This is a genomic window from Tenacibaculum sp. M341 (assembly GCF_004337695.1).
Classification (GTDB): Bacteria; Bacteroidota; Bacteroidia; order Flavobacteriales; family Flavobacteriaceae; genus Polaribacter.
The window spans coordinates 173,014-274,089 of the sequence record NZ_SJXJ01000006.1 but is presented as its reverse complement, the minus strand read 5'-3'; the positions used below and the strand labels follow the sequence as shown (position 1 = coordinate 274,089).

Here is a 101,076-nt window from a genome sequence, read left to right as displayed (position 1 = left end):
TTCTACTTCAGATACAACGGAAAGTTTAAAACTCATCGTATAATCTTTCTGAGTACGTTTACGGTAAATATTGTCGTTCATAATGTTACATAATTGTGTAACGCTATTTCAGGACGAGACAAATACCTAATAAAAAGAAGCAGTGAAATTTCACTGCTTCTTTTCTTTATAATAATTACTTTTGTTCTCAAATCAACAGAGAAATGTCAGAAGAAAAAAGATCACTCAATTTTATAGAACAAATTATAGAAGAGGATTTGGCGAATGGAATGAAAAAAGAAAATTTACGTTTTCGTTTTCCACCTGAGCCTAATGGATACTTACACATAGGTCATACCAAAGCAATTGGTATTAGCTTTGGTTTAGGAGAAAAATACAATGCTCCTGTTAATTTAAGATTCGATGACACTAACCCAGCTAAAGAAGAACAAGAGTATGTAGATGCTATTAAAGAAGATGTTGCTTGGTTAGGTTACGAATGGAAAAGTGAGTGTTACTCATCTGATTACTTTCAACAATTATTTGACTGGGCTGTTCAACTTATAAAAGATGGGAAAGCATATGTAGACAGTCAAACTTCTGAAGAAATGGCTACTCAAAAAGGAACTCCAACTGAACCTGGAGTGGCTAGCCCTTACAGAGATAGATCTGTTGAAGAAAATCTTGATTTATTCAATAAAATGAAGAATGGAGATTTTGAAGAAGGAGCACATGTTTTAAGAGCAAAAATAGACATGACTTCGCCAAATATGCTATTACGTGATCCTATCATGTATAGAATATTGAAAAAAGCACACCACAGAACGGGTAACGATTGGGTTATATACCCTATGTATGACTGGACGCATGGTGAAAGTGATTATATTGAACAAATTTCTCATTCTTTATGTTCTTTAGAATTTAAACCACACAGAGATTTATACAACTGGTTTAGAGATAATGTGTACGATTACAGTAAATCTGAATATCCGTTAGCTCCTAAACAAAGAGAATTCTCTCGTTTAAATTTAAGCTATACTATTATGAGTAAGCGTAAATTAAAGAAATTAGTAGATGATGGAATTGTTACTGGATGGGATGATCCTAGAATGCCTACTATTTCTGGATTGAGAAGACGCGGGTATACACCAGCTGCTATTCGTAATTTCATTGATACTGTAGGGGTATCTAAAAGAGAAAATGTAATTGATGTAGCTCTTTTAGAGTTTAAAATTAGAGAGGATTTAAACAAGAATGCAAATAGGGTAATGGGAGTTTTAAATCCTGTAAAATTAGTAATTACAAACTACCCTGAAGATCAAGAAGAGATTCTAATTGCAGAAAACAATCCTGAAATAGAAACTGCTGGATCAAGAGAAGTTCCTTTCTCTCGTGAATTATACATAGAAAGAGAGGATTTTAAAGAAGAGGCTAACAAAAAGTACTTTAGACTAACGTTAGGTAAAGAAGTACGTTTAAAGAACGCTTATATCATTAAAGGCGAAAGCTGCATAAAAGACGAAGAAGGAAACATTACAGAAATTCACTGTACTTATGATCCTTTAAGTAAATCTGGAAGCGGTACAGAAGAAAGTAAACGTAGAGTAAAAGGTACTTTACACTGGGTTTCTATAAAACATGCTGCAACTGCTGAAGTTAGAGTATACGATAGATTATTCTCTGAAGAAGCTCCAGATGGTCATAAGGACAAAGATTTCATGGACTTTATTAATCCTGATTCTTTAAAGGTTATTAATGCTTATGTAGAACCTAGCTTAAAAGATGCAAACATTGCAGATAGATTCCAATTTCAACGTTTAGGGTATTTTAACGTTGATAAAGATACTACACAAGAAAATTTAATCTTTAACAAGATTGTAGGCTTAAGAGATACTTGGGCTAAAAAGAATAAATAATTCTTCATCATTTAATAAAAGGTTAAGCATTCGCTTAACCTTTGTTAAAAAAATAAAAATAAATCAATATTTTTTGTTTTTTAATGAGGTTTTCATAAATTAGTAGTCCCAATATTATAATTAACTATTAATCCCCCTTAAAATGAAAAAGCCTCTATGGTTGCTCATTTGTGTATTTTTGATCGAAATAGCAACATCTCAATCATTAAAAACTTGTTCTAAAAACAAGAAATCAAAACAAACCCTTAACAACATTAACAAATGTCAAATTACTCAAACCGATAACAAAGACGATACAGATAAAAACATCTCTCGTGAGCTTGTAGTAAGGTTTAATAATAGATACTTTGTTAAAAGAAAAAAAGACGTTGTAAAAGCCCTTGACGAACTTAATGGTAACGGTGTAAACAATGAAAAAACATCTGGCATAACTAATGAAGTTATTGATGTAAGTAAAATAGAGGAAACAGTTTATCAACTACACGATGTAGATTACACTCCTTTATTTGATACTTGTAAAGATGTTTCCGCAGAACAACAATTAAGGTGTTTTAACATTGGAATAGGTACCTATATTCAAGAAAACTTTGAATATCCTGAAGAAGCTTTAGAAGAAGGTATTACTGGAAAAGTAACCATCAACTTCGTTATTGATAAATCAGGAAAGATTGTAAAAATCAACGCCAATAACGATACCAATTCCAAAAACATTTTAACAGAATACAGTGAACAGTTAATATCTAAACTACCTGTAGTTAAACCCGCTTTGAAAAAGAATAAGCAAGTATCTATATCTTATGAATTACAACTAGATTTTTCTCTAGATTAATTATAAAGGTATATAAACAAGCATTCATTCCCCCAATATATTAAGTAAAAAGCAGTCTGTTAACATTGAACGGATTGCTTTTTTATTAATATAATATTCTAAAAAATGAATTGATTTTAACTATATAAATTTCTAAAAGAAAGTATCAAACTTATAAATTATACCTCCGAGTACCTGAAAACCTTGTGCATTAAAATTGGTGAATGTTTGGTAATTACTATTTGTAATATTATTCGCTTTTAAGAATACAGAAAACAAATCGTTTATGTGATATCCTCCATTTAAATTTAAATCGATATAACTATTTAAATCTACTACACTTGATGTATTTGCAATTACATCATAATTGATTCCTTTACGGCTACCTATAAAATATAAATTAGCTCCTGCATACCATTTTTTAACTTTATAAGTTCCAAAAACATCTGCTGTTAATTGTGGTAAATTCCAAGCATGTTCTTGTGTGCTTAAATCAAAAGCATTAAAACCTATGTTTAATCCTAAGTTTAACTTTCTTGAAAAGTCGTAACTAACTTCTCCTTCAAAACTAACTGTATTTACATCATCATAAACTACATTGAAAGAGTTTCCGTATTGATATCCTTTAAACGAAATTCCATTGGCTGGAAAAGATGTATTTATACCGTTTGATAAAGATTGATTTAAAAGGAATAAAGGCTTACTTTCTTCTCTTTTGTAGCTAACTCTAGCATTATAGTTTAAATTACCACTTAAAATACCTCTAAAACCACCATACACGTTTAAAGCTTCACTTGTTTGCGTTAAAGTTAATGTTGGAGATAAATATGGATTTTGATCTGTTAAGCTTTTAAATGAATTTACTGTTAAATCACCAGTAACACCACCATAAATATTAGCATATCTTGGTATAATGGCATAATTCACTTCTGCATCTGGGTAAATAAAGAATTTACCTTCACTTGCTTCTAAATTAAAAGAGTAATAAGCTTTTGCTCCAACTTTAAAATCGATGTTTTTAAACTGAAAAGCATAACTAGGTTTTACACCACCTGTTACAAAACTATAAGCTACATCTTGTAAGGGGTCATTATATGACCTATCAAAACCTCCATTTAAAAAATTAATAGATGTTACTAATTCAAAATCTTCAGAATTTAAACCAAACCTCCCTAAAGGAAAAGACATTTTAGCATCAATATCTGCATGAATCTCACTCGTATCTAAAGCATCTCTAAACAAAGCAACAGAACCATTTACCTCACTTATGTTGCTTGGTAAGAAAACAGATCCGAATATATTGTAATATTCATAGGTTTGTCCCTCCTCTATCCTATTAATCGTAGGATCTAAAAAAACTATATTATCAGGTAAACCATACCAATTGTACTTATCTCTAGAAGCTTTAGCACCAAGTTTCCAATCGAAATATCGCATTTCTTGCTTTAAAAATAAATCAATACTGGCATTGTAATAACTACTACTAAGCTCAGTATTTTGAACAGGATCTGATGAAGAAATAAAATGAACTTTACCTCCATACTCATATTCAAAAGCATTACTATTATGAAAATAAGCTTCTAAAAAGGGTGTTGTATTGTTTCCGAAACCAGCAGAAATATAGTTGTTGAATAATCGTTCACGATCACCTAAATCAATTCCTTTTAAAACTCCACTTTTTGGAATAAATGTAGAAGCTACTGGTATTGATTGAATTTGGTAATCTAACGTTTTTCTTTCAACATTTTTAGACAACTTAATTATTGGTTTTCTTTTTATTTTATATGCATCTGTTACCTTAGGTGCATAGGAAGTTACTACATTTACCTCTTCCGTTTTAATTATTGAGTCTTTAGCCTTTTCAGTTTTTGGTTTGTTTTGCGCTAATACAGAACCACACACAAACATTGCTATTGTTACAATTACATACTTCTTCATTACAGATTACTTTTTAGAGTTCACCGATTCGTTTGTTTTGGCCTCGTTGCTTTTTATTTTGTTAAGCTCATTTTTAGCTTCTTCTACTAAATCTTTAAATTGCTTAAAGTTTTTAATTACATTTTCTAATATATAAGTAGCTTGATACGCATCTTTCAATTCGTAAAAATTCTTAGCCATTATAATGTAACTTTTAACTCCCCAATATTTATATCTTGAATAATTGGCAATTAAATTTTGCACCTCTTCATTAGAAGATTCAAAAGCTTTTTCTTCATGTAAAAAGAAAGCTTTATGATATAATACTTCAGCTTTTAATTCACCAGTTGCTTTATCATCTAATACTGAATAATATTCTTCAGCTGTTCTATAATCTCTTTCTTCCATTGCTGACCTAGCAATCATAATTTGTGCATCTTCAGCAACAACCTGGTCTATCTTAGCATTTGCTAACACTTTCTCTGCATAAGTAACTGTTTTGGCATATTTCTTATCATTATAATACCCTTTCATTAAGTTACTTTGCGCAAAAATGATGTTTTGATCTTTGTTTGCTTCTTTTTCCAATCGTTCTAATACAGGCATTGCTTTTTTCCAATTTTCCTTCTCTAAATACAATTGTCCTAATTTAGATAATGACTCTTCAGAAAACTCACTCTTTCCTTTATTTACTACATACACATAATACTTTGTTGCAATCTCTTTATCTCTTGTAAAATATAATTGTGCTAAATAGAAATTCGCTTTAGTAGCATGTAATCCGTTAGGAAATTCTTCTAGATACCTTTCAAAACCGTTAATAGCTCTTTCTTGTTTATTTTCTAAAAACTTATTTTCTGCAGCTTCATAAGTAGAGTTGTCTATTTCACTATTAGATACATTGACAAAATCGATAGTTTTTACCCATTTTGCATACTCATTTACCTTACCCATGTCAATATATACAAGTCTCGCATTCGCTACTGCTTGCTTTGCTTCACTTGTATTAGGATACTCTGCTACTACCTTTTTAAACTTCTGAATTGCTTTATCATATCCTCCGTCATTGTATACAAGTAACCCTTGACGAACTAACACATCTGGCACATAACTACTTTCAGGATGATCGTTTACTAACTCATCATAAACTTTTTTAGCTTTTGACACCTGACCTCTTGATGCATACACTGAACCTAATTGAAACAACGCATCATCTTTTAAATTAGAAGACGGATAATCTTTTACAAGTTGATTCAATTTTGAAATTTTATCTTGAGTTCTACCAGCCAAACCTAAGCTCATCGCTTTTTGATATTGCGCATAATCGGCTCCAGTACCACCTTCATCAATTACTTTATTATAAGCACTTATTGCTTCATCGTACTTTTTAGTAGCATAATATGAATCACCTAATCTGTTAGAAGCATCATCATTTAAATCAGTATCATCAATATTCTGATCTAAAAATTCTTTAAAGTGTTTTGCTGAATTGTTATAATCTTTAAGCTTAAAATAAGTATATGCTTTGTTATAGTTTAATGTTTTACCTTCTTCAATTTCTGTATTAGTAACATTTTTAAAGCTTTTAAGTGCATTTGAGTAATTTCCTAATAAATACTCTGTTTCACCTAACCAAAAACTTGCTTTATTTTTTATTGAATCGTTTACTGCATCAGAAGCTATTAACAAATGAGGCAACGCTTTGTTTAAATTTTGCTCATTGAACAATTGAACTCCTCGATAAAAAGAAACTTCATTCGCTAATTTATTATTCTCTTCATTTCTGTTTGCGTTTAAATAATCAATCGCACCTTGATAATCTTGTTGATGTAAGTATGAAGTTACTAACAAACCTCCGATTTCTTGCTTGTGAGGAGATTCTGGATATTTAGCTAAAAATGCTTTTAAAACTTCCGGAGTACTTTGGTAAGGATTCCCTTCTTCATAACTCAACTTCGCATAATTCAAATCAGCATCAGCACTAATAATTGGATCAAAGTCCATTTCACTAGCATTTTTAAAAGCATTTAATGCTTCTGTTTTTTTACCTGCTTTTAAATAACATTCAGCTAAATGATAATAGGCATTTTGAGCTACACTATTTTGTCCGTTAATTATTTTATTAAACTGACTTATGGCATTTTCATAATCTCCTAACTTGTAGTAAGAATATCCTAAATAATAATAATCAGTATTCTTCCACTTTCCATTTTTACCTTCATAATCTTCTAAAAAAGGAACTGCTTTATCATATTTCTGTAAATTAAAATAACTTTCACCTACAATTTTACTGATATCTGATTTTTGCTTTTCTTTCGCTTTCGGTAAAATTTTCTCACCTATTTGCGCTGCCTTTTCAAACTTACCGCCTTTAAAAGCCATATCTAATAAATAATAATTAGCTTCAGATTTATACGTTTCGTTATCTGCTAATTGACTTAAATTATCTTCAGCCTCACCGTAGTTTTCTTGTTTGTATGAAATATATCCATAAAAATATCTAGAATCTGTACCGTAGCGAGGATCACCTAATAAAGTAGCAAACTTTTCTTTAGCATCTTTAAAATAATTAGACACTAACAAAGCATACCCCATTTTGTAATTTAACTCTTTACGCTCTTCTTCTGTTAGTAATTTTGCATCTACTTTTTGATACCATTTTAACGAGTGAGATGCTTTTCTGTTGGCAAAGTAATAATTACCAACATTTAAAAAGGCTCTTTCTTTTTTACTACTATACGGGTGCTTTTTCACAAAATCTAACACTTGCTGATCTGCATCTGTTTGATTTAGCTTTATGGCACACATTGCATCATGAAAATCTGCTTCTGTTTGTATATTCGGTTTATTGGTAGCTGCAGAAACCTCTTTAAAAATTCGCTGCGCTCCTGCATAAGCTTTATTATTATATAAATTTAAAGCCCTGTGGTACTTAGCATCAACATTTGTTTGTACTTCAGTTTTTTGCGCCCAAATGTGAATGCAAAAAAAGCTACAAAGTGCTATTAAAAAATTCTTTATATTCATAATCTCTCTCCAAAAACGGTCTGTTGTCGTTAAAATAACGTCTTTTTTTAAATTTTGTTTGACAAACCTAGTTCAAAAATAAAAAAAGGTGGCTAAAATGAATAATAAATAATAGATTTGTAAAAATGTTTTTTTTATGAAAGAACCTATTCTGCATCTTGAAAATGCTGATATTTATCAACGAGACATCCTTGTTTTATCTAAGATTAACTTCACTTTAAACAAAGGTGAATTCTACTATCTTATTGGTAAAACTGGAAGTGGTAAAAGTAGCTTACTCAAAACTTTATATGGTGATTTAAGATTGCAGCGTGGCTTAGGAAATATTGTAGGTTTTGACTTAAAGAAAATGAAAGAAAAAGACATTCCTTTTTTACGTAGAAAACTAGGAATTGTTTTTCAAGATTTCAAATTATTAAATGATAGAAATGTATTTGATAATTTAGACTTTGTTTTAAAAGCTACGGGTTGGAAAGACAAGGAAGAACGTAAAGAAAAAATTTACGAAGTGCTTAATAAAGTGGGCATGAAAGAAAAATACTACAAAAAAACATTTGAACTTTCTGGTGGAGAACAGCAAAGAGTCGCTATTGCAAGAGCTTTATTAAATGACCCTGAATTAATTTTAGCCGATGAGCCAACGGGTAATTTAGATCCTCGTACTTCTTTAGAGGTTATGGAATTACTTAATGAAATTCATAAGAGTGGTAAAACTATTTTAATGGCAACACACGATTATCAGTTAATTGTAAAGTTTAAACAAAAAACGATAAAATGTGAAGGCGGTAAAATATTTGAAGTAGTACAACAACAAAAAGTAGCTGCTAATAATACAGGTAATCAAAACTCATAAAACTTGTCTAATAATAAACGTGTTTTTGTTGCTGTAACCAATGATATTTCTACAGATCAAAGAGTTCACAAAGTTTGTACGCATTTAATTGACAATAAATTTCAGGTATTTGTTTATGGTAGAGTATTACCGAATACCATAGAGGTAGATAGAGCGTATACCATTATTAGAAAAAAACATATATTCAATCATAATTTTTTGTTTTATGCTGAATATAATATTCGCTTATTTTTTCTTTTACTTTTTAGCAAATACGACTACATTTTATCGAACGATTTAGATACGTTACCTGCTTGTTTTTTTGCTAGTAGATTGAAACGTACTACACTTGTTTACGATAGTCATGAATTATTTTCTGAAGGTCCTGAGTTACAAGGACGAAAATTTGTGCAAGGGTTTTGGAGAAAGTTAGAAGACTTTTTTTTACCTAAAATTAAAAGGTCTTACACTGTAAGTAAATCTATTGTTGATTTTTACGATCAGAAGTATCAAAATAAAATGGGATTGATTAGAAATCTTCCTTTTTTAGACAGAAAAATTACAGCTAAAAATGTTTCTTTTCCCACAAAAAACAAAGTAGTTTTATATCAAGGTGTTTTAAATCCTGGTAGAGGAATAAAACCAATGATTAAAGCGCTTCATTTTTTAAATGATGTAGACTTAGTTATTATTGGTTATGGTAAAGTTGAAGATGAACTGAGAGCGTTTGTTACTGAAAACAATATGCAAAAACGAGTTCATTTTTTAGGAAGAGTTGCTCATGATGAATTACCTAACTATACTGTGAAAGCAGACATAGGAATGGTTTTAGAAGAACCATTAGGTAAAAGCTTTGAGTTTTCTTTACCAAATAAATTGTTTGATTATATTCATGCAGAACTTCCTATTGTTTCTGGTAATTTACCTGAAATAAGTGCTATTGTAAATCGTTATAAAGTTGGTGTTGTGGTTAAAACCTATCAACCTAAAGCTATTGCAAAAGCAATTAATAGTATTCTTAACAACGAACAATTGAAAAAGGATATTAAACAAAATCAAAAAATTGCCAAGGAAGAATTAAACTGGGAAAAAGAAAAATTAAACCTGAACAAATATTTTAAAAACTAAGTTTATCAATCCTAAATTATCCATAATAATTCCTTCTTTTAATAATTTAGAGCAACTCAAAAAATGCATTAATAGCATACAAAAACAGAGTTACACAAATTATGAAGTGTATATTATTGATGGTAAATCAACAGATGGTACTTTTGAATTTTTAAAAAGTCTTTCTACTCCTTTTTATTTTATTTCTGAAGAAGATGATGGAATTTATGACGCAATGAATAAAGGGATTGAACTTGCCAGTGGTGAATGGATTTATTTTTTAGGTGTAGATGATCAATTATACGATAATGATGTACTTACCAACATAATGTCATTAACAAATAATACAAAAATTGATCTTATTTTTGGTGATATTGAATATGATATAGACGATAATTATCCTTTTATCTACAGTACAACTAAAAAATACAAGTCATCTTCTTGGAACTGGAGTATTTGGATAAGAAACTCAGTACATCATCAAGGCACTTTTTTTAGAAAATCACTGTTCAAACAAAACAAATACAACACAAAATACCAGATTCTTGCTGATTATGCTTTCAATTTAGATTTGTACAAGATGAATTTCCCTTTTGTTATTTCTCCTATATGTATAGCAAAATGTCTTTCCTCTGGGGTTTCTAAAAAAGGAAATTGGAATATTTACAAAGAAGAAATTCAGTTAAAAACAGCAGCTAGTTCAGTTATTTTACTTCCATTTTTTTATCTTTTAGCTTTTATAAAATTCAGCATGGCATGGCTTATCAGAGAGAGAAAATAGCAGATTTTATACACGATAGTTTATCCAAAGAAAAACAAACTCTGATCAAACAATATGAGCAGAGCAAAAATGCTATTGGCTATTTTTTTATTGATAATGTGTTACCAGATGAGCTAGCTTTAAAATTGCATGAGTCTTTTCCAACCATAAACGAAACGGTTAAAAAGAAAAATATTAGAGAATTTAAGCATGTAGCTTATCAGATGAATGAATACGACACTTTGTTAGAGGAAGCTTTATATGCTTTTCAAGATCATCGAATTGTAAATCTTATTAGTGAAATATGTTCTTTAAAAGATATTCATGCAGATACACATTTATATGCTGGCGGACTTTCTTTAATGGAAAAGAACAATTATTTAAATCCGCATTTAGATAATTCTCACGACAAGGACAGAAACCATTGGAGAGTATTAAATTTACTATACTACACAACACCTAACTGGAAGCTAGAAAATGGTGGAAACTTAGAGTTATGGCCAAATGGATTAAAAGAAAAGCAAATTACCGTTGAAAGTAAATTCAATCGCTTAGTTGTGATGGCTACACATCAAAAATCGTGGCATTCTGTTAGCAAAGTTGAAGTTGATGATACTAGATATTGTATTTCTAATTACTATTTTTCTGACACACCTGTTTTAGCTACCGATACTTTTCATGTAACCACATTTAGGGGTAGACCAAATGAGAAATTTAAAAACATTTTTTTGAAAGCAGATTCATATGTAAGAAACGGATTAAGAACTTTATTTAAAAAAGGCATCAAAGAAAACCCTCATCAGTACAAAAAAAAGAAAGACTAATTAATCCACTTCTTTTAAAAGTGTTTCTATTTTCTTTTGCACATTCTTATACTTTATTTCATGGTAAATTTCATCTAATTGTTGCACCCCTTCCTTTCCAAAATTATGTGCTAAAATTTTAATACAAACATCTCCGATTTTTGTGGAGCTTTTTCCCAATCGTATTTCCTTCTTCAAATCAAAACTTCTTTTAGCAATGGTAGTTAAATACTTCATTGGAATCTTTTTAACTAATTCCTTTTTTGCTAACAACTCTAACAAATTATAAATAATGATGAGATTTTCATTAAACATTCCCGAATAAATCTTTTCCCATTTATGCTTCCGATAATATGGATGCCAAAAAACATTAATTCTCATTTTAGGTTTGAAACAAGCAGCTAACTCAACAGTTTTTATACTTATCTCTATGAATGAATCGTAACCTATATCATTAATTAAATTTTGTAATTGTTCCTCTTCATTCTTTTTTGTTTTTTTCAATGATAAAAATTGAAAAATCTGAGACAAATCATTAACATTTAAATTTTCTGAAGACAAAACAGTACTATTAACTTTTTTACCAAAATAATCAGGCAGTAATAAAAAAGTTTCTTTTTTATTTTGATGCTTTGTAATAATTCTTAATAAATCTTCAATCTCCTTGTCGTTAGAAGTACTAGTGTTTTTAGCGACATATTTCTTTAAAGCCCTTATTAATTCATCATTTACTTTGTTTTCAACAACCAATTTATTTATTTCTTTTACAAACAAATGCAATGGCATTTTTAAAGAATAGTATTCTTTAGAATTCCAAAACTGAAAAAAATCAATCATATACTTGCTCTTCCAATGCAAGTTTGAAGTAAAAATTGAAGAAAACAACACTATTTTAAATCCCTCAGAAACATGATCTAAACTAGCAGGTGGAACTTTTATAACTTTAATTAAAAAATATAAAAAAGAAATTTTCACTTCCGAATGCTGTCTTACAAGAAAACTATATTCAATTAACTTTTTAAAATTAATACGATCAGAATTATAGTATGCCTTTCTTGTTTTTTGTTTCGCTTCGCTATGAATTAATAAAAGTGTGTTTAAATTGGAATGATATGTATTTTCTCTTTCTTCTTTCTCTTCAAAAGATTCTTCTTTACCGTACTTTTTTGTTCTTAAAATCAATAAATCTTCTTCTGAAGGTTTAAAACTAGGTTTTAATAAACCTCTTAAATATTTAAATAAAAGTTTCATTAAGTGTGTTTCCGCAATTTTTAAATGTAAAACTACTCAAAGATAAGATCTATTTTTTTTCTTACTCTTTTGTACTTTGTTTCATTATATATTTCTTTTAGTTTGTTAGTTCCTTCTTCACCATAATCTGAGGCTAATATTTTTAAGCATAAATCACCCAAATCGGTAGAATATTTACCTAAACGCAATTCTTTTTTTAGTGTATAACTTCGCTTTAAAATTGTTTCTAAAATACAAACAGGGACTTCTTTTATTAAAGCATATGAATTCAGCATTTTTAATATTCCAGAAACAATAACTACGTTTTCATGAAACATTTTAAAATAGTTTTTAGTATGTGAGTATTTTTTATCTACCTCATACCAATAAACTGACATTTTTAACTTTGGTTTAAATGAAGCAGCTACCTTAAGTATATCGTTACTAATTTTTATAAATGCATCAATACCAATATATTTAATTACTTCTTGAATCTCTTCTTTTTTAACAGTATCTAACTCATCTAAAGAAATCATTTGAAGTATTTCAGAAAATGCAATTGCTTTCGTTTTATCCATAGTCAAAAGAATCGTATTCACTTTTTTACCAAAATAATCTGGTAATAGAAAAAAAGGAATTTCTTCCTCTCTATATTTATAATCAGTAACTATTCTATTAGCTTTTTCAAACGTAGCACTCTCATAAGTTATCGGATAAAGATTTAAAAGAATGTTTTTTTGAATATGCGAAATCAACCTTTCACTTAAAGTATTTTGAGTTCCGTAATCTCTAATTTTTTTAATTAATAATTTAGTAGGAATGTGAAAATTTGAGACTCTTTTATTCTTAGAAAAACTATAAAAATTAAAAATATCCTTTTCGGTTAAATCTAGATTGGTACCAAGTATTGAATTAAATAAATCTGATATAAATAATTGATCGAAATGAGAAATACTTTCTGGGGAATCTTTAGCTACAACAATTAAAAAATATAAAAAGGAAACTCTAACACTTGAAGGCTCTCCTATAAAGTCATAATAGGTAAACGACTCCAAAAACTCTATCTCTTCAAAACGATATTCATTTAAATTTACCCGTTCAATTTCAACTTCTAGTTCATCATAAATAGCTAAAAGTGTTTCTAAGTTTACATTGTGTTCTTTAATTGTAGTATCTAAAACATCCAAATCTTCATCTACATTATGTTTTTGCGTAACCAAAAGAGCATCTTCTGAAGTTTGAAAAGAAGGTTTAAAAACTTCTTTTAAGTATGTGATAAAATTCTTCATTTATGATAACTACAATAATCGTTTTAATAAGAGTAAAAATTAGACAAGGAAAAAACATTCAATAGACTAAACACTTAAGTCATTGATAACAAAACATTATAATTTACTTGTTGAGAATATGGTCCTAATGTAAAAATAGCTTTTTTTTAAAGAAAAGTAAACTATAATTTCGTCAAAAAATGCTAAAAACTCATCAATTATAGTAATAAAAAGAAATATAAAACCTTTGTTCTTTTTAATAATCAGACAGCGAAAAGAGGTTATTGAAATAAAAATTAATCGAATGTAAGCACAGGATTTACCAAAAACTGCATTGTTTCAAGGAAATCCTGCATTTGCTTAAGTCTGCTTACTGTTTCTTTAATTCCTGTTTCAGTAAGTTTGTAATACTTTCGTAATCGATTTCCTACTTTTTTTACCTCAACAATTAATAAACCCTCAGCCTCTAACTTATGCAACGCAGGATACAATGCTCCTTCAGTAATTTGCAATTCTCCCTTCGTTAATTCTTTTACTTTCTGAGTCATTTCATAACCATACATTTTGTCATTTTCAGTCAATAATTTCAAAATGATCGTTTGTAATGATCCTTTATACAATTTTTGATTCCCCATAACACAAATATATACATAATTTACTGATGCATAAGATTTCTAGGTATAATTTTAAGTACAAATACAAAACATTCTTCTTTTTTCTTTTTTTATTTTTGCAAAACCAAAAATTAGAAATGAGTCAATTTTACAAACTAAAAATAAAAGAAGTAATTAAAGAAACTGCAGATGCTGTTTCGTTATTATTTGATATTCCTACTGAATTAGTAAATGAATTTAACTTTATTGCTGGTCAATATGTAACTTTAAAAACTACAATTAACGGAGAAGAAGTTAGAAGAGCCTATTCTTTATGCTCATCTCCTAACAGTAAAGAGGTTAAAGTTGCAATTAAAGCTGTTGAGAATGGTAAGTTTTCTACGTTTGCTACTGAAAAATTAAATTCGGGAGATACTTTAGAAGTTTCTAAGCCAGAAGGTAAGTTTGTAATTCAACCTGCACCAGATAACAACTATTTAGGTTTTGCTGCAGGAAGTGGTATTACTCCAATTTTATCGATGATAAAATCTGTTTTAGAAACTCAAAACAACGCTACTTTTACTCTAATTTATGGAAACAAATCGGTAAAAGACACCATTTTTTATAGTGAATTAAATACTTTACAAGATCAATTTAAAGATAGATTTTCTGTAAGCTACGTGTTTAGTAGAGAAAATGTTGAAGGATCAATTTTTGGTAGAATTGACAAAGCTCATGTAAATTATCATTTAAAAAACACTTATCAAAATACTACTTTTAGCAGTGTATTTTTATGTGGTCCTGAAGAAATGATTCATACAACTACAGAAACTCTTGTAGAAAATGGATATGCTAAAGACGCTATCTTCTATGAATTATTTACAGCATCGATAGACGAAGAAGCTGCAAGTTCAATTAAAGAAGGGGAAACAGAAGTTACTGTTATACTAGATGATGAAACTTGTTCTTTTACAATGTCTCAAAAAGATGATATTTTAGCGGCTAGTTTACGCAACAAAGTAGATGCTCCATATTCTTGTCAGGGCGGTGTATGTAGTAGTTGTATTGCTAAAGTTACTGATGGTAAAGCTGTAATGGTTAAAAATCAAATTTTAACAGATGAAGAACTTGAAGAAGGATTCATTTTAACATGTCAGGCATTCCCTACTACTGCTAAAATCACTGTTGATTTTGATGATGTATAGAAATTTTAATGAAATTGCTTAGTAAATGGAGTCTTTAGATTACAGTAATGCGTTTGGTGTTGGAGCCTTTATGGCTTTAATGATTGGACCTGTATTTTTTATGCTATTAAAAACTAGTGCTCTAAAAGGATTTAGAGCTGCTATTGCGTTTGATATTGGTGTTATCTTAGGAGATATCACCTTTATATCAATTGCGTATTTTGGAAGTAGAAGTTTGTTAGAAAAAATTAAAGACGACCCTAGATTGTTTTTTGTTGGTGGACTTATTTTAATTGTATATGGATTGATTACTTTTTTAGATAAAAACAATAAAAAAGAATTAGATGAATCTGAAATCAATGTTCCTAAGAGCAATAACTACGTTAGACTATTTTTTCATGGTTACTTTCTAAATTTTATAAATGTTGGTGTACTTGCTGGTTGGTTAGGAATAATGATTATTGTTGGTCCAACACTTAAAATGAATTCAAATCTTATTTTTTGGTATTTTGTAAAAGTTATTATCGGATATTTTATAACAGATCTTATCAAAATATTATTAGCAAAACAATTACGCTCTAAACTTACTCCTTTAGTTATTTACAGAGTTAAAAGAGGTATGGGTATCATGTTAATTGCTTTTGGTTCCGTTTTAATGTTAAAAGCTTTTATTCCAAAAGAACAACTAGAACAAATTATGGATAAAGTAGAGATTAATAAAAAACTATAATTTTTCGTTTTTCTCTACAGCAAGTATTTCCTTTATACTGAAATAATAATACGTTACGATTAAAGATAATGAGGTTATAAATAAAAAAGCCTCTATTCTATCAAAAAGGTTTCTAGTTTCAAAAACACCAAAAGACACTAAAACAAGTAGCAGCATACAAATTACGTGTAATACTATTAGTACTGTTTTTAAGGATTTATCCGTTAAAAACTGGTACTTTTTGTTTATGGATTGTAAGTCTAATGAGACGATCAAAACTCCCATAAGTATGACAAAAAATAATAAAAAAGACAAATTGAATCTCTCTAACATAATTTGTATTGCCCTATAAAATGAGCTAAGAATTAAGAAAACTAACGTTATCTTTTTCCATACTTTTAAATCAACAGTAAATTTTCCAAAGGCTATGTCGTAGTTCGTTGTGTATATGTAATACATGCTTAAAATACTGCCAACTGCGAAAACATACTCAAATTGAAAATCTCTATTTACAAATGTAGTTATGGTTATAAAAAATAGTCCAGTTAAACTAAACCAAAGCATTTTTTTTATCAAGTCCTCAGACTCCCCTTTTTCTTTCAAATAAACAACACAACCAGTTAGTTAGGTTACTAAAAATAGCATATAAAATACGACACCCTATAAAAAGGCACACTGTCTCCAAAAAACCAAGCTATTGAATTGTAAAAAACAATCATTAAAATGGTGTTCACTATTGTTATTTTTCTTAGCAATTCTTTAGTTATCATTTTGTTTGTGTTTGAAATTAAATTCCTAAAATTAATTTAGCAATCATAAAGTAAATTAAAATTCCAAAAATATCATTACTAGTAGTAATAAAAGGTCCGGTTGCAATGGCTGGATCAATTCCTCTTTTATCTAAAAATAAAGGAATAAAAGTACCAATTAAACCTGCTACTATAATCACAGCAATTAAAGAAACGGAAACAGCAAGAGAAGTATTTAAGTCTCCATTGTATATAAAATAAATAAACAGGAATAAAACAATAGCTAAAACAACGCCGTTTAGTGTTGCTAGTAACATTTCTTTAATCAATCTTTTATTTATACTTCCCTTTACATCATCATTTGCTAAACCTTGTACTATAATTGCTGAAGATTGAACTCCTACGTTTCCTGCCATAGCGGCAATTAAAGGTGTAAAAAAGAACAAAGCACTATATCCTTTAAACACGTCTTCAAAATTCCCCATTATTAAGAAAGCTCCAATCCCTCCTATCAAACCTAAAAATAACCATGGTAAACGAGCACGTGTTAACTCTAAAATAGTATCATCAGCTTCTACATCTTGAGTAATACCTGCCGCTAACTGATAATCCTTATCTGCTTCTTCTTTTATTACATCAACAATATCATCAATGGTAATTCTACCAACTAAAATACCTAGCTCATCAACTACAGGAATAGCTTCTAAATCGTATTTACGCATTTTATTAGCAACCTCTTCTGCATCATCATGTACAGAAACATAATCTACTCTTGGAATATAAACATCGGCAATTTTAGACTTCGTAGATGCCATTAAAAGATCTTTTAAAGAAAGACGTCCTTTTAACTTTCCGCTATCATCTACCACATAAATTGAATGAACCCTGGTTACTTCTTCTGCTTGCTGACGCATTCTTGTAACACAGCCTAAAACAGACCAGTTTTCATTTACTTTTACCAATTCTTTTGCCATTAAACCTCCGGCAGAACTTTCATTGTATCTAAGTAACTCTACAATTTCTTTAGCATGTTCCTCATCTTCTATTTGCTGCATTACCTCTTGCTTTCTTTCCTCTGGAAGCTCGGCAATTACATCGGCTGCATCATCAGTATCTAGCTCATCAATTTCTTCAGCAATTTCTTTATCAGATAACTGTCCTAATATTTTTTCACGTACATCATCATCTACATCCATTAAAACTTCAGATGTAGTTTCACTATCTAATAAACGAATAATATATACCGCTTCATCAAAAGATAATTCATCTAAAACCTCTGCAATATCTGCATGGTGTACATCAGTAAAAATTTCTGATAAGGCTGAATCTTTTTGATTAGCTATTAGGTTTGAAACGTTTTCAAGAAGTTCTTTGGTTATCTCTAGTGCCATCGTTTGCAATTTTATCTGTCAATACTATGAATTCTTGCACCGATAATTGTTCGGGACGCATGGCAAATATAGGGTCTTCTTTTAATGTAACCGAAAGATTAAATGATTTTAAACTGCTTCGTAACATTTTTCTTCGTTGATTAAATGAAGTCTTCACAACTCTAAAAAATAATTTTTCATCAACAGGTAACGAGTAATCTTCTTTTCTAATTAAACGAATAACTCCAGAATCTACTTTTGGCGGCGGATTGAACACAGATGGCGGAACTGTAAACAAGTATTCCACATCATAAAAAGCTTGTGTTAACACCGACAAAATTCCGTAAGTTTTACTTCCTTTTTTCTCTGCTATTCGTTGTGCAACCTCTTTCTGAAACATTCCTGAAAACTCTGGAACAATATCACGATTTTCTATAGCCTTAAAAACAATCTGTGATGAAATATTATATGGAAAGTTTCCTATAATTGCAACTTGCGCTCCATCAAATAGTTTTTCTAACTGTTGTTTAAGAAAATCTCCTTCAATAACATTAAACTTATCTTTAGTAGTATTTAGTTTAATATGTTCTACAGGAAAAACTTCATTTAAGTAAACTACAGACTCACTATCTAATTCCATCACTGTAACTTTAGGTTTCTTTTCCAAAAGATACTTCGTCAACACTCCCATTCCAGGTCCTATTTCTAATACATTATCGTATCCAGTTTCAGTTAAAGAATCAGCTATTTTTCTAGCTATATTTTCATCTGTTAAAAAATGCTGTCCTAAATGTTTTTTTGCTCTTACTGTCATAAACGCAAAGATAGGTAGTAGTTGGCAGTTTTTTATCCTATAAACATAAATATCAACTTAAACTTCTAATCGCTAATATTCTACACTTATAGAGCTTTTTATTGAAAAAAAATTATTCAGGAAAAACCCCTTTTTTTTCAAATTTATAACAATATTTTAAACACTTTAACGTGTTAAAAGTTTATATTGAGAGTGACTTTTAAATATTTTAAAGGTCTAAATACATAAAACTTATAATAAAATTTAAGATGAAAAATTTCATTAAATCCTCATTATTAGTTGCATTTGTAGCAACTTCTTCAATTTTCACAAGTTGTAGTAACAATGAAAACGAAGGTTTAACTCCTCCAGACCCAACTGTAGGTGGTGAATACCAAATTACTGTAAATCCAACCAACGCTGGTAGTGCTGACAGAAGTGTTGAGATTGTAGCTGCAGCTAACGATTTAGTAACGGTTCGTGTAAATTATACAGGAGATAAAAAAATGCGTAGAGCATACATTACTAGAAATGATTTTAGTAATAATGACGGACCACAAGCATATTTTTACCCAACTGCTGTACAAAAATCAGACGGATCTATTGATATTGATGGAGATGATAAAGATGATTTTGTTTTTGACTTACAATTTGATACTCCTCAAAACATAAACGAAGTTGTACAATATATTATTTGGACAACTAATGACAAAGGAGATTTTAGAGATATTTCTGATAGCAACTCTATTGATGATGATGCTTATGGTACAATTACAATTAAAGCAGGTGCTAATGCAACAGGTTCTTCTACGAGCTTCAAAAGCTTTTCACAAACTATTTTAGCTGCTCCTTTAGCTAGTGGTGCTTCAGAGTCATTTGTTTCTTTATTTGATGAAAAAACTCACAAAATTAATGAAGGTGATGAAACATTAGCTTTATGGGATTTTGGATACTTCTATGGTACTTCTACTGAAGCTTCTTTTTATTCTGTATACGATTACCCTAAGGTTTTTGAGAAAAACGGAATGGGTGGTTTACATGTTTCTGAATTTGTTGGAACTACTTTAACTGAATTAAACCGTTGTTATTTTAAAGCTTCGAGTAAAACAGCTGCTGATTTTGATGCTGCTAATAGCGCTAGTGATTTAGAAAACACTTTAACTACTGCTGATGCTGAACGTGTTCAAAACTTAAGCGTTGGTGATGTTGTTGAGTTCTTAGATCAATATGGTAACAAAGGATTAATTAAAGTTACAGCAATTACTCCTGGTAATGGAAGTAGCGGTAAAATTACTTTTGATGTAAAAGTACAAGTAAACGCTATACCTGTAATGCCTTAAAAAAAGTGATATTTTAAAAATATTATAGAGACTGCTTTTGTAAGCAGTCTTTTTTTATTCCTATTTTTGAAGTATGATTTTAGTTACAGGCGGAACTGGTTTAGTTGGATCTCATTTATTATATGAGTTGACCCAAAATAATGATAATATTATAGCGATTTATCGTACTGAGAAAAAGTTACAAAGTGTAGAAAAAGTCTTTTCTTATTATACTGAAAATATAGACTCTTTGTTTGGTAAAATTAAGTGGATAAAAGCAGATATTACAGATATCCCTTCCCTTAAACCTGTTTTTTCAAATCCTATTACACAAGTTTATCATTGTGCAGCTTTGGTTTCTTTCAAACCAAAAGACTATTACCTTATGAGAGAAGTTAATATTAATGGTACTGCTAATATTGTTAACTTTTCTATTGATGCTAATGTTCAAAAATTATGTTTTGTAAGTTCAATTGCTGCTGTAGGCGATCCTATTAACAATGAAGTTATTACTGAAAAAAAGGAATGGGTGCATGATAACAACAAAAGCGGATATTCAATTACGAAACATGGCGCTGAAATGGAAGTATGGAGAGGTAGCCAAGAAGGATTAGATGTTGTAATTGTAAATCCTGGTGTTATTTTAGGTAGCGGTTTCTTTAATGAAGGTTCTGGAAAACTTTTCTCTCAAATCAACAGTGGATTAAAGTTTTATACTGAAGGCATGACAGGATTTGTTGGAGTTAAAGATGTGGTAAAAGCAATGATTCAATTAACAGCATCAGAAATAAAAAACGAACGCTTCATTTTGGTCTCAGAAAACGCTTCTTTTAAAGATGTATTCCATAAAATTTCTGATGCACTTAACGTAAAAAAGCCTTCTATTAAAATAGGAAAATTTGCTACTGCTATTTTCTGGAGAGTAGACTGGTTAGTATGTAAAATAACCGGTAAAGATCCTATTCTTACCAAAAACTCAGCAAGATCTTCTCACATAAAAGATGTGTACAGTTCAGAAAAAATCAAAGACAGCATTCAATTCTCTTTTGAAAAGATAGCCGATGTTATAAATGATGTATCTGCTGATTTTAAGAAATCATAAATACAATATATTATTTAGCTTTCTTTGGCTTTTTAGGCTTTGGAAGTGTAGGTAACTTCGTGTTCTTTTTTAAGTTTTTATTGTTCTTCGCATTCTTAATAGTTTCCACCATATCCTCAGAAAGCTCAATCTCTTCGTGCATTTCTCTAACACGCTCATCCAATAATTCTTTTTTTCCTTTTCCTTTGTTTTTGATCTTAGCTAAAGAATCTTCTAAAACAACTTGTTTTTGAATAATCCCTGCCTTTTCACTTAATCTTTTCTTTGCTTCGTTTAATAACAGACTATATTCATCTATTCTTGATGCATAATACACATTACTATTATGAAATCGTAAACTATCGATACCGTATTTCTGATACACCAAAAACATATAATTTACATCTTTCTGATTGTTCTTAGTTTTCATAAACTTAGAAGATGTAGCAATATGCATTTCAGTAAGTAATGCAACCATAGTGTCTTTAGATATCAAATCTTTAGGCTTTTCATAAATTGTACTACCTGTACAACTTATGAAAAGCAAAAAGATGATGAATATGTATGATAGTATTTTCATTATCTGTTAAAAACTAATCGTTTTCCTTTATCAACTTCATTAAATGTACCATTGTTGTACATTAACTTTCCGTTTACAAACGTATGTGTAATTTTTGACGAAAAAGTGGTTCCTTCAAAAGGAGACCAACCACACTTATACAATACGTTTTCTTTAGTCACTTCCCATTCATTATTGGTATCTACCAATACAATGTCAGCATAATAACCTTCTTTTACAAATCCTCTTTTAGCTACTTGAAATAACTTTGCCGGATTATGACTCATTTTTTCTACCACTTTTTCAACAGTTATAACACCTTCTTTTACCTTTTCAAAAAGTGCTACAATCGCATGTTGTACTAACGGTCCTCCACTTGGTGCTTTTGTATACGGATTTGATTTTTCCTCTAAAGTATGAGGTGCATGATCTGTTGCAATCACATCAATTCTATCGTCTAATAAAGCTTTCCACAAACCATCTCTATCTGCGGCAGTTTTTACTGCTGGATTCCATTTAATATGTGTTCCTTTTTCATCGTAATCAGCATCAGTAAACCATAAATGATGAATACAAACTTCTGCTGTAATTTTCTTTTCCTCTAACGGAATATCGTTTCTAAATAAATTAGTTTCTTTTGCTGTTGAAAGATGAAAAACATGCAATCTTGCTCCAGTTTCTTTAGCTAATTCGATTGCTTTAGATGATGATAAATAACAAGCTTCTTCACTTCTAATAATTGGATGATATTTAATAGGAATATCGTCTCCAAACTTCTCTTTGTAAACTGCTGTATTATTTCTTATCGTTTGCTCATCTTCACAATGCACAGATATTAACATTTTTGTAGATGAAAATATCTTTTTTAAAGTTTCCTCATTGTCTACTAACATGTTTCCTGTAGAAGAACCTAAAAACAATTTAATTCCTGCTACATTCTCAGGATCAGTTTTTAACAATTCCTCTAAATTATCATTAGTACCACCAAACATAAAAGAATAATTGGCATATGAAGTTTTACGAGCTACTTCAAATTTTTCTTCTAATAAAGCTTGCGTAGTTGCTTGTGGTACTGTATTTGGCATTTCTATAAAAGAAGTAATTCCGCCAGCAATAGCTGCTTTACTCTCAGTTGCAATATTAGCTTTGTGTGTTAATCCAGGCTCACGAAAATGAACTTGATCATCAATCATTCCAGGAATTAAATATTTTCCTTCAGCATCTATTACCTCCATGTTATCTTCAGGGACAATATTTGCTGCTATTTTTGTAATAAATTCATCTTGAATTAAAACATCTCCTGAGAATACAGTATTCTCATTTACTATTTTAGCGTTTTTTATTAAAAATGATGTAGTCATGTTATTTTGGTAATCCTTTTAATTTCATTTTTACAACTCCAAATAAAGCTTCGTAAACAATTCCTCCGCTCATTTTAGATTCTCCTTTGGTTCTATCTGTAAAAATTACAGATACCTCACTAATCTTAAATTTATGTTTCCATGCTTTAAACTTCATTTCAATTTGAAAAGCATATCCTACAAATCTAATCTTATCTAATTTTATTGTTTCTAAAACCTTTCTACTCCAACATACAAATCCTGCAGTAGTATCATGAATTGGAATTCCCGTAATAAAACGCACGTATTTAGATGCGAAATAAGATAATAATACACGAGACATAGGCCAGTTTACAACATTTACTCCTACCGAATAACGAGAACCCACTGACACGTCAGCACCTTCAACACATGCATTGTATAATCTTACTAAATCATTTGGATTGTGTGAAAAATCAGCATCCATTTCAATAATGTATTCATAGTTTTTAGCCAATGCCCATTTAAACCCATGAATATATGCTGTTCCTAAGCCATTTTTTTCCTTTCTTACTTCTAAATATAAAGCATCAGAAAACTCTTCTTGTAACTTTCTAACAATATCGGCTGTTCCGTCTGGCGAATTATCATCAACAATTAAAACATGAAAAGCTTTTTCTTGATTAAAAGTAGCTCTGATAATCGATTCAATATTTTCTTTTTCGTTGTATGTAGGGATAATTACTAGCGTATCAGACATTCTTTTTTATAATTTTAGAAAAAATTACCGCAAAGATACATTAATTTATTCCTAATTTTGTGTTATAAATTTCTCTTATTTACAATGGAAATTCTTCAACGAACTTTTATATCTAACGACTGGATAACACTCATTTTTGTGGTTGCCTTTGTGCTAGTAGCATTAATGAAACTATATAAACCAAAGTTACTTTTAGGGTATTCTTTAGCTTTTTTCTCTCAAGGTTTTATTGAAAAAAGAGTGGATAAAAACCCTTCTGTTTTTACAGCTTTTAACATTTTGTTATTCTCATTCTCTGTAATTACCTACTCATTAGCATTCACTTTTATTTATGCAAAAACTAACGAATTTAATATTTCGTTATTCTTAATAATTTTAGGAGTATTACTTAGTGTAGTAATTTTAAAATATCTCTTAAGCATCACTATAGCTGCAATTTTATCAATTGACGAAGAAATCAAATATTTTCTCTTTTCAAAAACAGGATATTTGTATAATATGGGATTATGGCTATTTCCTGTACTAATATTTTCTCAATATTGTTATTACAACTTCAATATTTTATTCATTTTTAGCATTTTATTACTGAGTTTTAGGGCGATTCTTATCATCAAAAACAACAAAAAGCTGATTTTTAATAACTTCTTCTATTTTATTTTGTACTTTTGCACCCTCGAATTAGCTCCTTTGCTAATTATTTATAAAACAACAACGACTTAAAGAGAAAGTTTTATGAAAGTGAAAACAATTTTAGTATCACAACCAGCACCAAAATCAGAAACTTCGCCTTATTTTGATTTAGCTGAAAAACAAAAAGTAAAAGTTGATTTTAGGTCTTTTATTCATGTAGAAGGTATTCCTGCGAAGGAAGTACGTACACAGAAAATTGATTTAAACAATTTTTCGGCAATCATTTTAACCAGTAGAAATGCTGTAGATCACTTTTTCAGAATTGCTGAAGAAATGCGTTTTACGGTTCCTGATGACATGAAATACTTCTGTCAGTCTGAAGCTGTGGCATACTACCTTCAAAAATATGTGGTGTATCGTAAACGTAAAATTTATGTTGGTACACGTACTTTTCCTGAATTAACCAAATTAATTAAAAAACACAAAGACGAAAAATTCTTACTACCTTGTTCAGACAAGTTAAAACCTCTAATTCCTAATGAATTAGACAAGTTGAAAGTTGACTGGAAAAGAGCTGAATTATACAGAACTGTTGTAAGTGATTTATCTGATCTTGAAAACGTATTTTACGATGTTTTAGTGTTTTTTAGCCCTTCTGGTATTGACAGTTTATTTAAAAACTTCCCAGAGTTCAAACAAAACAATACACGTATTGCCGTATTTGGAAACTCAACTATTAAAGCAGTTGAATCTAGAGGTTTAAGAGTAGACATTGCTGCTCCAACTCCAGAAACTCCATCTATGACAATGGCTTTAGAAAAGTATATTAAAGATGTAAATAAGAAATAACTTTTTCTTACCAAATCAAATAACAAAAAACCGTGCAAAATGCACGGTTTTTTGTTTTATATTAAACCTTTTAAATGCAAAAAGGTCTTAATTATATGAAAACAACACATGTTTTACATTTATACAATAGAATTGGTTTTGGTATTACACCTAACGAATTAAATGCATTAAAAAGAAAATCTAAAAAAGAGATAGTTGAAGATTTATTTAGTGAATCTAAACAAGTTACTCCTTTAGAAATAGACCTTTCCTTTTTAAACAATGTTTCAAAAGCAACACTAAAAAACAAAAAAAGGAAAAAAGAGTTAATGAAACTTAACCGTAAAAAAGTTAAGGAACTAAATAAAATATGGTTAAACAGAATATTTAACCCTAAAGAGGTTTTAAGAGAAAAAATGACGTTGTTTTGGGCAAATCATTTTGTTTGTAAAGACAACAACACACTTCACATATTAAAATTCAACAATTTATTACGAGCACAGGCTTTAGGGAATTTTAGAACTTTTACAAAATTGGTTTCCAAAGAATCTTCAATGCTCAAATACCTCAACAATAAACAAAATAGAAAAAACAGTCCTAATGAAAATTTTGCTCGCGAATTAATGGAGTTATTTACATTAGGTCAAGGAAATTATACAGAAAGAGATATTAAAGAAAGTGCCAGAGCTTTCACTGGATATAATCATAATTTCAAAGGAGATTTCAAACTAAAACAAAGACAACACGATACAGGTGAAAAATCTTTTTTTAATGAAAAGGGAAATTTTAACGGAGACGACATTATAGACATTATTCTAAAACAAACCCAATGCGCTCAATTTATCTGTAAAAAACTATATGCTCATTTTGTAAACGAACAAATTAACGAAGATCATGTTAATGAAATGGTTGCTGTTTTTTATCCTAATTACAATATAGAAACGGTTATAAAACATGTTTTACTATCAGATTGGTTTTATGACGCAAACAACATAGGCAATAAAATAAAATCTCCAATAGATTTACTTGCTAGTATTCATAAAATCGTTCCATTCTCTTTTGAAAAAAAGAAACAACATTTATTGGTTCAAAGAACTTTAGGTCAAACACTTTTAAATCCACCAAATGTAGCAGGATGGAAAGAGGGAAAAGGTTGGATTGATAGTAATACCATAATTACAAGACTACGCTTGCCTTCAATATTATTAAATAATGCCGAAATTAATTATTCTGAAAAAGGTGATTTTAAAAGTGAAGTTGTCAATTTAAAAGACAAAAAGCTACGAAAAAGAGCATACATCAAAACAATTCCAAAATGGACTGTTTTTGAGAAAAACTATCAAAACATTAGTAACAAAGAGTTATTGAGTTTCATTATTACGAGCACAGTAAGTGAAAACGCGAAAAATGTATTAAACGAACTTCAAAATTCTTCTAAAAAGGATTTTTGCATACAATTACTTTCTTTACCTGAATTCCAACTCTGTTAAAACATATAAGATGAAAAGAAGAAATTTTATAAAAAGAACATCACTTGCCACTGGAGGAATGTTTTTAGCCCCTCAATTTTTAAAAGCATTAGAAACAAACAGCATCAAAGGTTTTAACGGTAAAAAACTAATCATTATTCAGTTAAAAGGAGGAAATGATGGTTTAAACACTGTTGTTTCTTTTAGAAACGATTTATATTATCAAAATAGACAACAAATAGCGATATCGAAAAACGAACTACTTAATTTAAACGACGAAGTTGGTTTTCACCCTAGTTTAAAACCATTAAAAAATCTTTATGACAAAGGCTATCTTAGTATCATAAACAATGTAGGATATCCAAATCCGAATCGCTCTCATTTTAGATCAACCGACATTTGGCAAACCGCTAGTAATAGTGATGAATTTTTACAAACAGGATGGATTGGAAGATATTTAGATATTAATAAAGCACAATCATACAAAGCTATTGAAGTTGATGAAAGTCTTTCATTAATGTTAAAAGGAGAATCTCAAAATGGTTTAGCAATTACAAACCCTAATCTTTTTTATAAATTATTAAAACAACCTTTTTTCGATAAATTACTACAAGCCAAAAACACTCATTTAGATGAGCATAATTTAGGTTATCTATACAATACAATGATAAATGCTAGATCGTCTGCTAATTATATTTATGAAAAAAGTAAAACAACTTCATCAAAGGCTAATTATCCAAAAAACATTTTTGGTAAACAATTAAAAACCATTTCTGAATTCATCACTTCTGGACTAGAAACTGAGGTATATTACGCTGCTTTAAGTGGTTTTGATACACATGCGAATCAACAAAACAGGCAAGCTAAATTACTAGAAACATATGCTGAAAGCATGAATGTTTTTGTAAACGATTTACAAAACAATAACGCTTTAGACGATACTTTGATTTTTACGTTTTCTGAATTCGGTAGACGCGTAAAACAAAATGGTTCTAGAGGTACAGATCATGGAACCGCTAATAATGTTTTTATTATTGGAAAAAACTTAAAAAAAGCAGGCTTATACAATCCGCTACCTAACTTACAAAACTTAGATAGTAATGGTGATTTAAAATTTACAATTGATTTTAGAGAAGTATATGCAACCATTTTAGACAAGTGGCTACAAATAGACAATGCTAAAATTCTCAACAATCAATTTTCAACATTAAACTTTATTTAAGCGAACAAAGTAGCAAAAGCCTCTTCTATTTTACCAACAAGCAACACTCGTATGGAATGATTCTTAGAGGTTATTTTATTGTATTTAGACGTTACAAATGTTTTATACCCTAACTTTTCAGCTTCTACAATTCGCTGATCTATTTTTGATACTGGACGAATCTCTCCTGCCAAACCAACCTCTGCTGCAAAACATACATTCGGATTAATTGCCATATCTTGATTTGATGATAAAATAGCCGCAACCACCGCTAAATCAATTGCTGGATCATCAATATTTATACCTCCAGTAATATTTAAAAACACATCTTTTGCACCTAACTTAAAACCTGCTCGCTTCTCTAAAACTGCTAAAATCATATTTAATCGTTTCAGATTATATCCAGTTGTAGAACGTTGTGGTGTACCATAAACTGCAGTACTAACCAATGCCTGAATTTCAATCATTAAAGGACGAACTCCTTCTAAAGTAGATGCAATGGCTGTTCCACTTAAATCTGTATCTTTTTTTGATATTAAAATTTCTGAAGGATTGGTAACTTCTCGCAACCCATCAGATAACATTTCGTAAATACCTAACTCGGCTGTAGAACCAAATCTGTTTTTCTGTGCACGTAAAATTCTATAGGTATGATTTCTATCTCCTTCAAACTGTAACACCACATCTACCATATGTTCTAAAATCTTTGGTCCAGCAATATGCCCTTCTTTGTTTATATGACCAATCAGTAAAACAGGAGTACTGGTTTCTTTTGCAAATTTTATCAACTCAGCAGACGTTTCTCTAATCTGAGAAATACTTCCAGGCGAAGCTTCAATAGAATTTGTATGTAAAGTTTGAATAGAATCAATTACTAAAACATCTGGCTGAACTTCCTCTATACTTTTAAAAATGCGTTGCGTATTCGTTTCTGTCAAAATCAAACAATCTGAATTTGCATTATCTAAACGTTCTGCTCTCATTTTAATTTGAGATTGACTCTCTTCACCAGAAACATATAATACCTTTTGAGTAATTTGCAAAGCAACTTGCAATAATAAGGTTGATTTACCTACACCTGGTTCTCCTCCTAACAACACAACAGAACCTTTTACCAATCCACCTCCTAAAACATTATCTAACTCTTTATTTCTGGTTACAACTCGTTCCTCTGCATTAAATTCTATTTCTTGAACTCTTAAAGGTCTAGATACTTTTTTCTCGGTATTTGACGGTGTTTTCCAATTTCTCTTTTCTTCTTTCTGAATTACTTCTTCTACAATTGTATTCCATTGTTTACACACATTACATTGCCCTGTCCATTGTGCATGCTGTGTACCACAATTCTGACAAAAAAAAGTTGTTTTGGTTTTAGCCATATCTAAAGGTAAAATTGGTGTTTATTAATTTTTAAATGCAAAACTTTATCAGCTTGCAATCAATTAATTTAGCTGAATTATTAGGATCTTTTATTGGTTTCTCTTCCATTGAAAAACCATCTTCGTTAATCGCTTCGATTTTTGCGATACTTTCTTTCGGAAAACTATGATACTTTTCTGTAGGAATAATACAAACCAACTCAAACTCTTTTCCTGTTAGGTTCATGTAAATATTTAAAAACCTTTCTAGGGTTTTCAATTTGCCACATTCCTCGAATTCTAAGATTTGTTATTCCTAAAGGATCTACTTGATTTACTCTTCCTAGTTCTTTTGTTTCAGAAAAAACAACATCTGGAATTGTTTTTATACCTTCTGAGATTGTTGTTTTGATTCTTTGATACGTTTCATGGTTTGCCGCATAAGAATTCCCATATACCATCCATAACGATTTTAAACTAGTATCTGTAGTGTGCCCAACGCAATAAATTAAGTCTTTTACTTTCCAATCTTCACATTCTCTACATTCTTTGGTTATCATTGGACTTGTATGTCTTACATCTGTTTTCGGATAGCTACTATTTAAAGCTAGACTAGAATTGGCGCTTTGTGTTTTTTTAACCTCAATAGCATCTCCTCCTTTTATCATGATATCTGGAGGATTATTTTGAGAACCAAGCCACGAAAATTTCTCTGTAAAAATTTTCATTTTCTCCAACTCATCAGTTATGCTAAAAGTTCCGGCAAACGCATCTTTTATATAACTCTCAAGTGCGTCTCCCATTCCGTTAACTCTATTTCTTCCAGCATAAATTGCTCTTATCTCAAAATTCTTTTGCTGTACAATATTGCATATTGCTTCTAAAATATTGGTCATACTGCAATAGCTCTTTTGGCTGAAACTTTGTTTGCATTTATTTGCTCCATAATACTTTCAGCTAAAAACTTTGCTAAATTAACTGGCACGGCATTACCTATCATTTTATAGCCCGCAGCTATTTTTTCGTAATGGAAAATAAAATCATTAGGAAAAGTTTGAATTCTTGCACATTCCCTAACACTTAGTCTCCTGTATAAATGTTCTTTTCCTGGCACAAAAATTCTTTTATTTTTTTCTACTAACTCCATTTTAGGTGCCTGCGGATGAATAGGTGCATGTCTACCACCTGCTTGAATAGTAAAAGACTGTTGATCCCAACTTCTAACACGGTTTCTCGACATGTAAATTGAAGAAAAACTTCCTGTCATATACTCATGATTCGGAATTACACAATCATTACCGTTTGTTTTATTGAATTCTAAAGCTGGTAAAACTCCTTCTTTTAAATCTGAAATAGCCGTTTCTAATGTTATTTTAGGAAAAGTTTCTGTCGGAAATTGATATGTAAAATTCAGATCTTTTCTAATCCCTATAAAAAACACCCTTTTCCTATCTTGAGGCACATTATAATCAGAAGCATTTAACATTTGGAACGAAAGTTCATAACCAACACCTGCATTTCTAAAAAGCTCTTTAATTCCTTCTAAAGCTTCACTGTGTTTATTAATAAGCATACCACTTACATTCTCTGCTAAAAAGAACTTTGGTTGTTTTGCTTCTAAAATTCTAATAAAATCGTAAAACAGCTGTCCTCTTTTATCTTTAATTCCTCTTGCGGCACCAGCTTCACTCCAGCTTTGGCAAGGAGGTCCACCAATAATTCCATCACAATCTGGAACTTCATCTGCTGGTACATTTACAATGCTTCTTCTATCTAATATTGTATTCGGATGATTCATTTCATAAGTTTTCCAAATTTCTTTGTCAAACTCATTTGCCCAAATCACATTAAAACCTGCCTTTTCAAACCCTAAATCAAGTCCTCCTGCTCCAGCAAAAAACGATACTACATTCATACTTCTTATATCTCTTTTTTATGTGATTTATCAAGTGTTCTTCTATATGCTGCTTTTTCTTCTGCAACTTTTAACAATTGTTTTGTACAGTTTGTTTCGTAAATATACTTTCCAATTCTATCAGTTACATACTCATTTCTTACCTCGGCAACATCTAAACTAAATACATTTGCCAAAATAGGTAAGCGTCTTTCGTCAAAATCACGCTTTCCGTTTTCTATCTTACTTAAATTAGCTGAATCTAAATTTAACTTAGAAGCCAACTGAATTAAAGTAAGTTTATTTTCTTTACGTAAAAGTCGGATATACTCTCCAAAAGTTACACGCATAAGAGTTGTCATTTTTTGACAAAATTATCACTTTAAAATTATGAAATCAACCTTAGAATACATAAGTTGTAAACATATTTTAGAGAAAAACCTACTTCATTCTTTTAGAAAAAACAACAAACGAATTAAAATAAAAACAGCCTACTTATTTCAAGTAGACTGCTTCTTATAAAGTATATTTTCTAAATTTTAGTATTCGAAAACTCCGTACTCACTTTTAATAGTTAACTTTTTAGTATCAGAAGCTTCTACCTTACCAATTATTTTTGCAGCTACATTAAATGATTTTGAAATTGAAATAATATCTTCTGCAACCTCTGGTGAAACATATAATTCCATTCTATGACCACAATTAAATACTTGGTACATTTCTTTCCAATCAGTTTTTGATTGCTCTTGAATCAATTTAAATAATGGTGGAATTTCAAACATATTATCTTTTACAATATGTAAATTATCTACAAAATGTAAAATTTTTGTTTGCGCACCTCCAGAACAATGAATCATTCCATGCACATCATCTGAATTGTACTTTGATAAAATTTCTTTGATAATTGGCGCATATGTTCTTGTTGGAGATAACACTAATTTACCTGCATCAATGGGAGAATTTTCAACACTATCTGTCAACTTTACATTTCCTGAATACACTAAATCAGCTGGCACAGAAGCATCAAAACTTTCTGGATATTTTTCAGCTAAGTAATTATTGAAAACATCATGACGAGCAGATGTTAATCCATTACTCCCCATTCCTCCATTATATGCTGTTTCATAAGATGCTTGTCCGAAAGATTCTAATCCCACAATAACATCACCAGCTTTAATGTTTGCATTGTCAATTACATCCTTTCTTTTCATACGTGCAGTAACTGTAGAGTCTACAATTATCGTACGAACTAAATCACCAACATCTGCAGTTTCACCTCCGGTAGAATGAATGGTTACACCAAACTTCTTTAAGTCTTCTAACAATTCTTCAGTACCATTTATAATAGCCGATAAAACTTCTCCTGGAATTAAGTTTTTATTTCTACCAATAGTAGATGAAAGCATAATATTATCTGTAGCACCTACACATAGCAAATCATCAATATTCATGATTAAAGCGTCTTGTGCAATTCCTTTCCAAACAGACACATCACCTGTTTCTTTCCAATACATATATGCTAAAGATGATTTTGTTCCTGCACCATCCGCATGCATTATTAAACAGTAATCTTCATCATTAGTTAAATAATCAGGAACAATTTTACAAAAGGCTTTAGGAAACAAACCTTTATCAATATTCTTTATTGCATTGTGTACATCTTCTTTAGATGCCGACACTCCTCTTTGCGCATAACGCTTAGACACTTCGTTACTCATCTTGTTGTGTTGTTGTTGACTGCAAAATTACTTTAAAACACTAGACTATCAAAGTAATTCATACTTTTTACTCCTTCTTTCATATAAAACAGTATCTCTCCAAACTCCATTAAGTTGTGCTATTTTCTCACGAAAACCAATACATCTAAAACCATATTTCTCGTGTAATTTAACGCTTCCTATGTTTTCTGGAAATAAACTTGAGTATAAAGACCAAATATGATTTTCTTCGGAAGATTCTATTATTTTCTCCATTAACTTACTTCCAATTCTTTTTCCTGCTGATGATAATTTCACATATACACTCACTTCAGCAACTCCTCTATACTCATATCTATTAGAAACTGGAGCTAAAGCAGCCCATCCAATCACAGTATTCTCATTATCTAATACCACAAACCTAGAATGTTGATGACATTTAGAACTCCATTCATTCCAACTTGGTACTTCTTTTCTGAATGTAGCATTATTGGTTGCGATACCTTCTTTGTAAATTTCTGCAACCTCAATCCAATGTTTATTTTCTAATGCTACAACCATCATAGCTATTATTTTGCAAACAATAGTTCTCTATATTTAGTTAAAGGCCATAAATTATCATCTACCAATAACTCCAACTTATCTACATGATAACGTATTTCTTCAAAGAAAGGTTTTACTTTGTAACAATATGCATCTGCATTCTTTTGACCATTTAACTTATTTGCACTTTTGCGCTCATTCGTCATTTTCTCAATCTTAGAATTTATTTCAGAGATATGATTTGAAATTCTTTTGATTAAATCGAGTTGCTCTGTAGCATACTGCTCAAAATCATTAGTGAAAATTTCTTTTAACCCTTTTACATTTTCTATTAATGTATTCTGATATTGAATGGCGGTTGGTATTACATGATTTCTTGAAATATCTCCTAATACCCTGCTTTCAATTTGAATACGCTTAGTATATTCTTCTAATTCTATCTCATGCCTTGCCTCTACCTCAACTTTATTCATTACTTCCATTTCTTCAAATAACGCAATCGTTTTTTTAGAAATTTTAGCTTTTAAAGCTTCTGGTGTTGTTTTATTATTGCTTAACCCTCTTTTATCAGCTTCTTTCTCCCATGCTTCTCCATGACCATCTCCTTCAAAACGGATTTTTTTAGACTCTTTAATATACTCTCTCAATACATTAAAAATAGCCTCATCCTTTTTTAGCTTCTTTGTTTCAACTAAAACATCAACCTCTTGTTTAAAATCTTTTAACTGTTTTGCTATAATTGTATTCAAAACAGTCATTGGTCCGGCACAATTAGACCAAGAACCTACCGCTCTTAATTCAAATTTATTCCCTGTAAAAGCAAAAGGAGAAGTTCTATTTCTATCAGTGTTATCTAATAAAATTTCTGGAATTTTACCTACAATATTTAATTTCAAATCTGTTTTCTCTTTAGGAGACAACTTCCCTTTTGTAACGTTTTCTAATTCATCTAAAACTTGTGAAAGTTGCGTTCCTATAAAAACAGAAATCACAGCTGGGGGAGCTTCATTAGCTCCTAATCTATGATCATTACTTGCGCTTGCTACTGAAGCCCTAATTAACTCCTCATATTCGCATACTGCTTTTATAGTATTTACAAAAAAGGTTAAAAACTGAAGATTCTTCATAGGAGTTTTCCCAGGACTCAACAAGTTTACCCCCGTGTTTGTTGACAAACTCCAGTTATTATGTTTACCAGATCCGTTGATTCCTTTAAATGGCTTTTCATGAAACAATACTTTAAACTGATGTCTTTGCGCCACCTTCTCCATTAAATCCATTAACAATGAATTATGATCAACAGCTAAATTTGCTTCTTCAAAAATAGGAGCCAACTCAAATTGATTTGGAGCAACTTCATTATGCCTAGTTTTTACAGGAATACCTAGCAAAATAGACTCTTGCTCTAAATCTCGCATAAAATTTAAAATCCTCGTAGGAATCGACCCAAAGTAATGATCATCTAACTGCTGACCTTTCGCCGAAGAATGCCCTAACAGAGTTCTACCCGTCATCATAATATCAGGACGAGATGCTGCTAGTGCTTTATCTATTAAAAAATATTCTTGCTCCCAACCTAAAGTTGCATTTACCTTGGTAACATTCTTATCAAAATATTTACAAACATCAGTAGCGGCATCATCAATTGCTTGCAAAGCCCTTAATAAAGGTGCTTTATTATCTAATGCTTCTCCTGTGTAAGCAACAAAAACAGTAGGAATACACAATGTTGTACCATATATAAATGCTGGTGACGTTGGATCCCAAGCAGTATAACCTCTTGCTTCAAATGTATTTCTAATTCCTCCATTTGGAAATGAAGAAGCATCTGGTTCTTGCTGAACTAATTGCCCTCCATCAAAGCGCTCAATAACATATCCTTCTTCTGTAACTTCAAAAAAAGCATCATGTTTTTCAGCTGTAGCTCCTGTTAATGGCTGAAACCAATGTGTATAATGTGTAGCCCCTTTAGATAACGCCCAGTCTTTCATACTAACCGCAATCTGATCTGCTATTTTTCGATCTATCTTCGTTCCAAATTCAATAGCATTCATTACACTATCATAAGCTTCTCTTGTCATATACTGAAGCATTGTTTGCTTATTGAAAACATTTTGTGCAAATAACTCCGATCTTCTAACTGTATCTTCTATAGGACGCGGAGTTCTATTTAATGTTTCTTGCAGTGCATTGAATCTTATTGCTGACATTTCTTCAAATTTTTTCCAAAAATAATAATTAAAACACAGCGACCCCCAAAAAAATAGGGGTCAGATTAAATAAATATTAATAATTATAATTTTTACCCCATAAAATTTGGGGGTAATTAAAAAAATATTGATTTTTGTATCATTAAAACTCAAAAACAGCATTTAAAAAAAATATCATGGCTAGATTTAAATTAGAGTATATTTGGTTAGATGGATACTTTCCTACTCAAAACATGAGAAGTAAAACTAAAGTTGTAGAAGACTTTAGTGGTAAATTAGAAGATTGCCCAATTTGGTCTTTCGATGGATCTTCAACGAAACAAGCTGAAGGTGGTGATTCTGATTGTTTATTAAAACCTGTAGCTATTTATCCAGATCCTGCTCGTGAAAATGGTTATTTAGTAATGACTGAAGTTTTAAATGCTGATGGTACACCTCACCCAACTAACGGTAGAGCTTCTATTGATGATGATGATAACGATTTCTGGTTTGGTTTTGAGCAAGAGTACTTCATTATGGATACACACACTCAATTACCATTAGGTTTCCCAATTGGTGGATATCCTGGACCTCAAGGAATGTATTACTGTTCTGTTGGTGGAAAAAACACTCATGGTAGAGATTTCGTAGAAGAGCATGCTGATTTGTGTATTGCTGCTGGTTTAAACTTTGAGGGAATCAATCAAGAGGTTGCTTCTGGACAATGGGAATTCCAATTATTTGCTAAAGGAGCTAAAAAAGCTGGTGATGAAATTTGGATTGCTCGTTATTTACTTGACCGTTTAACTGAAAAGTTTGGTTATTATATTGAGTACCACCCAAAACCTGTAAAAGGAGACTGGAATGGTTCTGGTATGCATGCTAACTTCTCTAACACATTATTAAGAACATGTGGTAGTCAAGAAACTTACGAAAAAGTTTGTGAAGCATTCAGACCTGTAACTAAAGAACATATTGCTGTTTACGGAGAATATAACGAACAACGTTTAACTGGTTTACACGAAACTGCTTCAATTAACGACTTTAGTTATGGTATTTCTGACCGTGGAGCTTCTATTCGTATTCCTATTATTACTGTAGAAAAAGGATGGAAAGGTTGGTTAGAAGATAGAAGACCAGCTTCTAACGCAGATCCATACAAAGTTGCAGGGAGAATTATCGAAACTGTAAAGAGCGCAAAGATCTAAAAGGCTAAAATTAAAAACCCTTAAGCCTTATTCTATCGCTCAGCGATAAATATATTTACATTTGAACGTAAACCTGTTTTCTATTTTGAAAACAGGTTTTTTTATACCCAAAACTTAGTTTTAAGAGCTTTTAAAAATTCAATCTAAGAAACCTTATATCATCACACCCCCCTAAAACTCATTATAGAACAGATATAAACAAAAAAACATTCTATAAACTAACAAAAAAAACAGGCTTAAAAACGAATTTTAAACCTGTTTATATATTATTAAGTATTAAATACTATCCTTTAAAGCTAGCTTTTAAGAATTCAGTATTCATACGTGCAATGTTTTCTAAAGAAATTCCTTTTGGACACTCTACTTCACAAGCTCCTGTGTTTGTACAGTTACCGAATCCTTCTTCATCCATTTGCTTTACCATGTTTAATACACGATCAGTAGCCTCTACTTGACCTTGTGGTAATAAAGCAAACTGAGAAACTTTTGCAGACACATATAACATTGCAGACGAATTTTTACAAGTTGCAACACATGCACCACAACCAATACAAGTTGCTGCATCAAAAGCCTTATCAGCATTCTCTTTGTTTACAGGAATTGCATTTGCATCTTGAGTATTACCTGAAGTATTTACAGAAATAAATCCTCCTGCATGTTGTACTCTATCAAAAGCAGATCTATCTACTACTAAATCTTTAATTACTGGGAAAGCTTTAGCTCTAAATGGCTCTATAAAAATAGTATCACCATCTTTAAACTTACGCATGTGTAACTGACACGTAGTTACTCCTCTATCTGGTCCGTGTGCTTCTCCGTTAATGTATAAAGAACACATACCACAGATTCCCTCACGACAGTCATGATCAAAAGCTACTGGCTCATCACCACTTTCAATTAACTGTGTATTTAAAACATCTAACATTTCAAGGAAAGACATATCTGGCGATACATCGTTGATTTTGTAATCAACCATTTTTCCTTTATCGCTTGCGCCTTTTTGACGCCAAATTTTTAACGTTAAATTCATAATTCTTTCCTTATTTGTATGAACGTTGCTTTAATTCAATATCGTTAAACTCTAATTCCTCTTTGTGTAAAACAGCATCTTTTGGTTCACCTTTGTACTCCCAAGCAGACACATAAGCAAACTCTTTATCGTTACGTAATGCTTCTCCTTTTTGAGGACCATCTAATTCAACAGACTCTTCACGGAAGTGACCTCCACAAGATTCTGTTCTATTTAATGCATCTTTAGCAAATAACTCTCCTAATTCTAAGAAGTCAGCCACACGACCAGCTTTCGCTAATTCTTCATTAAACTCATTTGCACCACCAGGCACTCTTACATCCTTATAAAATTCAGCTCTTAAAGCAGAAATCTCTTCAATTGCTTCCTTTAATCCTTTTTCGTTACGAGACATTCCTACTTTATTCCACATAATTTTTCCTAAACGTTTGTGGAAATAATCTACCGACTTTGTTCCGTTATTGTTAACAAACTTGTCTATTGTAGCACGTACACTCTTTTCAGCTGCATCAAATTCAGGAGTCTCAGTAGAAATTGGACCTGTACGAATATCATCTGCTAAATAATCACCAATTGTGTATGGTAATACAAAGTAACCATCAGCTAAACCTTGCATTAATGCAGAAGCACCTAAACGGTTCGCTCCGTGATCTGAGAAATTAGCTTCTCCAATTGCATATAATCCAGGAACAGTAGTCATTAAGTTGTAATCTACCCAAACTCCACCCATTGTGTAGTGAACCGCTGGATAAATCATCATTGGAGTTTCATAAGGATTCTCATCAACGATTTTCTCATACATTTGGAATAAGTTACCATACTTATTCTTTACAACTTCCTGACCTAATTTTTTAACTAAAGCAGCATCGTTTACATTTAAACCTTTAATAGTTGCTTGCTCTTTTCCGTAACGCTCAATAGCAGAAGCGAAATCTAAATAAACAGCTTCACCAGTTGCGTTAACTCCGAAACCAGCATCACAACGCTCTTTAGCAGCACGAGATGCAACATCACGTGGAACTAAGTTACCAAATGCAGGGTAACGACGCTCTAAGTAATAATCTCTATTTTCTTCAGCAATTTGCGTAGGCTTTAAACTTCCTTCACGAATTGCTTTTACATCTTCCATTTTCTTTGGAACCCAAATACGACCATCGTTACGTAATGATTCAGACATTAACGTTAATTTAGATTGATGATCTCCTGATACAGGAATACAAGTTGGATGAATTTGCGTGTAACAAGGGTTTGCAAAGTAAGCTCCTTTTTTGTGAGCTCTCCATGCAGCTGTTACGTTACTTCCCATTGCGTTAGTTGATAAGAAGAATACGTTACCGTAACCTCCAGTTCCTAATACAACAGCATGAGCAGAATGACGCTCAATTTCTCCAGTAACTAAATTACGAGCAATAATACCACGAGCTTTTCCATCAACGATTACAACATCTAACATTTCGTGACGGTTGTACATTTTGATTTTTCCACGACCGATTTGACGGTTCATTGCAGAATATGCTCCTAATAATAATTGTTGTCCTGTTTGTCCTTTTGCGTAAAAAGTTCTTGATACAAGTACCCCTCCAAAAGAACGGTTATCTAATAATCCACCATAATCACGTGCGAAAGGAACTCCTTGAGCCACACATTGGTCGATAATATTAGCAGATACTTCAGCTAAACGATATACGTTAGCCTCACGAGAACGGTAATCTCCTCCTTTTACAGTATCGTAAAATAATCTGTAAGTAGAATCTCCGTCTCCTTGATAGTTTTTTGCTGCATTAATTCCCCCTTGTGCTGCAATAGAGTGCGCACGACGTGGAGAATCTTGAAAACAAAATGCTTTTACATTATATCCTAACTCAGCTAAAGTTGCAGCAGCAGAACCTCCTGCTAAACCTGTTCCAACAACAATCACGTCTATCAAACGCTTGTTTGCTGGGTTCACTAAGTTGATTTTATTTTTATGATTGGTCCATTTATCAGCAATTGGACCTTTTGGTGTTTTTGAATCTAAAGTTGCCATACTTGAATTGTATTAGTGGTGATTGAAATGGTGAAATAAAGCAATGATGATAAACCCTACAGGTATACCAATTGCATAAACTTTACTAAACGTCTTCAATCCTTTAGTATATTTATTATTTGCTCCTACTGATTGAAAAGCAGAATTAAAACCATGTAATAAGTGTAATGCTAAAAACACAAAAGAAAGCACGTACACACCTACTCTGATAGGATTCTCAAACATGTGAACTACATGAGTGTAAAAATCTTTACCAACTTGACTTTTTCCATCTATATATTTTTCAACCATCTCAGGAACCCAAAAATCATTTAAATGGAATACTACAAAACCTAATATTGCTAAACCAGTCCAAATCATGTTTCTACTCATCCAAGTAGAGTTAGCCGCACCATTATTTTTTGCATACTTAACTTCACGAGCACCTTTGTTTTTAATTTCTAGTACAAATCCCATTACAAAATGGAAAACTACACCAAACATTAAAACTGGCTGTAATAAGTATTGAACAGCCCAAAAGTTACCCATAAAATATGAAGCATCATTAAAAGCTTCAGGGCTAAAAACCGATAAAATGTTGATTACAAAGTGTTGTAGTAAAAAAACCATTAGAAAGAGTGCCGACAAAGCCATCGCAAACTTTCTTCCTATAGAAGATTTTAATAATCCGCTCATTATTTTTATAATTGATATTGAATAATTGCTAGCAAATTTAAGACCTATAGGCAAGTTGTACAAGAATTAGAGTTTGTTTTACTTTATATTTAGAATCGATATAAATAGAAACTCTTCAATTTTACATGAAATATGTTTTTTGGTTTCTTATGAAAAAGAGTTTTTTTTGAGAATAACTCATCTTACACAAAGAACACCATTAATATCGTTAATTATAAAAGAAGATTTATCAAAAAAAACGAGGATGACTTTTACAAGATACATCCCCGCTTACGTTCCACCGCATATTTTTATATTTTAGTTCGGAACAATCCAAGTTCCAATATCAGTACACCCTGATGGATCTAAAGTTATAGTAGACATATCAATAGTAGTTCTGTATTGAGGATTATTACAACATGGATCTGAAGAAGGCACACCAGGTCCACAACACAATATCCAGCAAGCTCCTAATTCAAAAACACTATCTGGACATACCATTAACTCCACATAATCATCAGGACCAATAGAATGTATTCCATCAAAACCATCATAAGTAACTCCTGTTGCCCCTACTCCACAACCAGGATTACCATTAGCAAATAAAACTTTCACTTTTACACAAACCAGTGTTTCACTACAAGGTTCATCAGCATTCCAAGAACTGTTAACTGTTGTTATTTCTCCTTGCAACACATTATTCTGAATATTGATCAACTCACCAGCTTCAATCCAATAACCAATTTCAGTATCAAACTCATACAAATTAACAACCTCTGGTGTCTCTTTATTTAAAACAGGAAAATTAGCTTGAATAGCACTTCCTTCACTCAACTCTAATGGAATATTTTCCCTAGGAATAACCGCATTCACTTCAATCATTCCGAAAGAAGCCAACGGAACAAGATTATTACGTTTAGCATCAAAAGCAACATAACTTCCAGGCGCGGCTCTTACCTCATCTTCATCTGTTACATCAATGTAAGAAGCAGTTATTTCAACAGGCCCGAAGTAAGCTCTTCCATTATAAGAAAAAGCATTTGGCGGAATTATTAAACCACCTCCTTTTTCTAATTTCAACTCACCACCTCTTTTAGAATCAAACACAACACTTTCTCCTCTTTCTTTCATCCATATAATTAATTTTGAATCTAAGCTCAATACTTTTGTTACTGATACAAATTTAGGATGCTCAAAAGTTAACACATCTCCTTTTCCTAACTTTCCTTCAATAACAAAATAACCTTCTTTATTACTTTTAGCAATTACCTCTTCTCCTTTTTTCACAAGAACTCCAGCAAGCGGATAATTTTGAACAGTTCTTGCATATCCATCGTAGTTAGCAAAGACTTTTTTAGCAAATGAAGTATTCTCTACTTCTACTTCTGGTGAAGACGTATTCACCTGGTTACAAGAATAAAGTGTAATAAATGCAATTAGTAGCATTAAACATTTTTGAATAATTGATCTGATTTTCATTTTAGTTTTAATTTAGTTAATTACTGTAAAATTAACCTCACCTCATCTGCTTATTTACAGGAAAACAATTGTTTTAAATAGGAGAAAAACACTTAAAAACAAAAAACCTTCTAACAAATGTTTTGTTAAAAGGCTTTATAAAAAAATATTACAACTTATGTGTTAATTCTTGTTATTGATTTGCTCTTGAAGCGCCACTAACTGACTTTCTAAATCATGTAAACGATCATAAATATCAACTGGCTCTGGCATTTGCTTAGAAGCATACATGGTAACATACCAAACCTCCATTATCTCATCTGCATTAATTGTATATGTTGGAAAGTTACCATCTTTATTATCACTTTTAAGAATTAATTTCCCTCGCTCTTCAATTCTATTAATAACACGTTTTAAAACAATTCCATCATTTTTACTAACAATCACATATACTCTCCCATCTTTAATATCATATAAATCTTCAACATATTTACCAAAAACTAAATCTCCATCAAAAAAAGTACGAACCATTGAATTCCCTTGAACTTCAAAACAACGGAACGATCCATTACTTAATCTAGGCATGTGAAAAGTAGGTAATTTTTCAATATACTCAATATCTCCATACCCATCTAAATAGCCAGCTCTGGCTTGTGTAGGAACAAAAATCACATTTTCATTACCATCTGAACCTGTAGAAACTACTTGAGGAGTACCTGTATAGTTAGAGTTATATAAGTTAGAATCTCTCAACATGATACTACTCTTACCAAATAAATAATCTGGATTAATATTGAATTCATTAATAATAGAAGTCAACACATCATAACCCGGTTTTGTTTTTTTTCTCGAACCATCAGATTGAGGTCTACCGTTTACAATACTATCTACTGTTGTACCCGTAACACCAATTTTTTTAGACATAGAGAAGTTGTTTAAATTAAACTTATCTCTAATAGCTGCAATTCTATCCGATATATCCATATGTTTGAATTAGATAAAACTTTTTACAAAAAAAACTGTAATTTATTTGATTTATATTGTAAAAAGTTATATATTTGTAATGTATTTGAACGCTAATATACAAAAAAACATCAAAATTCAAACATTTGTATAATTTTAGCAATCTCTCCTTAGAGGTTTTTATTTGAAAGAATTTCAATTTTTTAAAACCTCAACATTTAATTCAAACATTTTATTAAGTTGAGTTTCCAATCGTAAGAGAAGAAACTTTTAGAAAGAAACAGAAATAATCATTATTTGCTCTGCAGGCTTCTTAGTGTCGTAGCGCTAACCTAAGTGTCTTTAACAAAACAATATTATTTCTCTCATTCTAGCTCGACAGATTGGAGAAAGTTGAAAATCCAATTAAAACAACAGAGTAAACACCCATTAACCTTTTTAAAAATAATTAATATGGCAAATTTAGTACCGGAATTAAACAGTTTGGATTTTAACGTATACATAGGAGGACCTTTACAGGCTGCTATTGAGGCACAGACAGAAGCTTCTATGGCTACTGTAGACTTTATTAAAGAAGTTGGTTTTGCTAAAGACGACGATGACAGTAAACCAGATGCATTACGCTATGTAGATTTTGAATACAACAAATCAATCCCTAACCCGCATTTAGGTAAAACTGCAGATCAATTATCTGATGAGGGATTACCAGGAACTACAGACACAACTACTGAGTTTTTAGACAGCAAAGTAAGAATCAAAGTTCCATTTTTAACAATGTTAACGGTTCCTTCAATTCGTATTGATGAAGTAAACATTGATTTTAATGCTAGATTAAGCTCTACAGAAACAAAAGATATTTCATCTGAGTTTGGAGCAAGCGCTGAATTAGGTTTAAAATTCAGAAGAATTAGATTTAAAGCTTCTGCCTCATACAAAAGAAACACTTCACAAGGAATTAAAGTTGACAAAACTTATAACTTAGGTGTAAGAGTAAAAGCTGTGAATGATGAATTACCAGTTGGCTTAGAAAGAGTATTAGATCTTTTAGAAGATGGTATTGCTACCGTTAATTCTTAATTTATAATTCTCTAATTATGGCCATTCCTTTTTGGAATGGCCTATTTCTCAAAATATTTCCTTTTTCAATTTAAACAAAACAACTATGATAGATCTTAACGAATATTTAGGTGGTATAACTAGCAGTATTTCAGAAGCAAGAATGATGTCTGATTTAAAATCTTTAGAAATTGCAGAACAATTTGCAAAACACGATTTATTAAAGCATTTTTCAATACCAAGATTTAAAGCACAAAACATAGAACTTACTATTCCTGTTGCAATTGGCGCTTTAGAGAACTCGTACGAAAAAGATTATCAACCGGTTGACAATGTAAATTTTAATTCAAAAACATATGCTATTTTAAAAGATGTTGCACAACAAACGTCATTTGAAAGAAACTTCTCAACTAAATTAAAATCGGTAATTTCAAACGAAATAACCAACTTAGAAAAGGAAATAAAAGCAGGAAAAGAAAAAGAAACTGCGTTAAAAAATTATGTAAATAAAATAAGTAATGCTTTTTTAGATCTCTATTTTGAAAATACAGATAAGAGCAAACTTAAAGGAGAGCTTTTTTTATTGTTACAAATATTTTTTAAACCTATTGATCCTAAAAAATTCAATAACCTTACCATTGAAGCTCTAGAGAAAGTATTCAATTCACCTATTCCAGACGAAGAAATAAAAGACAGAATTCAAACAATTGTTTACCAAGGAATAGAGTTTTTAGAGCAAGCAAGAATAAATACTCTTGATAAAGACACTGAACTTGTGTATTACCACACAGAATTACTTGAAAATTACGCTACTTTAATTATCAATAACACACATCATTATTTTGAAAAGCCAATTAACATTAGTGAAGCTGAAGAGAAATTAAAAGCTGAATTGTTTTCGAGAGGAAATTTTGTGGCTAGTCAAAATTTTTATGCTAAAATGACTAGTTTTTTAATCAATTATGCTCAAAAATTAAATAATATTTACACATTAACTCCAGGAACACAAAATTATAATTACTCTTCCGAGGTATCAGATTTGATAGACTTTCTAGAAAGAGGCACAGATCCTAAAATTGCATTAATTCAATTTATCGAAGAATTTTCTTCACAATACATTCCTTTTATCAGAAATTTCGTTGTAACCGAACCCGTAAACAAAAAATTAGAAACAACTTTAGCCTCTTCTATTAAAGAACGAAAAGTAGAAAGCCAAAAAACAAAAGTGATCGTTGAAAGCCATAAACTTCAGGATTTAAAACCTGAAAATGTGATGCAAATAAAAATGACATTGAATGAAGAAGGACTAGAATGGCATTCATCAGAAAATGAAAAAGGAGACGTAGACACCAAACTATTGCCTGAATAAAAAAGCCATGAAAAGATCAATTATAGACACCATCAATCGATTGGAAAAACAGCTTTCTCAAGTGCACTTTATTGTAAATAGCATTGAGCACAAAAGAGCCACAAGCTCAAAAACATTAAGAGATTGGCTAATTGAAACTGAAGAGTTGCTTCAAAAACTCAGAATTACCGAGGCTTCTAAATTTGCCACAAAAAGAGGAGAATTGTCCGCTTTTATCCCTAAGGATTTAAGAAACAAAAAACGTGAACAATTACAATTTTGCGCAAGTTTACTAACGCAATCTCAAGAAGATTTATGGAATTTATACGAAGGATTTCAAATTAAATTAGAAAATGCCAAAAGTTTGATCACACAGCTATTGGGGGTCGTGTATCAAACTAATCAATTCAAATACAATCCTTCTGAAAATTTTACGCTTTTTTTAGAGAGAATATGGAGTTTTTGCAAGCAACATCCTCAGTTAAATGGAATCACTATGCAAATTACCAACCTAATCAACAAAACAGACGTTTTGATAATCATAGGCGAAGAAATAGATATTGAGAGCATTTAGTTAACCTTAAACAGACTTAAAAGTGTCGTTATGTTTGAAAATTAAACATAACGACACTTTTGTTTGTAAAAAACACAAAAAAAACCAACTTAAAGCAAAATAAAAACAGTAATATGTTTGTATAAACAGTAAAATGTTTGTATATTTGTATTGTTCTCATAACTTAACTAGAACATATTTTTAACCTCAAACCTCGCAGAACCAATTAAGTTTAGATTAAACCCAAATTCGGTAAAGAAAAAAGAAAGAGAATCTTCAAACAATAAATTTTATCTGCAGGTAAAAAAACAAACAATTGTATGAATAATGTTTTATCTGTAGCTTTATCACAGTATGGAGTAAAGGAAGTAAAAGGAATGAAAGATCATCCACAAATCATCAACTACTTCACGTCTATAGGATTTGAACAATCAAAATTTAAAGACGAAACGGCTTGGTGTAGCGCTTTTGCTAACTGGGTAGCAAAAGAGGCTGGATTTGAACATTCAAAAAAATTAAATGCAAGGAGCTGGCTGGGCGTTGGTGAATCAACAAACTCACCGCAACCCGGCGATGTAGTTGTATTATGGAGAGAAGATCCTACTAGCTGGAAAGGACATGTAGGTTTTTTAATAAAAGAATCAAAACGTTATGTTTATTTGCTAGGAGGAAATCAGGGAAATAGTGTAAGTATAAAAGCGTATCCAAAGAACCGAATTCTAGACTTTAGAAAATTGAAAAAAAATAAATTCTAAGAATAAAACAAAGAGCTGTTAGCATTTTCTAACAGCTCTTTTTCTTCACTACAGTTTCTAACAAAATCATCATAACTACTGAAACAACAGAATGATTGCTATCAAAAGATTGTCAAAATAGCTACCACAGATTAATATTGCAGTTTTAAAAGCAATTTAAATGAAACAGGATAAGAAGACCATAAAAACGTACTTTGAAAAAGGTGACGTACCTACAGAAGAACAATTCGTTCACTTAATTGATAGCTACATAGACAGCAAACAAGAAACAGGAAAACCTAATAGACGATTTGTAATTGACGAAAATGGAGAAGTTACAGTTACCGAAGAACAACGGCTACCTGAATACTCACTAACAAAAATCTCAAATAACAAGATAGGCTTAGTAAAAAACAACAGCATTATTCAAGAGATTGATCTTTCAAATTATATAGACGACACCAATTTGGCTCGTTTAGTTTCTGGAACTGTAGACACTGATGGTATTGCTACTTTTAAACGCGATGATAATTCTACCTTTACAGTGGATTTTAGTAATTTACCAGCTACTTCTTTATCTATAGATAGCTTGAGTGATGCTCAATCTAATTTTAATAGTATTTTGATAGGAACAGAAGAAACCCCTTACTCCGAAGGAGAAACTAGAGGAATCAACAATATTGTGATTGGTAAAGATGCAATTCTTGATGGTGTTGGAGATGATAATGTATTAATAGGCAAATCTGTTTTAGGAGGATTAGGAAATAACGGAAATAACAATTCTAATAATAATGTTGTTATAGGTTCTAGAGCTGCTGAAGATAGAGTTAACTTTAATGATAATGTAATTATAGGAGGGAATTCTGTTACAACGGATGGAAGTGGTAGTAGAAATATTATAATTGGTTCTAATATAGAAATAGGAGGACATAATATTAGTAATCAACTTAATATTGGTAATACTATTAAAGGTGATTTAAGCACTAAAACCATTGAAATTGAAAAACTAAAATTAACAGAACTAGATGAAGGAAACTCAGAAACAGATCAATATATCACTATAGACTCATCTGGAGCTATAAGAAAGGTTGATCAACAAAATACAAATAACTCAAATCAACTACAAGCGGACTGGAATCAAACCGATGATACTCAAACTGACTTTATTAAAAACAAAACTCAAACAATAGAACGAACTGTTATTGTAGAAAACCATAAAGAAACAATAACAACAGACACTATAGAATATATATATTTCAACGAAAACAATCCGACAATATCTGGACTTAGATATAAAGGAATTATTTATAATTTCAATAATGAAAATTTAGCATCTAACTATAGGATAGACTCAGGAATTATACATACTATCAACCCACATACAGGCAAAGCAAACTCCGTACAACACATTTATCATAAACTCTACAATAGATTCAAAGATCTTACTGGAGAAACTTTACCACACTGGAGTTATTGGGGCAAAAAAGAAAACAATATACTGATTCCTATTTCTGGATTTGGCGGAACCTCTACCCCAAACAGTATTGGAAACTATTTTATCACAAACGAGTCTGGAAAAAAAACTACTGGTCCTGTCACTGTAAGGCAAAACACATACGACACAATTGAAACCAATAAAATAGCCACTCGAAGAACTGTCCTAAACAATGATAACTTGATAGTATCAGAAGAGTTTTTTATTGATGATAAAAAAATAGAAAATGTTTCCTCTTGGAAATATTTAGAAACTACTTCTGATTTAATAAATAATGGAGAAGGTGAATTCCCTTTTATAACAAGCAAAGAATTAGACAACTTAATTCCTGAATATACACTTTCCGAAATTACAAACAACAAACTAGCATTATTAAAGAACAATACAATTGTCAAAGAGATTGACCTAAACACCTATTTAGACGACACCAATTTAGCTCGTTTAGTTTCAGGCACTGTTGACACCAACGGTATTGCTACTTTTAAGCGTGAAGATAATTCTACCTTCACGGTAGATTTTAGCACGCTTTTAAATAACACCGAAAGTAAAACACCAGATCTAAAATCCATATTAGAAGAAGGCAATATCACAGATAAAAAAGATATCATTATTAATTCACCCGCAAGACTAAGAAGTCAGGTTATTAATACAGAAGGACTATTATGTAACGCAAATGGAGGAACAACAACCTTACTAGGCAAATCTTTTGAAATTAAAAACGATCATTCTGAAAGAGGATTACAAATTATTGCAAACAGCGATAGAATTAATTTTAAGACACCTGTAAACAAAGACATCAACGGAGGAACAGATAAAATGATACTCTATTTTACAGACAATCGAAATACAGAAGAGGTAAAAGTAGCTGATTTTTTAGGAAGAGTTTCTGGTAAAACACCTAAAGATCAAAATGATTTTACAACAAAACAATATGTTGATAATCATTCATTAATACAGGGAAGCGGAATATTAACCCCTAAAATACTACCAGCTAATGGAAATGAATACACTGGTCAAATGAAAGGCAGTTATAGATATCTAGGTGATAGAGTAGACTTTATTGTAACATTAGACGATATAACTGGTGGTTTAGAAGGATCAAACTCACCGTTAAACATACTAATTATTGACCCTTATGAGAAAATCAACAATAAATACATTTCTTCTGACGGAATATCACAAGTAATAGTTGAGGAATTTTCAGGTTGGAATACAGACTTTTATTCAATTAATTCAAATTTTGAACTAGGTTTTATAAAAATAAAACTAAAAACAAGTGCAGATAAAAATCTATATAACACATTCTTAAAAAGCAACCCAGTAACAAATGCCACAATGAGACTAAAAGGCAGCTTTTATTTAAGTAACGAAAAACCAGTTTTATTTTAAAAATAAGGAGATATTAAAAAACTATTTTGAGACAGATAATAAACCAACACAACAAGAATATTCGGATTTAATTGATAACTATATAGACTCAAAACAACCTTCAAAAGAAAAGAATAAGAAGTTTACTCTCTACAAAAAAGAAGACGTTTCTATTCAACCTCAATTAACAACCCTTGAATATACATTATCAGAAATTTCAGAAAATAAATAAAAACCCACCCGGCTATTATGCCTAGTGGGTTTATTTGTAAAGTGTTTATTAAACCATCTTATGCTTTTCCTCCGTCAAGTTCATCTTGCCATTTTAAAAGCTCAGCCCACTTACCTTCGTAAGCCAATCTTGCTTGCTCCGGCCAAGTACCAGGATTATGAATCCTATATCGTTCTCCCCCACTATTTAAAACCTCTTGACATTTTTCTATTGAAGCTTCGCTTAATGCTTTCCATGTTTTAATATCAAAATTATGAAATAACCCTTCAATCTTAGGACCAATTCCTTCGATAATTTTTAAATCATCTTGCTTAATTTTTTTACCAAAAACCGCTTTTGCAGCATCACCATTAAAAGGAATCAAATTCTCAGCCACTGCTCCTGCAGCAAATGAAGCCGCCATACCTAAATTAGATGCATCTGAACTTGATTCTCTTGCTAGTTTTAAATCAGACGCTAAACCAAGTTTACTTTGCTCACAAGCATTCAAATCAGCTTCTAAAGACATCCTACTTTTTTTACAATCGTTTAAATCCGATTCTAAACCATTTATTTTACTTCTTAATTCTAATATTAATTCACTATCGCTGTTATTTTCTTCTGAATCTTTTCGGTACTCTCTACCTAACAAATATCCTAATAAAGCCGATAATAAACCTACTATAATAGGGATGATAAAACACCAAATATTGTCCATAATTTTAATTTTTTATTTAATTGTTATAACTGTTCTTCTATTCTTTGCCTTACCTTCATCGGTATTATTATCTGCAATAGGTTCTGTTTGACCTTTTGATATTGCCGTTATTTTACTAGCAGGAATTGCATTTCTTACTAAATACTGTTTTGCAAAATCTGCTCTATCTTGTCCTAACTTCATATTAACAGTAGCATCACCTGTATTATCTGTATGCCCTGTAACAATACAAGTAGCTCCTTCAACTTTATCTAAATACTTAGCGATATCAGCAATTTCTTGTCGCTCAGCAGCTGTTAAGTTAATATGAGCTTGTCCTGTCTTAAAATTTAAAACAATTGGGTTAGCCTTAATATACTCTCCCAATTTTGCTATTTCATCTGAATCATCTTTAAACTCAAGAATATTAAAGTTTACAGGACCATGATACACTTTTAACGAATCTGCAACCATTCCATTTTTCTCTTGACCAAACGTATTCATAATCTTAGATGGAATTCCCTTAGATTCAAAATAATTTTTCACAGAATTAGCTCTTGCAATACCCAAGTTTGGAAATGCAGAATTATTTTTTTCATTTGCTGTAAAAAAACCAGTAATGGATAGCGATTTATTATCATTTGAAGTTAAATAATCTTTTAACTTATCAATCTGCATATCCAAATTTGAAGAAATAGGCTTTAAAAAATTAAGATTAGATTCTTCAAAATTAAAGTTATCATTAATTTGAAGTGATAAATCTCCTTGACCATCTTTGACACTAAAAGGATAGAGCGTTGGCTCTTTATAAACCTCCTTTGTTATTAATTTTTCATTTTCATTGGAAACGGGGGTAGCTTCTGCTCCACATAAAGGACAACAACAATATTTTAAACTAAAAATAATGCCCAATATAATGACAGCTAAAATACCAATGAGATACAATAATTTTTTACTCATGATTTTACGTTTAGATTGTTGATTGTGAATTTATTAATTTTTTTTTAAAAATTTAACATTATTTACCTTAAAATACAAGACTGTTTAACAGTATTGACTGACATTTAACACTTCAACAAATCAAAAAAAACGAATACCTAATGTTATTATTTTGTTAACAAACTACTTTGCATGAAACATTTTTAAAAAAAACAGGTCTTATAATATAAATGGAACTTTTTAAAACTAAAACGAAGACTTATAATATTTAAATTGATTTTGAAACTAAAACAGTTTTAGTACATCCAACTTTAACAAGTCCATACTCATAAAAGTCACAACAAGTATTGTGTAATTGTATTAATCGACGAGAGGCTGTTTTTTTTTAGAAAAACAGCCTCTTTTTTATCATTAAATTGTAATTTTAAAATCTAAGAATTTTCTTCTTCTTTATTACTATTCTGATTGATTATATACTTCTTATATTTCCCGTCTCTATACCTATGGAATATAAATGTAGGCATTAAAACAAAAGCCATATATAACACTCCAAGCCCCATTATAACTTGAGCCTTTTCATGATTTGTATTTAATAAATAAACACCTATCACCATCCAAAGTAAAAAAATAATAAACAATATTTTTAAGACAGTCTTCATAAAAAATGATTTAATTTTTGAGCAAAAATAAACATCCTATTAATTAAATTAATAGGATGCCTTAAATAATATATTCTAAATGCGTTTTATTACATTTTCATTAACCAAGAACGCATATCTACCTCTTCTTTGATAATCGCTCTTAATTCTTCTATTTTAACACGTTTTTGTTCCATTGTATCTCTATGACGAATAGTTACTGTATTATCTTCTAAAGTATCATGATCTACCGTAATACAGAAAGGTGTACCTGCAGCATCTTGACGACGGTATCTTCTACCAACTGCATCTTTCTCATCATAAGAAACATTAAAATCCCATTTTAAATCATCTACAATCTTTCTAGCCACTTCTGGTAAACCATCTTTTTTCACTAATGGCAATATTGCTGCTTTGGTAGGAGCTAATACAGCTGGTAATCGTAACACAACTCTTGAAGTTCCATTTCCCAACTCTTCCTCTATTAAAGATTTAGAGAAAACCGCTAAAAACATACGATCTAACCCAATAGAAGTTTCTAACACATAAGGAACATAACTCTTGTTCTCTTCATGATCAAAATACTGTAATTTTTTACCTGAATGCTCTTCATGAGCTTTTAAATCAAAATCAGTTCTAGAGTGAATTCCCTCTAACTCTTTAAAACCAAACGGGAATCTAAATTCAATATCAGCAGCTGCATCCGCATAATGTGCTAATTTTTCATGGTCATGGAAACGATAATTATCCTCCCCCATACCTAAAGAAAGATGCCACTTTAATCTAGTTTCTTTCCAATGCTTATACCATTCTTTTTGAGTTCCTGGTTTTATGAAAAACTGCATTTCCATCTGTTCAAACTCACGCATTCTAAAAATAAACTGTCTTGCAACTATTTCATTACGAAACGCCTTACCAGTTTGCGCAATTCCAAAAGGAAGCTTCATTCTTCCTGTTTTTTGAACATTTAAGAAGTTCACAAAAATTCCTTGAGCTGTTTCTGGACGTAAATATAAATCCATTGCACTTTCAGCAGAAGCCCCTAGTTTTGTTCCAAACATTAAATTGAACTGCTTTACATCTGTCCAGTTTTTAGAACCTGTTAACGGATCAGCAATCCCTAACTCTTCAATCAATGCTTTTACATCTGCTAAATCTTCATTTTCTAAAGACTTAGCTAATCGTCCTAAAATAGTATTGATTTTTTCTTGGTATCCTAAAACTCTACCGTTAGTAGAAACAAACTCTTCTTTATTAAAAGCATCTCCAAAGCGCTTTTCAGCTTTTTTGACCTCTTTTTCTATTTTAGCCTCAATTTTAGCACAATAATCCTCTACTAAAACATCCGCTCTGTATCGTTTTTTTGAATCTTTATTATCAATTAAAGGATCATTAAAGGCATCAACGTGTCCAGAAGCTTTCCAAGTGGTTGGATGCATTAAAATTGAAGCATCTATACCTACAATATTTTCGTTCATTTGAACCATTGCTTTCCACCAGTACTCTCTAATATTCTTTTTTAATTCTACTCCATTTTGAGCATAATCATAAACAGCGCTTAACCCATCATATATTTCAGATGATTGAAAAATATAACCGTATTCTTTAGCGTGTGATATAACCTTCTTAAATTGATCTTCTTGTTTTGCCATGCTACAAAAATATAATTTGCATTTTATTAAATAAAAAAAGTGAAGATTTAATTTTCTTCACTTTTAATAATATTGTTGTAATTAAATTCTTTATCGGAGACTTAGGTCTGTTTTGCCCGAAAACTGTCCGTCAACATATGTATTAACAGTATATTTACCTTTGTTAATATCTCCTCTATTTACCAACACTAGAGAAACGACTCCAAGTTGTTGATTATCATAATCTGCCACTATATTATCACTAAAAACAATGGTGTCACCACTTTTCATGATTTTGTTTCCTTTAGCAGCAACTACATTCTTATTCTCGTCTAAAATTTGAATTAGAATTTCTTTTTTACCAGGGCTTGTAACCGGGTTAGGCTGTAAATCAAACTTAATTTTAAAAGCATCAGTTCTTCTAGATCTTGAAGTACTTGTAAGTTTACCACTACTTCTTTCTTTCATAGCTATTGCTTGAAAGTTATCTATTTCAATTACTTCAGCTATACTCATTTTTTCTTCTAAAACTTCTTGCTTTTGCATTAAAGTTTCATTTTTAGCTGTAAGTGATTTTGCTAACTGATTGTTTTCATTTAACTTTTTCTTTACTACAATATTCTCTTGTAGCAATTCATAGTTTTGTTTGTTTAATGAATCAACCTGAATAAAAAGTCTTCTGTTTTCTCTTTCTAGTTTTACAATTTTTCTAGAATACTTTACAATTAAATTGTAATTAGACTTTTTTAAGTTTTTAATAGAATCTCTAAGCACAATAATCTTATTGATTTCCTTAATCAATCGCTTAGATAAATCCTTATTTTTAACATTAATGTTTCTGTAATCTTCTATAATTTCATCTAGCTCGGATTGTAATTCAATTTTTTGCTCAGAGAAAGCATCTTCCAGTTTTTTATAATCGCTGTTGAGTTTGAAAGAATAAAAGATTAAGAGTGCAACAATTGCTGCAATTAGAAATTTAAAACCGTTAGGTTTTCTATAACTTTTAGTACTCATTATTATACTGATTGGGGGTTATACTTACGAATCAGTCATTTAATAAAAAATGAACAGTAACTTAATAACGATACTAAGGTATAAAAATTTTACCGAACTGAAAAAAGGACTCTAAAATTATAAATTAGATAAGGTAATTATGTTATCTCAAGCAAAAAACACAAAAAACAAAACACTGATATACATCAAGTTAAACCAAAAAATACCTGCAAAAATTAACATACATCAAAAAAGGTTAACATTTTTTAAAAAACATTCAAATTATTAAATCGTTTTTACAGTTATGCTTTATCTAAAAATTCTTGTTCAAGAATATATTTTTAGTGAAAGTAATCAAGTCCTCTAAAGAAAAATAAATAATAAAAATCTCACTATTAATATTTATTTTTGAATAAAATTGTTTTCACTTTCATCATAAATGTTTTTAGCTAAACTCATACTTTTTAGTATCGCCATATTTCAAGGGGCAGTCATTGGTTTTACACTTTTAAACTCTCCTTTTTTTAAAAGCAAGTCTAATCGTTTTCTTGCATTTGCTCTTTTCTCTGCTTCTTGGATTTTATTAGATATTAGCTTAGAAATTACTGATTCATACAAAACATATCCTTTTTTAAAATTTATAGAGATTTTTGACGCTTTATTATTATTCCCTTCATTTATCTTATTATTTGTAATGCATCAAGTACAATCTTACGACACTATTTCTAAAAAGAAATATAGGTTGTTTATTCCTGCATTATCAATTATTATTATATTGATTTTACTTGACCTTAATATTCAAAACACTGAAGAGATAAACGAAAACAACGCTTTAATAGTTTTAATTTTAGTTGGTTTTATGTACATCTTTATTCTTTCGTTTATCCCGTATTCTTTAATAAAAACATACAAATACATTCAACTTTCAAAACACAAAGAAGAAAAAAAATGGTTACTATCCTTATGGAGATTTGAAACTTTTTTATTATCAATGGTAATTCTTTTATTTATTTTAAGCCCCTTTGCTGTTGAAACTATAGCTAGCATTATACAAATAATAGCATTGTTTACAACCTTATTTATTCACTGGATTGCTTATTCTGGTATTTATAAATTAAAACTAAAAAGCGACAGAGAAAAAGTTAAAGCACTACTTACAGTTAAGATATTTAACTCAAATAAAATAAAAAACACAACAACTGACAACCATAATTCAAAAGCATCTGTAAAAATAAATACTGATTTAGAAAAGGAGAACACATATTTAAAAGAACTAGAAGAACTTTGTTTAACAAAAAAAATATATAGAGACAGTAGAATAGACAGAAATAAAGTGGCAGAAATGTTAGGGATTAGCCCTAATTACTTTTCACAAATTATAAACTCAAAAACAGGAAACAACTTTACAACTTATATCAATCAATACAGAGTAGAAGATGTAAAATCATTTATTAAAGATGAACAATTTGACAATTATAGTTTACTAGCAATTGGGCTTGAGTGTGGCTTTTCCTCTAAATCTTCATTTCACAATACATTCAAAAAGTTCACAGGTATGACTCCAAATGCTTATAAAAAATCATTAAAAAAGTATTGATTTGTACGATTCGGTGTTTTCAAAACCCTCAACTCATACCTTTTACTGAGTTTTGCCTTAGATAAATTAAAATCTATAGCAATGAAAATTTTTGAACAAAAAAAACAAGAGAGAAAAAAAACTCTAAAAACACCTCTATTTATTGTAACAGCTATACTAGTATTACTAACAAATTGTAGCAAAACAGAACCTATAAAACCTAACTCCACTTTGTCAGATGAAATTAATAATCAAAAATACGTCGACATACTAGAGAAAAGACTTTCAACTCTTCCAGAAGAAGCACAAGTTTCTATTGCTCTCGTTACACAAGAAAACACGGAATATATTGGAGTAATTAATGAAAGTAACACACTAAAAACAATAAACAACACAAATAATATATTTGAAATTGGTTCAATAACTAAAGTATTTACAAGTATTGCTTTATCAAGCATGATTAATAATAACGAAGTTAGTTTATCTGAATCTCTTCAAGAACAATTTGACTTCCCTATTTTAAATGTTGGTAACATAACTTTTAAACACATGGCAAATCACACTTCTGGGTTACCTAGATTACCAAGCAATATTGATGAAATTGAAAATTTCAATCCTAAAGATCCTTATGCAACTTATACTTTTAATAATTTGAAAAGTTATTTACAAAACCACGTAACACTTAGCAATCCAATTGGAAGCACCTATGAATACTCAAATATTGCTACAGGAATTTTAGGGTATTGTTTAGCAAAAAAAAGAAATACTACTTACGAAGAACTACTACAGGAGCTAATCTTTAAACCTCTTAATATGAACAGTAGCACAACACTACTTAACAAAGTAAACATATCTGACTTGATAGAACCTAGAAATATTAATGGAGAAATTCAATCACATTGGAATTTTACTGAAACAACAACAGCTACCGGCTCAATCAAATCCTCTGTAAAAGACATGGAGAAATTTATTCGTAAAAACTTTGAAAACAACCCTGTTTACAATCTTCCTCAACAAAAAACATTTGAAAAAGAAACTGACAATTATGTTGGCTTAGGATGGGGAATTTATGAAAGCGAAGACTTCTCTTTATTAGCTCATGATGGTGGTACAGGAGGATTCTCATCCATATTAATAATGGATAAAAACAAAAAAATAGGAGTTTTGATACTTTCTAACGTAGAAGATTATCATGAAAAGATAACACCTATGTGTAACGATTTTATTATTGAATTAAGTAAGCAATAACTAACAAACCCAGAAAATAATAACGTTACAAGTATATTTTTTACTTTATAACAAAAACAAACCCTTTAAAACTTAAAGTTTTAAAGGGTTTTGTGACCTCGGCAGGATTCAAACCTGCAACCTCTTGAGCCGTAATCAAGTGCACTATTCAGTTATGCTACGAGGCCGTTTTTGCGGATGCAAATATATATTATTTTTTGTTTCCGTTAAAACTTTTTTAGAATTCTTTTTCAAAATTTTTTAAAATACTTGTTGCTTTTTCTAAATCATGCTCATTAATTAACAAGTCAATCGACTGTCCTAGAGCTCCAAAACCAGCTAACCGTGCAGATTCCTGATTATTCTTTACAATACAATAAATACCAATGTCATTTAGCACGTGAGCTAACTTATTTACCGATATAGACGTTCCTGAATAAATTTTTCTTAATGCACTCATAAATATTCCTTTTAAATTTAACAAAACTCTACCTGATCTTTTCAAACGTATAATTATACTAAGAAATATCAGTCATATAATATAATAAAAAAAGTGATGAGTTTCAATTCATCACCTTAACTTTTTCTTCTCTTTCTTGTTTCTTTCTCTTAATTATCTTCTTTTTCGTGTCTTTTTCAATTTATAGCAAATTCTCCCACTTCTTGTTTATCTCGTTATAATTGTTTCCAAAATTAGTTTTCATATTACTTATCGTTTTTAATGTTAGCAAAAAATTGATTCTATAATAATTGATAGTTGTTTAAATAAATCTGTAATTAGTTTTAATAGTATTAAAAGCATTTTTAATAGTTAGTTTTTATGTTAATAATTAGTTCAATTCCGAAATTGTTTTTCTAATATAATTGGAAAGAAATCACACCACCAAACTCTTTGAAAAGATTTTACGAATTTGAATTACAATATGAACACAAAAAAACACTTATTGTTTTAAATCAAAACAACAACACCTACAACAAAGTTTTAATTTAAAACAAATAACTTCAATTAACATTTGTAAATGAAATGAAATAAAGGGATTTTTTACTTACTTTTTCAAAAGCAAAGGAAAAAAAATGTTTTTTTCACCCCTGTTTTATCGATTTCATCTTTTCAAAAAAAAATTAGCGTCAATTTTAACTTAAAAAAACACTCCAGTTTTTTACTGATTTTTACACGGAAAAAGTTGCCGTTTTAAATTCATATCTTCGCAAAAAAAAGTTTTAGCATGAGTATCGCTTACATTTTAATTGGATTGGTTTTATTGGTTCTTGGAGGAGAGTTTTTAGTAAGGTCTTCTGTTGGCTTATCTTTTAAATTGAATATTTCTAAAATGGTGATAGGAATGACAGTAGTCTCATTTGCTACTTCTGCTCCTGAGTTATTAGTAAGTTTACAAGCTGCCTTAGATGGTTCTCCTGCTATTGCTATTAATAATGTAATTGGATCTAACATTGCTAACATTGGATTAGTTTTAGGTATTACTGCAATTATTGGGCCTATTGCTGTTGATAAAAGCTTTTATAAGCTGAACTGGCCCGTAATGATGTTGTTTTCTTTGGTTTTATATTATTTTTTGCAAAACGATAGTTTATTAAGCCAATTAGAAGGAATTATTTTATTTTCTGGGTTGATTGTATTTTTGGTTGTTCTAATAAAATCGGCAAATAATGATAAAGAAACTGTAGACGATGATGAGGTTGACGATAAATTAGCTTCTGTTGGTTATGGAAAAATATTGTTATGGCTTGCTATTGGCGGCGCCGCACTTTATTTTGGATCTGAGTTACTTGTTGATGGCGCTAAAGATTTAGCTAAAAGTGTAGGGGTAAGTGAAGGTGTAATATCTATTACTATGATTGCAATTGGAACCAGTGTTCCTGAATTAGCTGCTTCTGTAATTGCTGCTATTAAAGGCGAAAAAGCTATTTCATTAGGAAACTTAATTGGCTCTAATATTTTCAACATAGCTTCTGTACTTGGTTTAACTTCTCTTGTAAAAGAAATACCTGTTACAGAACCTCAAATATTAAACAGAGATATCTTTTGGATGTTAGGATTTGCTTTTGTGATTTTACCAATGGTATTTATCTTAAAAAAATATGTGTTAAGCAGAATTGAAGGGTTAGTATTGTTTTTAACATACGCCGCTTTTGTTTTTCTTGCATTTGTATAGTTATAAAAGTTATCGATCTAGTTTTTACACCAATCGATAACTTTTAGAACTTTCCTCTATTTTACAACAACACCTTTTATCTTTAGGCTTTTTCTTTCTGTATTGGCATTAGAATACACAATAATTGCCTTTGAAAAAACACCTTGTCTTTTAGTATCATACGCAACTGTAATTTCTCCTTTTTCACCAGGCATAATAGGAGCTTCTGGTTTTTTAGGTACTGCGCAACCACAAGATGATTTTACTTGGTTAATTATCAAAGGAGCATTCCCCACATTGGTAAATTCGAAAGTTCTCATTCCTTCTGATCCAAATTCTATTTTACCATAATCAATAGTTTCTTCTTCAAACTTAAACTCCTGTGAATACATCACCATTGTTACTAAAAAGAATAATCCGAATAATAATTGTACTTTTTTCATAATATAAATTGTTATTTATTAATACTAGCTTCTATTTCATGAATCATTTCTTTTGCTTTTTCATTATTAGCATATACACTTAATGACTTATATAAATTTTTTAATGCTCTCTTATATTCTTTTTGTTTGTAGTAATAAGATCCAAGACTTTGATAAGGAATGTAATGATTAGGGTACATTTTGGCATTTAACTGAAAGATTAGTTTTGCCTCTTCATTATTATTGGCTCTTAGCTTTACAAAACCATACGTATTCAACTCTTTTACCCCTTGCGCTATGTCAGGTAAAAAGCTTACCAGTTCTTTTTCTTTCTTCTGAAAACTGTCTTTCTGTTGCGTTAATAATTTTTCTAAAAAGGCAACGGCACTGTACTTAACTCTATATCTTTCTCCTTCAACAATCTTTAACAAATCTCTTTCAAAAGTTTCTACAGGATGTTCTACAATACGATTTACTTCTTTTCCTTCTTTATATAATATAAATGTAGGGACTCTATGAATGTTTAATCCTTTTTCTTCGTGATTTGGAGACTGTTTATACGCTTCCTTTTTCTTATCTACAGCATATATTTCAATATTCTTTTCTGAAAAATTGGCTTCATCTAGTATTTTATAAAAAATGGGAATATTTCTTTTACTATCTCCACACCACGAACCAAAAAATGCTTTTATCTTGTATGCTGATAATTCCTTTTTTAGCTTATTTATAATTTTATCGTTAGTTAAATAAGCCTTGTAATTTTTAGAGAACCAGTCAAAATGATCTGAATCGAAATGTTTTCTATTAACTTTACCTAACAACATTTTATTTCCTTTTCCATCATTTACTACTACATCGCCTTGTGCAGCACAAAACACATTTATAGATAAAAAGCAGATAATCGATATTATTTTCTTCATGTTTTTCTGTTTATTTACAGCTAAATTAATCGACGTATTTAGGCTATTAAAAAGAAGTTCACCTACTTAAGAAAAAGAAGTACCAATGCTTGTTTTCAAAGTACAAACTGCATTTTGTACTTTCATTTATGTATTATATCCTTATTTTTTGATTGTAGATGGTATAATCTGTATTTTCATAACCACAATGAACAGGATCAAAAAACACATATCACAAATACTGGTTCATCTTTTATTTTGGACCTTATTTATATTTATTTCATTATTTGTATTTTCAGAATATTATTGGTCAGAAAATCCTTTTTTACAATACTTATCAATTCTCTTTAGCATTGTATATTTAAATAACTTTATACTACTTCCTTATTTTGTAAAAAAGAAAAGCTATGTGATTTACACCGTTCTATTCATTCTAATTTCCTTTTTGGCTACACAACTATATTGTAATGTATTTACAAAGTGCGGATGTACATTTATGAAGTGCTTAAGTGATTATTTATGGCAGACCATAGTTCCTCTTATTTTCTTTTCATTTGTATGGTTACTTTTTAAATATTTAGATAAGGAAAAGGAAATTCAAGAAAAAGAAAAAGAAAGAATAGCAATGGAACTTAAGTTTTTGAAATCACAAATAAACCCACATGTACTTTTTAATAACTTAAACACTATTTATTCGTACTCTTTTGAAAAACCAGAAGAAACTCCTTCTTTAATATTAAAACTCTCTAAAAACTTAAAGCATGTGCTTTATGAAAGCAATGCAAATTACATTCCGTTAGATAAAGAGATTCAATATATTGACAATTATATTGATTTTCAAAAAATAAGAACTCAAGGTATTAAAACTGTTATATATGATAAGGTAATCAACATAAACAATCATCAAATTGCTCCATTGTTACTTATTACTATTATTGAAAATGCTTTTAAACATAGTACTATACATAGCACTATTAATATAAAAATTCAACTTACTGAACACAAATTAGAATGCTTTTGCGAAAACAGCTTTAATCAGAAAGACGAAAACAACAATAAAAGTGCAATTGGAATTGATAACTTAAAAAAGAGATTGAATTTACTTTATAAAAATAAGTACAGTTTAAACATAGAAAAAAAGATCGATCGTTTTAAAGTTCAGCTAAAATTAGTCTTATCATGAATTGCATTATAATTGAAGATGAAATACCTGCTCAGAATATTTTGAAAAATTTTCTGCAAAAAATTCCCGATATTAAATTAATTGGAGCTTTTCAAACAGCTACAGAAGCCAATGCTTTCTTAAAAAACAATACCGTTGATTTTCTTTTTCTCGACATTAATTTACCCGACATTGTTGGTATTGATTTTATAAAAACTATTCAAAACCCACCATATATAATTATTACCACTGCTTATCCTAATTACGCTCTTGATAGTTTTGAACTAGAAACGATTGTTGATTATTTAGTTAAACCTTTTTCTTTTGATAGGTTTTTAAAATCGATCAGAAAAATAAAGAAACTAACAACTATTAAAGAAACTTCTACAGAGGATAAATATGTTTTTTTAAATATTGATAAAGCACTACATAAGTTATTTGTTGATGACATTTTATATATAGAATCAGATAGAAACTACTTAACCTTTGTTAGCAAAGAAAAAAAGTACATTATAATTGATACTTTAAAAGCTTGGAAAGAAAAACTTCCACATCATTTCTTTCACATACACAAATCATATATAGTTAACACCAATTACATTGAAAAAATAGCTGGAAACGAAATTTATATTTCAAAAAAAAGAATTCCAATTGGACGAACTTATAAATCTGATTTTTTTAAAGTTTTTAGATAGTTTTTTCTCTTATACAAGCTAAAAAAGACATCTTCTTTTTTAGCTTTATAAACGCAAAATTAACTTAACAAATTAAATTTTACATCTTAAAAAATTATAAAAACCTCAATCAAAACCATCAAATTACTTGTTTTTATTAAAAATAAACTATTAAAAAACTAAAAAAACTAATAATTATTCAATGTAAAGTTAACGTTAAGAAACAAGAAAAGACTATAAAAAAGGGTTCAAAAAACACATTTTGTTAACAATAAAAAAGTTGTTTTTTTAGAATGCTGAGGTACTTTTGAATCAGAAATTTTAATAAAAAATAGAAACCCGAAAAAACACATAATCATGAAAAAGCTTACAGTAATTTTAATCGCAACATTATTTAGTTTTAACGCATTTGCTAATGATGTAAAACCTGTAAAAGAAACAAAATCTGAATTAAGAGCTGAAATCGTTCAGTTATTAGGAGATATTGAATTTGATTTAGATCAGAATTTAACTGGAACAGTTGAGTTTGTAATCAATAATAGAGGAGAGCTTATTATCGTAAATGTAGACTCTAATAACACTAATGTAGAATCATATGTAAAGAGTCATTTAAATTACAAGCACATCTCTACAAAAGCTGTTGTTAAAGGAAGAATATATAAAATGCCTTTAAAAATCGTTAAGAAGTCGTAATTGACAGAACAAATCCCCATTATTAAAAAGAAAAACGCCTTTTATTACAAAAGGCGTTTTTTTATGCTATAATTCTATTTTATTTAGGAAATTTTATCGTGAACTTTTGTAGATATATTATCGTTCCATAAAGTCAAAATATCAGTAGCTACAGAAGCTCCACTACCGGCTGCTATTGCAAATTGACTTCTCCAGCCAGCGATGGTTCCACAAACATACAATCCATCTTTAATTAAATGATTAAAATTTCTTAGTTGAATTCTATCTTTCATTGGGTTAGCTCTAGAATGTCTTTCAACATATCTTTCTAAACCAACAATTTCAAATGGTTTGGCATAGTTTAAAGCAACCACCACCATTTTTGCGCTGTATTCTTCCTTGTTAGTTATTACCTTATACCCTGTATCATTATCTAAAACAGCTTCTACTTTCTCTTTTTCAATTTGCGTTACATGAGGGTACAATTCTTTTAATTGGTCTTTGCCTTCATCTAAAATATCACTACCTAACGTTCCTTTGGGCAAACCTAAAACATTATTAAATAATGCGTTTTGTAAATGTGACGATCTTTGATGTAAGATTATTCCTATTTTTTTTCCTTCTGCATACGCTTTGTGTTCCGCAGAACCTAAAACTAAGGCACACTGCATACCTGCAACACCACCTCCAATGATTAAAACATCAAACATTATTTAGGCAATAATTGCGGTAAGTTACTTGCGAAAATTTTAACTGCAATAGCTAATAAAATCACCCCAAAAATCTTTCTAATTATTTTAATACCGTTAGGTCCAATCATCTTCTCTATTCGACTAGATGTTTTCAAAACAACATAAATTAAAAGTACATTTAGCAAAATAGCTACTAAGATATTCTCCCAACTGTACTCTGCTTTTAACGATAATAAAGTAGTTAAACTACCAGGACCAGCAATTAAAGGGAAAGCAATAGGAAAAACCGAAGCATTTAACGCATCGTCATCATCTTCTTTGTAAAGAGTAATTCCTAAAATCATTTCAAGAGCAATAAAAAACAAGATAAAAGAACCTGCCACGGCAAAAGAGTGAACAGTTACTCCTAAAAAACCTAATAACGATTCACCAACAAACAGAAACACAATCATAATAATTCCTGCAATAATAGAAGCCTTTTCAGATTGAATATGCCCCACCTTATTTCGTAAATCAATGATAATAGGTATATTACCTACAATATCTATTACCGCAAACAAAACCATAAATACGGTAAAAATTTCATTTAAATTTTCGCTCATCTCTATTTAGTTTAATTTTAAATATTAATTGCTTTAAATCAAAAGTACACTTAATTCAATTAAATGTACTAAAAATAACTTTATTTTTGTCCCATGTTTCAATTAGGAAAAACAATCGTTTCAGAAGATATTATAGAAAAGGAATTTGTTTGCAATTTATCGGCATGCAAAGGAACCTGTTGTGTTCAGGGTGAAGCTGGAGCTCCACTTGATGAGGAAGAGGTTAAAATTTTAAAAGAAATTTACCCAAAAGTAAAACCTTTTTTACGCAAAGAAGGGATTGAAGCTATTGAAGAACAAGGGACTTCAATAACAAGTGATTTTGGAGAATTAGAAACCCCTTTGGTAAATCATGCAGAATGCGCCTATGTTACTTTTGATGATAAAGGAACTGCTTTGTGTGGTATTGAAGAAGCTTACAACAAAAATATTATTGACTGGAAAAAACCTATTTCATGTCATTTATATCCAGTAAGAGTAAAAGATTACTCTGAATTTGCTGCTGTGAATTACCATAAATGGGATATTTGTGACGATGCTTGTTCTTTAGGAAAAGAATTACAGGTACCAGTTTATAAATTTTTAAAAGAAGCTCTTATTAGACGATTTGGAGAGAATTGGTACATGGAGCTAGAGAAAGTTGCTCAAAAGTAATTTCACTACTTAAAAACACCTTAAAAAAGCTAATGAAGCAAATTTCTTCTTTCCTAAAAAAGACTTGCTTTAACAATAACTAAAACATTTTTATAAATAAGAAAGCTGCCTAAATAGGCAGCTTTCATTTTCACTTGATTAAAATAGATAATACTTAAAGAGCATTATTGTAACGTTGGTGAATAGTTTGTTGGATAGTCTAATGCATTTGCTAAACCATTAGTTGCACTAGTAAAGTTACTTCCGTAAGCTTTATCAATAGACTCTAAGAATTTATTAGCTAACAATGCATAACCTCTACCAGTTAAATGCACTCCGTCTAAACTAATTAAACCTCCAGTAACTAAACTTGTATTTAATACAAACTGATCAAATTGTAAACCAGTTGTTGCAGCAGATTGTAATAATGCATTAAAATCTACAAATGCTAAACCTTTAGCATCTGCAACAGCTTTAATTGTTACATTATATTTGTCAGTAACTTCTTTAATTGCTTCTTGCTCCTGTGGAGTTAATACCCACTGATCACCTAAAGGAAGTGTAATTCCTTCTGCAGAAAACTGTCCTGCTAAAGTTGCAGGTAAAAGCCCACCACTTGTAGCTATTAAACCAGCAGCGTGGGTATTATTAACTGTTCCAATAACAGAACTACTTGTTAACACAAATAAGTCATCTTCTGTAGCCGATCTTGCTTTACCATATTGTTGTCCTAATAACTGAGCTACTAATGGAGCAGCAGCAGCTGGTAAACCTAAAGACTCAACAAAAGGAATAAACGTTGGAGACGCAGATAAGCTTGCTGTAATAGCCATTGTTAAATCTGTAGCATCTTCATCAAAAATCACTAATGGATTTGTAGCATCATCAGCAAAAATTATAGATCTTTCTGGCTGACCTGCGCCAGTATACACTTGATTAATAGCACCAAAAACATTATTCAATAATGGAATTTGACCTGCTAATTGAGTTCCTGCATCTGTATCAGCAGTAGGATCTAATGGGTTGTAAGGTACAGTAGTAAAATGTGCTAATGACTCTACATATGGTACATTAGTTACAACTCCTTTAGCACCTCCTACAGTCATTGCATCTACGATATTAGAAAATACATTTGCAAAAACATCTGCATTTGTCATATCATTTGATCCATAAGTTGAAGGATCTAAATTACCTGCTGCATCTTGGTCAACACCTGAAGCCCCTGCTAAAGCATAACCTAAAACATCATTACCTCCTACTTCAGATAAAGTAAAGAAAGTAGGATTTGTTGCAACAGCATCTCCAACAACAGTAGCGGTTGGACTTGAAGCGATTCTTACGAAATAAGGATTCGCATTAGGTAAAGCTGCAGCAGCACCGTATCCTGAAGCCACAAAATGAAAACTTTTTGCTCCTGGAATACCAAAATTATTTATTGGTCCAGCCACTGGCATTAATGTTTCTGTTGAAGGTGTAGCTCCTAATGTACCTAAAGAAGCAGGACCTGTTCCATCAAAAAACAATCTTGGTCCTTGAGCTACTGTTCCACCAACTAAAATACCTCCAACATTGTCGCTCATTAATGGCTGCACAAAAGTACCTCCATTAGCCATAGCGAACTTTTTAGCTAAAGTATTTGGAAAAGAATCTTCTTGTCCTGCAATAAAAAGTGCACTATCTGTAAAACCAGCTGTAAAAGAAGCTCCAACAGATACATAATTAGAGAAATCTAATCCATTTACATTTAATGGTACAGTTTCAACCTCAACTACCGGATCAACTATAGGATCCAAATCATTATTCACATCACATGCAGTTAAACCTAATAAAACAAAAGGCAACCAACTATATTTAAATTTCATTTTTTTCATCTTTTTAATTGTTAATAGTCCAAGAAATAAAATACTGAGAACCGATTGCTCCAATACCTGGTGCACTAAAGTACTCTTGACCTGTTAAGTTTGCACCACCTAACTTTACAACTGACTTCCACTTAGGAATTTTATAATTGATTTGAGCATCAATTACAGTACGAGCATCAACTTGCCCTTCTAAGAAACTAGATTGCCAGTAATAATCAGTTTGCCATCTACCACTTACATTAAATCCGAAGTTTTTGAATAAATCTGTTTTACCTAACTGAAGTTTAATTTTATGTTCTGGAGTGTTGAATGCAGCTTCAAAATCAGGATCAGAAGATTGATCGAAATCAAACTTAGACCATGTATAGTTTAAACCAACATTAAATCCATTAAATATTTTTGTATTCAAACCTAAACCAATACCGTATGAACTAATATCTGCTTCAGAATTTGTTCTAAACCCTACAGGAGCAAAATCTTCATTAGTAATTGCCGCTAAAGCTTGTTGCCCTTCAGTAGTAGTAATTGCTGCACCAGCAGTACCATATAAAGGAACAGCAATGTTCTTAATAGCGATGAAATCTTCATAATCGTTGTAGTAAGCACTAAAATCAACACCTAATTTATTCTCCCCTACTGGTAAAGCACCACGATATCCAACCTCAAAAGAAGTTACTTTTTCTGGCTTTACTAAATCAAAATCAGATTTCTCTAATATTCCATAATTAGCTACAGCAGCATCTTGAGGAGATAATCCACCTGCAATAGAATTAGTAACTGCTTCACTAAAAGCTGTTAATGAATTTACAGTAAAAGAATTTGTAAATGCATCTCTACCTGTAAATGTAAATCCATTTACATCAGCAGAAAATCTATCTAAGTTATCTTCAGCAGTACCAACTAAAAATCCTGCACCAGTATTTAAACCGATGTACTGATCTTGAGTAGTTGGATTTCTAAATCCTGTTTGGTAAGAAACTCTAAAGTTATGGTTTTTACTTTCACCAGCTGCATACGCTAAAGATACTCTCGGAGAAAAGTTTCCATCAAAGTTTCTTGCTTTATCGTAACGGATAGATCCTGTAAACTTTAATCTATCATCCATCATTTTCTTTTGAATTTGAGAATATAAACCATATTCATCATAATCAATTCCTCCATCAGCATCTGTATAGATTGTTCCGAATGAATTTAATTGGTATTGACGGAAAGAACCTCCAAATTGAACTTCTGCCCAATCGATATAATCACGTAAGTTTAAGTTTGCATCTACATGATATAAACCAGTTTCATCTCTAAATCTTGCTCCTCTACTTAAATCAGGATCTGAAGTAACTCTATCAAAAGCAGCTTGAAATCCAGGAGTACCAGGAATTAAACGACCAGTATCTGCAGCAGCTCTTGCTTGTGCATGCATTTGAGCTTCTGTAAGACCTAATGGGTTTCCTGATAATGCGATACCTGCGAAAGTTTGAATATAATCACCAAACCAATCTTCGTCAGACTTCCATTGTCTGTTAATATTAATAGCAGCGAAACGAGTATCATAAGAGTCTCCTGCATCTTCTAAAGTATAGTAACCTCTTACGAAGAAACTTTTTCCTCTTACTTCTAATTTATGTTGTTGCATAAAGAAGTTTGCAATATTATATCTGTTTTGTCCTTGGTAAATAGTATTACCTCTACCAAATTTAGAATTCCAAATAATTTCTACTCTATCATTTCCTAATGGACGATAGTGTAATGAACCTCCAAATTTTACACTCTTAGCTTCATTACTCATTAAGTCAACTTCATTATATCCTGTTCTACTTACTCTAACATCTGGAATAACACCTAATCCAGAAGCAGTTCTAATATTTGTAACAACCTCATCACCATAAACGTTCACACCATCATAGGCTAAATCGCTTTCTCTATCTCCTGACTTGTATCCGTTACCTACACCATTTGTGTTTCTGTAATCAGTTGCATGCCATTCCTCACCTTTTAAGAAAGATAAACTTGCTTTAGCAGCAAACTTTTCATCAAAAGCATAAGCCATTCTCATACTAGTGTCGTAAAACTCATTATTACCAGCAGCTTGTTGGCTAGTTAAACCTGTTTTGAATACAAAACTAATTCCTTGATCATCAAATGGACTTTTACTAGTCATTAACATAATACCGTTAAATGCATTTGCTCCATATAATGCAGAAGAAGCACCCGGAAGAATCTCAACACTCTTCACATCTAATTCAGATAATCCTAATAAGTTACCTAAAGCAAAGTTTAATGCTGGAGAAGCGTTATCCATTCCATCTACTAACTGAACAAAACGCTCATTTGCAAAAGAAGCAAAACCACGAGTGTTAACAGATTTAAATGTTAAACTACTTGTATTAATGTCTACACCTTTTAAATTTTCTAAACCATCATAGAAAGAAGGCGATGAAGTATTTTTAATAGCTCTTGAATCAAATCGTTCAATAGTTACTGGAGACTCCATAATTCTTTCAGGAGTTCTTGATGCTGAAATTACTACTTCATCTAAGGCAGTAGCATTTTCTTTAAGACTAACTGTAACTTCTTGATTGTTTTTAGTAATCTCTACTTTTTCTGTTTGATATCCTAGCGAAGAAATCTCTATCACAAATGGGGGAGTATCAGTGACTGTCAATGTAAATTTTCCATCAAAATCCGTAGTGGTACCTACCAATTTCCTAGAAACTTTAATATTTGCTCCAGGAAGGGGCCCACCAAGTGATGCATCATTAACCGTACCTGTAATGGTAGTTTGTGCAATCATTAATGAGCTACCGAACAACGTAAACGCAGCCAATAATAATTTTTTCATCATAATCTAATATAAATTTGTTAACTGTATCGCAAAATACAATTTTTTTTCATTCATAAAATATTTTAAGTGTTTTTCTTGTTTTTTGATGCAAAAACCGCTGTTTTTTTAACATTATCGCATTTTATAGCTAAACATGAAATATTGTTATTTTTACTTGTAACTTTGTAGAAATTATTTTTAATATTGGAAACAGTCCATTCTATTTTTGACTTTACTCCCACTCAAAAAACTTATGTTACTATAGGGACTTTTGATGGTGTACATATTGGGCATCAAAAAATAATAAAAGATTTAATTGCTCAAGCTAAAGCTGACAAAAAAAAATCAGTATTACTTACATTTTTTCCTCATCCAAGGATGGTGCTTCAAAAAGAAGCTTCCATCAAATTAATTAATACCATTGAAGAAAAAAAGTTATTACTTGAAGAATTAGGTTTGGATTATTTGATTATTCATCCTTTTAGTAAAGAGTTTTCTCGTTTGACTGCCTTAGATTTTGTTAGAGATATTTTAGTAAACCAATTAAATACTTCAAAATTAATTATTGGATACGATCATCATTTCGGAAAAAATAGAGAAGGTAATATTGAACAACTCACTGAATATTCTTATTTGTACGACTTTTCTGTAGAAGAAATTCCTGCTCAAGACATAGATAGTGTATCTGTAAGTTCTACTAAAATACGTAGAGCTTTATTAAATGGAGAATTAAAAACTGCCAATAAATATTTAGGATATTCCTATTCTTTAGAAGGAAAAGTAGTAAAGGGAGAACAACTAGGATCTAAAATTGAATTTCCTACTGCAAACATTAGTATTTCTGAATCATATAAATTAATTCCAAAAAGTGGGGTATACATTGTAAAGTCTACGATAAAGAATGTAACTGTTTATGGAATGATGAATATTGGAAATAGACCTACTGTTGATGGTACTGAACAAACTATTGAAGTTCATTTTTTTGATTTCAGTAATGATTTGTACGACACCAATTTAAAAATTGAGCTTCTATATTTTATTAGAGAAGAACAAAAATTTGACTCGGTAGCTGCATTAAAAAACCAACTTATTCAAGACAAAAAAACTTCTTTAAATTATATTCAGAATAATATGTAAGTGTGATTGTTTAAGTGTTAGGCATCTTTTATATTTGTCGTTTAAAATTAAAAAATCATGTTACAAGTTCAGTTTATTCGAGAAAACAAGCAAGTTGTTTTAGATGGATTAGCTAAAAGAAGTTTCGCTAATGCAAGCGAAATTATTGAGGAAGTTTTAAAAACAGATGATTTAAGACGTTCCACTCAAGTTTCATTAGATAATGTTTTAGCTGAATCGAATAAACTATCCAAAGAAATTGGAGGTCTTTTTAAAGCTGGTGAAGTTCAAAAAGCAAATATCTTAAAAGAAAAAACAGGTCAGTTAAAAGAACAGTCTAAAAAGTTTGCAGAAGAATTAAATACGGCTTCTGATAAGCTTCAAGAATTATTATATCAAATTCCTAATGTACCTCATAGCTCTGTAGTAGCAGGAAAAAACGAAGAGGATAATGAAGAAATTTTTTCTGAAGGAACAATACCTGAGTTAAACGAAAATGCTTTACCTCACTGGGAATTGGCTAAAAAGTATGATATTATTGATTTTGACTTAGGTTCTAAAATTACTGGAGCTGGTTTTCCTGTATACAAAGGTAAAGGTGCTAGATTACAACGTGCTTTAATTAATTACTTTTTAGATAAAAACACACAGGCTGGTTACAAAGAAATACAGGTTCCTCATTTAGTAAATGAAGCTTCTGGTTTTGGTACAGGTCAGTTACCAGACAAGGAAGGACAAATGTATCATGTTACTGGTGATGATTTATATTTAATACCGACTGCTGAAGTACCAATGACGAATTTATTTCGTGGTGATTTAGTAAAGGCTTCTGATTTACCTATCACCGTTACTGGTTATACTCCTTGTTTCCGTAGAGAAGCTGGTAGTTATGGTGCACATGTACGTGGATTAAATCGTTTACACCAGTTTGATAAAGTTGAGATTGTTAGAGTTGAACACCCTGATAATTCTTATAATGCTTTAGATGGAATGGTTGAGCATATTAAAGGTATTTTAAGAGAGTTAAATTTACCTTACAGAATTTTACGTTTGTGTGGTGGTGATACAGGTTTTACCGCTGCATTAACTTTTGATTTTGAGTTATACTCTACTGCTCAAAAACGTTGGTTAGAAATTAGTTCGGCTTCTAACTTTGAAACATTTCAAGCAAACCGCTTAAAATTACGTTTTAAAAATAGTGAAGGAAAAAGTCAGCTTGTTCACACTTTAAATGGTAGCTCATTAGCATTACCTCGTGTACTTGCTGCTATTTTAGAAAACTATCAAACAGAAGAAGGAATAAAAATACCAGAAGTATTAGTTCCTTATTGTGGTTTTGATATGATTAACTAAAAAATAAACATATAAATATTTTAGAAATTCAGTAATCAGTGCGCGCCGCTGGTTACTGTTTCTTTTTTATATATCTTCATTAATTAGCAATTACTGCTTTCATTAATCTTTTGTATTTATTCATTTCTAATAAAGCTTCAAAGTATTGAGATATTTGTCCGTTTCTCATAAAACCTTTTGCTCTGTTATTTGCCTGTTCGTATTGTTTCGCTAAGTTTTTCATAATTGATAAGTTGTATTAGTTTCTACTAGTAAGACAAAGTTCGTGCCAAAATATTACAGCGATTTCAAAAAATCCAGCCTTTTTAATTAAATTTTAACATTTTAGTTCCTTATTTTTGATTGATGAGAAACCGTATACTTATAATTATATTTCTGGTTTTCAGTGTTTTTTCTTATAGCCAATCAACAACATTTGCTTTGGCTGAAAATTATTTTAGAAATAATGAATATGAAAAAGCTGCTGAATTTTATAAACAACTTGTTCAAAAAAGCCCGTACAACACAACTTATTTAAAAAAATTAGTATCGTGTTATCAAGAAATGAATCGTTTTGATTTTGCAGAAAGCTTACTAACCGATAAACTTTCTAAAAGAAAAAATCTTTCTTTCTTAAACGTTCTTTTAGGTTACAATTACGAACGTCAGCAAAAAACAGATTTAGCAGAAAAATATTACAGAAAGGCAATTGAATCTATAAAAGACAAATCCGGTTATGGTTCAATAATCGCCAGCATGTTTAAAGACTACAGTAAGTTAGATTTGGCAATTGAGGCATATGGTGAAGCTTCTAAACAAAATGAAAATGTGAATTACGGATTTCAAATTGCACAAATTTATGGTGAGAAAGGTGATTTTAATTTAATGTTTGAATCGTATTTAAATTATTTAGATACCAATGAAAATTACTTAAACACTGTAAAAAGATATACTGCAAGGTATGTAACTGATGATGGAGAGGACCCAAATAATATTTTATTCAAAAAAGCATTACTTAGAAAATCAGCAAGTAATCCAAAAGATGTTTGGAATGATTTATTAAGTTGGTTATTTATCAAACAAAAAGACTATGGGAAAGCTTTCATTCAAAAAAAAGCATTGTATCAAAGGAATTCTGAATCATTATTTCAAATTCATGAATTAGGTCAGATTGCTTTTGACGATAATGAGTTTGAAAGTGCTAAAAAGTGTTTTGATTATGTAATTGAAAACACAGATCATGATGGAGATAAATTTCATGCAATTTTAATGAATTTACAAATTGCGGTAAAAACCAATGATCCGGAAACTGAACAAAAGTTTCAACAAACATTTACAGAATACGGTATTGATAGAGGTACGTTTGCTATTCAGGTTTTATATGCTGATTATTTAACTTTTAATAAAAACTTACCTGAAAAAGCTAAAAACACTCTTGAAAAAGCGTTGAAATTCTCTGTAAATAAATATCAAAAAGCAGAAGCACAATTAAAGCTTGCTGATGTACTTGTATATCAAAACACCTTTAATAAAGCCTTAATCTACTTTTCTCAAGTTCAAACTCGATTTAAAAATCATGAATTAGGACAGAAAGCTCGTTTTAAAGTTGCACAAACTTCTTACTTTAAAAGCGATTTTAAATGGGCTAAAGCACAGTTAAAAGTTTTAAAGGGTTCTGCTACCCAATTAATCGCAAATGACGCTGCAGACTTGTTTTTAACAATTTCTGATAACCAACCTCAGGATAGTATTCCTTCTGGATTAAAATTATATGCCAAAGCTGATTTATTAGCTTATCAAAATAAAGATACGGCAGCTATAAGTATACTTAATACTATACTAAATAAATACAAAGGCCAACCTATTGAAGACGAAGCTTTGTTTAAACAAGCCGAATTATTTTCAAAAAGTAAAAAATACGACAAAGCTATTACCAATTACTTAAGCATTATTGAAATAGATGATCAAGGTATTTTAGTAGATGATGCTTATTATTTAATGGCACAACTTTATGAAAACAAATTGGATGATGTAGAAAAAGCAAAAGAGTATTATCAAAAAATTGTTTTTAATTATCCTTCGAGCATTTACTTAGTAGATGCCAGAAAGAGATATCGAAAATTAAGAGGTGATACTATTTAAACTAGAATTTACAAAGCATAGCAGTTCATTAAATTGTTGTTTCTTTGAAAAAAATTAAACATAAAAATATTTCAAATAAATTAATACTAACGTATGTATATATACAATGTAACAGTTAACATAGAAGAGAGTGTTCATGATGAATGGTTAAACTGGATTGAAGATCATATTCCTGATGTTTTAGCGACTGGTAAATTTATTAGTGCTAAAATGACTGAAGTTTTAGTAGAAGAAGAGATGGGAGGAGTTACATATTCTATTCAATACACAGCAAAGACTAGAGAAGATTTGGATAATTATTACAAATATGATGCTCCAAAACTTCAATCTGATGGTATGAAAAGGTTTGCTGATAAAATGGTAGCTTTTAGAACAGAATTAAAAGTTATTAATGAATTTTATCCTACCATTTCAAACAATTAAAAATGTGAAAAAAATTGCTATTATTTTTCTTCTTTGTTCCATAATAATTTCTTGTTCAAACAAAAAAGAAAAAATTAAAGACATAAAATCTAACCTAAACAATACTAACCTTTCTGAAAAGAAGATTAAAAAAGATACTTTAACCAAAGATAAAATTGCTGCTAGTTTTGATTTCCCTGTGGGTAAACCTAATGCAGAAGGGTATTATAATGCTCAAAAATTTAAAAAGAATTTTCATTTAGGTGATGATTGGAATGCTGTTACTGGTGGTAATTCTGATTTAGGCGATCCTATTTACGCAATTGCTAATGGTTATATACAAGAAGCCAAAGACTTTAAAGGTGGCTGGGGAAATGTTGTTAGAATAATCCATTTTTTACCGAATAAAAAGCAAATTGTTTCTTTATATGCTCATTGTGACACAATAACAACTAAAGCTAACTCTTGGGTTAAAAAAGGAGATAAAATTGGTACTATAGGAACTGCAAATGGCAAATACTATGCACATTTACATTTTGAAATACGTGATGATATTACATTACCTCTTGGACCTGGTTACTCTGAAGACACTAGTGGCTATCTTGATCCGACAAAATTTATTAAAGAACACAGGGTTATAAAATGATTGAAATAAAAAAACTACTCTAATTTCTTAAAGTAGTTTTCTTTTTATTGTTTTAATTCTTCTAATAAAAGATTATAGTCTTCCAGATATAATTCATGCATACTCTCTACATATGGTCTTTTATTTACGTATCCTTCTTCAAAATCTTGTAAAGCAGCTTGAAGCATTTCTTTTGCTTCTTTAATTTTTCCTTCTTTCTTTAAAATTTGAGCTAAAAAATATTTACCATCAGCATACTTATTGTAAGAATGCTTCAAAAGCTTATTAAAATTATTTTTAGCTTCCTCATAATTTTCCATCTGATAATAGGCAATTCCTCTATAAAGAAAAGAAGTTACTTCAACTGAGTTTTCACTGAATTTCTCTGTTTCTTGTTTAATCTCTTTATCAAAATATGCTATAGATTTCTCATAATTCTTCAATCCTAAATATGCAACTCCTCTCCAATAATCAACACTATGTCCTTGAGGAGCATCAATGAAATTAGGTGTTAAACGATCAACTTCATCAAAATCTCTAATTGCTTTTTTATAATCTCTGTAAAACCACAAATAATTATACCCTCTGTAGCCCATCCACATTTCCGGATTTAAATCTACTGCTTTATCTATATGCTTTTTCCATATATGAGGAATTCCTCTTTTTAAATAAGCAACAGATAATTCTCTAACAGCTTCATCGTATGTAGGATCTATATCTATAGCTTTTTGAATTCTAGTCATGCTTTTAGGTGACCCTTGATATAAATGTGCTCCTTCGTTAAATAATTTTTCAGCTAATATTCTTTTTTGAGTTTTTCCGTTCACATATTCTTCATTGTTACATGAAATAAGAAGTATTGCTACGCATAAAATACTAAGGTAATATTTGAGTGATTTCTCCATTTTCTATTCTATAAGAAATATACATGTAATAATTTTTAGGCTGATTTTTATAGTTATAAATAGCCCAATTCTTTGAATCTGATGTTAACGTTAAAAGTTGATCCACCATTTTTTTATTCAATTTAGTTTCTTCTAACTCTAAGTTCATCTCTATAATTTCAAACCAACCAGCATTTCCTTCACAGTTCACTAAAAAACGAAAATTCAAATACCCTGAATCTTTATACGATTCGTTTTTATAGTTTGATAAAATGTAGTCTTTAAATCTTTTTTTACTTCCTTTAAAAGCATCTTTAGGCGCACCATGATGTACTTTATATATTCTACCTTCATCACAAAGTTTGTATTTGCTATTTAAGAACGCTTTGTCTTGATTAATGTAACCAACATAATTTTGATACTTTTCTGTATCAACTTCAAATTTTCCAAAATAATTATAGTACATGTACCCCAGAAAACTAATACCTACAAGAAATAAAGCTAAAAAAGTATATAAGACAGATTTTAAAATTTTTCTTTTTTTCATAGGCTAAAAGTAGTAAAAAAACCATTCCTTCAATGTGGCTTTTACTCTTTATTAAGATAAAATGTACAAACTACTTAAAAGTAGGTACGTACTACCTATCGTTTACAACATACCTCCTATCTTTTTATTCTTTTTTTAGCAGTTTATTTTACTATTTTGATGTATGTTGAAGAAGTTTTTAGGAATCATTTTTCTATTTGGAGGGATTATCCTTCTATGCATTCCAAATACAATAGCTAAAATAAAATACGTTCTTAATTTGGAAGAAAGATTATCTATACTTGAAATAATAATAAGTATAGTTATGACTTTAAATTTTTAAAATAAAAAATCCCGCTGTTAGCGGGATTTTTTATTTTTAAGCTTCTTCTTTTACATCAAGCTGAATACTCAACTCTTGTAATTGCTCGTTATCTATTGTTGCAGGGGCGTCAATCATTACATCTCTACCCGAATTATTCTTAGGGAATGCGATAAAATCACGAATTGTTTCTTGTCCTCCCAAAATAGAAACCAATCTATCTAAACCAAATGCCAAACCTCCGTGTGGTGGTGCTCCATATTCAAAAGCATCCATTAAAAATCCGAACTGCTCTTTAGCTTCCTCTTCGGTAAATCCTAAATGCTTAAACATTATTGCTTGAGTTTCTTTATCGTGAATACGAATAGACCCTCCACCAATTTCATTTCCATTTAAAACCAAATCGTATGCATTTGCTTTTACTGCTCCAGGGTCAGTATCTAACAATTCAATTTGACCTGGTTTTGGCGATGTAAACGGGTGGTGCATTGCGTGATAATGACCTGTTTCTTCATCTAATTCTAATAATGGGAAATCAATTACCCATAATGGAGCAAACTCATCTGGTTTACGTAAACCTAAACGTTCTGCCATTTCCATACGTAATGCACTTAACTGCGCTCTTACTTTATTTGTATTTCCTGATAACACACAGATTAAGTCACCTGCTTTAGCACCAGTTACTTCAGCCCACTTTGCTAAATCTTCTTGGTCGTAAAACTTATCTACTGATGATTTAAAAGTTCCATCTTCATTACACTTTACATATACCATTCCTAAAGCACCAACTTGCGGACGCTTTACCCAATCAATTAATTTATCAATTTCTTTACGAGTATATGATGCTCCTCCTGGTACAGCAATACCAACCACTAATTCAGCACTATTAAATACTTTAAAATCTTTGTGCTGAGCAACTTCATTTAACTCACCAAATTCCATCCCAAAACGAATATCTGGTTTATCGTTACCATATAAACGCATTGCATCGTCAAACAACATTCTTGGAAACTTATCTACTTCAACACCATTTATTTCCTTTAATAAATGACGTGTCATTCCTTCAAAAATTTCTAAAATATCTTCTTGCTCTACAAATGCCATTTCACAGTCTATTTGTGTAAACTCTGGCTGACGATCGGCACGTAAATCTTCGTCTCTAAAGCATTTTACAATTTGGAAATATTTATCCATTCCTCCAACCATTAATAACTGTTTGAAAGTTTGAGGTGATTGTGGCAATGCATAAAATTGACCTGCATTCATACGAGAAGGCACTAAGAAATCACGTGCTCCTTCTGGAGTAGATTTTATTAAATATGGAGTTTCAACATCAATAAATCCTTTATCAGAAAGGTATTTACGAACCTCCATAGACACTTTATGTCTAAATATTAAACTATCTTTTACTGGATTTCTACGAATATCTAAATAACGATATTTCATTCTGATATCCTCTCCACCATCAGTTTCATCTTCAATAGTAAATGGAGGAAGCTTTGCTTCATTTAAAATAGTTAACTCAGAAACTAAGACTTCTATATCTCCAGTTTCTATATTTGGATTTTTAGAAGCTCGCTCAATAACAGTACCTTTTACTTGTACTACAAACTCACGCCCTAAAGTTTTTGCTTTTTCTATAAGTTCTTTAGATGTACGCTCTTCATCAAAAATCAATTGTGTAATTCCATAACGGTCTCTTAGATCGACCCAAATCATAAATCCTTTATCTCTTGATTTTTGAACCCAACCAGAAAGAGTTACTTCTGTATTAATATGCGATGCTCTCAACTCACCACAAGTATGTGATCTGTACATTTTTTGACGTTTTTAGAAGCGCAAATTTAGTTATAATTGTTAGTAATTTCAACTTTTATTTAGTTAGTAATATGCAGTATTTCAGTTAACCTTACTTAATTTTTTAACTGCCTTTTCTTCGAGCATTAAACTTCTAACTTCAACCAAAAAAATAACCTTACAACTTATATCCACTACTCCATTCTCTCAAAAATAAAATCAATTGCAAAATCATCGTTAGCTATTTTTGCATTCAATTTTTCTTCTACCAAACTATAAGTGATTGTTTTAGGAAACTCATTTACATAGTTTTCACAAATCAATAACTTATCACTCATCTCAGTAATTTTAAAAAGTGTTGGCTGTTCTGAAACTCCTGTTACCCTTAAATAAATGTTTCCTTTTCTTTTTACAATTCTTAATTCTTCTTTAAAAACAGTATCGTTATCTCTTAATGTAAAACCAATACCAGAATAATCGTCTTTCCAAATTTCATAGGTTTGTTTGTCAGTTTCATCATTAATTCGTTTCCAATTACCAATTAAAAAATCTGGAGTTTTAATTTCTTTTTTGCAAGAAAATAGCAGGAGGAATATTAAAATAATTGGTAAGAATCTCATCATTTACATTTTTTAAAAAGTACTATTTACATCAATCACTGATTTTCAGCAAAACAAATTTAAAGAAAAGTCGTAAATTCGCACACCAAGTACAGAATAATGCTAGACAAATTACAAATAGTAAAACAAAGATACGACGAGGTTTCAGATTTAATCATTCAACCAGATATTATTTCTGATCAGAAAAGATACGTACAATTAAATAAAGAATATAAAGATTTAGGTAAAGTTGTAAAAAAAGCAGATGAATATCAAACGCTTTTGAACAATATTGATGAAGCTAAAGAAATTATTTCTGATGGAAGTGATGCTGAAATGGTAGAAATGGCTAAAATGGAGATGGATGAAGCTAAAACTAGAATACCTGTTTTAGAAGAAGAAATTAAATTTTTATTAATTCCTAGAGATCCTGAAGATTCTAAAAATGCCGTAGTAGAATTACGAGCTGGTACTGGTGGAGATGAAGCAAGTATTTTTGCTGGAGATTTATTTAGAATGTACTCTAAATATTGTGAAGGTAAAGGATGGAAAGTATCTATTGTAGATTACAGTGAAGGTACCAATGGTGGTTTTAAAGAAATTCAATTTGAAGTTTCTGGTGAAGACGTTTACGGTACATTAAAGTTTGAAGCAGGTGTTCATCGTGTACAACGTGTACCACAAACTGAAACGCAAGGGCGTGTTCACACTTCTGCTGCTACTTGTATGGTTTTTCCTGAAGCTGAAGAGTTTGATGTAGAAATTAACCCTAAAGATGTTCGTATTGATTTTTTCTGTTCTTCTGGACCTGGTGGACAATCTGTAAACACAACATATTCTGCGGTTCGTTTAACTCACATTCCAACTGGATTAGTTGCACAATGTCAAGATCAAAAATCGCAACATAAGAATAAAGAAAAAGCATTTAAAGTACTTCGTTCTAGATTATACGATTTAGAATTAGCTAAAAAGCAAGCTGAAGATGCTGCAAAAAGAGGTTCCATGGTAACTTCTGGTGATCGTTCTGCAAAGATTAGAACTTATAACTACCCTCAAGGTAGAGTTACAGATCACAGAATTGGATTAACACTATATGATTTACAAAATATTGTAAATGGTGATATCCAAAAAATCATTGATGAACTTATGCTAGCCGAAAATACTTCTAAACTTAAAGAATTAGGTGAGACAATATAATTAGAACGCGACTTTTTAGTCGCGTTTTTATTTATATTAGCATTACTTACTTAAATTTTAATGACTAATTATAAAAGAAACATCTTTTCTATCGGTTTTTACAATGTTGAAAATCTATTTGACACTGTTGATAATCCTCATAAAAATGACGATCAATACACAAAGAAAGGAAATAGAAAATGGGATAGAAAAAAGTATTTTAAAAAGATTAAAAAACTAAGCCATGTAATTTCACAAATAGGAAAAGAATACACAAATGAAGCTCCTATATTAGTTGGTCTTGTTGAAGTTGAAAATAATATTGTTTTAAATGATTTAATTCAGCATAAAAATCTAAAAAAATATAATTATAAGTTTGTCCACTATGAATCTATGGATGAAAGAGGAATTGATGTTGCCTTAATTTACAGACATCAATTATTTGAATATAAATCATCAAAAAAATACGCACTACAGTTTATTGAAGAAGATGGAAAGACAGATTATACAAGAGATATATTAGTTGTTAGCGGTCTTATAAACAATGAACTCACTCATATAATTGTGAATCATTGGCCTTCTAGAAGTGAAGGAGAAAAAGAATCAAAATACAAACGCATATTAGCTGCAAAAAGAGTTCATGAAATAATTGACGACTTAAAGAAAGTTCATAAAGATCCTAAAATAGTTATTATGGGCGATTTTAACGACAATCCTACCGATGAGAGCATAGAAGATCATTTAGTCTTAAAAGAGCTTTATAATCCTATGAAAAAAGTATTCAAAAAAGGAATTGGTTCTCTTACTTATAAAAGAAAATGGGATCTATTTGATCAAATAATTATTTCAAAAAATTTCTTGAATAACAATAATGGTAAAAACAGCTTTGTAAAAGCTAAGGTTTTTAATAAAAAATGGTTGAAAGTATATAAAGGGAAACGCAAAGGAAGTCCTTTTAGAACTTATATAGGACCATGGTACGAAGGCGGGTATTCTGATCACTTTCCTGTTTTTGCTTGTTTTAAAAAAGATCAATAAAAAAACCAGTATAAAAATACTGGTTTCTTGATTTTATTGTAATTGAATATAATTATTCAACTGTTACCGATTTTGCTAAGTTTCTAGGTTGGTCAACATTTTTTCCTAACATAACTGCAATGTGGTACGATAATAACTGCAACGGAATTGTAGTTAATAAAGGTGTTAAAGCTTCTTCTGTTTCTGGAATTTCAATCACATGATCAGCAATTTCCTTAACAGTTTCGTCTCCTTCAGTAACAATTGCAACAATTTTACCACTTCTTGATTTAATTTCTTGAATATTACTTACTACCTTCTCGTAATGACCTTTTCTTGTTGCAATAACAAAAACAGGCATATTCTCATCTATTAAAGCAATTGGTCCGTGCTTCATTTCTGCAGCAGGGTATCCTTCTGCATGTATGTAAGAAATTTCTTTTAACTTTAAAGCTCCTTCTAAAGCAACTGGAAAATTAAATCCTCTACCTAAGTACAAACAGTTAGTCGCATCTTTATAATGATACGCTATTTCTTGTACTACTTTATCTATTTTTAATAATTCTTCTACCTGATTAGGTATTTGCTGCATAGTGTGTAAATAGTTATTTACAGCAGCTTTTGATAAAGTACCTTTAGCCTCAGCTAATTTTAAAGATATTAAAGTAAGTAATGTTATTTGAGTTGTAAAAGCTTTAGTAGATGCCACTCCAATTTCAGGACCAGCATGAGTATAAGCACCTGCATGAGTTTCTCTAGCTATAGAAGAGCCTACAACATTACAAATCCCAAAAACAAATGCTCCTTTAGATTTTGCAAGTTTAATTGCTGCTAAAGTATCTGCAGTCTCACCAGATTGTGAAATTGCAATTACTACATCTTTCGGAGTAATGATAGGATTTCTATATCTAAATTCAGATGCATACTCTACTTCAACAGGTATTCTAGCCATATCTTCAAGCAAGTATTCACCTACCAAACCTGCGTGCCAAGAAGTACCACAAGCGATGATAATAATTCTGTCTGCATTTAAAAATTTAGACATATTATCATCAACACCAGCCATTCTAATGATTCCTTCATCTGGTAACATTCTACCTCTGTAAGTATCTATAATAGCTTTTGGCTGCTCATAAATTTCTTTAAGCATGAAATGATCATAACCTCCCTTTTCAATTTGATCTAAACTCAATTTTAACTCCTGAATTTTAGGATCAACTGGTTTGTCGTTATCAATCTTTCTTACTTTAATTTTACGACCTCTTTTTATAATGGCTAACTCACCATCTTCTAAGTAAAGAGCATCTTTAGTATATTCGATAAAAGGTGAAGCATCTGAAGCTACAAAAAACTCATCATTATCTTTACCAATACCTATTGCTATAGGACTTCCTAAACGAGCTACTACTAATTCGTTTGGTTTACTTTTATCAAAAACAGCAATTGCATAAGCACCAATTACATTGGTTAATGCCAACTGAACTGCTTTTCCTAATTTACATCCTTCTTTTTTCTTTACTTCTTCTATTAAGTTTACTAAAACTTCAGTATCAGTATCACTTTGAAATTCATATCCTCTTGTTAGTAATTCCTTTTTAATGGTATCATAATTTTCTATGATTCCGTTATGAACTATTACAAGATCACCTGACTGAGAAAAATGCGGATGTGAATTTACATCATTAGGAACTCCATGCGTAGCCCATCTGGTATGTCCGATACCTATTTTACCTTTTTTTCTTGTTTCATCTTTATTAGTAATTACTTCTAAATCTGAAACTTTACCTTTTGTTTTAGATAAATTGATTGCTTCTCCATCGTACATCATAATACCTGCACTATCATAACCACGGTATTCTAGTCTTTTCAATCCGTTAATTACAATAGGGTAAGCGTTTCTTTCACCAATATAGCCTGTGATACCACACATAAATTTTATTTTAATGGTTATATATTAATTACTCTCTTTTTCCTTCGAATAAGTTAAAATCAGCTTTGCTCTTTTATCTCCGTTTTGTGAAGCATTGTTTAGTATACTTATACCTCTTGGATTCCAGTTATACTTTTTTACAATAGTGTCTATTGCAGGAGGATTTGAACCTGGCACAAAAGGATCATCTGTAGTTGAGTTATATACCTTTAATACAAGATCAGAATTGTCAGTATCTCCGCTTACAATATCTGAAACATAATCTGTTATTCTTAAAGTATACTTTTCAGGTTTACTACTTGCTAGCTCAAGATTACCTCCAAAAAAAGCAGATTCTGAATAACTATCTTTTACATGACCTGATACTATTTCACCGTTTTTTAAACCTTCTCTGTAAACAGTAAGTCTTCTTGGTAATTTAGTAGTATCTGTAGATGCGTCAACATTAAAAACTAATGAAGCATCATTAATTAAAATATTTTCTGATCTTAAATTTTCTAGCTGCTCAGGATTTAAAATTTTTATTCTAGCTGCACTTCCGGAAGTACCCTGTAAGTTTACGTTAGTAGCAGAACCACCTGCTCCTACTGGTGTTCCTTTTAAATATCTACTATTTGTAATTCTACCTGTGAAATTGAAAGGTAATGTTAAAGAATCTCTTTCTTTTACCGTTCCTGATTCTAAAATCGTTCTTGTATAATAAATATCAAGACTTGCATTACTTAAACTTAAAGGCACAGCAGCTCCATCATCTCCTGTTGACTCTATGATTAAACCTCTAAACTCATTATTTAAAACATCTTGACTTGAAATAGTATTATCTAAAATTTTATCCCAAAGTAATTCTTTCATTCTATCCTTATTTAAAGGAATAGCTATGAATGGAGTACTAATAACATTTGTATTACTAGATAAAATTCTAATCGTATCATTGTATTCATTTCCTTGACTATCTCTTCTTTTAAGAGGAAGAATTGTATCGTTTGGATTAGGTATAAACTCGAAACCTGCTGGATCTTCACTTAATAATTCACCTGTAATGTAATTCGCATTTGATAAATACTCATTAAGTTCAGTTGGATCAGTAGGATTTAAACTATTTAAGAATGTTTCGTTTTTGTAAACCTTAATATTAGAAGGCACTGAAGTATTACCAAGAATAGAATCGATTCTAAATTTTGGTAAAGGGTCAGTAGTTTCTCTAATACTTACAGAACTACTATACGGTAATTTCAAATATACTGCATCAATAGTATGTAAAGTATCAACTTTGTCTGTAATTAAAGTTGCCGCTGATGCAGGTAAACTAAACTGTGTTATAATAGAACCTTCAAGTTTTATAAATCCAGGTTTATTGTATACCCCTAACCAATATTCTCCTAAGGTACCAAGAGCAACATCATCTGCTCTAACGTCAATTCTGTAAGGTTCTATTTCTAAGTCTAGAACAACCTTTTCTGTGTCAAAATTATTATTAGCAACAACATTACTACTGATTTCTCTAAAATCTTTTTCACAAGAGAACACGGAAAACAGCAACACTAAAAGTGTTGAGAAATAAACAGTCTTTTTCATCATAAATACTTTCTAAAATTAAGAGTCTTGTAACTCAAGAACATTTTGTTTGTAAAAATCTAAATAAGCCTCTGTTAAGTATTCTTCTGGTTGATGATCTAAAATTGTTACGTTACTATCTGCTAAGAATTTATCAAAGTCTTCAGAAAAATCAGCACTTCCTTTGATTACTGCATCGGAATTTAATACTGCATTTCTAAGAATGTTTTCATGACTAGGATTTTCTAAATGAGAAGTTGTCTCATTATCTACCTTATCAAAACGAACTTTTTTAAGCAAATCACCATTTAACTCACCTGGAAACTCATTATTGTAAAGCGAAGTAACTATTTTACTTTCATTAAACAATGGTTCCTCCTTATAAAATTCTCTTAAATATAAAGGTAGTAAAGAAGCCATCCATCCGTGAACATGGATGATATCTGGTGCCCAATTTAATTTTTTAACTGTTTCAATCACTCCTTTTGCGAAGAAAATCATTCTTTCATCATTATCTGCAAAAAGTTTATCATCTTCATCAGTATAAATTGCTTTACGTTTAAAGTATTCATCATTATCGATGAAGTAAACTTGCATTCTTTCTTTTGGTATTGACGCTACTTTAATAATCAATGGCATATCCATATCATTAATTATTAAGTTCATACCTGACAAACGAATCACCTCATGTAATTGATGTCTTCGCTCATTAATCACCCCAAAACGAGGCATAAAAATACGTGTTTGAACTCCTTTAGAATGTGCATACTTAGCTACATTAAATGCAGTGGACGATAATTCTGTTTCTGGTAAATATGGAATAACTTCCGAAGAAACATATAATATTCTCTTATCCTTCATTAAATCTGACTCTTTATAAAGGCGCAAAACTACGAAATTTTATGCTAAAATCCTGTTAAATTGCTAATTTTGCTCAGATTCTAATAAGTGATCAATGAAAATATTCAAATCAAAATCCAATTTAAAAAAATATATTTCTGGTAAAAAGGCTTTAGAAAAATCTATCGGTTTTGTACCAACAATGGGAGCTTTGCATAAAGGACATTTATCTTTAGTTAAGAGAGCTAAAAAGAAAAATGACCTAGCTGTAGTGAGCATTTTTGTGAATCCAACTCAGTTTGATAATAAAGAAGATTTAGAAAAATACCCTCAAACTATTGATAACGACATTAAGCTTCTTGAAAGTGTAAATTGTGATGCAGTTTTTATTCCTTCTGTAGAAGAAATTTATGATAGTTCTATTGTTGCAGAAAAATTTGACTTTGATGGATTGGAATATCAAATGGAAGGAAAATTCAGAGATGGTCATTTTGATGGAGTTGGAACAATTGTAAAAGCTTTATTTGAAATTGTAATGCCCACAACCGCCTATTTTGGTAAAAAAGACTTTCAACAATTACAAATTATAAAGAAATTAGTAGAAAAAACACACCTTCCTATTAAAATAAAAGGTAGACCAATTTTTAGAGAAGATGATGGATTAGCCATGAGTTCTAGAAACGCAAGATTAACCAAAGAACATAGAGAAGCTGCTCCTTTTATTTATAAAACATTAAAAAAAGCTAAGAAAAAATTTGGCATAGAAAATGCTAATTCTATAATTGAATGGGTAGAAAATGAATTCAAAAAACATCCTCTTTTAGAACTTGAATATTTCACCATAGCCAACGAAGTAACCTTAAAATCAGACGAAAAAATTGATCCTAAAAGTAAATACAGAGCATTTATTGCAGTATATGCTGGAGAGATTCGTTTGATTGATAATGTGGGGTTCAAAAGAAAAAACAAATAATAAAAAGATAAATTCTTTAAAAACAGTATTTTTGTCGCATGTTAGTACAAGTAGTAAAATCAAAAATTCATCGTGTAAAAGTTACAGGAGCAGATTTAAATTACATTGGTAGTATTACTATTGATGAAGATTTAATGGATGCTGCTGGAATTATTGAAGGAGAACGAGTTCAAATTGTTAACAATAATAACGGAGAAAGGTTAGAAACATATGCTATACCTGGTCCTCGTAGAAGCGGGGAAATAACATTAAATGGAGCTGCGGCTCGAAGAGTACAAAAAGGTGATGTACTTATTTTAATCGTTTATGGCTTCTTAGAATTAGAAGAAGCAAAAAAATTCAAACCTCAGTTAGTGTTTCCTAATGAAGAAACAAATTTGTTAGATTAATTTTGAATATTTCCTTGAAAAAAATAATTAAAATAATATTACCTCTCATTTTGGGAGGTTTTTTAGTTTGGTATTCTTTCACTATTGTATCACCGAAAGAATTACTACAGTACTTTGAAAACGCCAATTATTCTTGGATTGCACTTGGATTATTTTTTGGTATTCTAAGTCATTTATCTCGAGCATATAGGTGGAAGTTTTTACTTGAACCGATGGGATACAAACCAAAATTCTTAAATTCTACGTTAGCTGTTATGGTTGCTTATTTAATGAATTTGTTTTTACCTAGAGCAGGAGAAGTTACTAGAGCAAGTGTTATGACAACTTACGAGGGAATTCCTTTTGAAAAAGGCTTTGGTACTATTGTAGCTGAAAGGATTGCCGATTTAGTAATGATGCTTTTAATATTGGTAATTACTTTATTTGTTCAATTCGACTTTATTTATGATTTATTATCTAAGAATTTTTCACCAATAAAAATTCTTATCGCAGTAGGAGCTCTAATAGTTGGTTTTGTTGTTTTTACTCAATATGTAAAGAAAGCGACTAAAGGTTTAGGCTTAAAGATTAAAAATTTCATATTAAGTTTATCTGAAGGGGTAACAAGTATATTTAGAATGAAAGATAAATGGGCTTTTATTTTTCATACAGTTTTTATCTGGATAATGTACATAGCTATGTTTTGGGCTACAATTCCTTCAATTGAAGGTTTACAAGTTCCTTTTGGAGGAGTGTTAGTTGGTTTTATTGCTGGTGGATTTGCCATTGCTGCTACCAATGGTGGCTTAGGTGCTTATCCTGCTGCAGTTGGTACTGCTCTTACTTTATTTGGAATATCTGAAAAAACCGGAATTGCATTTGGTAGTGTTATGTGGGCAGCTCAAACTGCTATGATTATAGTTTTTGGAGGTCTTTCATTTTTAGCTTTACCTATTTTTAACAAAAACAAGTAGAAGAGTTCTACATTTCTTTTTTTAAAAAGATTAAAGGATAATTTAAGTCTTTAGTTTTTTTGATAATTTCAAATCCGAATTTCTGATAAAGCCTAATGTTTTCATCTAAAGTTGTTTCAATAATTACAGGAAGTTTATTTCCTTCAAATAACTTTATCAATTCGTTTATCAACATTGATCCTTGACCTTTATTTTGTTCAGAAGGAAGAGTAGCAAAAATAATTGGATGAATATGAGGTTGCTTTAAATGATGCTTTCGCAAACTTTTTTCTCTTTTTAAAACTTTCAAAACGTTAGATAACCCAATACACTGGAATGCTAATTTAAGATCTGATAAAACATGAGTAAAATTCATTTTCTTTTTATGCGGATATTGAATCAATACGCATGTTGTTTTGCTGTTAGATAAAAAAACATCTCCATATAAAAGTGTCGTATCAAAAAGGTATTCCATTAAAACTTTCATCCTTTTTGATCTTTTATGGTCTTGTTTTACAACAAAATTAATTGAGTTAGGAATTAAAATAGGCTCAAAAGCTGAACATAAAATTTTTGCAACGATTGCTTTATCATCTTTTGTTGCTTTATACATCAAATTAAAAGTTGAATTAAACTTTTCCTTTTACAACAATTACAATTTCTCCCTTTGCTGGTTTCTGAGTATAGTAAGTTAACAATTCCTGTACACTACCTCTTTTTGTTTCTTCAAACATTTTAGTAAGCTCTCTAGAAACAGAAGCTTGTCTATCTTCACCAAAGTATTCTACAAAGTTTGTAAGTGTTTTTAAAATTTTATGTGGACTTTCATAAAAAATCATTGTTCTTTTTTCTTCTGCTAAAAACTTTAAACGAGTTTGTCTACCTTTTTTAACTGGTAAAAAACCTTCAAACACAAACTTATCGTTTGGTAGTCCTGAATTTACAAGTGCGGGCACAAAAGCTGTAGCTCCCGGTAAACATTCAACTTCTATTTGACTTTCAACACAAGCTCTTGTTAACAAAAAACCAGGATCAGAAATAGCTGGGGTTCCTGCATCAGAAATCAACGCAAAGACATCACCACTTTGAATCCTTTTTACAATAGCCTCTACTGTTTTGTGTTCATTATGCATATGATGAGATTGCATTGGAGTATCAATATCAAAATGCTTCAACAACTTTCCACTCGTTCTAGTATCTTCTGCTAAAATATAATCTACCTCTTTTAAAACCTTAATAGCTCTAAAAGTAATGTCTTCTAAATTTCCAATAGGAGTGGGTACCAAATACAATTTACTCATAAGACAAAAGTAATCATTAGTTAGCAGTGAGCAGTAATTTAGTAGGCAGTTATTTGTTACACCTATTAAGTCAGATTATTTACTCATTACTGTGAATTGAAATGCTACGTACTGCCAACTGAAATCACTACCTTTGCTACATGTCAAAAAACTTGTTAAATCGAATCAATTTCCCATCTGATTTAAGACAATTAAATGAGAATGAGCTACCTGAGTTAGCACAGGAATTAAGAAAATTTATCATTGATATTGTTGCTACTAAAGAAGGTCATTTAGGGGCTAGCTTGGGAGTTATGGAATTAACAATTGCTTTGCATTATGTTTTTAATACTCCTGAAGATTTATTGGTTTGGGATGTTGGACATCAAGCTTATGGACATAAAATTTTAACTGGAAGAAAAGATACTTTTCATACAAATAGACAGTTAGGTGGAATTTCTGGTTTTCCTAAAAGAAGTGAAAGTGAGTACGATACTTTTGGTGTTGGACATTCTTCTACATCTATTTCAGCAGCTTTAGGAATGGCTATTGCTTCTCAATTAAAAAATGAAAACAAACATCATATTGCTGTAATTGGAGATGCATCTATTGCTAGCGGAATGGCTTTTGAAGCTTTAAATCATGCTGGAGTTACAAATTCTAATCTTTTGGTTGTTTTAAATGATAATGCTATTGGTATTGATCCATCTGTTGGTGCTTTAAAAGAGTATTTGACAAGAATAAAATCAAAAAGAAGCGATATTGAACAACATAATATTATTGAAGCTTTAAATTTTGATTATTCTGGACCTATTGACGGACATAATTTTAACGAGCTTATTACAGAATTAAATCGATTAAAAGAGATTAAAGGACCTAAGTTTTTGCATGTTATTACCACCAAAGGAAAAGGGTTAAAACAAGCTGAAGAAAATCAGGTAACCTATCATGCCCCTGGAAAGTTTGATAAAGTTTCTGGTGATTTGCTGCCAAAATCTTCAATTGCTCAACCTCCAAAATACCAAGATGTTTTTGGAGAAACTATTGTTGAACTTGCTGAGAAAAATGACAAAATAGTAGGTATTACTCCTGCTATGTTAACAGGAAGTTCTTTAAAGTTTATGCTTGATAAATTTCCTGAAAGAACTTTTGATGTTGGTATTGCAGAACAACACGCTGTTACTTTAGCTGCTGGAATGGCTACGCAAGGACTAATTCCCTTTTGTAATGTGTACTCTACTTTCTTACAAAGAGGTTACGACCAAATAATCCATGATGTTGCATTACAAAACTTACCAGTAATATTTTGTTTAGATAGAGCCGGTTTAGTAGGAGCTGATGGAGCAACACATCATGGAGTATTCGATATTGCTTACTTAAGATGTATTCCAAATCTAATCATTTTCGCTCCGCGGAATGAAATCGAATTAAGAAATATTCTATATACCGCTCAATTAGGACTTAAAAATCCTATTGCAATTCGTTATCCGAGAGGCAGAGGAACTTCTGTTAACTGGAGAACAACCTTTGAAGTCATTGAAACATCAAAAGGAATGTGTTTAAAAGACGGAAATAAGATTGCTATACTATCAATTGGTTCTATTGCTAAAAACGTTTCTGAGGCTTTAAAAACGATTCAGAACAAAGATACAGTAGCGCATTATGATCTGCGTTTTATAAAACCTTTAGATGAAGAACTTTTACAAACAATTTTTAAAAAGTTTGAAAAAATTGTAACTGTAGAAGATGGAACTGTTAAGGGAGGCTTCGGTGCTGCTATATTGGAATTTGCTTCTAAGCATAGCTATAAAAAAACAATTAAAATACTTGGAGTACCTGACAACTTCATACATCATGGAACTGTTGATGAGTTACATAAAATGTGCGGTATAGATAGTGATTCAATAAAAGAAACTATTCATAGTTTGATCTAATAAAAAACGAACCAAAATTGGTTCGTTTTTTAAATTTTATTAGGAATCTTAAAAGTTATAATTAAATGAGCCATTAGTAATAATAATATTCAATGGTTTATTATCTTCACAACTGAACAATTCTCCAGAAAAATTCCCTGATAGTGTTTCATTATTATTTGTAGATGTTACAAAGTTAAATCTGTTAGTTCCTAAAGGCGAACCATCACATAGCTGGTCATTTGAAGAAACTACTAATGAACCTGTAAAATAACCTCCTTCATTTGTAAAATAAGCAAAATCACTTAGTGAATTAGCTCCTAGTGCATCTTTGAAAATACTAATTGTTAAAATTCTATCAGTTCTATTTTTTATAGTTGCTGTTATTTCAATAACTTCTTCCCCTTTTCCACTATCAATAAAAGAATCTATAACTAATGAATTAAATGTAAGTTCTTCACCATTCACATTCATTTTAATAAAATTAGTATTTTCAATTTCTTCTGTATTATCTGAGCAAGAAATAAACAAGGTTAAAATAAGTAAAATGGATGCTTTGAAAAGATTTTTCATAGTAAATGTATTAAGTATTAAAATTTTCTTTTTTTGGTCTGGTAAATCTAGTATTTTTCACAAAATGAAAAAAATAAATACATAAAACTTACGAGTAATAACAAATAAAAAAGCGAACCAAAATATGGTTCGCTTTTAAATATTATATGTATTGAGTGAATTAGCTGTTTAATGCTTCTGCACCACCTACAATTTCTAAAATTTCGTTTGTAATTGCAGCCTGACGAGCTTTGTTGTACGTAAGCTTTAATTCGTCACGTAATTCCTTAGCGTTATCAGTAGCCTTGTGCATCGCAGTCATACGAGCTCCGTGTTCGGCAGCAAATGAATCACGGATAGATTTGTATAACTGAGTTTTTAAAGACTTTGGTATTAGCTCTAATACTATCTCTTCTTTAGAAGGCTCAAAAATATAATCTAAACTTACATTTTCATCGCTTTCTATTGGTTTAATTGGTAAAAATTGCTCTACCATTGGTATTTGAGTAGCAGCGTTTTTAAAACGATTGTAAATAATCTCAATTTTATCATAAGATCCATCAACAAATTGTTTCATTAACTCTTCAGCAACACCAGCCACATTTTCAAAAGTTAAATCATCAAAAACAGTATTTCTACTATCAACTACGTTGTATTCTTTTGACAATACATCAGCTCCCTTTTTTCCTATTGTAAAAAGTTCAACCTCTGTATTACTGTATTTTTCTTGAATAGTTTTAACTGTAGCTTTTACAATAGAAGAATTAAAACCGCCACATAAACCTCTATTAGATGTTATAACAACTAATAAAACTTTATTAACTTCTCTTTGTTCAGAATATGCTCCACCAGTGTTACCTTCTAAAGTAGCACTTAAGTTTTGTAATAATTCTGTTAACTTAGATGAATACGGACGCATTGCTGTAATTGCATCTTGAGCTTTTTTCAACTTTGCAGCAGATACCATTTTCATGGCAGATGTAATCTGCATTGTTGACCCAATTGAAGTAATTCTGTTACGTATTTCTTTAAGATTAGCCATAATTTGCTTTTCTTATTCCGCTTTAACACGAAATCTATTAATTAGTTAAAACAATGTCATTTCTGCTTTTTTACAGAAATGACACTTTATATATTTTTATGCAGAAAACTTAGCTGAAATTTCTTTAGCAGCTTCTCTTAATACATCTGTAGCTTCATCAGTTAATTTACCTGATTTTAAAACATCTAATGTATCTCTATGCTTTGCATTTAAGTATTCGATATAATCTCTTTCGAACTCTTTTACCTTCTTTACAGGTACATCTTTTAATAAGTTCTTAGAACCAGCATAAATAATTGCAACCTGATCTTCTACTGTAAAAGGATCTCCTTGATTTTGCTTTAAAATCTCAACATTACGTTGACCTTTAGAGATTACATTCATAGTAGCAGCATCTAAATCAGAACCAAACTTAGCGAACGCTTCTAATTCACGGTATTGAGCTTGATCTAACTTTAATGTACCAGATACTTTCTTCATTGATTTAATCTGAGCAGAACCTCCTACACGCGATACAGAAATACCTACGTTAATTGCAGGACGTACACCTGAGTTGAATAAATCAGACTCTAAGAAGATCTGACCATCTGTAATCGAAATTACGTTTGTTGGAATATATGCTGATACATCTCCTGCTTGAGTTTCAATAATTGGTAATGCAGTTAATGATCCTCCACCTTTTACCTTTCCTTTTAAAGAATCTGGTAAATCGTTCATTTGAGAAGCAATTGCATCATCATTAATAACTTTTGCAGCACGCTCTAATAATCTTGAGTGTAAGTAGAAAACGTCTCCAGGATACGCCTCACGTCCTGGTGGACGACGTAATAATAAAGACACCTCACGGTAAGCAACTGCTTGCTTAGATAAATCATCATAAATGATTAATGCTGGACGACCAGTATCACGGAAATACTCACCGATAGCAGCTCCTGCGAATGGAGCATATACCTGCATTGGAGCAGGATCAGAAGCATTTGCAGCTACAATTGTAGTATAAGCTAAAGCTCCTTTTTCTTCTAACATGTTTGCAATAGCAGCAACAGTAGATCCTTTTTGACCAATTGCTACATAAATACAATATACAGGCTCACCTGCATCGTAGAATTCTTTTTGATTTAAAATAGTATCAATTGCAACAGTAGATTTTCCTGTTTGACGGTCACCAATGATTAACTCACGTTGTCCACGTCCGATTGGAATCATTGCATCTACTGACTTAATACCTGTTTGTAATGGCTCAGTTACTGGTTGACGATAAATAACTCCAGGTGCTTTACGCTCTAAAGGCATTTCGAAAGTTTCACCTTCGATTGGTCCTTTACCATCAATTGGATTACCTAAAGTATCTACAACTCTACCAACAACTCCTTCACCTACTTTTAAAGAAGCAATTCTTTCAGTACGTTTTACTGTAGATCCTTCACTTACTCCTGTAGATGATCCTAATAATACTACCCCTACATTATCTTCTTCTAAGTTTAATACGATTCCTTCTAAACCGCTACCAAACTCTACTAATTCACCGTACTGTACATTAGATAAACCATAAACACGAGCAATACCATCACCCACTTGTAATACAGTTCCTACTTCATTTAAAGTAGCTTTCGATTCGAAATTTGTTAATTGTTCCTTTAAAATTGCTGATACTTCAGCTGGTTTTATTGCTGCCATCTTTTTTTATTTTAGATAGTAGAGGCTAGATATTAGAAGTTGGACAGCTCTAATTCTTTACCTCAATCCTTTTAAAAAGTTTAAATTTTTGGAATATAGTGACTATTGTCAAATTCTCTTCTTAATTCGTTAAATTGGTTAGAAATACTTGCGTCGTATTGTACGTCTCCAACTCTTAACACAAATCCACCTATAATGTCTGGATTTACAACATTCTCAATAGTAGCACTGTTTCCAGTAATCTCTACTATTTTCTTTTGAATTTTATCTTCTAGTTCTTTAGTTAATGCAACTGCAGTTGTTACTGTAGCAACCTGCATTTTCTTATGAAAATCGTAGATTACACTGTACTGCTTAGCTACAGTTTCTAAAATTAACATTCTCTTGTTTTCTGCTAAAAGATTAAACAAGCCTTTAGTGATGTTTGTTACTGAATCTGCAAACAATGCATTTAACACCTTCTTTTTATCAGATGCTTTAATGATTGGACTCTTTAGCATTGCATCTAAATCATCGCTTTCAGAAATCGTATCAACTATAGATTTCATATCATTGTTTACTTCAGCATCTTTTCCTTGATCTTTAGCAAGGTTTAAAATTGCTTTTGCGTAACGTAATGCTGGTCTTGTTTCTTTCATCTTACTTAATTAGTTTAAAGTAACCTCTTCTAACATACCTTCAACAAGCTTTAATTGATCATCTTGTGAAGCTAATTCTTTCTTTACTACTGTTTGAGCAATACCAATTGATAAATCAGCTACTTTCTTCTTTAACTCAGCTACAGCAGCTTGTTGCTCTTGCTTAATTGTTGCTTTTGCATTTTCGATCATAGTAGCTGTTTGTTCAGCTGCCTCTTCTTTAGCATCAACAATAATCTTATCTTTAATTTCACGAGCCTCTTTCATCATTGCATCTCTCTCTTCTCTCGCTTCTTTTAATAACTTTTCGTTATCAGCTTGTAAGTTTTGCATTTCTTTACGAGCATTCTCTGCTGCATCTAATGCACTCTGAATACCTTCTTCTCGCTCTGAAATTGAGTTTAAAATTGGTCTCCAAGCAAACTTAGCTAGTAAAAAAATCAATACAACTAAGATTACTAACTGCATAAAGAACAATCCTACTGAAAAATCATTAAATATTTCCATAATATTTTATCTTTTAATTTTTGTTTAATTCTTAAAAACATTTCCTACAACCAACCGTTGCAGGAAGATGTTCTTTTTTAATTTCTTTGATCTTATCCTAAAAGTAAAGCACCAAATGCTAAACCTTCTAATAAAGCTCCAATGATAATCATTGCAGTTTGGATTTTACCAGCAGCTTCTGGTTGACGAGCGATAGCTTCCATTGCACTACCTCCGATTTTACCTAATCCTAATCCACCTCCGATTACGATTAAACCTGCTCCAACTAAATTAAGTGTCATAATAATTGATTTATATATAATTAAACAAATTCGTATTTCTAATTCTTAGTGATGGTCGTGTTCTTCAACAGCCATCCCGATAAACAATGATGATAACATTGTAAAAATGTAAGCTTGTAAAAACGCCACTAAAACTTCAATTAAAGTTAAGAATAACGTTAAGGCAAATGAAATACCTGTTGCTCCAGCCGTACCAAATTTATCCTGTAACAAAATCATCAATGCTCCAATTCCCATAACTACAGCATGACCTGCAGTGATATTTGCAAATAAACGAACAAATAACGAAAACGGTTTAGTCAACATACCTAAAACTTCAATTGGTGCTAAAACTATTTTCATTGGAACTGGTACACCTGGCATCCAGAAAATGTGTTTCCAGTAATCTTTATTACCACTAAACTGAACAATCACAAAAGTCATTAAAGCTAAGGCAACAGTCACTGCAATCTGACCAGTTACATTAAATCCTAATGGAGTTAACCCTAATAAGTTTAATATCCAGATAAAGAAAAACACAGTTAATAAAAAGCCCATAAACTTCCTGTAATGCTTCTCTCCAATGTTTGGTCTAGCTATTTCATCTCTAACATATAAAACTAGTGGCTCTAAAAAACGACCTACTCCAGTTGGAATAGCACCTTTTTTATAACTATTCCCTAGAGATCTAAATCCGAAGAACATTAATACACCAGCTAATAACATACCTACAATACTCTTAGTTATTGAAAAATCTAACACTTTGTGAGCATTTGTAGCATGATGATGATCATCAAAAGACACATGATCAGCACCAGCTTCTAATTCATAAATCTTACTATGGATCTTTGTAAGTTTTAAACCATCCTTTTCAACAATCACATGACCGTTATCATCATGATGAAATTCAGAAGACATGAAAGTTTTCAAACCTTCACTCGTCCAAACAATAATAGGCAAAGGAAAACCAATATGCTTTCTTTCATTATTACTATTTGTATAGGAAAAAATGTGAAAATCGTGCGAATCTGCTAAGTGGTGTTTTTTATAAGCTTCTATTTCTTCTTTGGTATTTACTCTACCTCCGTCATCGCTAGAAGTTTTTTCTCCGCCACCTGCAAATACTGCAAAAGAAGAGAATAGTAAAGTTACTGCTGTTAAAACCTTAATAGTTTTTGTTGCCATCATCATAGTTAGTTAATGTGATTCGTTCCCTTTAAATTTCGTGCAAAGGTACACATTTAATTAAAAACACAAACTCTTTTTTTGTCTTAGTTTTTATTCTCCTTTTTTTTGAGTGAATTGTTTGTTATTCAGAAGCTTTGCAACACCAATAGTTTCAGTTATTAAAAAAATAAATAAAGGTGCTATAAGGGATGCTTTATCTGGTTTGGTTAATGGTTCTCCTGAAAAGATACTTTCTTGGAAAAGCATTACAAAAACTCCTAATTTAATCATGGTTAGTGCTAGGTATAAGTAACCCGTTTCATTTGGTAGTTGCGTTACGACTAACTCTACAAGTACGTAAATTATTAAACTTGCTATGGCATGAAAAAGATAAACATGTAGCAAATTAAAAGATAAACTGATGTTATTTTTTTGAACGATAAAGTCATTCAAAAAATAACTCATAAAAAAAAGCAACAAAACTGTTGCTAAAAATATAGTAATTCTTTTACTCATTATTATTTTGATAGTTTAGTAACTTGTTTTATCACTGTATACATTGCGATAAAAACGGCTACTAAAGTACAAATTTTAGCGTATAACTCATCATTATTTGAATTGTTTGCATCTAACCACTTACCTAATAAGTTACCAAGGTAAATGATTAAACCCATTTGAATTGCTATACCACTAAAACGTAAATATTTATTAAGCGGTTTCTTGCTTCTTTGATTTTGAGGCATTATTATCTTTACCTAATTCTTTTATGGCTCCTCTCATATTGCATGTTGCATTAAAAGAAGCTCCTGGTTCTGTAGATATTTGTCCTACATTTACATTTCCAGTAATGTTAGCTGTAGATTTTGCTGTTAACATATTTGATACATTAAAATCTCCAGAAAATTTACCTTCTACATCTGCATTACTGCAATCAACAGTTCCATTAATGTAACCTTCTTGACCAATAATTACACGTCCATTTGTTTTTAATGTACCTTCTAAAACACCATCAATTCTAAAATCACCTTCTGAAATAAAATCTCCAGTAATTTTAGTTCCCCTTCCTATCACATTTCTACCTGATGCTTTTCTTTCTACTATTGGTTCTTTTTTGTTTTTATTACTAAACATAGGGAATTAATTTAATATTTCAATAATTTCGCTAGCCTTTTGCCCTTCAATTTGCCCTGCATATTTAGTAGCAACAAGTTCTAACGCCTTTTTATATTCTTCTTTACTTTTATACTTACCTAGTGCCATAGCCCTAAGTAAAGCGAATTTAGCAATTATTTTTGAATTTTCAATACTACTCCCTAAATTATCTATTTGATTTACAGCTTCTTCATTCATATTGAATTTATACATTCTGTAAATTTCTTTATATTTTTTTTCTATTTCACTTACTTGTGTATTGGTTTCTAACTTCTTATTAGGCTCTCTAATAATTTGAGCAAACTGAGATTCTGGATACTTATTTAAAATTAAGTTCTTTTTTTCTTCAATTTTTTCAGCATCTTCAATTGCTGAATAAGCTTGGTACAAGTGATAATTAACAGGCAGTATTAAATCGTCTTTTTTATTTGACACTAAAAACTTCTCAAAATTATCTATCCCTCTTTTAGGGTTTTTAAACTGCTCTTTATAAATTAAACCTAATTGATACAGCGCATCTGTTCTTTCAGATTGCAACTGTTCTATTACTTTTTCATCTGTAGGTATGGCACTTATATAAGTTGATAATTCGTACTTACTGTCTGTTTTTTCAACTTCTATTTCGAGTTCTTCTTCCTCTTCTTCTCCACTTTGGTTTTTATCTGACCATCTCCAATTATCTTCCAAAGGTCTGTTACCCCAATTTTTCTGGAAATTAACTTTACCAAAGCCTTTAGATTGTGAGTTATAGAAATACCAAGTACCTCCTGATCCATTTCCTCCAAATGAAACTCCTCCTCCAGCAAACTGACTTCCGAAGTCTTGAGAATTTAATAATCGCTGTCTTTTAGTTTCATCTTCTACTTTTAACTTTTCAATGTACTCTGTAAAGAAAGCGTTACGTTCATCGTCATTCATTGCAACCAACCTTAAAATACTGTCATTATTCTTAACTATATTTTCAAACTCTCTAAGCTTGGTTAGTCCTTTATTTTTTCTTTTTATTCTACGAATTCTCTTTTCTGTAGCAAACTCTTCTGTAGTTACTTGTAAAACACTATCGTAAAAAGATCCTGCCAAAATATAATCCTCTCTATCAAAATAAATATTCCCTAAACGTTCAAATGCATAGGTTTTTTGATAGTTAGTATTTTTCTTAGCTTCTAAAGATTTTAAGTAATATGTTTCTGCTCTATTAACACTATCTCTTGATTCTTCTAAAACTCCTAATTGATAGTAAAGTTCATTTGTATATTTTCTGTAATCAGAGTTTCTAGCTAACTTTTTTAATTTCTGAATTAAATACAAGTTAGAAGAATCTTTATCCATGTTTCTAACTAACTCAATATTAGCATGAATTCTATATTTTTCTGGTGTTCTTTTACTGTAAGCTAATTGATTAAATACTGTTCTTGCCGAATCTTTTCTATTTAACTCGCTGTAAATTTGACCTAAAATGAATTTATTCCTTGCTGATTGTGCGTTATTAACAAAAGAAGTAGAAATTTTAAGATTTTCAATTACTTTCTGAATTGTATCTGTTTTTTCATAAGCCATCGCCATAGCAGTGTAAGCACTCTGACGTTGAACGTTTGTTAAATTTTTCTCGTTTTTGTCTAACTCTATTAACAGTTCTAAAGTTTCAATTGCTAAGCGTTCATTATCTAAACGAACATTTGATTTTGCTCTCCAAACCTTAGTATCGTATATTAAATTTGCTTTTGGATAATTTGCGATGATGTAATTGAAAGCTTCAATTGCAGGAATGAATCTTTGGGTGTAATATCTAGATTTCCCTAATAACAAATAAGCATCATCTATTTGGCGATTTCTTTCAAAACCGTTAATATTCATCGAATGCTTCTGAACTGCTTTTACAGCTTTTTCTTCAGCTTTATCAAAAGGAGTTACTGCCTGACTATCACTTCCACCACCTTTTCCATTGTCGTCAAAACCATCACCTGGAGTTGAATTAAATTTTAACTCACCTATACTTCTTTCATCAAAAGTTATAGGTTCAATTGGAAGTCTTTTCCAAAAATT

General features: G+C 30.7%; 93 protein-coding genes, 1 tRNA gene and 1 pseudogene (1 of these 95 only partly in view). 38 read left to right on the top strand and 57 right to left on the bottom strand.

Annotated elements, in window-relative coordinates:
- The first annotated feature begins 203 nt into the window (after positions 1–203).
- Entirely contained in the window at positions 204–1,895 is a 1,692-nt protein-coding gene (locus EYW44_RS09085) for a glutamine--tRNA ligase/YqeY domain fusion protein (protein WP_132723355.1), read from the top strand.
- Positions 1,896–2,037: 142 nt separating this feature from the next.
- Entirely contained in the window at positions 2,038–2,724 is a 687-nt protein-coding gene (locus tag EYW44_RS09080) for an energy transducer TonB (RefSeq protein ID WP_132723354.1), read from the top strand.
- A 132-nt stretch (positions 2,725–2,856) separates the two neighbouring features.
- On the opposite strand, the gene EYW44_RS09075 is transcribed toward EYW44_RS09080, so the two are convergent.
- Both EYW44_RS09075 and EYW44_RS09070 read right to left on the bottom strand, forming a co-directional pair.
- Positions 2,857–4,641 carry a hypothetical protein gene (locus EYW44_RS09075; RefSeq protein ID WP_132723353.1) on the bottom strand — a complete coding sequence of 595 codons (1,785 nt, stop codon included), beginning with the start codon at positions 4,639–4,641 and terminating at the stop codon, positions 2,857–2,859.
- A gap of 6 nt (positions 4,642–4,647) precedes the next feature.
- Entirely contained in the window at positions 4,648–7,647 is a 3,000-nt protein-coding gene (locus EYW44_RS09070; RefSeq protein WP_132723352.1) for a tetratricopeptide repeat protein, read from the bottom strand.
- Positions 7,648–7,783: 136 nt separating this feature from the next.
- On the opposite strand from EYW44_RS09070, the gene EYW44_RS09065 reads away from it, so the two are divergent.
- From EYW44_RS09065 to EYW44_RS09050, 4 genes are read left to right on the top strand one after another with little or no spacing between them, the layout of a single operon-like run.
- Positions 7,784–8,500, top strand: coding sequence for a cell division ATP-binding protein FtsE (locus EYW44_RS09065; protein ID WP_132723351.1), 717 nt, complete (start codon positions 7,784–7,786; stop codon positions 8,498–8,500).
- Between the two features lie 3 nt (positions 8,501–8,503).
- Complete coding sequence (locus EYW44_RS09060) at positions 8,504–9,607, top strand: glycosyltransferase (RefSeq protein WP_132723350.1); 1,104 nt, start codon at positions 8,504–8,506, stop codon at positions 9,605–9,607.
- Positions 9,594–10,367 carry a glycosyltransferase family 2 protein gene (locus tag EYW44_RS09055; protein ID WP_132723349.1) on the top strand — a complete coding sequence of 258 codons (774 nt, stop codon included), beginning with the start codon at positions 9,594–9,596 and terminating at the stop codon, positions 10,365–10,367. Before EYW44_RS09060 ends, EYW44_RS09055 begins: the two co-directional genes overlap by 14 nt.
- On the top strand, positions 10,343–11,170 hold the full coding sequence (locus tag EYW44_RS09050; protein WP_132723348.1) for a 2OG-Fe(II) oxygenase: 828 nt from the start codon (positions 10,343–10,345) through the stop codon (positions 11,168–11,170). The genes EYW44_RS09055 and EYW44_RS09050 overlap by 25 nt, the downstream gene beginning before the upstream one ends.
- On the opposite strand, the gene EYW44_RS09045 is transcribed toward EYW44_RS09050, so the two are convergent.
- From EYW44_RS09045 to EYW44_RS09035, 3 genes are all read right to left on the bottom strand, one after another.
- The gene (locus EYW44_RS09045; protein ID WP_132723347.1) at positions 11,171–12,400 is read right to left on the bottom strand and encodes a hypothetical protein; all 1,230 of its coding nucleotides are present in this window, start codon (positions 12,398–12,400) and stop codon (positions 11,171–11,173) included. It lies immediately after the preceding gene.
- A 32-nt stretch (positions 12,401–12,432) separates the two neighbouring features.
- Positions 12,433–13,668, bottom strand: a complete 1,236-nt coding sequence (locus tag EYW44_RS09040; RefSeq protein ID WP_132723346.1) for a hypothetical protein — start codon at positions 13,666–13,668, stop codon at positions 12,433–12,435.
- Positions 13,669–13,943: 275 nt separating this feature from the next.
- On the bottom strand, positions 13,944–14,282 hold the full coding sequence (locus EYW44_RS09035) for a PadR family transcriptional regulator (RefSeq protein ID WP_132723345.1): 339 nt from the start codon (positions 14,280–14,282) through the stop codon (positions 13,944–13,946).
- 116 nt (positions 14,283–14,398) lie between these two features.
- On the opposite strand from EYW44_RS09035, the gene EYW44_RS09030 reads away from it, so the two are divergent.
- Together EYW44_RS09030 and EYW44_RS09025 are read left to right on the top strand one after the other, a co-directional pair.
- A complete protein-coding gene (locus tag EYW44_RS09030) occupies positions 14,399–15,445 on the top strand; it encodes a ferredoxin--NADP reductase (protein ID WP_132723344.1) in 1,047 nt (348 codons plus the stop codon).
- 25 nt (positions 15,446–15,470) lie between these two features.
- Positions 15,471–16,154, top strand: coding sequence for a LysE family translocator (locus tag EYW44_RS09025; protein ID WP_132723343.1), 684 nt, complete (start codon positions 15,471–15,473; stop codon positions 16,152–16,154).
- Here the strand turns inward: EYW44_RS09025 and EYW44_RS22160 are convergent.
- The 3 genes from EYW44_RS22160 to rsmA all read right to left on the bottom strand — a co-directional run bounded on the left by EYW44_RS22160 (position 16,149) and on the right by rsmA (position 19,066).
- Positions 16,149–16,310, bottom strand: coding sequence for a hypothetical protein (locus tag EYW44_RS22160; protein WP_165872188.1), 162 nt, complete (start codon positions 16,308–16,310; stop codon positions 16,149–16,151). The genes EYW44_RS09025 and EYW44_RS22160 overlap by 6 nt on opposite strands.
- 610 nt (positions 16,311–16,920) lie before the next feature.
- Entirely contained in the window at positions 16,921–18,273 is a 1,353-nt protein-coding gene (gene mgtE, locus EYW44_RS09020; RefSeq protein ID WP_132723342.1) for a magnesium transporter, read from the bottom strand.
- Positions 18,242–19,066 (bottom strand): 16S rRNA (adenine(1518)-N(6)/adenine(1519)-N(6))-dimethyltransferase RsmA, encoded by an 825-nt coding sequence (gene rsmA, locus EYW44_RS09015; RefSeq protein ID WP_132723341.1) that lies wholly within the window; start codon positions 19,064–19,066, stop codon positions 18,242–18,244. Before rsmA ends, mgtE begins: the two co-directional genes overlap by 32 nt.
- A gap of 248 nt (positions 19,067–19,314) precedes the next feature.
- On the opposite strand from rsmA, the gene EYW44_RS09010 reads away from it, so the two are divergent.
- Both EYW44_RS09010 and EYW44_RS09005 read left to right on the top strand, forming a co-directional pair.
- On the top strand, positions 19,315–20,385 hold the full coding sequence (locus EYW44_RS09010; protein ID WP_132723340.1) for a hypothetical protein: 1,071 nt from the start codon (positions 19,315–19,317) through the stop codon (positions 20,383–20,385).
- A gap of 73 nt (positions 20,386–20,458) precedes the next feature.
- Positions 20,459–21,466 carry an NAD-dependent epimerase/dehydratase family protein gene (locus EYW44_RS09005; RefSeq protein ID WP_132723339.1) on the top strand — a complete coding sequence of 336 codons (1,008 nt, stop codon included), beginning with the start codon at positions 20,459–20,461 and terminating at the stop codon, positions 21,464–21,466.
- A gap of 10 nt (positions 21,467–21,476) precedes the next feature.
- On the opposite strand, the gene EYW44_RS09000 is transcribed toward EYW44_RS09005, so the two are convergent.
- The 3 genes from EYW44_RS09000 to EYW44_RS08990 are packed head-to-tail and all read right to left on the bottom strand — an operon-like array spanning position 21,477 to position 24,083.
- Positions 21,477–22,025 (bottom strand): DUF4296 domain-containing protein, encoded by a 549-nt coding sequence (locus EYW44_RS09000; protein WP_132723338.1) that lies wholly within the window; start codon positions 22,023–22,025, stop codon positions 21,477–21,479.
- Positions 22,025–23,365: a dihydroorotase gene (locus EYW44_RS08995; protein WP_132723337.1), complete on the bottom strand. Its 1,341-nt coding sequence runs from the start codon at positions 23,363–23,365 to the stop codon at positions 22,025–22,027. The genes EYW44_RS09000 and EYW44_RS08995 overlap by 1 nt, the downstream gene beginning before the upstream one ends.
- A 1-nt stretch (position 23,366) precedes the next feature.
- Positions 23,367–24,083, bottom strand: a complete 717-nt coding sequence (locus EYW44_RS08990; protein WP_132723336.1) for a polyprenol monophosphomannose synthase — start codon at positions 24,081–24,083, stop codon at positions 23,367–23,369.
- An 84-nt stretch (positions 24,084–24,167) separates the two neighbouring features.
- On the opposite strand from EYW44_RS08990, the gene EYW44_RS08985 reads away from it, so the two are divergent.
- The 4 genes from EYW44_RS08985 to EYW44_RS08970 all read left to right on the top strand — a co-directional run bounded on the left by EYW44_RS08985 (position 24,168) and on the right by EYW44_RS08970 (position 28,232).
- Complete coding sequence (locus tag EYW44_RS08985; protein ID WP_132723335.1) at positions 24,168–24,803, top strand: DUF4271 domain-containing protein; 636 nt, start codon at positions 24,168–24,170, stop codon at positions 24,801–24,803.
- A 12-nt stretch (positions 24,804–24,815) separates the two neighbouring features.
- Entirely contained in the window at positions 24,816–25,562 is a 747-nt protein-coding gene (locus tag EYW44_RS08980) for a uroporphyrinogen-III synthase (protein ID WP_132723334.1), read from the top strand.
- A gap of 95 nt (positions 25,563–25,657) precedes the next feature.
- A complete protein-coding gene (locus tag EYW44_RS08975; RefSeq protein WP_132723333.1) occupies positions 25,658–27,031 on the top strand; it encodes a DUF1800 domain-containing protein in 1,374 nt (457 codons plus the stop codon).
- Positions 27,032–27,041: 10 nt separating this feature from the next.
- Positions 27,042–28,232, top strand: a complete 1,191-nt coding sequence (locus EYW44_RS08970) for a DUF1501 domain-containing protein (protein ID WP_132723332.1) — start codon at positions 27,042–27,044, stop codon at positions 28,230–28,232.
- Here the strand turns inward: EYW44_RS08970 and radA are convergent.
- From radA to EYW44_RS08935, 7 genes and pseudogenes are all read right to left on the bottom strand, one after another.
- Positions 28,229–29,590 carry a DNA repair protein RadA gene (gene radA / locus EYW44_RS08965; RefSeq protein ID WP_132723331.1) on the bottom strand — a complete coding sequence of 454 codons (1,362 nt, stop codon included), beginning with the start codon at positions 29,588–29,590 and terminating at the stop codon, positions 28,229–28,231. The two genes, EYW44_RS08970 and radA, sit on opposite strands and share 4 nt — an antisense overlap.
- Before the next feature lie 31 nt (positions 29,591–29,621).
- Positions 29,622–30,465 (bottom strand): annotated as a pseudogene (locus EYW44_RS22460) (NgoPII family restriction endonuclease).
- The gene (locus EYW44_RS08955) at positions 30,462–31,484 is read right to left on the bottom strand and encodes a DNA cytosine methyltransferase (RefSeq protein ID WP_132723330.1); all 1,023 of its coding nucleotides are present in this window, start codon (positions 31,482–31,484) and stop codon (positions 30,462–30,464) included. Before EYW44_RS08955 ends, EYW44_RS22460 begins: the two are co-directional and overlap by 4 nt.
- Before the next feature lie 5 nt (positions 31,485–31,489).
- A complete protein-coding gene (locus EYW44_RS08950) occupies positions 31,490–31,825 on the bottom strand; it encodes a helix-turn-helix domain-containing protein (protein ID WP_132723329.1) in 336 nt (111 codons plus the stop codon).
- A 177-nt stretch (positions 31,826–32,002) separates the two neighbouring features.
- Positions 32,003–33,181, bottom strand: coding sequence for an AIR synthase related protein (locus tag EYW44_RS08945; protein ID WP_132723328.1), 1,179 nt, complete (start codon positions 33,179–33,181; stop codon positions 32,003–32,005).
- A gap of 48 nt (positions 33,182–33,229) precedes the next feature.
- Positions 33,230–33,721: a GNAT family N-acetyltransferase gene (locus tag EYW44_RS08940; protein ID WP_306766633.1), complete on the bottom strand. Its 492-nt coding sequence runs from the start codon at positions 33,719–33,721 to the stop codon at positions 33,230–33,232.
- Between the two features lie 8 nt (positions 33,722–33,729).
- On the bottom strand, positions 33,730–35,913 hold the full coding sequence (locus EYW44_RS08935; RefSeq protein ID WP_132723326.1) for a glutamine synthetase III family protein: 2,184 nt from the start codon (positions 35,911–35,913) through the stop codon (positions 33,730–33,732).
- A 176-nt stretch (positions 35,914–36,089) separates the two neighbouring features.
- Here EYW44_RS08935 and EYW44_RS08930 point away from each other — a divergent pair, with 176 nt between their 5' ends.
- Positions 36,090–37,100: a glutamine synthetase beta-grasp domain-containing protein gene (locus EYW44_RS08930; protein WP_132723325.1), complete on the top strand. Its 1,011-nt coding sequence runs from the start codon at positions 36,090–36,092 to the stop codon at positions 37,098–37,100.
- A 283-nt stretch (positions 37,101–37,383) separates the two neighbouring features.
- Here EYW44_RS08930 and EYW44_RS08925 read toward each other — a convergent pair whose 3' ends face one another.
- The 5 genes from EYW44_RS08925 to EYW44_RS08905 all read right to left on the bottom strand — a co-directional run bounded on the left by EYW44_RS08925 (position 37,384) and on the right by EYW44_RS08905 (position 43,252).
- Positions 37,384–38,130, bottom strand: coding sequence for a succinate dehydrogenase/fumarate reductase iron-sulfur subunit (locus EYW44_RS08925; protein ID WP_132723324.1), 747 nt, complete (start codon positions 38,128–38,130; stop codon positions 37,384–37,386).
- Between the two features lie 10 nt (positions 38,131–38,140).
- On the bottom strand, positions 38,141–40,156 hold the full coding sequence (locus EYW44_RS08920; protein ID WP_132723323.1) for a fumarate reductase/succinate dehydrogenase flavoprotein subunit: 2,016 nt from the start codon (positions 40,154–40,156) through the stop codon (positions 38,141–38,143).
- A 12-nt stretch (positions 40,157–40,168) separates the two neighbouring features.
- Complete coding sequence (locus EYW44_RS08915) at positions 40,169–40,831, bottom strand: succinate dehydrogenase cytochrome b subunit (protein ID WP_132723322.1); 663 nt, start codon at positions 40,829–40,831, stop codon at positions 40,169–40,171.
- Positions 40,832–41,128: 297 nt separating this feature from the next.
- Entirely contained in the window at positions 41,129–42,289 is a 1,161-nt protein-coding gene (locus tag EYW44_RS08910) for a hypothetical protein (protein ID WP_132723321.1), read from the bottom strand.
- A gap of 162 nt (positions 42,290–42,451) precedes the next feature.
- A complete protein-coding gene (locus EYW44_RS08905) occupies positions 42,452–43,252 on the bottom strand; it encodes a S24 family peptidase (RefSeq protein ID WP_132723320.1) in 801 nt (266 codons plus the stop codon).
- 432 nt (positions 43,253–43,684) lie between these two features.
- On the opposite strand from EYW44_RS08905, the gene EYW44_RS08900 reads away from it, so the two are divergent.
- The 5 genes from EYW44_RS08900 (at position 43,685) to EYW44_RS08880 (ending at position 49,806) form a co-directional block, all read left to right on the top strand.
- Entirely contained in the window at positions 43,685–44,308 is a 624-nt protein-coding gene (locus EYW44_RS08900; RefSeq protein ID WP_132723319.1) for a DUF2589 domain-containing protein, read from the top strand.
- An 85-nt stretch (positions 44,309–44,393) separates the two neighbouring features.
- Positions 44,394–45,656, top strand: a complete 1,263-nt coding sequence (locus tag EYW44_RS08895) for a hypothetical protein (protein ID WP_132723318.1) — start codon at positions 44,394–44,396, stop codon at positions 45,654–45,656.
- A 7-nt stretch (positions 45,657–45,663) separates the two neighbouring features.
- On the top strand, positions 45,664–46,209 hold the full coding sequence (locus tag EYW44_RS08890) for a hypothetical protein (protein WP_132723317.1): 546 nt from the start codon (positions 45,664–45,666) through the stop codon (positions 46,207–46,209).
- 299 nt (positions 46,210–46,508) lie between these two features.
- On the top strand, positions 46,509–46,943 hold the full coding sequence (locus EYW44_RS08885; RefSeq protein ID WP_132723316.1) for a TIGR02594 family protein: 435 nt from the start codon (positions 46,509–46,511) through the stop codon (positions 46,941–46,943).
- 160 nt (positions 46,944–47,103) lie between these two features.
- Positions 47,104–49,806, top strand: coding sequence for a hypothetical protein (locus EYW44_RS08880; protein WP_132723315.1), 2,703 nt, complete (start codon positions 47,104–47,106; stop codon positions 49,804–49,806).
- Between the two features lie 269 nt (positions 49,807–50,075).
- Here the strand turns inward: EYW44_RS08880 and EYW44_RS08875 are convergent, their stop codons facing one another.
- The 5 genes from EYW44_RS08875 to EYW44_RS08855 form a co-directional block, all read right to left on the bottom strand.
- Positions 50,076–50,714, bottom strand: coding sequence for a hypothetical protein (locus EYW44_RS08875; protein ID WP_132723314.1), 639 nt, complete (start codon positions 50,712–50,714; stop codon positions 50,076–50,078).
- Between the two features lie 12 nt (positions 50,715–50,726).
- Positions 50,727–51,653: an OmpA family protein gene (locus tag EYW44_RS08870; RefSeq protein ID WP_132723313.1), complete on the bottom strand. Its 927-nt coding sequence runs from the start codon at positions 51,651–51,653 to the stop codon at positions 50,727–50,729.
- A 410-nt stretch (positions 51,654–52,063) separates the two neighbouring features.
- Positions 52,064–52,291 carry a hypothetical protein gene (locus tag EYW44_RS08865; protein ID WP_132723312.1) on the bottom strand — a complete coding sequence of 76 codons (228 nt, stop codon included), beginning with the start codon at positions 52,289–52,291 and terminating at the stop codon, positions 52,064–52,066.
- An 89-nt stretch (positions 52,292–52,380) separates the two neighbouring features.
- Positions 52,381–53,922, bottom strand: a complete 1,542-nt coding sequence (locus EYW44_RS08860) for a glycine--tRNA ligase (RefSeq protein ID WP_132723311.1) — start codon at positions 53,920–53,922, stop codon at positions 52,381–52,383.
- Between the two features lie 90 nt (positions 53,923–54,012).
- Positions 54,013–54,918, bottom strand: coding sequence for a hypothetical protein (locus EYW44_RS08855; protein ID WP_132723310.1), 906 nt, complete (start codon positions 54,916–54,918; stop codon positions 54,013–54,015).
- A gap of 418 nt (positions 54,919–55,336) precedes the next feature.
- Between EYW44_RS08855 and EYW44_RS08850 the strand changes: the two genes are divergently transcribed.
- Together EYW44_RS08850 and EYW44_RS08845 are read left to right on the top strand one after the other, a co-directional pair.
- The gene (locus tag EYW44_RS08850) at positions 55,337–56,494 is read left to right on the top strand and encodes a helix-turn-helix domain-containing protein (protein WP_132723309.1); all 1,158 of its coding nucleotides are present in this window, start codon (positions 55,337–55,339) and stop codon (positions 56,492–56,494) included.
- Between the two features lie 81 nt (positions 56,495–56,575).
- On the top strand, positions 56,576–57,721 hold the full coding sequence (locus EYW44_RS08845; RefSeq protein WP_132723308.1) for a serine hydrolase domain-containing protein: 1,146 nt from the start codon (positions 56,576–56,578) through the stop codon (positions 57,719–57,721).
- Between the two features lie 93 nt (positions 57,722–57,814).
- Here EYW44_RS08845 and EYW44_RS08840 read toward each other — a convergent pair.
- Positions 57,815–57,888 (bottom strand) — tRNA-Arg (locus EYW44_RS08840).
- 50 nt (positions 57,889–57,938) lie between these two features.
- On the bottom strand, positions 57,939–58,160 hold the full coding sequence (locus EYW44_RS08835; RefSeq protein ID WP_132723307.1) for a putative signal transducing protein: 222 nt from the start codon (positions 58,158–58,160) through the stop codon (positions 57,939–57,941).
- A 766-nt stretch (positions 58,161–58,926) separates the two neighbouring features.
- On the opposite strand from EYW44_RS08835, the gene EYW44_RS08830 reads away from it, so the two are divergent.
- Positions 58,927–59,874, top strand: coding sequence for a calcium/sodium antiporter (locus EYW44_RS08830; protein ID WP_132723306.1), 948 nt, complete (start codon positions 58,927–58,929; stop codon positions 59,872–59,874).
- A gap of 56 nt (positions 59,875–59,930) precedes the next feature.
- Here EYW44_RS08830 and EYW44_RS08825 read toward each other — a convergent pair whose 3' ends face one another.
- Together EYW44_RS08825 and EYW44_RS08820 are read right to left on the bottom strand one after the other, a co-directional pair.
- On the bottom strand, positions 59,931–60,296 hold the full coding sequence (locus EYW44_RS08825; protein ID WP_132723305.1) for a DUF1573 domain-containing protein: 366 nt from the start codon (positions 60,294–60,296) through the stop codon (positions 59,931–59,933).
- A gap of 11 nt (positions 60,297–60,307) precedes the next feature.
- On the bottom strand, positions 60,308–61,195 hold the full coding sequence (locus EYW44_RS08820; protein ID WP_132723304.1) for a thioredoxin family protein: 888 nt from the start codon (positions 61,193–61,195) through the stop codon (positions 60,308–60,310).
- A 475-nt stretch (positions 61,196–61,670) separates the two neighbouring features.
- Here EYW44_RS08820 and EYW44_RS08815 point away from each other — a divergent pair, with 475 nt between their 5' ends.
- The 3 genes from EYW44_RS08815 (at position 61,671) to EYW44_RS08805 (ending at position 63,703) form a co-directional block, all read left to right on the top strand.
- Positions 61,671–62,357 (top strand): sensor histidine kinase, encoded by a 687-nt coding sequence (locus EYW44_RS08815; protein ID WP_243643630.1) that lies wholly within the window; start codon positions 61,671–61,673, stop codon positions 62,355–62,357.
- Entirely contained in the window at positions 62,354–63,031 is a 678-nt protein-coding gene (locus EYW44_RS08810; protein ID WP_132723302.1) for a LytR/AlgR family response regulator transcription factor, read from the top strand. The genes EYW44_RS08815 and EYW44_RS08810 overlap by 4 nt, the downstream gene beginning before the upstream one ends.
- 336 nt (positions 63,032–63,367) lie before the next feature.
- Positions 63,368–63,703 (top strand): hypothetical protein, encoded by a 336-nt coding sequence (locus tag EYW44_RS08805; protein WP_132723301.1) that lies wholly within the window; start codon positions 63,368–63,370, stop codon positions 63,701–63,703.
- Between the two features lie 83 nt (positions 63,704–63,786).
- Here EYW44_RS08805 and EYW44_RS08800 read toward each other — a convergent pair whose 3' ends face one another.
- A complete protein-coding gene (locus EYW44_RS08800; protein WP_207893763.1) occupies positions 63,787–64,392 on the bottom strand; it encodes an FAD-dependent oxidoreductase in 606 nt (201 codons plus the stop codon).
- Complete coding sequence (locus tag EYW44_RS08795) at positions 64,392–64,976, bottom strand: MarC family protein (RefSeq protein ID WP_132723299.1); 585 nt, start codon at positions 64,974–64,976, stop codon at positions 64,392–64,394. Before EYW44_RS08795 ends, EYW44_RS08800 begins: the two co-directional genes overlap by 1 nt.
- 93 nt (positions 64,977–65,069) lie before the next feature.
- Here EYW44_RS08795 and EYW44_RS08790 point away from each other — a divergent pair, with 93 nt between their 5' ends.
- Positions 65,070–65,630 (top strand): DUF3109 family protein, encoded by a 561-nt coding sequence (locus EYW44_RS08790; protein WP_132723298.1) that lies wholly within the window; start codon positions 65,070–65,072, stop codon positions 65,628–65,630.
- A 164-nt stretch (positions 65,631–65,794) separates the two neighbouring features.
- Here the strand turns inward: EYW44_RS08790 and EYW44_RS08785 are convergent, their stop codons facing one another.
- Complete coding sequence (locus tag EYW44_RS08785; RefSeq protein ID WP_132723297.1) at positions 65,795–67,471, bottom strand: G-D-S-L family lipolytic protein; 1,677 nt, start codon at positions 67,469–67,471, stop codon at positions 65,795–65,797.
- Between the two features lie 13 nt (positions 67,472–67,484).
- Complete coding sequence (locus EYW44_RS08780) at positions 67,485–70,310, bottom strand: TonB-dependent receptor (RefSeq protein ID WP_132723296.1); 2,826 nt, start codon at positions 70,308–70,310, stop codon at positions 67,485–67,487.
- Between the two features lie 183 nt (positions 70,311–70,493).
- Here EYW44_RS08780 and EYW44_RS08775 point away from each other — a divergent pair, with 183 nt between their 5' ends.
- On the top strand, positions 70,494–71,426 hold the full coding sequence (locus EYW44_RS08775) for a bifunctional riboflavin kinase/FAD synthetase (RefSeq protein WP_132723295.1): 933 nt from the start codon (positions 70,494–70,496) through the stop codon (positions 71,424–71,426).
- Between the two features lie 57 nt (positions 71,427–71,483).
- Positions 71,484–72,758, top strand: coding sequence for a serine--tRNA ligase (gene serS, locus EYW44_RS08770; RefSeq protein WP_132723294.1), 1,275 nt, complete (start codon positions 71,484–71,486; stop codon positions 72,756–72,758).
- 79 nt (positions 72,759–72,837) lie between these two features.
- On the opposite strand, the gene EYW44_RS22155 is transcribed toward serS, so the two are convergent.
- Entirely contained in the window at positions 72,838–72,981 is a 144-nt protein-coding gene (locus EYW44_RS22155) for a hypothetical protein (RefSeq protein ID WP_165872187.1), read from the bottom strand.
- A 197-nt stretch (positions 72,982–73,178) separates the two neighbouring features.
- On the opposite strand from EYW44_RS22155, the gene EYW44_RS08765 reads away from it, so the two are divergent.
- From EYW44_RS08765 to EYW44_RS08755, 3 genes are all read left to right on the top strand, one after another.
- Positions 73,179–74,879, top strand: coding sequence for a tetratricopeptide repeat protein (locus EYW44_RS08765; protein WP_243643629.1), 1,701 nt, complete (start codon positions 73,179–73,181; stop codon positions 74,877–74,879).
- A gap of 93 nt (positions 74,880–74,972) precedes the next feature.
- A complete protein-coding gene (locus EYW44_RS08760; protein WP_132723292.1) occupies positions 74,973–75,302 on the top strand; it encodes a DUF4286 family protein in 330 nt (109 codons plus the stop codon).
- Between the two features lie 4 nt (positions 75,303–75,306).
- Entirely contained in the window at positions 75,307–75,927 is a 621-nt protein-coding gene (locus EYW44_RS08755) for a M23 family metallopeptidase (protein ID WP_243643628.1), read from the top strand.
- Between the two features lie 44 nt (positions 75,928–75,971).
- Here the strand turns inward: EYW44_RS08755 and EYW44_RS08750 are convergent, their stop codons facing one another.
- The 4 genes from EYW44_RS08750 to EYW44_RS08735 all read right to left on the bottom strand — a co-directional run bounded on the left by EYW44_RS08750 (position 75,972) and on the right by EYW44_RS08735 (position 80,058).
- Positions 75,972–76,811 carry a tetratricopeptide repeat protein gene (locus EYW44_RS08750; RefSeq protein ID WP_132723290.1) on the bottom strand — a complete coding sequence of 280 codons (840 nt, stop codon included), beginning with the start codon at positions 76,809–76,811 and terminating at the stop codon, positions 75,972–75,974.
- On the bottom strand, positions 76,783–77,337 hold the full coding sequence (locus EYW44_RS08745; RefSeq protein ID WP_132723289.1) for a hypothetical protein: 555 nt from the start codon (positions 77,335–77,337) through the stop codon (positions 76,783–76,785). The genes EYW44_RS08750 and EYW44_RS08745 overlap by 29 nt, the downstream gene beginning before the upstream one ends.
- Positions 77,338–77,695: 358 nt before the next feature.
- Positions 77,696–79,456 carry an aspartate--tRNA ligase gene (gene aspS / locus EYW44_RS08740; RefSeq protein WP_132723288.1) on the bottom strand — a complete coding sequence of 587 codons (1,761 nt, stop codon included), beginning with the start codon at positions 79,454–79,456 and terminating at the stop codon, positions 77,696–77,698.
- Positions 79,457–79,629: 173 nt separating this feature from the next.
- The gene (locus EYW44_RS08735; RefSeq protein ID WP_132723287.1) at positions 79,630–80,058 is read right to left on the bottom strand and encodes a hypothetical protein; all 429 of its coding nucleotides are present in this window, start codon (positions 80,056–80,058) and stop codon (positions 79,630–79,632) included.
- Positions 80,059–80,154: 96 nt separating this feature from the next.
- On the opposite strand from EYW44_RS08735, the gene prfA reads away from it, so the two are divergent.
- The gene (gene prfA, locus EYW44_RS08730; RefSeq protein WP_132723286.1) at positions 80,155–81,231 is read left to right on the top strand and encodes a peptide chain release factor 1; all 1,077 of its coding nucleotides are present in this window, start codon (positions 80,155–80,157) and stop codon (positions 81,229–81,231) included.
- Between the two features lie 60 nt (positions 81,232–81,291).
- Positions 81,292–82,248: an endonuclease/exonuclease/phosphatase family protein gene (locus EYW44_RS08725; RefSeq protein ID WP_132723285.1), complete on the top strand. Its 957-nt coding sequence runs from the start codon at positions 81,292–81,294 to the stop codon at positions 82,246–82,248.
- A gap of 52 nt (positions 82,249–82,300) precedes the next feature.
- On the opposite strand, the gene glmS is transcribed toward EYW44_RS08725, so the two are convergent.
- From glmS to EYW44_RS08710, 3 genes are read right to left on the bottom strand one after another with little or no spacing between them, the layout of a single operon-like run.
- Entirely contained in the window at positions 82,301–84,157 is a 1,857-nt protein-coding gene (gene glmS / locus EYW44_RS08720) for a glutamine--fructose-6-phosphate transaminase (isomerizing) (protein ID WP_132723284.1), read from the bottom strand.
- Between the two features lie 24 nt (positions 84,158–84,181).
- Positions 84,182–85,732, bottom strand: coding sequence for a DUF4270 family protein (locus EYW44_RS08715; RefSeq protein ID WP_165872186.1), 1,551 nt, complete (start codon positions 85,730–85,732; stop codon positions 84,182–84,184).
- 18 nt (positions 85,733–85,750) lie between these two features.
- Complete coding sequence (locus tag EYW44_RS08710) at positions 85,751–86,572, bottom strand: glycogen/starch synthase (RefSeq protein WP_132723282.1); 822 nt, start codon at positions 86,570–86,572, stop codon at positions 85,751–85,753.
- A 94-nt stretch (positions 86,573–86,666) separates the two neighbouring features.
- Between EYW44_RS08710 and panC the strand changes: the two genes are divergently transcribed.
- Genes panC through EYW44_RS08695 form a run of 3 tightly spaced genes read left to right on the top strand, consistent with a single transcriptional unit; the run spans position 86,667 to position 88,866 of the window.
- Positions 86,667–87,524: a pantoate--beta-alanine ligase gene (gene panC, locus EYW44_RS08705; protein ID WP_132723281.1), complete on the top strand. Its 858-nt coding sequence runs from the start codon at positions 86,667–86,669 to the stop codon at positions 87,522–87,524.
- 38 nt (positions 87,525–87,562) lie between these two features.
- Positions 87,563–87,913, top strand: a complete 351-nt coding sequence (panD, locus tag EYW44_RS08700) for an aspartate 1-decarboxylase (RefSeq protein ID WP_132723280.1) — start codon at positions 87,563–87,565, stop codon at positions 87,911–87,913.
- Positions 87,914–87,921: 8 nt separating this feature from the next.
- Positions 87,922–88,866 carry a lysylphosphatidylglycerol synthase transmembrane domain-containing protein gene (locus tag EYW44_RS08695; RefSeq protein ID WP_132723359.1) on the top strand — a complete coding sequence of 315 codons (945 nt, stop codon included), beginning with the start codon at positions 87,922–87,924 and terminating at the stop codon, positions 88,864–88,866.
- 7 nt (positions 88,867–88,873) lie between these two features.
- On the opposite strand, the gene EYW44_RS08690 is transcribed toward EYW44_RS08695, so the two are convergent.
- Both EYW44_RS08690 and rsmI read right to left on the bottom strand, forming a co-directional pair.
- A complete protein-coding gene (locus EYW44_RS08690) occupies positions 88,874–89,458 on the bottom strand; it encodes a GNAT family N-acetyltransferase (RefSeq protein ID WP_132723279.1) in 585 nt (194 codons plus the stop codon).
- 16 nt (positions 89,459–89,474) lie between these two features.
- Entirely contained in the window at positions 89,475–90,146 is a 672-nt protein-coding gene (rsmI, locus tag EYW44_RS08685) for a 16S rRNA (cytidine(1402)-2'-O)-methyltransferase (protein WP_132723278.1), read from the bottom strand.
- A gap of 140 nt (positions 90,147–90,286) precedes the next feature.
- Here rsmI and dxs point away from each other — a divergent pair, with 140 nt between their 5' ends.
- Entirely contained in the window at positions 90,287–92,059 is a 1,773-nt protein-coding gene (dxs, locus tag EYW44_RS08680) for a 1-deoxy-D-xylulose-5-phosphate synthase (RefSeq protein ID WP_132723277.1), read from the top strand.
- A gap of 48 nt (positions 92,060–92,107) precedes the next feature.
- Here the strand turns inward: dxs and EYW44_RS08675 are convergent, their stop codons facing one another.
- The 11 genes from EYW44_RS08675 to porW form a co-directional block, all read right to left on the bottom strand.
- A complete protein-coding gene (locus EYW44_RS08675; RefSeq protein ID WP_132723276.1) occupies positions 92,108–92,611 on the bottom strand; it encodes a hypothetical protein in 504 nt (167 codons plus the stop codon).
- A gap of 160 nt (positions 92,612–92,771) precedes the next feature.
- Positions 92,772–93,632 carry an ATP synthase F1 subunit gamma gene (gene atpG / locus EYW44_RS08670; RefSeq protein ID WP_132723275.1) on the bottom strand — a complete coding sequence of 287 codons (861 nt, stop codon included), beginning with the start codon at positions 93,630–93,632 and terminating at the stop codon, positions 92,772–92,774.
- A gap of 96 nt (positions 93,633–93,728) precedes the next feature.
- Positions 93,729–95,309 carry a F0F1 ATP synthase subunit alpha gene (gene atpA / locus EYW44_RS08665; RefSeq protein WP_132723274.1) on the bottom strand — a complete coding sequence of 527 codons (1,581 nt, stop codon included), beginning with the start codon at positions 95,307–95,309 and terminating at the stop codon, positions 93,729–93,731.
- Positions 95,310–95,389: 80 nt separating this feature from the next.
- Positions 95,390–95,947, bottom strand: a complete 558-nt coding sequence (atpH, locus tag EYW44_RS08660; RefSeq protein WP_132723273.1) for an ATP synthase F1 subunit delta — start codon at positions 95,945–95,947, stop codon at positions 95,390–95,392.
- 9 nt (positions 95,948–95,956) lie between these two features.
- Positions 95,957–96,454: a F0F1 ATP synthase subunit B gene (locus tag EYW44_RS08655; RefSeq protein ID WP_132723272.1), complete on the bottom strand. Its 498-nt coding sequence runs from the start codon at positions 96,452–96,454 to the stop codon at positions 95,957–95,959.
- Positions 96,455–96,546: 92 nt separating this feature from the next.
- A complete protein-coding gene (locus EYW44_RS08650) occupies positions 96,547–96,735 on the bottom strand; it encodes a hypothetical protein (protein ID WP_132723271.1) in 189 nt (62 codons plus the stop codon).
- A gap of 45 nt (positions 96,736–96,780) precedes the next feature.
- Positions 96,781–97,905 carry a F0F1 ATP synthase subunit A gene (gene atpB / locus EYW44_RS08645; protein WP_132723270.1) on the bottom strand — a complete coding sequence of 375 codons (1,125 nt, stop codon included), beginning with the start codon at positions 97,903–97,905 and terminating at the stop codon, positions 96,781–96,783.
- An 87-nt stretch (positions 97,906–97,992) separates the two neighbouring features.
- Positions 97,993–98,397 (bottom strand): DUF6168 family protein, encoded by a 405-nt coding sequence (locus tag EYW44_RS08640; protein ID WP_132723269.1) that lies wholly within the window; start codon positions 98,395–98,397, stop codon positions 97,993–97,995.
- Positions 98,398–98,399: 2 nt separating this feature from the next.
- Complete coding sequence (locus tag EYW44_RS08635; protein WP_132723268.1) at positions 98,400–98,624, bottom strand: AtpZ/AtpI family protein; 225 nt, start codon at positions 98,622–98,624, stop codon at positions 98,400–98,402.
- Positions 98,590–99,012 carry a bactofilin family protein gene (locus EYW44_RS08630; RefSeq protein WP_132723267.1) on the bottom strand — a complete coding sequence of 141 codons (423 nt, stop codon included), beginning with the start codon at positions 99,010–99,012 and terminating at the stop codon, positions 98,590–98,592. Before EYW44_RS08630 ends, EYW44_RS08635 begins: the two co-directional genes overlap by 35 nt.
- Positions 99,013–99,018: 6 nt before the next feature.
- Positions 99,019–101,076: the 3' portion of a type IX secretion system periplasmic lipoprotein PorW/SprE gene (gene porW, locus EYW44_RS08625; RefSeq protein WP_132723266.1), read on the bottom strand. 186 nt of this gene lie beyond the right edge of the window; the window shows 2,058 of its 2,244 coding nt (coding positions 187–2,244); its start codon lies off the right edge, out of view — the gene reads right to left on this strand; the stop codon is at positions 99,019–99,021.

Coding starts and splice junctions, on each gene's coding strand:
- radA (WP_132723331.1), bottom strand. CDS start 29,590: ATGGCTAAAACCAAAACAACTTTTTTTTGTCAGAATTGTGGTACACAG.
- EYW44_RS08905 (WP_132723320.1), bottom strand. CDS start 43,252: ATGGATATATCGGATAGAATTGCAGCTATTAGAGATAAGTTTAATTTA.
- EYW44_RS08945 (WP_132723328.1), bottom strand. CDS start 33,181: ATGAGTAACGAAGTGTCTAAGCGTTATGCGCAAAGAGGAGTGTCGGCA.
- EYW44_RS08875 (WP_132723314.1), bottom strand. CDS start 50,714: ATGGACAATATTTGGTGTTTTATCATCCCTATTATAGTAGGTTTATTA.
- EYW44_RS08715 (WP_165872186.1), bottom strand. CDS start 85,732: ATGAAAAAGACTGTTTATTTCTCAACACTTTTAGTGTTGCTGTTTTCC.
- EYW44_RS08995 (WP_132723337.1), bottom strand. CDS start 23,365: ATGACTACATCATTTTTAATAAAAAACGCTAAAATAGTAAATGAGAAT.
- EYW44_RS08825 (WP_132723305.1), bottom strand. CDS start 60,296: ATGAAAAAAGTACAATTATTATTCGGATTATTCTTTTTAGTAACAATG.
- EYW44_RS09075 (WP_132723353.1), bottom strand. CDS start 4,641: ATGAAGAAGTATGTAATTGTAACAATAGCAATGTTTGTGTGTGGTTCT.
- EYW44_RS08630 (WP_132723267.1), bottom strand. CDS start 99,012: ATGTTTAGTAATAAAAACAAAAAAGAACCAATAGTAGAAAGAAAAGCA.
- EYW44_RS22160 (WP_165872188.1), bottom strand. CDS start 16,310: ATGCTGCTACTTGTTTTAGTGTCTTTTGGTGTTTTTGAAACTAGAAAC.
- aspS (WP_132723288.1), bottom strand. CDS start 79,456: ATGTACAGATCACATACTTGTGGTGAGTTGAGAGCATCGCATATTAAT.
- EYW44_RS08835 (WP_132723307.1), bottom strand. CDS start 58,160: ATGAGTGCATTAAGAAAAATTTATTCAGGAACGTCTATATCGGTAAAT.
- EYW44_RS08795 (WP_132723299.1), bottom strand. CDS start 64,976: ATGAGCGAAAATTTAAATGAAATTTTTACCGTATTTATGGTTTTGTTT.
- panC (WP_132723281.1), top strand. CDS start 86,667: ATGAAAATATTCAAATCAAAATCCAATTTAAAAAAATATATTTCTGGT.
- EYW44_RS08785 (WP_132723297.1), bottom strand. CDS start 67,471: ATGAAATTTAAATATAGTTGGTTGCCTTTTGTTTTATTAGGTTTAACT.
- EYW44_RS08800 (WP_207893763.1), bottom strand. CDS start 64,392: ATGTTTGATGTTTTAATCATTGGAGGTGGTGTTGCAGGTATGCAGTGT.
- EYW44_RS09050 (WP_132723348.1), top strand. CDS start 10,343: ATGGCTTATCAGAGAGAGAAAATAGCAGATTTTATACACGATAGTTTA.
- EYW44_RS08925 (WP_132723324.1), bottom strand. CDS start 38,130: ATGAATTTAACGTTAAAAATTTGGCGTCAAAAAGGCGCAAGCGATAAA.
- EYW44_RS08980 (WP_132723334.1), top strand. CDS start 24,816: ATGAAAGTGAAAACAATTTTAGTATCACAACCAGCACCAAAATCAGAA.
- EYW44_RS08750 (WP_132723290.1), bottom strand. CDS start 76,811: ATGGAGAAATCACTCAAATATTACCTTAGTATTTTATGCGTAGCAATA.
- EYW44_RS08870 (WP_132723313.1), bottom strand. CDS start 51,653: ATGAGTAAAAAATTATTGTATCTCATTGGTATTTTAGCTGTCATTATA.
- panD (WP_132723280.1), top strand. CDS start 87,563: ATGTTAGTACAAGTAGTAAAATCAAAAATTCATCGTGTAAAAGTTACA.
- atpA (WP_132723274.1), bottom strand. CDS start 95,309: ATGGCAGCAATAAAACCAGCTGAAGTATCAGCAATTTTAAAGGAACAA.
- EYW44_RS09010 (WP_132723340.1), top strand. CDS start 19,315: ATGAAAAATTTCATTAAATCCTCATTATTAGTTGCATTTGTAGCAACT.
- atpH (WP_132723273.1), bottom strand. CDS start 95,947: ATGAAAGAAACAAGACCAGCATTACGTTACGCAAAAGCAATTTTAAAC.
- EYW44_RS09030 (WP_132723344.1), top strand. CDS start 14,399: ATGAGTCAATTTTACAAACTAAAAATAAAAGAAGTAATTAAAGAAACT.
- EYW44_RS08780 (WP_132723296.1), bottom strand. CDS start 70,310: ATGATGAAAAAATTATTATTGGCTGCGTTTACGTTGTTCGGTAGCTCA.
- EYW44_RS08710 (WP_132723282.1), bottom strand. CDS start 86,572: ATGAAGGATAAGAGAATATTATATGTTTCTTCGGAAGTTATTCCATAT.
- EYW44_RS08920 (WP_132723323.1), bottom strand. CDS start 40,156: ATGGCAACTTTAGATTCAAAAACACCAAAAGGTCCAATTGCTGATAAA.
- rsmA (WP_132723341.1), bottom strand. CDS start 19,066: ATGACAGTAAGAGCAAAAAAACATTTAGGACAGCATTTTTTAACAGAT.
- EYW44_RS08675 (WP_132723276.1), bottom strand. CDS start 92,611: ATGAAAAATCTTTTCAAAGCATCCATTTTACTTATTTTAACCTTGTTT.
- EYW44_RS08745 (WP_132723289.1), bottom strand. CDS start 77,337: ATGAAAAAAAGAAAAATTTTAAAATCTGTCTTATATACTTTTTTAGCT.
- EYW44_RS08805 (WP_132723301.1), top strand. CDS start 63,368: ATGAAAAAGCTTACAGTAATTTTAATCGCAACATTATTTAGTTTTAAC.
- EYW44_RS09085 (WP_132723355.1), top strand. CDS start 204: ATGTCAGAAGAAAAAAGATCACTCAATTTTATAGAACAAATTATAGAA.
- EYW44_RS08635 (WP_132723268.1), bottom strand. CDS start 98,624: ATGCCTCAAAATCAAAGAAGCAAGAAACCGCTTAATAAATATTTACGT.
- EYW44_RS09035 (WP_132723345.1), bottom strand. CDS start 14,282: ATGGGGAATCAAAAATTGTATAAAGGATCATTACAAACGATCATTTTG.
- EYW44_RS08845 (WP_132723308.1), top strand. CDS start 56,576: ATGAAAATTTTTGAACAAAAAAAACAAGAGAGAAAAAAAACTCTAAAA.
- EYW44_RS08830 (WP_132723306.1), top strand. CDS start 58,927: ATGAGTATCGCTTACATTTTAATTGGATTGGTTTTATTGGTTCTTGGA.
- mgtE (WP_132723342.1), bottom strand. CDS start 18,273: ATGGCACTAGAGATAACCAAAGAACTTCTTGAAAACGTTTCAAACCTA.
- EYW44_RS08860 (WP_132723311.1), bottom strand. CDS start 53,922: ATGGCAAAACAAGAAGATCAATTTAAGAAGGTTATATCACACGCTAAA.
- atpG (WP_132723275.1), bottom strand. CDS start 93,632: ATGGCTAATCTTAAAGAAATACGTAACAGAATTACTTCAATTGGGTCA.
- EYW44_RS08855 (WP_132723310.1), bottom strand. CDS start 54,918: ATGAGTACTAAAAGTTATAGAAAACCTAACGGTTTTAAATTTCTAATT.
- EYW44_RS08935 (WP_132723326.1), bottom strand. CDS start 35,913: ATGTCAGCAATAAGATTCAATGCACTGCAAGAAACATTAAATAGAACT.
- EYW44_RS08990 (WP_132723336.1), bottom strand. CDS start 24,083: ATGTCTGATACGCTAGTAATTATCCCTACATACAACGAAAAAGAAAAT.
- EYW44_RS08890 (WP_132723317.1), top strand. CDS start 45,664: ATGAAAAGATCAATTATAGACACCATCAATCGATTGGAAAAACAGCTT.
- EYW44_RS08985 (WP_132723335.1), top strand. CDS start 24,168: ATGGAAATTCTTCAACGAACTTTTATATCTAACGACTGGATAACACTC.
- EYW44_RS08690 (WP_132723279.1), bottom strand. CDS start 89,458: ATGTATAAAGCAACAAAAGATGATAAAGCAATCGTTGCAAAAATTTTA.
- EYW44_RS08760 (WP_132723292.1), top strand. CDS start 74,973: ATGTATATATACAATGTAACAGTTAACATAGAAGAGAGTGTTCATGAT.
- EYW44_RS08930 (WP_132723325.1), top strand. CDS start 36,090: ATGGCTAGATTTAAATTAGAGTATATTTGGTTAGATGGATACTTTCCT.
- EYW44_RS08895 (WP_132723318.1), top strand. CDS start 44,394: ATGATAGATCTTAACGAATATTTAGGTGGTATAACTAGCAGTATTTCA.
- EYW44_RS09000 (WP_132723338.1), bottom strand. CDS start 22,025: ATGAAAATACTATCATACATATTCATCATCTTTTTGCTTTTCATAAGT.
- dxs (WP_132723277.1), top strand. CDS start 90,287: ATGTCAAAAAACTTGTTAAATCGAATCAATTTCCCATCTGATTTAAGA.
- atpB (WP_132723270.1), bottom strand. CDS start 97,905: ATGATGATGGCAACAAAAACTATTAAGGTTTTAACAGCAGTAACTTTA.
- EYW44_RS08955 (WP_132723330.1), bottom strand. CDS start 31,484: ATGAATGTAGTATCGTTTTTTGCTGGAGCAGGAGGACTTGATTTAGGG.
- EYW44_RS09080 (WP_132723354.1), top strand. CDS start 2,038: ATGAAAAAGCCTCTATGGTTGCTCATTTGTGTATTTTTGATCGAAATA.
- EYW44_RS08735 (WP_132723287.1), bottom strand. CDS start 80,058: ATGATGAGATTCTTACCAATTATTTTAATATTCCTCCTGCTATTTTCT.
- EYW44_RS09025 (WP_132723343.1), top strand. CDS start 15,471: ATGGAGTCTTTAGATTACAGTAATGCGTTTGGTGTTGGAGCCTTTATG.
- EYW44_RS08970 (WP_132723332.1), top strand. CDS start 27,042: ATGAAAAGAAGAAATTTTATAAAAAGAACATCACTTGCCACTGGAGGA.
- EYW44_RS09065 (WP_132723351.1), top strand. CDS start 7,784: ATGAAAGAACCTATTCTGCATCTTGAAAATGCTGATATTTATCAACGA.
- EYW44_RS08820 (WP_132723304.1), bottom strand. CDS start 61,195: ATGAAGAAAATAATATCGATTATCTGCTTTTTATCTATAAATGTGTTT.
- EYW44_RS09045 (WP_132723347.1), bottom strand. CDS start 12,400: ATGAAACTTTTATTTAAATATTTAAGAGGTTTATTAAAACCTAGTTTT.
- EYW44_RS08655 (WP_132723272.1), bottom strand. CDS start 96,454: ATGGAAATATTTAATGATTTTTCAGTAGGATTGTTCTTTATGCAGTTA.
- rsmI (WP_132723278.1), bottom strand. CDS start 90,146: ATGAGTAAATTGTATTTGGTACCCACTCCTATTGGAAATTTAGAAGAC.
- EYW44_RS08885 (WP_132723316.1), top strand. CDS start 46,509: ATGAATAATGTTTTATCTGTAGCTTTATCACAGTATGGAGTAAAGGAA.
- EYW44_RS08940 (WP_306766633.1), bottom strand. CDS start 33,721: ATGGTTGTAGCATTAGAAAATAAACATTGGATTGAGGTTGCAGAAATT.
- prfA (WP_132723286.1), top strand. CDS start 80,155: ATGCTAGACAAATTACAAATAGTAAAACAAAGATACGACGAGGTTTCA.
- EYW44_RS08815 (WP_243643630.1), top strand. CDS start 61,671: ATGAAGTGCTTAAGTGATTATTTATGGCAGACCATAGTTCCTCTTATT.
- EYW44_RS08910 (WP_132723321.1), bottom strand. CDS start 42,289: ATGAAAATCAGATCAATTATTCAAAAATGTTTAATGCTACTAATTGCA.
- EYW44_RS09005 (WP_132723339.1), top strand. CDS start 20,459: ATGATTTTAGTTACAGGCGGAACTGGTTTAGTTGGATCTCATTTATTA.
- EYW44_RS08900 (WP_132723319.1), top strand. CDS start 43,685: ATGGCAAATTTAGTACCGGAATTAAACAGTTTGGATTTTAACGTATAC.
- EYW44_RS08975 (WP_132723333.1), top strand. CDS start 25,658: ATGAAAACAACACATGTTTTACATTTATACAATAGAATTGGTTTTGGT.
- EYW44_RS09040 (WP_132723346.1), bottom strand. CDS start 13,668: ATGAAGAATTTTATCACATACTTAAAAGAAGTTTTTAAACCTTCTTTT.
- glmS (WP_132723284.1), bottom strand. CDS start 84,157: ATGTGTGGTATCACAGGCTATATTGGTGAAAGAAACGCTTACCCTATT.
- EYW44_RS08950 (WP_132723329.1), bottom strand. CDS start 31,825: ATGACAACTCTTATGCGTGTAACTTTTGGAGAGTATATCCGACTTTTA.
- EYW44_RS08650 (WP_132723271.1), bottom strand. CDS start 96,735: ATGACACTTAATTTAGTTGGAGCAGGTTTAATCGTAATCGGAGGTGGA.
- EYW44_RS08865 (WP_132723312.1), bottom strand. CDS start 52,291: ATGAAGACTGTCTTAAAAATATTGTTTATTATTTTTTTACTTTGGATG.
- EYW44_RS08850 (WP_132723309.1), top strand. CDS start 55,337: ATGTTTTTAGCTAAACTCATACTTTTTAGTATCGCCATATTTCAAGGG.
- EYW44_RS08880 (WP_132723315.1), top strand. CDS start 47,104: ATGAAACAGGATAAGAAGACCATAAAAACGTACTTTGAAAAAGGTGAC.
- EYW44_RS08810 (WP_132723302.1), top strand. CDS start 62,354: ATGAATTGCATTATAATTGAAGATGAAATACCTGCTCAGAATATTTTG.
- EYW44_RS08725 (WP_132723285.1), top strand. CDS start 81,292: ATGACTAATTATAAAAGAAACATCTTTTCTATCGGTTTTTACAATGTT.
- EYW44_RS08790 (WP_132723298.1), top strand. CDS start 65,070: ATGTTTCAATTAGGAAAAACAATCGTTTCAGAAGATATTATAGAAAAG.
- serS (WP_132723294.1), top strand. CDS start 71,484: ATGTTACAAGTTCAGTTTATTCGAGAAAACAAGCAAGTTGTTTTAGAT.
- EYW44_RS09070 (WP_132723352.1), bottom strand. CDS start 7,647: ATGAATATAAAGAATTTTTTAATAGCACTTTGTAGCTTTTTTTGCATT.
- EYW44_RS08915 (WP_132723322.1), bottom strand. CDS start 40,831: ATGAGCGGATTATTAAAATCTTCTATAGGAAGAAAGTTTGCGATGGCT.
- EYW44_RS08640 (WP_132723269.1), bottom strand. CDS start 98,397: ATGAGTAAAAGAATTACTATATTTTTAGCAACAGTTTTGTTGCTTTTT.
- EYW44_RS22155 (WP_165872187.1), bottom strand. CDS start 72,981: ATGAAAAACTTAGCGAAACAATACGAACAGGCAAATAACAGAGCAAAA.